Raw genomic sequence first — 115,343 nt, 5'->3', positions numbered from 1 at the left:
TCTTGTGACCGCTGCAATAACAACGATCACGCCTGAACTCTGCAAGGGAGCTTGCGACCGATCTGAACCCTGCTTTTGATAAATAAAAGGATTTATATGTTTCGATTGATCACCCCAACCACAAAGGCTGAACTAAAAGCCTACTATCATTTCCGTTGGCAAGTATTGCGTGAGCCTTGGCGTCAACCTGAAGGTTCAGAGCGTGATGCGTATGATGATATGAGCCAGCATCGAATGATTTTGGATGGGCGAGGTCAACCTATTGCCGTCGGACGTTTATATTTAACCCCCGATAATGATGGTCAAATCCGCTATATGGCCGTTTCTTCTCATTATAGAGGGAAAGGCATAGGTGCATTGATCATGGTCGCTCTAGAGTCTTACGCGCGACAAGAGGGTGCAAAGCGTTTAGTTTGTAACGCACGAGAAGAGGCGATTCCCTTTTATATTCGTAATGGATTTGAAAACCAAGGAGAGCTCAGTGATGAGCGGGGTCCGATCCGTCACCAGCAAATGCTTAAGCAACTCGATCCTCTTGCAGATGTATTACGTCGCCCAGATTGGTGCGCAGAATTACAAGACCGTTGGGAGAAAGAGATCCCAATCAGCGATAAAATGGGGATTAAAATCACCCAATACACAGGATATCGATTTGAAGTTGGAGCGGTATTAAATGCCAACTTGAATCCACACAACAGCATGTTTGCGGGCAGCATCTTTACGATGGGAACTCTCACCGCATGGGGGATGGTGTGGTTGCTCTTAAAAGAGCGTGGCTTAGATACAACCAGTATTATGTTGGTTGATAGTCATATCCGTTATCGTCAACCGATCACCGAAAGCCCGAAAGGCATAACATCATTAAATTGTTTACAAGGGGATTTTGATCGCTTGAAATCAGGTAAGCGAGCTCGAGTTAAAGTGAAGGTTGATTTGTGTAATGGGGATCAGCCAGCCGCTGAGTTTTCAGGAACGTTTATGTTGATCAGGGAGTAAGAGCAGGACGCTTCGCTTAAGGACGGACTTTGTCCTAAAGGTTTAAGGTTTCAGGAAGAGCTAAAAAGCAGAGTTCAGATCGCTGCGCTTGCAGAATTCAGAGGCAACCTGCTGTTATCACAGTAACAAAGAATGGTTCTCCCCCTTTATCGTTATTGCTATGAGATCGATATAGTTGATACAAGGGGGAGTTAGAGGGGGTTGGTTGTGGTTGCTAGGTTTCAGGAGAAGAACTAGAAACTATACGTTTTACTAACTAGACCGCTTCGCTTCTATAAGAGCAACAGCAAGAGCAGAATTCAGATCGCTACGCTTGCAGAGTGATTGCTTTTGCTCTTCCTGAAGCCTGAACCCTCGCTTTTGCTCTTATAGTTTCTAGTTAGCGCAGCGTATAGTCTCTAGCTTTACTAAGTCTCGCCCTAATCCGCTGCCTGCATTCTTGCCCACCACGCCTCATCCGCCACGATCTGCCCAGTTTCATCTAACTCTGGAAGTGGTAAACCTTTACGCTTCGCTACTTTAGCAAGTACAGGGTGTCCGCGCTCAAACAAGACTTTATTAATGTATTCTTTAGGTAAGGTACTCTCTTCACGGTCATACATGCCCGCTAAATCGCGTTGTCGTTGCGCTTCATACAAAACCAATGCGCTAGCTACTGAAACATTCAGAGACTGCACCATGCCGACCATAGGAATAATAATATCCTGATCTGCGAGGGCTAATGCTTCTTTGCTGATGCCTGTTTTCTCGCTACCTAAAATGATAGCCGTTGGCTTGGTGTAATCAACTTCACGAAAATCGACCGCAGTATCAGATAGGTTAGTCGCTAAGATCTGCATACCTTGCTCTTTTAAAACAGCAACGGCATCTTTTATGCTTTTATGAGTTTCAACATCAACCCAGTTACGAGCCCCAGCTGAAGTATGCCCTAACATTTGCATTTGCTCTGTTGGCCATACAGCATGAATTTTATGGATGCCGGTTGCATCAGCGGTACGAACAATCGCTGATACGTTATTGGATTTATGGGTTTCTTCTAAACAAAGAGTGAGGTCAGTTTGACGAGATTTTAATACAGAAGTAATTCGTTGATAGCGTTCTAAGTTCATGATTTTTTATTTCTTGAAATAGGTTAGAGGGACTAGGGACGAGTAAGGGCAGTAAAATTGGAACTAGAAACTATACGCGGTGCTAACTAGAGACTAGACCGCTTCGCTCCTATAAGAACAAAAGCAAAGGGTTCAGGTCTCAGGTTTCAGGAGGTTCAAAAACGAGTACACCTGAAACCTGCAAACGTAGCGTCCTGAAACCTAAGAACTTACCACGCTAACCATACGGCACTTATAGCCTCTAGTTAGCGTAGCGTATAGTTTCTAGTTCTTATGTCTACGAACTTTAAGTGCGTGTGGCATAACACGAATACGACGCATGATTTCCGCTAAGTGCGTGCGATCTTTTGTCGTTAATTCAACCGTTACCGTATATAAGCGACCGTCTTTTTCTTCGGTTGTGATACCACGAATATTAGATCCAGTACCAGCAATGACATTGGCTAAATCTGCTAATGCCCCTTGGTGGTTTTGAATGTCAATATCCAGAGCCGTTGCAAATTCTTGATCGAATTCATCAGCCCATTCAACGCCCATGTACTTATCTAATTCTTTTTGATAACCACGAACGTTGGCACAATCTTCCATATGAACCACAAGACCACGGCCAGGACTTACGTGAGCAATAATGTGATCACCTGGAATAGGGCGACAGCAGTTTGCAAAGGTCAGTAAGATACCATCAGCACCACGGATAGGTAATTTCTTACCCGTTGATGTCTCAATGTTAGATGAGTTTTGTTCTGTCAGTTCATCGGCATCACCAAGTAATCGGCGTGCAACGACAATACTCATTAATTCGCCTAAACCAATAGCCGCTAACAAATCGTCTTGTGTCGCTAATTTTAGATCTGATAAAACGTGAGTCATGTTTTCTTCAGTAATATCATCTAAAGAAACATTATGACCCAATGCGTGATTAAGTAGACGGCGACCTAAAATTACAGAATCTTCTTTACGCATGGTTTTTAGTACTTGGCGGATCTTAGTTCGTGCTTTTGAGGTCACAACATAGTTTAGCCAAGCCGCATTTGGACGAGCACCAGGAGCACTGATGATCTCAACCGTTTGGCCGCTCTTCAGTGGTTTACTTAGAGGGTAAGGCTGACGGTTAACACGAGAGCCAACACAGCTATTGCCAACATCGGAGTGAACCGCGTAAGCAAAATCAACCGCTGTTGCGCCAACAGGCAATTCAAAAATACGGCCTTTTGGTGTGAAGACGTAAATTTCGTTCGGGAATAAATCCGATTTTACGTTTTCAATAAATTCAAATGAGCTACCTGCACTCTGTTGCAGTTCAAGTAAGCTTTGCATCCAACGCTGAGCGCGGATCTGTGCCGTAGTACTAGAGTTATCACCCTCTTTGTACGACCAGTGTGCTGCCACACCTTTATTCGCCATCTGCTCCATGTCTTCAGTACGGATCTGAACTTCAACAGGGACACCGTGAGGGCCAACCATTGAGGTATGAAGAGATTGGTAACCATTGGCTTTTGGTACAGCAATGTAATCTTTAATACGACCAGGACGAGGTTTATAGATACTATGAACCTGACCTAATGCACGATAACAAGTATCGACATTGTCCGTAACGACTCGGAACGCATAGATATCCATAATGGTATGAAAGCGCTGTTCTTTGTTTTTCATTTTATGATAAATAGAGAACAGGTTTTTCTCTCGTCCCAACACTCGTCCTTTAATGCCAGCTTCTGCAAGGCGGCCTTCAATTTCGGAATGGATTTTTTGGATCATCTCTTTACGGTTACCACGAGCCGATTTTACTACTTTCTTCAATACGCGATAGCGATTTGGGTAAAGGGCTTCAAAACCTAACTCTTCAAGTTCAGTTTTAATATTGTGGATACCAAGGCGATGTGCCAAAGGAGAGAAAATTTCTAAGGTTTCACGAGCAATACGACGGCGTTTATCAGGGCGTAATGCACCTAATGTGCGCATGTTGTGGGTACGGTCAGCAAGTTTGATCAAAATAACGCGGATGTCTTGCACCATCGCCATGACCATTTTTCGGAAGTTTTCAGCCTGTGCTTCTTTTTTATCGCGGAACTTAAGTTTGTCCAGCTTAGAAACGCCATCCACTAATTCAGCAACAGTTTCGCCAAATTGTTCTGCTAGCTCTTCCTTGCTAACTTCAGTGTCTTCAATAACATCATGAAGCAGTGCAGCCATTAGCGTTTTATGGTCGAGTCGCATTTCTGCAAGGATACGAGCCACAGCTACTGGATGAATGATATAAGGTTCGCCACTTGAGCGAGTCTGCCCTTCATGGGCTTCTTTTGCTACCAGATAAGATCGACGAAGAGCCTCAATGTGAGGCTCTGGCAGGTAATCTTTGGCAACATCTTTCAGGCTATCGAATAAATCCAAATTTCGCCCCGTCAGGTATGCTGTAATTTATAATCTATAAAAGATTATAGAGATTAACGATTGTGAGTGATTGAGCTTACTGCTGCTAATTCAGCGGCATCTTGCTCTTGTTGCTCTTGACGTTCACGAGCATCAAGTAGATCTTTTGTGATCAGGCCTTCTTCAATTTCACGAAGAGCGATAACAGTAGTCTTATCGTTCTCTTCAGGCACTAGCGCATCTTTACCACCAGTTTGTAGTTGACGTGCGCGACGAGATGAAATTAAAACAAGGTCGAAACGGTTGCCGATTTTTTCAACTGCGTCTTGAACGGTTACACGTGCCATGAGGACTCCAATTTATTAACAAAAATAGTTATATGTTGAGAAAGTATACAAGTAACCGGTATAAGTTTCTAGCTAGGGTTACGAGATACTAATAGAAATACTAAGAAATTAGTCAGCTAATAGTGCGTCTAACATGCCTTTGTATTTCATAGTTTGTTTGTCTTGCTTTAAGCGCTCTGCACGAATAATGGCACGGAAGTCCATTTGTGCAGTATCAAAGTCATCATTAATGATCACATAATTATATTCATCATAGTGAGATATTTCTGACTTTGCTTCACTCATGCGCTTAGCAATAACAGCATCGCTGTCTTGACCACGTGCATTTAGGCGTCGTTCAAGTTCTCCATTTGATGGAGGTAAAATGAACACACTTTTTGCTAAAGGCATCTGTTCACGGATTTGACGAGCGCCTTGCCAGTCAATGTCCAAGAATACATCAATGCCTTTATCAAGAGTTTCTTCGATCCAAACACGAGAAGTTCCGTAATAATTACCAAATACTTCTGCGTATTCTAGAAATTCATTTTTTTCAATCAGCTCTTCAAAATGCTCTTTCTGCATAAAATGGTAATGAACACCATCTGTTTCTCCTGGGCGCATACCACGAGTAGTATGAGACACAGAGACTTTCATAGCATAAGTTGGGTTGCTTTCTAACAGTGCCGAGATCAAACTCGACTTACCAGCACCACTTGGCGCTGACACAATATAAAGTGTGCCTTTACTCATGATAGATTCTCTTGGGAGTTATGGCATTTCTCTTTTAAATCACCTTTAAAAGGTAAAAAAAAGATGAATGCGAAGCATAGAAAATTGGGTGGCGAAGAATAGCACAATCAACAATTAATTTGAATGAAATAAATACGCTAATTGAAATAATAATTTTGTGTTAACTTGTCTTAGCACTATCATTAGAGCGTAACCAATTAATTATCATATTTATTATAGCAATAACGGTGGATAACTCCTTATGCCTTCACATTTACCTAAGTCGTTTAGTAAACCTTTCTTAAAGGTCTTTCACATTCTAGAAGCGGTACTCTTGGTTGCAATAACGCTCGCCACTTTATTTGCTATGGTGAACGAATTTGTTCATGTGTTTTCTGTAAGGCAGATCCAGTTAACTGATATCTTATTGATGTTTATTTATCTCGAAGTGCTCGCCATGGTGCAGCAATTTGTGATGAACGGTAAGATCCCAGTGCGTTATCCTATCTATATTGCGATGATGGCCATTGCTCGTTACATCACGCTAGGAATGAAAGAGTTAGATGCGGTATTAGTGGTATGGTTAGCACTCGCGGCCTTTATTTTAGCAGCCGCCACTTTGTTGATCCGAGCAGGGCATCATTACTGGCCATATGAAGCGCCTGAGAATAATAAAAAATATGATGAGTAACAGTTAACGCATAATCAGATAAATAAAAAGCCTCGCAGGTATTCACCACGAGGCTTTTTTAATGGTTCACAATCAGAACTGATTACTCAATGTTCTGGATTTGCTCACGCATTTGTTCGATAAGTACTTTAAGCTCAACGCCAGATGCCGTTACATCGGTGCTGATAGATTTAGACGCTAGCGTATTCGCTTCACGGTTAAATTCTTGCATCATGAAATCAAGTTTACGGCCACAAGCGCCGCCTTTCTTCATAACATTAGTGGTTTCTTTTACGTGTGAATCTAAACGATCTAGTTCTTCAGCTACGTCAGACTTTTGAGCAAGAAGGATAAGCTCTTGTTCAACACGAGAAGAATCTAATTCAATTTTCGCATCTTCAAATTTAGTTAGTAGACGGTTACGTTGCCATTCTAGAATTTCAGGCATACGAGCACGAACTTTCGCAGCTTCTTCAGTGATTGCATCTAAACGCTGAACGATCAGTGCCTTCATGTTTTCGCCTTCGCTTGCACGCGCTTCAACAAAATCATTCACAGCCAGTTCGAATTCAGCCAATAGTTCTTTATTGATTGAATCGAAATCTTGCTCTGGCGCTTCCATCACACCTTGCCATTGCAGAACTTGGAAAGGGTTAATACCGCCTTCGCCAGATTCAGTTTTTACCCATTGCGCTGCTTTAATTACTTGGCGAGCTAGGTCTTCATTGATTCTTAATTCGCTGCTTGCTGCATTGTTTGCTTCAAAGCGTAAGTGACATTCCACTTTACCGCGAGCAAGACGCTTACGAAAACGCTCACGTAATACAGGCTCTAAACCACGGAATTGTTCCGGCATGCGGAAATACGTTTCTAAATAGCGTTGGTTTACTGAGCGGATTTCCCACACAGCGGTTCCCCAATCGCCTTTTACTTCGCGGCGTGCGTAAGCTGTCATACTGTAGATCATGTAAGCGTCCTCAAATCATCAATAGGAAGGATGATGAATAAAAATATTGGGCATACTATAGCAGATAAGCGCTTTAGGAAGTAAGTGGCGCTTATCAAAGAAACCGACGCTATGCTTTATTCTTGTACTTGGGTATAATCGCCGACAATTTGTCATAATCAAGGTATCTGCCATGCGTCCTAGCGGAAGAACAGCTCAGCAAGTCCGTCCAATTACTCTTACTCGTAACTTTACTGCACACGCAGAAGGGTCTGTATTAGTTGAATTTGGTAATACAAAAGTAATTTGTACTGCAAGTGTTGAAGAAAATGTTCCTCGCTGGTTAAAAGGCAAAGGTAAAGGTTGGGTAACGGCTGAATACGGCATGCTACCTCGCGCAACACACACACGTAACCGTCGTGAAGCGGCAAGTGGTAAGCAAGGTGGTCGTACAATGGAAATCCAACGTCTGATCGCTCGTAGCCTTCGAGCTGCTGTTGACCTAGAAGCGTTAGGTGAGCAAATGATCACGGTCGATTGTGATGTTATCCAAGCGGATGGCGGTACACGTACTGCATCTATCACAGGCGCAAGTGTTGCATTAGCAGACGCTATCAATCACATGATTGCATCGGGCAAGTTAAAGACGAACCCAATGAAAGGCCATGTTGCTGCGGTTTCTGTTGGTATCTACAACGGCGAAGCGATTTGTGACCTTGAGTATTTAGAAGACTCAGCAGCCGATACCGACATGAACGTCGTAATGATGGAAGACGGTAAGATGATTGAAGTGCAGGGCACGGCAGAAGAAGCGCCGTTCTCTCACCAAGAATTGTTAGACATGCTGGCTCTGGCGCAACAGGGCATCAATGATATCATTGAGAAGCAGAAAGCGGCGTTGGCCGAATAATTGATTTTGATAGCTCCTGATTCAGGGGCTATTTTTTTATGCATTAAGAGCAGGGACGAGAACGCTACGCTCCGAGAACCGAGAACGGACTTTGTCTTAGAGGAAGATCAAGAGTAGGGTTCAGGACGCTACGCTTGCAGGTTTCAGGTGTACTCGCTTTTGACCTTCCTGAAACCTGAGACCTGAACCCTTTGCTCTTATAGGAGCGAAGCGGTCTAGTTTCTAGTTAGCGTAGCGTATAGTTTTTTATTTTAAATATCACAATACCAAAAAGAGAGAATGAAAATGAAAGCATACCAGCGTGAGTTTATTGAATTTGCCCTTGAGAAAGAAGTACTAAAGTTTGGTGAGTTTACTTTAAAGTCAGGCCGTACAAGCCCATATTTTTTCAACGCTGGTCTATTCAATACCGGTCGTGATCTAGCGCGTTTAGGTCGTTTCTATGCCGCGGCATTAGTTGAATCAGGTATTGATTATGATGTGCTATTTGGCCCTGCGTATAAAGGCATTCCAATCGCAACGACAACAGCAGTAGCCCTAGCAGATCACTACGATACCGATAAGCCATATTGCTTTAACCGTAAAGAAGCAAAAAATCATGGTGAAGGTGGCAACCTAGTTGGTAGTGCTCTTGAAGGTCGTATCATGTTAGTGGATGACGTTATCACAGCAGGTACTGCAATCCGTGAATCAATGGAAATTATCCAAGCAAACGGTGCTGATCTTGCCGGTGTTCTTGTGGCAATCGATCGCCAAGAAAAAGGCAAAGGCGAGTTATCTGCTATTCAAGAAGTAGAGCGTGATTTTGGCTGCTCTATTATCTCAATCGTAAGCTTAACTGATTTGATCTCTTTCTTAGAAGAGAAAGGCGGTAATGCTGAGCAACTTGAATCAGTAAAAGCGTACCGTGCTGAGTTTGGTATTTAATTCCAAAGCAGTTAAATACCTAACGTAAGGGTATTAATAACGCTTTTTAAGTAAAGAACGATAAGTGGTTGGCTTCGGCTCAGCCACTTTTTTTGTTTCTGGGGCTGGCGTTTGTGGTGGCGTCATATCGACATCAAGCCACAGCTTCATCTTCTGCCAAAGCTCTTTATCTAATTCAGGATGACTAATCAAAAAACTGTTCTTTTCAGAAAACATATTTTGATATGCCTGGCTTTCAGACATAGTGCCCAATAGCGGGTATTTCATGTGTTGTAGCACTTTATGAATAAACTCAGTGCCTTGCTTGTCTTCTTTACAGCGAGTAATCACAAACGCTAATTCAACTCTGTTGTTTCTAAAGGAAGGAGACTTAATTAAATCCTTAATAAATCCCAGCATAGAGTGAACATCAATCGGTGAGGGTTGAACAGGAAAGACGATTTTATCCACCATTGAGATGTATTTCTCCATTTCAAATTGACTGAAATTAGAGGGAGAATCAATCACCGTAATTCTGGTGTCGGCTTCTAACCGTAATGCGAGAGAGAAAGGCACGTTGGAAGAGGGTAAAAATTTCGTCGTTCTAACCCCTTCGCTTTTATTTCCCCAAAAATGACTGGTTCCTTGTGGATCAAGATCGATGATTTCAGTCTTCACGTTTTGATGCGCATAGAAAGACGCCATTGCAATTGCAAAGGTTGATTTGCCTGCACCACCTTTACGGTTGATGACAAGGACCTTCTTACATTGTGCTCTTTTATATCCGACTAACATACAGATGAACCCGCTAGACTTATTGATAACTTATTAATTAAGCAATCAATATGCCATGTAAATAACCAGTAGTACTGCATTCTATACTTAAAATTTGAAGCTGTTACATAAAAAGTAACAATTTCATCTCTCATTTTTTATGAAATAGTTCTTCTTTTGCTCACACTTATGAGTAAACTGAAATAAGTCATATATTGAGGTTAAGCCCATGCAAGAAAACCATAAGATTTTAGTTGTTGATGATGATGCGCGTCTTCGTTCTTTATTAGAGCGTTATTTGTCAGAACAAGGCTTTCAAGTTCGTAGTGTCGCAAACAGTGAGCAAATGGATCGCTTGTTAGCACGTGAAACTTTTCACTTAATGGTATTGGACTTAATGCTTCCTGGTGAAGATGGTTTGTCTATTTGTCGTCGTCTACGTAGTGCGAACAATACACTGCCTATTTTAATGTTGACCGCAAAAGGCGATGAGATTGATCGTATTGTTGGCTTGGAAGTGGGTGCGGATGATTATCTACCAAAACCATTTAACCCACGCGAACTACTGGCGCGTATTCGTGCTGTTCTACGTCGTCAAGTTATTGAAGCTCCGGGTGCGCCAAGTGCAGAAGATAAAATGGTTGAGTTTGGTGAATTCCGTCTAAACTTAGGAACACGTGAAATGTTCCGCAACGAAGAGCCGATGCCATTAACGTCGGGTGAATTCGCGGTACTTAAATCATTAGTCACCAATATGCGTGAACCTATGTCACGTGATAAGTTGATGAACATGGCTCGTGGCCGTGAATACTCAGCAATGGAACGCTCTATTGATGTGCAAATTTCTCGTCTTCGTCGCATGATTGAAGAAGATCCAAGTCGCCCTCGCTATATCCAAACGGTATGGGGATTGGGTTATGTGTTTGTACCGGATGGTGCTGAGGGATAGGGATAAAGCCGAGTTCAGATCGGTCGCAAGCTCCCTTGCAGGGTTCTTGGGTGATCGTTGTGATTGCAGTGTGTAAAATACAGATCCCTCCCCTTAGTAAGGGGAGGAGCTAAAAGTCACTACCTATGAACTCTGCTCTTCCTGAAACCTGCAAGCGAAGCGCCCTGAAACTTAGTATTTACTATACCAGCCATACTTACTCTTATAGTTTCTAGTTAGCGTAGCGTATAGTCTCTAGCTCTCTTCAAATTCATCATCAAACAGAGAACTCCCATGAAAAGTACCTTCGCCAGAACACTTTTACTTCTCGCTTCACTCCTAATCGCCAGTCAGGTATTTTCTTACCTTGCCGTATTTAACTATGCCCTCTTACCTAGTTTGCAGCAGTTCAACCGTATTTTGGCTTATGAAGTGCGCTTAATGTTGGCGGAAGATGTCACGCTTGAAGATGGTGAAAATGTGCAGTTAGGTCAGCCTTTACGTCGTCAGCTATTAGAACAACTAGGCGTAAGCATTCATGATGAACATGATCCTGAAATGGGGGAGTTTTACCACGCAAGTCCGGTTGAATTTTTAAGTGAAGAGATGACGCGAGAGCTAAATTCACCAACAGAAGTGCGTTTGATTCTAGGAGCAGATAGTTACGTTCTGTGGATGAAGACAGAAGCAATGCCTGAGTTTTATATGCGGATCCCACTTTCTGAGCTGCAAGAAGAAGATTTTGCCCCCTTATTTAGAAACAGTTTATTTATCGCCTTGTTAGTCATCCTCGGTGGGTGGGCATTTATTAAAATTCAGAACCGACCACTGATGGCACTGCAAACTGCCGCAAGAAAAGTGGGTAAGGGGGAAATCCCAGAACCATTACCAGAAAAAGGCGCGTCAGAAATTCAAGCCGTGACTCGTGCCTTTAATCAGATGGCGAAAGGAATTCAGCAGCTAGAGCAAGATAGAGCATTATTAATGGCAGGGGTGAGTCATGATATCCGTACGCCATTAACTCGTATTCGTTTAGCAACAGAAATGATGTCACCACAAGACGATTATCTCGCTGAAAGTATGATTAAAGACACAGAAGAGTGTAATGAGATCATCGGTCAGTTCATGGATTATCTCAAACCGGTAGCAAAACAAGATTTCATCGATGTGGATATTAACACCATCGTTAATGAAGTGATTTTAGCTGAAGGGGGCTATGAGCGTGAGATCAAGACTAACTTAGCTGATATTCCTCAATCTGTGCATGGTAATGCGATAGCGATTAAACGAGTGGTCACTAATTTAGTCGTTAATGCGATCCGTTATGGGGGTGATTGGATTGAAGTATCGACTCGCGTTTCTGCCGATCATAAAACCGCATGGATTATTATTGAAGATAATGGCTCCGGTATTGATGAGGCCCAATTAGAATCGGTATTTGAACCTTTTACCCGCGGTGATACAGCACGAGGAAGCGAAGGCACAGGTTTGGGTCTTGCGATAGTAAAACGTATTGTCGGTCAGCATCAAGGTGAAGTGAGTTTGTCGAACCGTCGAGAAGGTGGATTGAAAGTTCAGGTAGAGTTGCCGTTGGGGAGATAGTGGGGGAGAGCCAGAGAGCAGGGTTCAGATCGGTCGCAAGCTCCCTTGCAGAGTTCAGGGGGGATCGTTATTATTTCAGCGACTACAATACAGTTCCTCCCCTTGTTTACTAATGTTACTTGGTAGTAAATGTCGATATAAGGGGAGGCTAGGAGGAGTTGTAAACTAGAAACTATACGCTAACTAGACCGCTTCGCTTCTATAAGAGCAAAAGCGAGGATTCAGGTCTTAGGTTTCAGGAAACTCAAAAGCGAGTACACCTGAAATCTGCAAGCGCAGCGCCCTGAAACCTAAAATATCACCACATCAGTCATACATGCTTTTATAGTCTCTAGTTAGCGCAGCGTATAGCCTCTAGTTCTTTTCTCGCCTCTGCTCTTAGATCTTCGCTTCTTCTTTCTCTTCCTCAAACACTTCACTGCTTGGAAGAATAATATTCAGAAGAATCGCCGTCACACCACCCGCCGTTACACCTGATGAGAAAATGTTTTTAATCATCTCAGGCATGAACTGAAGAATTTCAGGTTTTTGTGCTAAGCCAAGACCCATAGAGAAAGACATTGCCATGATTAGAATGGCACGACGATCTAGTTCAACACGAGAGATAATACGCACACCCGCCGCCGCAATCGTACCAAACATCACAATCGTAGCACCACCAAGTACCGGTTCAGGAATCACTTGAACCATGCTTGCAACACCTGGGAATAAACCAAGAATAACTAACATACCTGCAATGAAGTAACCAACGTAACGGCTAGCAACACCAGTTAGCAAGATTACGCCGTTGTTTTGGCTGAAAGTAGAGTTAGGGAAGCTATTGAACGCGGCAGCGATAGCAGAATTAAGGCCATCGGCTAATACACCACCTTTAATACGTTTGATATACACGGGACCTTTTACTGGTTGGCCTGATACTTCTGAAGTTGCCGTAATATCGCCAATCGCTTCTAGTGCGGTGATTAAGAAGATTAGAACCAGAGGAATAAACAAAGACCAATCAAAGCTTAAGCCATATTGCATTGGAATAGGCAGAGCGATGAGTTCAGCGTCGTGAGACATATTGGTATTAAGCATACCCATTGCCCATGCCGCGATTGTACCTACTGTCATCGCAATCACGATAGAAGCCATACGCAAGTAAGGGTTAGTAGAGCGGTTAAGAACCACAATGATAAGTAATACCGTACCAGCCAATGCCAGTTTGTCTAAGCTACCAAATGTGCCATCACCCATTGCAGAGTAGCCACCACCCATTGACACTAGGCCAACTTGGATAAGCGTTAAACCAATTAATGTCACAACAATACCAGACACTAATGGAGTAATAATTTTTTGAGCGTATTCAAGCACGCGAGATAAGAAGATTTCAGCAGTAGAGGCAACTAAGATAGTACCGAAAATTGCAGCCATCATAGTTGGAACATCAGCACCACCGGCTTTTAGTGCCAGACCTGCACCAATGATTGGACCTAAGAAGTTAAAACTTGTGCCTTGAACAGAGAGAAGACCTGAGCCAATAGGACCAAAGGTTTTGATTTGAATAAAAGAAGAAATACCAGAAGCGAACAGAGACATACTGATGATGGTATTAGTTTCTGCTGCTGGAACACCAAGCGTCTGACAAATTATCAGAGATGGAGTAATAATCGCGACAAACATCGCCAATAAATGCTGAAGTGCAGCAAATAAAGTTTGCGGTAGCGGTGGACGCTCATCTAATTGATAAATCAGTTCAGATGGTTTTGTGGTGTTATTTTTAACGGTCATGGCCGATATTCCTAATTGTATAACGTTGTCTTCATGGTTCGCTGAATGGGAGCATGAAGTGAGAAGGCGTCAATCTGTGATTGCTGTTAATCAGAACCTGTCTCTGTTGGGGTTGATCGATTAAATGAGTGCTTAATCAATTGGGACGGTATTCTACGGATAAAAAAGCAAAAAGCAATCGTTTGCTAATTATTTTTACTCCACCCCGTTCGACAAACCGCATACACATCAATTCGCTCAACTCCCGCCTTTCTCAACTCCGCACACAACAGATTAATCGTAGCCCCCGTAGTCACCACATCATCCACAATTGCTACGTGCTTCTCATGAATAGGTTTCATCACCTTAAATGCACCGAGTAAGTTTGTTTGACGAAAAGAGCGAGATAATCCTTGCTGAGGGCGAGTGGCTTTAATTCTTTTCATTATTTTTGTATCACAGCGAGTCACGGTTTTTTCAAGGTTGAATTCCCTCGTTAACGTCCACCCTAATAAATCGCTTTGATTGTAGGAACGCCACCAAAAGCGTTTCCAATGTAAAGGAACAGGGATGATAAGCGGAGCAGGTTCTGTAATGGATTTACTCAAAAGAACGCCTAAATCCTGCGCTAACCAAAAGTGTTGAGCATATTTCAGCTTGCTGACGTACTCCTTTAAAGGCTCAGAATAATCACTGATACAAAATAGGCGGTCCCATTGTGGTGGGTGTAATAAACACTCGCCGCAGACGTCAGTTTCATGTTCGGTTTGTAAGCCGCATTGTTGGCAGCGAGGAACGCTAGGGATTAAATTAATACAATGTTGGCACCAAATGGTTGAAGAGGGTGGCATAGCCAAATTGCAATAATCACAATGGCTAACACCTAACTTTTGCATTGACCTTCGCAGTAACCTGATGAACACTTAACCATCCTTATTTTTGAATACGAGTAGGCAGTGTAGATGACAACTCCTCTTTATTGGCAAACGGAAGGCGAAGGTTCCGATCTGGTTCTCATTCACGGATGGGGAATGAACGGGGCAGTGTGGCAACCTGTTGTTGATAAGCTAAGCTCACAGTATCGAGTTCATACCGTTGATCTATCAGGCTACGGACACAGTGCAGATCTTGGCAGTGCTGATTTTGATGAGATGGTGGCGCAAGTATTAGCTCAAGCACCAGAAAAAGCCGCGTGGCTTGGATGGTCTCTTGGCGGATTAATCGCAACTCAAGCGGCATTAACGGCACCAGATCGTGTGAGTCAATTAATTACCGTAGCAAGCTCCCCACGATTTGCGGCTGAGAAAGGCTGGCGAGGAATAAAGCCGGCGGTGTTATCTCAATTTACTGAGCAGTTAAAAGAGGATTTCACCTTAACCGTTGAGCGCTTTATGGCACTGCAAGCGATGGGAAGCCCAAATGCTAAGCAAGATATTAAACAAGTGAAGCAGGCTGTTTTTTCACGCCCTTCACCAAATCAAGCGGCTTTAGCTACAGGTTTGTCCATTTTGGCCGATATAGATTTACGAGAAGTATTATCTCAATTATCGATGCCAGTATGCAGAATGTACGGCCGATTAGATGGTTTAGTGCCAATTAGAGTTGCACTAGATATGGATACGCTTATCCCTAATTCAACAAAAGTGGTGTTTGAGCAAGCTTCTCACGCCCCATTTATTTCGCACAGTGATGAATTTATCGCTGAGCTACGCTATTTTTTAGAGTAATAATAGCGTCATCATTTTTAGTTTATTACGCCTAGTTTTTCGATAAGGAAACGTTTTATGAACTTTTCAACTAACAGTATTAGTGTGCCGCTGATTGCACCCTCTGTTAATTTGCCAACAGAACAAGTAGCACGTGAAAATCGTGTTAAAAAACCTGTTGTGCCAACGACAAAGATGAGTGAAACGACGTCTGAAAAAGCGATTAAAGGTGATGATAAACAACATAAGCGTGATGCGTGGGAGCCGTCCGATCATCCCGGTTATGATGTGGTGGAAGAGAAAGAAGATCCGAAACCTCGTTTTGGAACCTTGTATGATATTGATGATGACTTGGCTAAACTTGCGAGATTGTTATCGATTGATACTTACACGCAAGGCGAGGGCACGGGTTACACCATGCGTTTCAATTTACCAAAAGAGTTATTAGAAAAATTGGCTGAGATGGGGAGAATGGTTCGCCGTCGCAGTGTGATCAGTTTTCATTATGATAAAGCGGTAGTGCCGAATAATCCGTCGGATATATTGGCGGTGCTTTAAGAGCAGGGACGAGAGTCGAGGACGCTTCGCTCGAGGGACGAGGAAGAGCAAAAAGCGAGGATTCAGGTCTCAGGTTTCAGGAAGTTCAAAAGCGAGTACACCTGAAACCTGCAAGCGTAGCGTCCTGAAACCTAAGTTATCACCACGCCAGCTATACACGATCTTATAGTCTCTAGTCAGCGAAGCGTATAGTTTCTAGCTTCGCTTTCCACATTTTTACTTCTTCGCCTTCGCAAATGCCGCAGCAAACGCACCACCCATCGCCGCATTACCAACATCATTATTTGAACGCTGTTGTCTTGCTGAAGAGGAAGGCCTTGGCGCTTGAGTGCGCTCATTACGCTGCTGTGGTTTATTTGATTGACGCTGAGGACGGTTATCTTCCCCTGGAGTATCATTCAAACGCATAGTCAGGGCGATGCGCTTACGTTGAGCATCGACTTCCATAACCTTCACTTTTACGATGTCGCCGGCTTTAACCACTTCACGTGGGTCAGAGACAAACGTATCACTTAGCGCAGAGATATGAACCAAACCATCTTGGTGAACGCCGATATCAACAAATGCACCAAAGTTCGCCACGTTAGATACCACGCCTTCCAATATCATGCCTAATTCAAGATCAGATACCGTGTTTACGCCATCAGCAAAGGTCGCAGTTTTAAACTCAGGACGAGGATCTCGACCCGGTTTATCAAGTTCAGAAATGATGTCAGTGACGGTAGGTAGACCAAAATCAGCACTGATGTAGTCATTGGCAGCAACCGAGCGTAAGAACTCAGTGTTACCAATAATCGCATCAATCGCTTTATTGTTTTTCTCTGCCATCGCTTTAACCACAGGGTAGGCTTCAGGGTGAACCGCTGAGGCATCCAGAGGGTTTTTACCATTCATCACACGTAAGAAACCAGCACATTGCTCAAACGCTTTTGGCCCCAAACGAGCAACTTTTTTCAACGTAATACGGTTTTCAAAGCGACCATTTTCATCACGATAATCTACAATATTTTGTGCGATTGTCGTCGATAAGCCTGCAACTCGCGTCAATAATGCAGAAGATGCCGTATTTACATCAACACCAACGGCATTTACACAGTCTTCAATTACCGCATCTAGTTTCTTCGCTAATTGGCTTTGACTAACATCATGCTGATATTGACCTACACCAATTGCTTTAGGGTCAATTTTTACTAGTTCAGCCAGTGGATCTTGTAAGCGACGAGCGATAGAAACCGCACCACGGATTGATACATCTAAATCTGGGAACTCTTTTGCTGCGAGTTCAGAGGCCGAGTACACAGATGCACCGGCTTCACTAACGATAATTTTGGTTGCAGATAAGCCTGATTTTTTCAGTAAATCACCAACAAACGCATCGGTTTCACGAGATGCTGTACCATTACCAATTGCAATCAAATCAACGTTATGTTTTTTGATTAAATTTTCAATCGTATGTGCTGATTTAGCAATTTGGTTGTGGGGCTGGTTAGGATAAATCGTATCTGTTGCTAATACTTTACCTGTCGCATCAACCACCGCAACTTTAGTACCGGTACGTAAACCAGGATCTAAACCTAATGTGGTTTTCAGACCAGCTGGTGCTGCCATTAATAAGTCTTTAAGGTTAGTGGCAAATACATCAATCGCTTCGTCTTCAGAGCGCTCTTTTAAGCCACCCATTAATTCCGTTTCCATGTGCATTAAAATCTTAATGCGCCATGCCCAGCTGATCACTTGCTTACGCCATAAATCAGCAGGTTGAGAACCTAGAGTAATACCATAATGATTGGCAATGATGATTTCACAGTAAGAGCCACGAACGCCTTCTTCTTGATTTGGATCGGCATTAATTGAAAGCTGTAAAAAACCTTCATTACGACCACGAAGCATCGCAAGCGCACGGTGAGAAGGAACACGGGTTAGCTTTTCATTATGCTCAAAGTAATCTTTAAATTTCTCGCCTGCATGTTCTTGACCATCAACCATTTTAGAACTTAGTTCTGCATTGCTGGTTAAGTAGCTACGTACTTTCTCTAGTAAGTTAGCGTCTTCAGCCATACGTTCCATCAGGATTGCACGAGCACCATCAAGCACAGCTTTGGTATCAGCAAAGCCATTATCCGCATTCACATACGATTGAGCGGCATCTTCAGGGTTATTTTCAGGTTGGGTCCACAATAAATCAGCCAGCGGTTCAATACCTGCTTCAATTGCAATTTGACCTTTAGTACGACGCTTACGTTTGAAGGGTAAGTACAAATCTTCAAGACGAGTTTTGCTGTCGGCATCTAAAATCTCACGCTCTAGTTCAGGCGTCAGTTTGTCTTGTTCTGTGATCGATTTTAGAATGGTTTTACGACGGTCATCTAGCTCACGTAAATAGGTTAAACGAGTGTCTAGCGTACGAAGTTGAGTATCGTCCAAACCTTCCGTTACTTCTTTACGGTAACGAGCAATAAATGGAATGGTGCTGCCTTCGTCAATCAATTGAACAGCAGCGGCAACTTGTTGAGGGCGAACGTTAAGTTCTTTAGCAATTATATTTATTATCATTTTGATTCTTTTTTAATTAATTAAAAGCGTGTGATGAGGCTGTTTGTTTTAACTAGAAACTATAAGAGCATGTATGGCTGAGTTGGGAAGTACCGTTTTAATTGGTTCATGCTTTTTCTTTTATAGTTTCTAGAGCGAAGCGTTCTAGTTAGCGCAGCGTATAGTTCTTAGTATTTTATCGAATTCACAAACCATTCTTTATCCCCCTCCGGCGTTTTCACAATCGCTTCTTCATCCACTTCTTTCTTGATGAGCGCGCGAGCCATAGGAGAATCTATCGAAATGTAATCATGGCGACCAAAAATTTCATCAGGGCCGACAATGCGAAAAGAGAGGGTATCGCCTTGTTCGTTTTCAATTTCCACGAACGCACCGAAAAAGATTTTGCCATCTTGTTGGGGGGAGTAATCAACGATTTTGACTTGATCCAAACGCTTACGCAAATAGCGCACACGGCGGTCAATTTCGCGCAGGCGTTTCTTATTGTATTGGTAATCCGCGTTTTCGCTACGATCACCTAAGCTAGCGGCCCAAGTCACTTTTTTTGTGACTTCGGGGCGCTCTTCCTTCCATAGAAACGTGAGTTCATCTTGTAGCTTATTAAAGCCTTCACGTGTGATTAAATTGGTTTTCATCTTTCCCTAGTTTAACTCCGAAATAGCGACATCCGATTAATCGTAACGAATGCCTTTTTTAATGCTTGGATCTTCCATGGTCTTAAATCGCTTATGCAGCCACATCCATTGAGGAATACCACGAAGAATGACACGCTCAACGGCTTGGTTCATTACTGTCGCAACGCCAGTGGGATCTTTCTTCGGAAATTGATCGCTAATGTCATGATCAATCTGCAGATGATAATTATTGTAGGTTCTAAACCCTGATGCAGTGATTACAGCGCATTGGCTCGCACTGATTAAAATATCTGAACCAATAGTGGTACAAGCATCGGGAACCGCAAAGAAAGGCACAAATACCGACTTATTTCGATTGTAGTCGTGGTCTGGTAAATAACAGACCCGTTCGCCATCGCGCAACTTACGAATCATTTCCTTTACGTCTTTACGATCAATGGCTTGATTTCCGTGGCTAGTGCGTCCCCAGTACTGAATAAAGTCATAAGCAGGGTTGTTGTGAGGTCGATAAACGCCGTAACCAGGAGAGACCGCTGCCATAGCTCGACAAGTTAGCTCAAGATTAAGGGCGTGAACAATAACGACCAATACGCCTTTTTTTTCTTTCTCAAAATCTAATAGATGTTGCACATTCTCGTAGCTAAAGTGTTTTTCTATACGCCAGTTTGGCCATACCCAAGCCATCCCAGTTTCAAAAATAGCCAACCCTGAGTTTTTGAAATTCTCAATAACGATAGCTTCGCGCTCAGATGAGGTCATCTCAGGAAAAGCCAATTCAAGATTACGGCGAGCAATATGAGCGCGAGACTTACTAAATTTTAATCCTAGAAAGCCTAACCCTCGAGCGAGTTTATAGGTCGCTTTATAAGGTAAAACCGTGACGATAGTGAACAATAAACCAAAGCCAAACCAAACCCCCCAATATTTAGGGTGCAGAAGAGAGATGGAGAATTTAGGGGCTTGATATTTAGACATCGTAAACCTGTTTGAAAAAAGATCAATCTAACGTGAAATACCGTTAGATTGGGTTGGATTTATTGGATCTGAGCACTTAATAGCGCCCAATACTCATTAAAGTTTGCGGTTGGCTGATATTTGAAATCAGATCGTACAAAGCGACAGAAGCTGCCTTCCACTTGACCAACAAGTTGTGCAGCAAGAATACCCTCATCAACAGGGAATGCTTTGCCTTCACGTATCATGCGTTCACGTAATATCTGTTTGAATTGCAGTTCAATACGTTCGAAGATTTGATTAATTCGTTCACGAAGACGCTCATTTTCAAACATTAATGCGTGGCCAGTCATAATTCGAGTCAATCCCGGATTACGTTCAGCAAACGCCAGTAGAAGTTTTAATAATAGCTCAATACGTTTTAAGGTATCTTTTTCATCTTCAATAATTCGATTGATACGAGAGAATAGAGATTCTTCAATAAACTCAATCAACCCTTCAAACATTTTTGCTTTGCTTGGAAAGTGGCGATATAACGCTGCTTCGGATACACCCACTTGTTTAGCAAGTTTTGCGGTAGTAATACGTGAAGCACCTTCGTTAGATTCCAACATTTGTGCTAACGCTTGTAATATTTCATCACGACGATTTGTTTTTTTTGTTGTCGTCATTGTTGTTCCTTTGTCTTTTTTATTTTTAAGTGCTGTTTTTATAGTATCTAGTTAGTGCAGCTTATAGTCTCTCAACTATCTCCAACATAATCGCCTTACCCAACTCTGACTTCGCCGTTAACGGTAAAGCTTTATCGCCGCCTTTCCAATACAGATGAAGCGCATTGTTGTCGCTATTAAAGCCTTGTCCTTGAATTGAGACATCATTCGCACAGATCATATCTAGATTCTTACGTTCTAACTTACCACGAGCATATTTTTCTACATCTTGCGTTTCTGCAGCAAAACCAACCGTAAAGGGACGCTCTTCAGTCATTGCAGCAACCGACGCAACAATATCAGGGTTCTTCACCATTGTGATGGTCATACCGTCATTATCGGCGGTTTTCTTCATTTTTTGAGTGGCAACTTGGCTAGGTCTGAAATCAGCCACCGCAGCACAAGCAATAAAGAGTGAGTGAGATGACGCGTTACTCATGACAGCACTATGCATCTGTTCTGCACTTTCAATATCAATACGCTCAACATTAGCTGGAGTCGCCAATTTTACAGGGCCACTAACTAAAGTGACTTTTGCCCCTAATTGCGCAGCCGCTTCTGCAATTGCAAAGCCCATTTTTCCTGAGCTGTGATTTGAGATGTAGCGAACTGGATCAAGCGCTTCACGAGTTGGACCTGCCGTGATTAATAAAGATTGGCCATAAAGTGGCTTATCTTCATCTTTTTGAAAAAAGCTTTCACACAAATGCACCAGCTCCATTGGTTCAAGCATTCTGCCCATACCTACATCACCACAGGCTTGCTGACCAGCAGCAGGACCCCAAATATGCATACCACGGCGAGCCAGAGTCGCAATGTTCTCTTGAGTTGCTAGATTGGCATACATTTGTTGGTTCATCGCCGGAGAAACGGCAATAGGTGAATCAGTCGCAAGCACCAAAGTACTTAATAAATCGTTACCCATGCCAGCTGCCATTCTTGCGATTAAATCGGCAGTAGCAGGAGCCAGTAATACGATATCAGCCCATTTAGCCAGTTCAATGTGTCCCATCGACGCTTCTGCAGCAGGATCTAATAAACTGTCAGCAACAGGGTGACCAGAGACGGCTTGCATTGTCAGAGGCGTAATAAACTCTTTGGCAGCGGTTGTCATCACAACACGAACCTCAGCGCCACGCTCGATAAGTCGACGAGTGAGCTCTGCACATTTATAAGCAGCAATGCCGCCACTAATACCAAGAAGAATACGTTTTCCCGAGAGAGATGCCATGACGCGACTTACCTTTAAGTGATTCACCATTAATGCGCTAACCATATCATAATTTTTTTTCAGAGTGATGCACTTCAATCTCTTGATGCAAGTAAATGAGCAAAAACATAATTGCAATCAAGCTTTGAAGCAGGCCGAAGGCTAGGGAGAGAGAAAGGTAAGGTCAGAGGATTGATTGTAACCTGTATAAATATTAATCATTACATGAGTCATTTATGTCTTTAATGAATCTGCCAGAGGAATCCCGTCCAAGAGAGAAGTTACTTGCCCTAGGGCCAAAGTCATTAACCGATGCTGAGCTGTTAGCTATCTTCCTTCGCACTGGTATCAAGGGAATGAACGCGATTGAACTGGCTGACAAGTTATTAAAAGAATTTGGATCCTTAAGAAAATTATTAGGATCGAACGAAAGTGAATTTTGCAGCCATAAAGGACTAGGCTCGGCAAAGTTTGCCCAGTTGCAAGCAGTGGTTGAAATGACAGAGCGATATTTATTTGAAAAAATGGAAAAGGAAGATGCGCTCACCAGTCCAGAGCACACCAAGCGTTATTTAACACGAATATTAAGAGATCGGCATCGAGAAGCTTTCTATGTTCTTTTTCTTGATAACCAACATAGAGTACTTAAAGGGGAGGTTTTATTTGAAGGAACAATCGATGCTGCTGCGGTCTATCCAAGAGAAGTTGTAAAAAGATCGATAGATTATAATGCAGCCGCCATCATTTTAGCGCATAATCACCCATCTGGTGTCGCAGAGCCAAGTCAAGCTGACAGAAGGATAACAAAACGTATCTCAGATGCAGTAGAATTGGTTGATATCCGAGTCCTCGATCATTTTGTGATTGGTGATGGAGAAATAGTCTCTTTTGCCGAAAGAGGATGGATTTGAGTGTTTTTTTAAGCAATTGAATAAAAAAAACACAAAAAATAGTAAAAATGACCCATTAGGGTCTTGAGCAATGCGCATTCAGTTAGTATAATGCGCGACCTTTGATAGCCTTGAATTATTAATTTCATTTGGAATTAATAGTGGTTTTTTGCCACCAAGGTGATATCGAGCTGAAACGATTTGGAGAAGACAGCAATGTCCCGAGTATGCCAAGTAACTGGTAAGCGTCCTGCAGTTGGTAACAACCGCTCACACGCAAAAAATGCCACCAAGCGTCGTTTTCTGCCGAACCTACAAACTCATCGTTTCTGGGTAGAAAGCGAAAAACGCTTCGTTAAACTTCGTCTAACCGTTAAAGGTATGCGTATCATTGATAAGAAAGGCATCGATGTCGTTCTTTCTGAAATGCGTGCTCGTGGCGAGAACGTTTAAAAGGATCTAGAAAATGGCTAAAGGCGCACGTGAGAAAATCAAGTTAGTATCAACTGCTAACACTGGTCACTTCTACACAACTGATAAGAACAAACGTAACATGCCTGGTAAAATGGAGATCAAAAAGTTTGATCCTGTTGTACGTCAGCACGTTCTTTACAAAGAAGCTAAAATCAAGTAATTCGATTACTGATTGCAACTTTGATAATATTGAAAACCCAGCCTTGTTGCTGGGTTTTTTTTTGCGCGGAAGAGCAGGATTCAGGATGCTTCGCACAGAGGTTTCAGGAAAAGTGCTAGAAACTATACGCTGCGCTAACTAGATACTATAAAAGCGAGTATGGTAGGTGTTTTGAGTTCTAGGTTTCAGGGCGCTGCGCTTGCAGGTTTCAGGTGTGCTCGCTTTTGATTTTCCTGAAACCTGAAACCTGAAACCTTCGCTTTTTTCTTTTATAGGAGCGAAGCGGTCTAGTTAGCGAAGCGTATAGTCTCTAGTCTCAAACCATTATAGCCTTAGGGAGTTTTATGAAAAAACCATCACGCCGCAAATACAACAACATGCTGATCATCTTTGTATTACTCTTCATTGGTGTCCTACAAGCCCCTCAGCTAATTAAAACCTACTTACTCGAACCAGAACAGCAAGTAGAAACGGTAACAGGCGTACAGCCTTTATTTGAAGGTGTTAATGCCATCCAAAAAATGCACTTTGCAGATTATGATCTTGCTTCCGATACGTCAAAAACAGATAGCCAATTGATTAAACGTTGGTTTACTCTGGAAGGTACAGTTCTCAATGAAGAGCCAGTGAAAGTACTCAAAACCAAATTACCAGCGCCAAGCACGGTAGAAGTATGGTTAGAAAATCAAGAAGAGCCGCAACGAGTTACTATTTATCAAGCACCGAATTTTTGGATGATGCAGAACTGGCAAGGTGAATGGATAGCGGTGAGTGCGGAAGAAGGGTATTTGTTTAGAAACTAGAGACTATACGCTTCGCTAACTAGAAACTATAAGAGTATGTACGGTTGAAGTGGTAGGATAATTGGTTTCAGGTACACTTGCTTTTGATCTTATAGGAGCGAAGCGATCTAGTTAGCACCGCGTATAGTCTCTAGTTTTTCCTCGCATCTCGAGCGAAGCGTTCTCGATTCTCGTCCCTTAAATGTATTTTAAAAGGAATCCAAAATGCCAGAACTACCAGAAGTCGAAACCAGCCGATTAGGAATAACACCACACCTACAAGGCCAAACAATCAAAGCGATTACGGTGAGGACAGAAAAGCTGCGTTGGCCGATCCCACAAGAGCTACAAAAACTCGTAGGGCAAAGAATTCAATCCATCCGCCGTCGTGCTAAATATTTAATGATAGATACCCCAGAAGGCACAGCTATTATTCACCTTGGTATGTCAGGCAGTTTACGTATACTTGATGAGACTATCCCACCAGCAAAACACGATCATGTGGATCTTGTATTAGATAACGGTAAACTCCTTCGCTATAACGATCCTCGTAAATTTGGTGCTTGGTTATATTCTGAAGTAGGCGTATCACATGATGTACTCGCTAAACTTGGTCCAGAGCCACTTACCGATGCGTTTACTGCGGATTATCTAGCAGAAAAAGCAAAGAATAAAAAAGTCGTCGTAAAACAGTTTATTATGAATAACGCCGTTGTGGTGGGGGTGGGTAACATCTACGCTAGCGAATCTTTATTTATGGCAAAGATACATCCTAAGACACCAGTAGGCGCATTGAAGCTAAAACAAATACAAAGGCTAGTGAGTGAAATAAAAGTCGTACTTGAGACGGCTATTAAACAAGGTGGAACTACCCTAAAAGATTTTAACCAAGTTGACGGGAAACCAGGTTACTTTGCACAAGGATTGCATGTCTACGGTAGAGCCAATAAACCGTGCCTAAGTTGCAACTCTCTCATCCAAGAAGAGAAAATAGGGCAACGAAATACATTTTGGTGTGATAAGTGCCAACCATTACCTAAAACAAAATAGAGAAACCATGAACTTCCAACAAAATTTCAAACAACTCAGTAGAACCATTTGGTTATCTGTTTTTATCGCAGTAATTATATTGTCGGTTGGCCGTTTGGTATTTTTAGCCAATATTGTCGACACAACAGAGCTTGCGCATCGAGGTACTGATCTATGGCGTGCACTATTTACCGGCTTACGCTTTGATTTAAAAATAGTAGTGATTGGTTTTGCACCTTTATTGCTCATTGGTCTGGCTCTCGCTATTGTCCCAAAAGCTTATCGCTTCTTTGCGAAAATAATCCCTTGGTACGCAGGACTTATCTTCTTTCTTGTTACTGGTTTCTCCATTGGCAATTACTACTACTACCTTACCTATGGCAATCATATTGATGTATTTATCTTTGGATTAGCTGATGATGATACCAAGGCAGTATTAGCCAATGCATGGGCGGATTACCCGATCTTCTTATCATTTATTAGTAGTGTGATAGTTGCTTTTTTCTCTGCCATCATTGTACGTATAGCAGTAAGAAAAATGCAACAATGGGAATGGAAACCACAACACAAAGGAATCACTTCTGTCTCTGTTTTTGTGATGATCTTGACGATATTCTTCTTTGCTCGAGGCACATTAGGATCTCACCCATTAAAACGTTATCACGCGCAAGTTTCAGATTATAAAGTACTTAACAGCATCACTCCGAATGGATTGATCGCACTTGAGTGGGCGAAAAGTGATTATAAAAAACAGAATAAATTTCACTCAGTAGGTAAAGCGGATCTTGAAGCTCAGTTTACCAAGGTGGTTGGTAATCCTACGGGGCAGTTTACGACAGCCTATAATGCTTATTTAGCAGAGAACAAACCTCATGTTGTTATGGCATTAATGGAAGGTATGGGAACTAATGTTCTTGTTGAAGATAACTATCCAGAAAATGACTTATTAGGAGCATTGCGACCAGCCTTTGAGTCTGATTTTGTTTTTAAGCGATTTTTAGCGGAAACAACGGCGACCATTAATACGTTAGTGAATATGCTAGGACAAAGTAATGTTCCTACTATTAGTCATTCTTCAGCTCAAAAAGTAGAAGTCGCCGCAGCGGCAGTACGCCCTTATAAAGCAGCAGGGTATAAAACGATCTTTATTACTGCTACCAATGGTATGTGGCGTAATGTTGCCAATTATTTACCATCACAAGGCTTTGATGAGATCTTAGATGAAAATGCGATTTTAAAAGCGTTTCCAGAAGCTGAAGAATTTCGTGGTGAATGGGGATTATCGGATGAGTATGCTTTCAAACTAGCAGAAAAAGAGCTTAAAGAAGCGACTCAGCCTTTAATGATTTACATCCTAACTATCACTAACCACACTCCTTATGAAGTACCAGAAAATTACGATGTAAAACCAATTAAGGTAAGCGAACGCTTGGTGAATCGAATGCGATCTACTAAAGAAGAAGCGACTCGATTATCTGAAACTTATCAATATGCCAATAATGCATTAGGTGAGTTTATTTCGGATATTAAACAATCCTCACTAGGTGATTCAACATTGATAGCTGCAACAGGGGATCATCGTTTAAGAGGCTTTACAATGTCTTACCCTAATGATCTTCCTATTATTCATGCGGTGCCATTTTACTTATATGTACCGATGAAAATCCAACAGCAAGTTCCCAATGAATATGATAAAAATCGAATGGGCTCGCATAAAGATATTTTTCCAACCTTGTATGCATTTAGTCTTTCAGAGGCTAATTACTACAGTTTAGGCGGGCGTAATTTATTGGGGACAGATAAGGTAACAAGATTTGGCTATAATCCAGAAATGACGTTTACCAAAGATGGTATTTATTTAAATGCCAAACCTGAAAAGTTATATCCATGGGCGTCAGGGATAGAGATAAGCCCTGAATCTATTCAACAGGATACAATGCACTTAGGTAATGATTACCATACATTGCAAACGTTATATATTAATGGTCAAGTGAAAGGTGTTCATTAATCAGTACAATAGGCCATTCATTAGAGTGGCCTTTTTTATTGGTATTGTTATAGATATAACGAATTAAATGTAAGAATTCATTCACCATCGAGTAAAGTGTTTATTAATTGATACACTAAATGGCAGCGCAATGATTCTCTTGGATATATCCGGTAATACTAGGGTTAGAGCCTTTAACTAATGAGTTCAATGCCGATTATTTACTAGAAAAAGAAAAAGAAAAAGAAAAAGAAAAAGAAAAAGCAAAAGGAAAAAACAGTTACTAAGTAAGTTATAATGAGTTCTACCATCGTAGTTGGTGACGGTAACATTTATGTTAGTGAGCCATTGTTTAATGCTAAGATACATTCAAAAATACTAGCTGGTAAATGCGTTATACGCAACTATTGTATTGGTTAATGAAATATGTTTTGGTGTGATCGTTCCTAGCCAGTAGTGGAATAATTTGAGTAGTGATAGAGACTAAGGTAATGGACAATAAATGAAGCTGATAAAAAAAATAAAAAAGTTAGCAGCAGATAGAAAGCTAATTTCAAGAAATATAAGAGGGATGGAGCATACTATTCAATGTTCTATTCGCTCAGATGCCTTACATACTTCAGCTCTTTTCTCTAAAGAGAAGATCACGACGGATGAGATTTTTTTAGAGAAAGAAGTTGTTGTAAGCTTTACGACGTTTTCAAAAAAAATTCATGAAGTGTATTTGGTTATTGAATCCATTGCGCAGCAAACCATTCGTCCTAATCGTTTGATTTTATGGTTAGATGAGGCGGAATTTAATATGGATAATATTCCCCATATTTTACATCGTCAGATAGAAAGAGGGTTAGAAGTTCGATTCTGCCCTAACTATCGTTCATATAAAAAAATCATTCCTACATTAGAGCTATGTCCAGAATCATACATAATAACGATTGATGACGATGTATTGTATGGATTTGATTGTTTAGAGATTCTATTACAAGAAAGTAAGCGTAACCCGAGTGTGATCGTTGGGCATCGAGCTCATGAAATAACATTATGTACTCAAAGAGAAGTTAAGCGTTATAAAAAATGGAAATATGGACTCACAGAAGGAAAATCGTCGCACCGTATTCTTTTAACAGGTTGTGGTTCAATTCTTTATCCACCTCATTCTCTACACCCTGATGTTATGAATATTGAACGATTTACAGAGTTAGCACCAAGTACTGATGATTTGTGGCTTAAAGTTATGGCGGTACGAAATGGTACTATTTGTAAGAAAACAGATTACAGCAGTGGCTCGTATTCATTGAAGAGAAACCGAGATATTGGTTTAGCACAAGAAAATATCCGTCGAGGTGGAAATGATAAGCAGTGTGATGCCTTATTGGCATTTTACCCTGAAGTATTGGAAACATTAAGGCAAGTGAAGAACTAATAATAGAGAGTAACAACAGACTATTTTTGTTGTTACTCTCCGTTTTATCTCGTTTAGCTTGTGAATTTTTTATTCAATTCCTTAGCCACTGCTTCAGGCACAAACTGACTAATATCACCACCATGCAAAGCGACTTCGCGGACAATGGTTGACGATAGAAACGCATACTCTTCTTTTGGCGTTAAAAAGACACTTTCTAATTCAGGCATTAACTTGCGGTACATGTTAGTTAAGCCAAACTCATACTCAAAATCGACAGTCGTTCGTAGCCCGCGGATTAATAGATTAGCCTGTTGTTCTTTGGCAAAATTAACCATTAAGCCTGAAAAACCGAGCACAGTAACCGTTGGTAAATGGGCAACGACTTTTTCAGCCGTTTCCACTCTTTCTTCTAGCGTAAACAGTGTTTTCTTACTTGGACTTGCCGCTACCGCGATGATTAGATGATCAAATAGCGTTGAAGCACGCTCAATCAAATCTAAATGCCCATTCGTAATTGGATCAAAAGTACCCGGATAAATTGCTTTCGTCTTTATCATTTTTCATCACCGTTAAGGAGGATGGATTGATAAACATCTTTATACAATGAGGTTGTATATTTGATATCAAACATAGCAATCTTTTCTTGTCCGCCAGTAATCAATTTATTACGTAGTGGCTTGTCTGTTGCAACTTGGTAAATTGCATCAGCAAGTGCTTGAGCATCTCTCGCTTCAACGAGTAAGCCAGATTCCTGATCGTCAATAATATCAGGGATACCACCAGCATTGCTGCCAATCACTGGAAGTTTTGCGCCCATCGCTTCTAAGATAACAGAGCCTAGACCTTCGCTATAAGAAGGATGGATTAATAAATCTGCCGCAGCAAACCAATCACCCATACGATTTTGTTTTCCTAAGAAGGTTACGTTATGTAAATCGTATTCTTTTACTAAATTTTCTAGTTTTTCTCGTTCTGGTCCATCACCAAGTAAAGCAAGGTGAATGTTAGAATCTAGATCTTGAAGTAACTTAGCGGCTTCAACAGTTGTCTGATGTCCTTTATGGTGCAATAGATTTGCCGCTTGAATCACTAAAAATTGATTAGAAAAACGACGCCAAATAGTATCTACATTCTCTTGCTCTACCGAGTAACTAACAGGTGAGCTTGGGATTTTATAAATAACCTTGTCTGGATGACGTTCTTTAATTTTAGATACGATCTCATTACTTAAACCAACCAGAGCTGTAGCATTTGAATAAGCAATATTTGATAACCATTTGTCTTTCAGTGGATTATCAATCCGGCGAGTCACAATATAAGGCACACCAAAGCGCTTAGATTGAATTAGCGCCCAGTAAATAGCTCGTCCTTCATGCACATGAATAACGTCACAGTGCTCAGTTATTGATTTTTTGTGCTGTTTTGAAAAGTGACTAGCAAGCACTAACTTACAATTCAGTTTTTTGATATCGGCCACAAAAGGGCTTTTAGGGTTTGCGACAACAGTAAGTTGATAGCCTTCCTTTAGCTGACGAGTAATCAATTGTAAGGTTTGGCGTTCTCCGCCACTAAAGCCAGAGGCTAAATTTACATGACAAATATGCATAGTGTTTACCAAACCTTATTGAAATCTTCGTTCTCAAGTACTTTAGGATCACGTTGATATTCAAGTAGCTTGGCGTATTTTAAATAGCTATTAATTGCAGAGCTAAGAGCAACTGTCATACCATCAACACCACCTAAGAAGCCTCTTTGGAAAATATACTTACGAATAAATGCATTTAAGCCATGGGTAAAAGGAGAAAAGCTATTTGCGCGCTTTCCTTTTTTATACATGATTTTCGCAGCTCGGCCACTAAAGTTGCGGCCTGGTTTTGCAAATAGTTGACCTAGGTTTTCAAAAGAGTAATGAATAATATCGGCATTAATACGATCTGGGTTTTTCGCTTGAACTGATGCGTGTTGTTTTACATCAGCAAAGCGTGTTTTTGTTCGGTCATAAAGGCGAATGCAGAAATCAGGATACCAACCACACTGTTTAACCCAACGACTACCAATGTAATTGCGGCGGCGGAAAGCGAATGCATCATGAGACGTCGATGTTAAATCTAATGCTTTAATCGCACTCTCCATTTCGTTGGTTAAACGTTCATCTGCATCTAAACTTAATACCCAATTATTGCTGGCATAATCAAGGCCAACATTTTTTTGAATACCATCGCCAAGGTAACTTTGAGTGATAACCTTAGCTCCAAGCTGCTCTGCAAGCTCTACGGTATTATCTGTGCTGTTAGAATCCACAATAATTACTTCAGAACACACTTTCTGTAGTGATTGAATGCATTCAACAATATTTCTTGATTCGTTTAAAGTAATAACAATGCCAGTGATCATAGGTGCGCCTTGTTTATTGTAATGTGTTTTAATTATTATAAATTGAGTAAGGTTTTTAAGGGAGTTTTTACCATATCAAGACTAATATCTTGCATTATATGGTTGCCTTTGACGCGAGTGCTCCACTTTAACTCATCAATGGATTTATTATGTTGTGTCGTTACGTGTTGTTCATACACGCTAACCACATAAGGAAAGCTGTTATAAGGCCCGGTACGTTTTGGGTTACTATGACCATACAATCCAACAACAGGTGTATTTTGTGTGGTAGCAATATGAGCGGGACCCGAGTCAGGGGCAATTACAACCTGTGCTTTATTTAATACCGCAGTTAACTGTTTTAATGAGGTTTTACCAATCAAATTAATAATAGGTAATTGAGTTAAAGATTCAATATTGTCACCAAGTTGTTTTTCACGCTCACTTGGCGACCCACAAAGCACCACTTGGTAACCATGTGTATGTAACCAATCAGTCAGTTGAGCATAGCGCTCAGTGAGCCAATTACGTTCATCTTTACTTGCTGCAGGAGAAATTACCACATAAGGCTTATTTGTTGGGATATGTTCATCAACAAAAGATAAATCTGCGCTGGATAATGGAATATTCCAGGTTGGTTTACTTTTAGGAACACCTAAATATTCGACAAAAGAATAAAAGCTGTCGAGAACATGTGTCGATGCAGTATCTTTAATTTTGCGATTAGTGAACAACCACTGGCCTTCTTTAGCGCGTTTTCGATTAAAGCCGACTTTATATTTAGCTTTTATACCAAGAGTTAATACACTAGCACGTAGTGCCAATTGCATGTGAACCAATGCATCAAACTTCTGACCTTTTAATTGAGCCCAAATCGCTTTCATTCCTGCTAATCCCAATTTTTTATCAAATGGGATTACTGTAATATCAGGTAAATCATGAATCAATTGAGCTTCCACTTTCCCGACAATCCAAGTGATTTTGGTCGTCGGCCACTCTTTTTGAATCGCTTGAACGGCCGCAACAGCATGGCAAACATCACCAATCGCAGATAAGCGTAGAATGCAAAGTGAGTTAGGGGCAGAAGTGAATAAAGCCATAGAGATGTTTACCCAAAAAGAATGAGGTAGAATTATGCTATTAACGGTCATAAATGTAAAATGGCAGAGCAAGAAAGAGACTAGAAACTATACGCTGCGCTAACTAGAGACTATAAGAGCAGAATTAAGATTGCTGGGCTTGCAGAGTTCAGAGGCTTTTAGCTTTTGCACTTATAGTTTCTAGAAGCGAAGTGGTCTAGTTAGCGCAGCGTATAGTCTCTAATGTTTAATATTGGAGTCTTTGTGTGAAAATAGTAAGAAACAAAAAGCAAACCATTTGGTATGACGACTCAATCTTAACTGACTTACCAGAGCAGTGTTGTGATCCTGAATATTGGCAACAGCAAAATAAAGTGATTGGTTCAGCCCAAGGGCGAGGAACGACATGGTTTGTAGCTCTTGATAAGATAGATGCTGCATTGCGCCATTATCGTCGTGGTGGGCTGTTTGGGAAGCTAATTAAAGATCATTACATATTCACAGGCTGGGAAAAAACACGCAGCTACCAAGAATTTCAATTATTGAATACCTTAATAGAGGCGGGAGTTAATGTTCCTAAACCGATAGCGGCGAGATCAACTAAGTTAACATTTTGCTATCAAGCTGATTTATTAAGTCAAAAGATACCTAATGCACGTGATTTGGTTGCGATTTTGCAAGAAAAGCCATTATCAAAAGAGATATATCAAAAGATTGGTAATGAAATTCGTAAAATGCATGCAGCTCAAGTCAATCATACCGATTTAAATATTCATAACATTTTGATTGATGATAACGACAAAGTTTGGATTATTGATTTCGATAAATGCTATCAACAAAAAGGCGATGATTGGAAGCAAAATAACTGGGATAGATTAAAACGCTCGTTTGTAAAAGAAGTGAATAAAAAGAATATTTATTGGACGAGTAAAGAGTGGAACCATTTACTTGGTAATTAAAATTAAGGTATAAACATGAAAATATTAGTTACAGGCGGTGCAGGCTTTATCGGTTCAGCGGTTGTTCGTCACATTATCAGTAACACACAAGATAACGTTATTAACCTAGATAAATTGACTTATGCGGGTAATTTAGAATCACTATCTGATGTTGATTCTCATGAGCGTTATGCGTTTGAACAAGTTGATATTTGTGATAGAGCTGAATTAGACCGAGTATTTTTAGAGCATAAACCAGATGCTGTGATGCACCTAGCAGCAGAATCTCATGTTGACCGCTCTATTGATGGCCCAGCAGCATTCATTGAAACTAATATTGTAGGTACTTATACCTTACTTGAAGCAACGCGTTTTTACTGGAATACCTTGTGTGATGATAAAAAACAAGTATTTCGCTTTCACCATATATCAACAGATGAAGTGTATGGTGACTTAGAAGGTACAGATGACTTGTTTACTGAAACAACATCGTATGAACCTTCTAGCCCATACTCTGCCTCTAAAGCTTCTTCTGACCATCTGGTTCGAGCTTGGTTACGTACTTATGGTTTACCAACGATTGTAACTAACTGTTCAAATAACTATGGCCCATATCATTTCCCTGAAAAACTTATTCCATTAATGATTTTGAATGCACTAGATGGTAAGCCATTACCGGTTTACGGGAATGGTATGCAAATTCGTGATTGGTTGTTTGTTGAAGACCACGCTCGTGCTTTGTACAAAGTTGTTACTGAAGGTGAAGTAGGGGAAACTTACAATATTGGTGGGCATAATGAAAAAGCGAATATTGACGTTGTTAACACCATTTGTTCATTACTTGAAGAGTTAGTCCCTAATAAACCAGAAGGGGTTAACCAATATCTTGATTTAATTACCTATGTAACAGACCGACCTGGACACGATGCTCGTTATGCAATTGATGCGTCGAAAATTGAGCGTGAGCTAGGTTGGAAGCCAGAAGAAACATTTGAATCAGGTATTCGTAAAACTGTTGAATGGTATTTAGATAACAAACAATGGTGGTCACGAGTGTTAGATGGTTCTTATGCAGGAGAGCGTTTAGGCGCATCTTCAGAGTCTACAGTAATTGAAAAGGCGGCTAAATAATGAAAGGCATTGTACTTGCAGGTGGTTCTGGTACTCGTTTATACCCACTGACTCGTGGTATATCAAAACAGCTTTTGCCTATTTACGATAAGCCAATGGTGTTTTATCCAATTTCGACGTTAATGCTTGCGGGTATTAAAGACATTCTAATTATCACAACGCCTGAAGATAATGCCGGTTTTAAGCGTTTGTTGGGCGACGGTTCAGATTTTGGTATTAACCTAGAGTATGCAATTCAACCAAGTCCTGATGGTTTAGCGCAAGCGTTCATTATTGGTGAGGAATTCATTGGTGATGACAGTGTGTGTTTAGTGCTTGGTGATAACATCTTTTATGGTCAATCGTTTAGTCAACAACTGATTCGAGCTAGAGAGTTAACAGGCCAAGGTTTAGCTACGGTATTTGGTTATCAAGTAAAAGACCCTGAGCGTTTTGGTGTGGTTGAGTTTGATGAAGAGATGAAAGCGGTTTCGATTGAAGAAAAGCCAGAAACGCCGAAATCAAATTATGCTGTAACGGGTTTGTACTTCTATGATAATCGAGTGGTAGAAATGGCAAAGCAAGTCAAGCCTTCTCATCGTGGTGAGCTTGAGATTACTACGTTAAATGAAATGTATTTAAATGATGGCTCATTAAGTGTTGAGTTATTCGGTCGTGGTTTTGCGTGGTTAGATACTGGCACTCATGAAAGCTTGCATGAAGCATCTTCATTTGTACAAACGATTGAAAATGTCCAAGGGCTAAAAGTTGCGTGCCTAGAAGAGATTGCTTGGAGAAATGGTTGGTTAAGTGATAAGCAAGTATTAGCTCTTGCAAAGCCAATGATGAAGAATGAATATGGGCAATATTTAACTCGCCTAGTTAATGAAAACCAGAAGAAGGTGGCGAGCTAATGCGAGTATTGATTACAGGTTGTCACGGGCAGGTGGGTTATTGTTTAACGCAACAACTTGCTGATAATGAAAATATCGCTGTGTTATCGCTTGATAAAGAGAGTCTTGATATTACAAATCAAGAGGCGGTAAATAATACAGTCGTTGAGTTTCAGCCAAGCATCATCATTAATGCCGCTGCACATACTGCAGTAGATAAAGCTGAAGAGGAAGTTGAACTTTCTTATGCTATTAATCGTGATGGTCCTAATTATTTAGCACAAGCAGCACAAAGTGTTGGTGCTGCAATACTGCATATTTCAACGGATTATGTCTTTGAAGGCAATAAAGTGGGTGAGTATCAAGAAACCGATATTACAAACCCACAGGGTGTTTACGGTGAAAGTAAATTAGCGGGTGAAATTGCGGTTGCCAATGCGTGTGATAAACACATAATTCTTCGTACTGCTTGGGTGTTTGGTGAAAATGGCAATAATTTTGTGAAAACCATGCTACGTTTAGGTGCAACACGAGATGAATTAAGTATTGTAGGAGACCAATTTGGTGGACCAACATACGCGGGTGATATTGCTCATGCGTTAGTTCAAATAGCAAAGCGAATTACAGAAGGTAATGAGGTTGAGTACGGTGTTTATCATTACTCAGGTTTACCTCATGTAAGTTGGTTTGAATTTGCTGAAATCATCTTTAATACAGCGATTGAACAAGCTGTTATTTCAAATAAGCCAAACTTAACAAGTATTACAACTGACCAATACCCAACACCAGCAAAACGTCCAAGTAACTCTAGATTAAGTACCGATAAAATCACAAAGAACTTTGCTATTAAAGCGAGTGATTGGACAGCTGTATTAAACAATATCCAAGCATATAAAGGCGAAGATAATGAAAGTAATTGATACCCGCATTCCTGATGTGAAAATTATAGAGCCAAGTGTTTTTGGTGACGAACGAGGTTTCTTTATGGAGACTTGGAACCAAAAGCAATTTGAAGAGCTTGTGACAGGTAAGCCGATACAATTTGTGCAAGACAATCACTCAAAATCGAAGAAAGGGATTTTACGAGGGCTGCATTACCAAACAGAAAATACGCAGGGGAAATTAGTGCGTGTGATTTCTGGTGAGGTATTTGATGTTGTGGTTGATATTCGAAAAGGTTCATCGACGTTTGGTCAGTGGGTTGGAGAATATTTGTCGGCTGAGAACAAGCGCCAACTTTGGGTACCAGAAGGTTTTGCACATGGTTTTTATGTGACAAGAGAAAATACTGAATTTGTATATAAATGTACCGATTATTACAATCCAAACGCTGAGGTATCAATTAAGTGGAATGACTCTACATTGAATATAGAGTGGCCATTAAATGATGAGCCCTTACTTTCTAATAAAGATCAGGTTGGATTATGTTTTTCACAAGTCCCTTATCATTGTGTGATTAAATGAATAAACTTACCTTGTTTTGAATTCAAGGTAAGTCAGTTCTTTATTGTCGATTAAGTTGTGCTAGAGCTAATGCGCTAACCTTATCGACAGTAATTGAATTAATACATTTATCTTCTTCATTTGGTGCAATAGCCCAAGAGTTTTCATGTGAATAAAACCACTCATTCATTGTATTGTATGGGGAAGCCTCTGGGTTTTTCCACCCCCATAGTGTAATTAGAGGTACGGTTAACATCTGAAAGATATGAGTCGGTCCGCAGTCATTAGCAATAGACAATTTAGAAGACAAAGCTAGTTCAATCAGGCTTGATACCGTAGGGCTATGATGAATTTTGGTTGGAATATTCGCAATTTTACTTGGAATGCTTTCTTCGTAATGTTTCTCGTCTGGACCAAGAACCAAATTAATTACGGATAGTTTAGTGTAGTGAGTAGCAATTTGTTCAGCAGTAGCTAGATAATGTTTTAGAGCCCATCGTTTATAGTCACCAGCGCCACCACCAGGAAGTAAGGTTAGTCCCATATCTTCTTTTGGGGTGTTGGTATTAACTAAAGATTTGATAATATTCGGTTTGTAATTCTTATCTCTAACTGTATTTAGTAAGCTTAGGTGGCTATTTGCTATGTATTGAAAACCTTTGTTTATATGAAGATAGTGTAGATAGCAGCACTTGTGTAACGTGTTACTACTGTGCCCAAATGATTGTTTAATACTACTTAATTTTATAGCAGCATGCACTTTATCTGATCCTGAATACAAATTATATACGGCATCATATTTATGTGCTTTAAGTTCATTAACTAAACGAAAAAAACTAAACTTTTTATAGTTGATAATTGAAGCAATAGCACCCACAGTAAGTAATACTTTGCTTTGTTCGAACTTTGATCATACTTCAATTTTTGCATTCGGGTATTCAGCTTTTAATGCGCAGAAAAAAGGTAATTGAGTTAGAATGTTACCAAAGTGTGGTCTGCTCGGAACAAAGACCGCTATTTTCATTGTTATTTCCCTTTTTTATTTACACATTAAATCTGTGCGAGATTATATAACGGTTTCAATATTTACAGTACAGGTGATAAGGCTTATACCGAGTTAATTATGCAGAATATATCTAATTTTAAACAAAAATTTCATAGTCATGGCTGGTTTATATTAATAAATAGCTTAATTGCAATGGCGATTGCAACTCGTTATTTTGCTTTTTTACCAGAAATTCCAACGGACACACTGGGACTAAGTTTTTTAGTATCAGGTACTTTTAGTCAAATGGTATTGCTTGCCGGACTAATAGGCTTGGTTGCAACTCCTACGCTCGCTATCTCAAATAGTAAAATTAGAAATGGCCTTCAAGCATTCATAGCTTCGCTTGGTATTGCTGTCTTGTTTATCGATACGTTAGTGTTTGCACAATATCGGTTCCACATTAATGCGGTTGTGCTTGAATTAGTTTTATCTGGGCAAGTCGTTAGTTTTCCATTAATTACATGGATAACGGTTATTGGTGGGGTGGTCGCTCTTGTTGTTGGTCAATACTTATTGATTTCATGGCTAGAAAAACCAGCGGCGATAACACAACATAAATTAGGCCGTAAATTTGCTCTTATTACGTTCTTTGCACTGTTAGCTACACACGGTATTCATATTTGGGCTGCGGCGAATGCTTATCAACCAGTAACTACTGTTAAGCGCTATTTACCTGTGTTTTACCCTGCAACATCAACAAGCATGATGAAAAAATATGGCTGGGTAAATGAGGAGGCCATTGCTCAACAAAAAGCGATGAAACTTAATCGTAAGAGTGATTTAAATTATCCACTTGCGCCATTACAAAAAGAAATTGTTAAAAAACCAATAAATATAATGATCTTAGCGATTGATTCATGGCGTGCAGATACCTTTAATGCTGAAAATACCCCAAATATGTGGAAATACGCACAAGATGGGATGATTTTTAATAATCATATAGCAACAGGTAATGCGACACGAACTGGTATCTTTGGCTTATTTTATGGTATTCCTGGAACGTATTGGCATGGTTTTCTAGCAAACCAAAAATCACCAGTATTGATTGATCGTCTTCAAGAATTAAATTATGAAATGGGAATATTTACAGCAGCTCAACTTGAGAAGCCTGAATTTAATCAGACTGTATTTAAAAATATCCCTAATTTACGTATCAAATCAGAAGGTAATTCACCGTCAGAACTAGATCAAGATTTAACCAAAGATTGGTTAGAGTGGTACAGCAAGCGTGACACTTCAAAACCTGCATTTTCATTTTTATTCTATGATGCACCGCATGGTTATGATTTCCCTAAAGACTACGCACATCGTTATGAACCAATGCTAGATAACATCAATTATTTAGAATTGAATAATGATACCGATCCAATCTTATTTTTTAATCGCTATAAAACCAGTGTCCATTTTGTTGATAGCGTAGCAAAACAAGTTTTAGATAAATTAAAAGAAACAGGTGATTTGGAGAATACTATCGTGATCATCACAGGGGATCATGGACAGGAAATGAATGATAATCGCATGAATTTCTGGGGGCATAATAGTAACTTTACTGATGCTCAAGTAAACGTTCCTTTTGTTATTATTGCTCCTGGTGTAAATAGTAAAACATTAGATTGGAGTTCGGATGATTTAACAAGTCATCAAGATATAGCACCAACATTAATGAAACACTATTTAGGCATAACTAATAACATTAAAGATTATTCTGCAGGTGAAGATTTGCTAGGTAAGCATGTAGATAGGAATTGGATCATGTCATCTAACTACAGTGGTTATGCAATTATAGATAAAGAATCAATTTTAGAGGTTGGTGCAACGGGCCAGTATCAATTGCTTGATAAGAAAAACCGACCAATGAAAGATGCTCAGTTAAATTATCAACATCTTCAAGAAGCGTTAGAGCAGATTAGTCGATTTAATAAATAAAAAGTTTTGACAAGAAGCCTTCTTCACTAAGAAGGCTTTTATGAAAGATTTTAATAAAACGTTTTGTTTTTAAAAGTATCTCCATTTATGGTGATAAAAACTTCATCAGCTTTGATGTGTGTTTGAAAATAACTATGGTTACCATAATATTGGTAGCCATTTTTTTTGATTTTCTGATTAATCCAGCGTTTAAGTCTTTTCTCAAGCCTATCTTTCGATCGTAAATCATGCATCGTATCAAAAGCGAGGACTTTTTCTTGTTGTTTTGAGTAAGACAATGCGTGGCTATAACAAGAGCTATCGCCTAGTAATGAGCTACTTCCAAACCATGGTGGAAGTGCTGTTCTAGAATGTTCTGGGCCATAAGGGAATAGTTTTATTCCTTGTAGGTGATTAACATAAAATAGAATATTCTCAGGAATAAATGTACTTTTTTGTAGAGCTAAATGTAAGGCAATAGCAGAGGCAATATGCTCATCGTGAGGGTCAATTTCTGGATGTGTAACCAAAATAGTTCTAGGCTTAATATGCTCAATCAGTTCAATAAGATCTTGAATTAGAGACTCACCACTATTTATATTATGAGTATCATTAGATAGTTTCACATGGTTCCATTGACGAAAATCATTTGGTGATATATCAGAGATGGAAGAATGTGCGACAATGTCTTTTGGGGTATTTAGTACAGATGAGCTTGAAATGTTAAAGTAACCTAATGACAACAATTGTTGCATAGGTACTTTAGCTAGTAGAGGCGTTGTCATTGCGTTCCAGCTTCGAATATAACCTTTACGTTTCTCAGCTAGTGATATGTCAGTATCTAAGTTTTGAATATATTGGCGTTCTAATCCTTGTAAATTAGAGCCGGTATTAATCGTGGCGATCCAAGTATTAGAAGCGTGATCACTATATAAGCCATATGCAGAAAGCTCTGCGTCATCAGCATGAGGGGCAATAATTAATATTGGCCCTGATGTTAAATCAGGGTTTTTAAAACCAAGTAATTGACTATTAGACGATATTTTACAGTTTTTGCATGTGATTGAGATGTCTTTTAAGTTTTTTATTCCCGTAATATTTAAATATCGAATACCTTTCTGGCCAGCTTCAAAGTATTGTTTGGTCGATAACACATGATTATTTACTGAAATGACTCCAGGCTTCTTTTTGCTTAACGATGTATAGTTGAAACGGAGTAAAATCGAGTGGTTGTCGATTATAGATGAATCTTGATTCTTGCACTCCACAAAACCACTATCTGAAATAATAACTGAACATTCCCAAGTGGATTTTAATGGATATTCGTAATTAACTTCTTTCATACCATCATCGCCTATATCTTATTAATTTGCTGCAGTGTTTTCATTACAGCACCTGTATTTTTTTTCATAAAACTTAAAGCATTTTTTCGTAGAAAATTTCTATATTGTTCATTCTGAAAAATGGAAATAAGGCTATCAGTTAGCTCCGTAGCATTATGAGAAATGGTAACAGTATTATTATTGATAAGTTGTTGGGTTATTTCTTGAAAATTAAAATAACTTGGACCAGTCAAAGATGGTTTTCCCAATGCTACTGGTTCTAATATATTATGACCACCTACTTTATCACCAAGTAAGCTTCCCCCCATAAAACAGATATCAGAAGCACCAATTAACGTCAACATCTCACCCATCGTATCACCTAGATAAACTTGAGTATTTTCCGTTACTATTTGTTTAGACGTACGTTTAATCGTGCGAAAATTGAAATTTTGACATAGTTCAAATGCTGAATTGAAGCGTTCAGGGTGACGAGGCACTAAAATCAATAACGCATTAGGAGTGTTATTTATTAAAGATGCGTGAGCTGCTAAGATTTGTTCATCTTCACCTTTATGCGTACTTGCTGCAATCCATATAGGCCGTTCTTCACCAAGTTGTATACGTAGGTCTATTCCTGATTTTCGTATTTGTTGTGTAATGTCGATATCAAACTTTACAGAACCAGTAACATGCACTTTTTCATTATTTACACCAAGAGCAATGAATCGTTCTGCGTCATCTTGATATTGGCAACAAATATGAGTTAAGTGCTTACTTAGTAGGTTAAATAGTGGTTGTATTTTTTTATAACCTAAGAATGACTTGTTAGAAAGACGAGCGTTTAATACTGAAATAGGAATACCAAACTTTGCAACAGTATGCAGAGTATTTGGCCATAACTCTGTCTCCATGATCAGCATATTTTCAGGTCTTGTTGTTTTTAAAAAGCGACGAACCGCAAAACAAAAATCAATAGGCATATATCTATGCTCAACCAAATTGCCTAGTTTTTCGATTTGTTCAGCACCAGTACTAGTAGTCGTTGTTACAAGGATCGGTTGTGCAGGGTTCTGTTTCTTTAATGCATTAATAATAGGTGCTGCAGCAATGGCTTCACCAACCGAGACTGCATGAATCCAAATCGGCCTTTCTTTGGATTTTAAGGGAGGAGAAAAACCAAAATGCTCTTTCCAACGCAGATGAAATGGGGGCTTACCATCTTTTTTTTTATACAAAGAGTAGAGTAAAATAGGAGACAGTAAAAAGAGCAAAATAGTGTAAAAAAAGCGAAGCATCATGCTGAAAACTCATTTATATATTTATTGATAATCGTTTTAGCATCAAAATCATTCAGTGTCTTTTTTATAGAAGAATCAAATGACTCGTTCCATTCGGTATTTAAAGCTAAGTATATCTTTCCACCAAGAGACTCCGGAGTTTCCTGTGCTAGAAAATGAGTTAAATCTCCGTTCATAATTTGTCTAACTCCCCCTTTGCAGTCTGTAGATACAACTTTTGTCTTACAAGCTAAAGCTTCAATCAACACCATACCTAAGCCTTCTGATTTAGAACTTAGGACAAATAATTCTGCTTGTTTATACCAAGGGAAAGGGTTGGATTGTTGGCCTTTTAAATAAACACGCTCTGTAAGATTAAGATTGACAATTTTTTTCTGTATCGAATCTAAGTCTTTACCGCCTCCTACAATTAAGAGGTCTTCTTCAATATTATAACGACTAACTGCATAATCATAAGCTTCAATAAGTAAGGAGAAATTTTTATTGGGAACTAATCTACCTAAACCTAAAATGTATGGATTATGATGAAGTTGTTTTGGTGTATGGGACTCTAATTCAATTTGTTGAAAATCATTTGGATTTGAAATCATCAGGTGTTTTTTGGGTTCAATTGAATGAGTGGTTACTAAATCAAAAAAGCTCTCATATGCACCATCAGAAACACAAATAACTTTTCTATTATTAAAAAATTTTGAGAAGATATATTTAGATAATTTTCCATATCTATATTTAGTTTGCACACTTTCACAAACATAAACATACCGAGGATCATGCAAGTTCCATAAATGTTCAAACGTACCTTGCCCCCTAAAGATAATCAAATCAAATGGGAGCCCATTTTTTTTCTCTAATTGGTTAAGTTTCTTTTTAAAAAAATAAGACTCAGCAAAAGCAAACCAAAGAGGGAATGTTTTTTTAAAAACTATATTTAAAATTTTGCAAATAAAAAACCATACAACCCCAATTCCCGTTGATAAAACAGCTTTTTTTAAATTAAACAGATGAACGGGTAAATCTTTATTTCTTGGGTTGACTTCTTTTTTTCGGTTTTTTAAATAAATTAATTCAGTAGAATGACCATCGTTGTAGAAAGCATCCGCTAAATTAACAGCAACGCGTTCCATTCCTCCAATTTTTAAGCAATTAACAACAACGGCAATTCGCATGGTTTTTCCTAAATATTTAAATTAATTACAACGAGGGTGTTTACCAGTGAATAAAGTGTTTAAAAGAACGCTAGTTAGCTCTTTGTTTTTGCTTGAAAAGCTTTCTATTAACACTTTTCTGAAGCGTTTCAATGATGAAAAACTAGGGTAATGCCGTAATGTAAGGGCTGTATGATAGCCCATTTCAATTTTTCTAAATTGTTGTTTGCTTTTTGATTCATTTTCATCACGAGACAGTGAGTGATCAAACCCTGGAATAATACTGAGTTGATTTATTGCTTTCAGTTTTCTAATTCTTAAGAAAAACGAAGTATCTACACCATAGAGTGCATAATGTTCATCAAATAAATTACCGTATTTTTGAATTATAAGCTCAGAGAAAGAGTGAGAAATGATTAATCCACTACCTATAGCTACAATCTTATCTCTTCGACCAAAACTAGTTGAAGTTTTTTTTGGAAATTTATTCGGGCTACATACTTTATTAGCAGATTTAACTATAGGAAGACCAACTCCTTTGATATTGTTGTTCATAATTGTATCAATATATTCATTACTCAATTTAGAATCATGATCCAGTATAATGTAGTGGTCATTTGGATTATCTTTTACAAACTGGTTATAAATGTAACTTAAAGGTTTGTTAGTGGTGTCTTGAATTATGGAACATTTATACCCTTTATTACTTAAAGTGCTTACTAAGCTGTCATTTATTTTTATTGGACCATTGTTATATAAGATTAATGTCGTTCCAAGTATATTAACGTCTGTTAGCGCTAGTGATTTTATTGTTTCAGATTTCTCTAAAGAACAATTATATAAGACAACAAGAATTGAGGATGCCATAATAAATTACTCCACACTCTTATCTTTTAAATCGAGTTTTATCGCCAGATAAAAAGTATAAAGGCCAGCAAAGAAAACATTATGTGAGTAAACGCCATAATTTCTAGAGTTAAATGATTCAAATGCATTTATTGTTAACCAATAGGTTATGCAACAAAGAGATAAGAATATCCATAAGTTAGCATTTGGTAGTTGCTCTCTTATAGATAATAATGAACGAGGTAAATTTATATAAAGGGCATAAATTAGTAATAATCCTATAATGCCATATGATACAAGCATTTCAATATGGAAATTATGAAGGTGGCGTAGTCCCTTGATTATACCGTAATTTTCATTAATGCGTTCACTGAATAGCTTTGACTGTGAAATTATTAATCCTGGGGTGTTAGAATCCAAACCAAGGATTGGATGCGAGTTGAACCAAGGTATTGATTCAATCCAGGAGTTGAGTCGAATTCCCACACTACTCATAGGGATATTATCAGTATCAAGATCAATTATTTTATAGATAGACTGCATATCACCTTGGCCACTACGTTTTTCAATCATAGGTGCAATCTCTTTTATTATAAAAAACATAAGAATGAATATTACTACATACCCAAATAGGGTATGTTTTAATTTTATTTTTTCACTGCAAATGGAAAATAGAAGAGGAAGAAGAGTAATAGTTATTAAAATTGCGAGCCATACCATGCGAGATTGGCTTATTACAATCATGGTAAAAAATAAAACACTTAAAATAAATAGAGTTATCGAACCAATGATTCTTATTTTTATATTACTAGCTAAATTTTTCGTAAATGAAAGTAATATTAAATGGAAAAAACAAAATATAAAACTTAATCCTGAAAACATTGACGTATATTGAGCGTTTTTAATGTTGAAATCAATCCGGTTTCCTTGCAGCCCAGAACTAAATTCTTTTATAAAGTCAGAGTGAACAATACAGCCCATTAAAAATCCTATAATATAGCATCCCCATAGTATATAAACATTCTTAATTGACCCTTTTAACCAGTAGGCCATAAATATAAATAGAAATAATTTACCTAATCTGTCTATTTTGGGTGATGAATTAGAAAGTTCAGGTATATATATTAAGCTATTCAACCAACTTAGCACTTGAACTAATATGATTAGAAATAAAAGTATGACCATTGGTTCTTTGTAAATTCTATCTCTATGGAAATAAAATATCCCTAAAGAACCGATTATAAATACAGCTCTAAATATATCACTTATCGTTGGAAATGGAACAACGGAAAAAGTATACATAAAAACTGATAAAAGCATTATGTTACTGTAGGTTTTTGACTCAAACATATTTTTTAATATAAACATATAATTCACTACAAAATATTAAGAATTTTTATGGGTTTCAATTGTTTCAAACACTTCAAATGCCCAAGAGGGCATTCGCGCTGAAAGCAGGGACGACATTCAATATCGGTACACACAATATCGACTTTTTCAGCCAATGGCGGTGTGTATTTTGGTGAGGTTGAACCATATACACCAACTACATGGCAACCAACGGCTGCAGCAACGTGCATTAAACCAGAGTCATTACTCACAACCGTTTTACAAGCTGCAAGCAGATCAACCGCTTCAATTAGACTTGTATCACCCGCAAGATTAAATACAGATGTTTGATTGTCTAACTCAACTAAGGATTTAATAGTTTCTGTGGTTTCTTTATCTTTAGCAGAACCAAATAACCATACTTGATGGCCTTGATTAATCATTTCATTAGCAACCGTTGCATAATGCTCAACAGGCCACTGTTTTGCTGGACCAAACTCAGCCCCAGGACATAAGCCAAGTACAGGTTTTTCCATAGATAGAGAAAACTTTGTAAGAGTTGCTTGTTGAACATCAGTATCAATAGCAAGTTTAGGGCGTGGCAGATTTTCCAGCCCACCTAACGAGTTTGAATCAATCATCTCAGCTCTTGGGTGAGCCAATGCGACATAGCGTTCAACCATATATTGAAATGATTTCTTGTTTGGACGTAAATCGTTTAATAGGCCATAACGCATCTCGCCTTTCCAACCGATACGTTTTGGAATATCTGCAAACCAAGGGATCAGTGCCGATTTTGCAGAGTTTGGGCAGATATACGCATGAGTATAATTATTGGTTTTAAGTTGCTTTCCTAAGCGACGGCGACCAAGTAGATCAATATCACCATGACCAAGCGGCATTTCAATCGCTTGATTAACTTCAGGCATGCGCTCTAGAATAGGCTTACACCATGCAGGAGCCATCACATCAATAATCGCCTCAGGATGTTGTTGTTTAAGCGTGATATATAGTGATTGAGACATCACCATATCACCAACCCATGAAGGGCCAATAATTAAAATTTTCATGTAATACCAATGATCAATAATTCAGATCGGTCGCAGGCTCCCTTAAAGGGTTCAGAGGAGTATGTTGTGAGTTAATTAATCACAGCAATAATATCTGAATTCTGCAAGCGAAGCGATCTGAACTCTGCTCCAGCCTTATTTATTAATAATCGCCATATACTCAGCAACACCATCAGCAACCGACTTAAACTCAACATCACAACCTGCAGCGCGAAGCTTCGTTAAATCCGCTTGGGTAAACTCCTGATATGCGCCTTTTAAATGCTCAGGAAAAGGGATGCTTTGAACTTCGCCTTTACCATGATGTTTAATCACAGCATCAGCAACAGCGCGGAACGGTTCAGCACGGCCAGTACCACAGTTATAAATACCTGATACGCCATTTTCTAAGAACCAAAGGTTAACCGCAGCTACATCACCAACATAAACGAAATCACGTTTAAACTCATCACTGCGCTCAAACAGTTTAGGATCTTCACCTGAGTTCATTTGGTTATTTAAATGAAAAGCAACAGAAGCCATCGAGCCTTTATGCTGCTCACGAGGACCATACACATTGAAGTAACGGAAACCAGTAATTTGAGAAACGGTTTCACCGTGTGCTTCAGCATCAGCCCATAGGCGACGCACGTAGTTATCAAACTGCTGTTTAGAATAACCGTACACGTTTAATGCACCTTCATACTCACGCTCTTCAACGAAAGTATCAGTATCACCGTACGTTGCAGCAGATGAAGCGTATAAGAATGGAATTTCACGCTCGATACAAAAATGAAGCACTTCTTTAGAGTATTCATAGTTGTTCATCATGATGTATTTACCATCCCACTCAGTGGTAGCAGAGCACGCACCTTCGTGGAAAATAGCATCAATTGTACCAAAGTCATCACCCGCCATAATTTGCGTAATGAAGTCTTCTTTATCCATGTAATCAGTGATATCAAGATCAACTAGGTTCTTGAATTTCTTGCCATCTTTTAGGTTATCAACCACTAAGATATTGTTAAAGCCGTTGTCGTTTAAAGACTTAACAATGTTGCTGCCAATCATGCCAGCGCCGCCAGTTACAATGATCATTTTGATACCACGATTTATTTAGATAATTGATTCGATTGTAGCAGAGAAGAAAGGCGAGGAAAAGCAGGGACGAGAATCGAGGACGCTTTGCTCTAGGGGGGAGAAAGAGTAAAAATCGAGGTTTCAGGAAGGGCGAAAGAGCAGAATTCAGATCGCTTCGCTTGCAGAGTTCAGAGGTGATCGCTGAAGCTACAACGACAAAGAATAGTTCCTCCCCTTGGGTGATAAATCATTGGGATTGGTGATGTTAATAGAAGGGGAGGTTAGGAGGGGTTGCTAATGGATAACTTTGAATATACTCGCAATTACTTCAGTTCTTTATTTGAATGTTTTCTTTTTCTTCTATTGTTGAGGGAATATTTAGAAATGAAGATTGCAACCCCCTCTAACTCCCCCTTGTATTGATTTGATCACTTTCATACATACAGCGATAAAGGGGGAGAATATTCTTTGATGCTGTAATAACAACGCTCACCTCTGAATCCTGCAAGGGAGCTTGCGACCGATCTGAACCCTGAATTCTAAAAAAGGACTACTCATGCCAACACCCCCAAAAAACTCAACCGAAACAACAAACTTTGAAATAAACCTAAAACACCACGGCGGAAAACTCGGCGTCACCAGCTCTTGCCATGAACTCAACATTAATAATAACGGCAACAACCATGGCATATTAATCGACTGTGGGCTATTCCAAGGCAAAGATGCGAAAGATAAACACGGCAATGACAAAAAACTCGATATCGAATTTCCCATCTCACACCTAAAAGCACTAATTCTCACCCATACCCACATAGATCATATTGGTCGCTTGCCTTGGTTATTAGCAAAAGGTTTTAAGCAACCCATATACTGCACTCCTGCCACAGCAGAGTTAGTCCCATTAATGCTAGATGACGGCTTAAAATTACAACTCGGCCTAAATAAAGGCCAAAGAGAAAGAGTATTAGAGTTAATAAGAAAACAGATAAAACCCATTCCCTACAACCAATGGCATCGAATCCCACTTTCCTCTACCGTTAAATCATCGGGCGCAAGATCTTGCTCTAAATCTTCTCGCTCTCATTCTTTCTTCTCTTCCTCGCCCCTAAAAACTAGTCCCTCGCACCTGCTCTTAAGATACCAACCCGCCGGCCATATCCTCGGCTCTGCCTATGTCGAAATCAAACTGCCCAACAATGAAATCGTCGTGTTCTCAGGCGATTTAGGCCCATCAAATACGCCATTATTACCCGATCCAATTCCACCCAAACGTGCAGACTTATTAGTAATAGAAAGCACTTATGGCAACAAGCTTCACGACAGCGTAGAAACCAGGGCAAAACGCCTACAACAAATCATAGACCGTTCATTACAAGATGGTGGCGTAATCATTATTCCTGCATTCTCAGTCGGCAGAACCCAAGAGCTGCTGTTTGATATCGAGCATTTAATCCACCATCAAAAAATAGACTCAAAAATTCCTATTATTTTAGATTCCCCATTAGCCAACAAAGTCACCAAGCAATATCGCCGCTTTAAAAAACTGTGGAGCAAAGAAGCCAAAACCAAGCTAAACAATCAACGCCATCCACTTAACTTTGAACAGTGCATTACTATCGAAAGCCACAAAGAGCACATGCAAATCGTCAATCGCTTAAAAAGCACCGCCGAGCCCTGCATCATAGTTGCTGCCAGCGGCATGTGCGCCGGAGGCCGAGTAATGAATTACCTAGAAGGCTTATTACCAGACAAACGCACCGATATCATCCTAGCCGGCTACCAAGCTCACGGCACATTAGGCCGAGATCTGCAAAACAAAAAATCAACCGTATGGATTGATAATCAACCAGTAGATGTAAATGCTCAAATTCATACCATGTCAGGGTATTCAGCTCATGCCGATCAAGCTGATTTAATTAAGTTTGTTGATGGGATTGAAGAGGGGAGGAAAGAGGTGGTTGTTGTGCATGGTGAGGACAGCGTACGCGAGGAGTTTGAGAGGGCTTTGGAAACTAGAAACTATACGCTGCGCTAGCTAGAGGCTATAAGAGCAGGTATGTATATAGATGAGGTTTATTTACTTACATAATATGAAAGGAGTAAAAGTGTGTTATTTGAAAAATTAAAAGTATGGCAGCGTTCTGCTCGATTGGCTTGTGATGTAATTGAGTTATTTGAAGGGAATAGAAATTTTGCCTTAAAAGATCAAATACTACGTTCTTCGTTATCTGTGCCTTCAAATATCTCAGAGGGAGAGGAACGAGAGACACTTAAGGAGAAGATTCGATTTTACTATTATGCTAAAGGTTCATGTGGAGAGTTACTTACGCAGCTATTGATAGCAATTGAAACAGCAAGTGTGCCAAAAGAGCCTGCACTCCTTTTAGTTAAAGAAACACGAGAAATAGCAAAAGTTATCGCAACAATCATTCAAAAAGATAAGAGAAAAAAGTGAACCGTGGGCTTTTGATCTTATAGTCTCTAGTTAGCGCAGCGTATAGTTCCTAGTTTCATATAACTTTTTCAGTTACAATTTTGAAATATTAGAATTTATTTGGCGCGGGAAAGAGCAATGAAAACAAAAGATCGGATCATTCACGGTGCCTTAACCCTCTTCAACCAAAACGGTGAGCGCAACATCACCACCAACCACATCGCTGCGCATCTTGAGATCAGTCCTGGTAATCTTTATTACCACTTCGGAAATAAAGAAGAGATCATTAATGGGATTTTTGATAACTACGCGCAAGAGCTAAAAATACGTTTTAAGCCGATGGCGGAAGAAGATCAATCGAACATGCCTAGCGTGCAGATCATGCTAAGTTATTTAGATTCGATTTTTGAGTTGATGTGGAACTACCGTTTTTTCTACGCTAATTTACCTGATATTTTGAGTCGTGATGCGAAGTTAAAACTCAAATACACCAATGCACAGCAATCACTGAATGATAACCTCATGTCTATCATGAAAGGGTTTAGAAACTCAGGCGTAATCGCGCTTGAAGATGATGAGCTGCAAGCATTAACTAAAACATTGCATCTAGTTGCTTCTTGTTGGATCAATTACCAAACTGCACTGCTCTCTGATAACGAAATAACAGAGAATGTTATCTATCAAGGCATGCTACAAATGCTAAATGTAGTTAGGCCAATGGCAACAGCACAGGGCAGAGTGCAGATATTAGAGTTAGAAGCGCATTATAGAAGCAGAGTCGCAGCAAGCTGCTAAGACGGCTATGCCTGGAGAGCGCTGCGCTTAAGACGCAACAAGTTGCTTAAGGAGGTCAAAAGACTAAGAGTAATATACTTTTAGCTCTTGCTCTTCTCAAGCGTAGCGTCTCAAGGGCGAAGCCCATCTTAAGCGTAGCGCCCTGATCTTTCTGCTCTTACTTGTCCCTAGTCCCTGCTTTTACTAGCCCCTAAAGTCCCTTCCTAGTAAACCACGGCGATCTTTCATCCGTTAAATTATACAACTCATGCTCTTTATTCAACATCTGCCCACCATCACGTGTCAGTGGCTGCCAGTTAAACATCGCGCGGTTCTTACTTGGCTTCACCGTCATGATGTCAAATGGAATAGATATATAAAAGCCCTTGGTGTAGCTGCCCTCACCAAACTCTTCGGCAGATAAATCGGTAAAGCTTGCGTAAGCGCCAGCGATAACCCCCGAATCAAACTGCTTCGAGAAATCAATACGTGTGCCTTTATCGCCTGCTAAGAACTGACCTACGCCGACTTTAAATAAGGTACTTTTTAAGAAAGACCATTGAGGAGCATAATAGCCCGTCACAAACCCCGTCATGCCACTCGAAATTACCGTATAATCACTGCCATCAGTACCGCCAGATTGAAAATCCTGTTCGTAAAAACCAAACCAGCTATCCGGTGAGCGTTGCTTAATATAAGTCGCATCCACACCAACAGCCCAATTACTGTTTAATGGGCGATACATGACTTCAGAACCAACGCCACCAAACATACTTTCTAGATAACCGGCATAGGCTTGGCTATATAAACCAGAACCATATTCTTCAAACCAAGTCAGTTGCAGTGAGTTTAAGCGTACTGGATTATCATGCACATAAGCTCTAAACATGGTACGAACACGAGGGGCTGAATCACCCGTGCCATCAGGTGGCGTGATGTAATTAAACTTATCGTAGTTATCGATAAGATTAAAATACAAACCACCAGAGAATTGAATCTTATCGGTTAGCCAGATTGATGCATCCGTATTAACACCAAGCGCATATAAATAGAAATCTTCTGCATTACCAATAGATTGCGCTAATGTAGGAGAAATTGAATAATCCCAACGCTCTAAATTATCACTTTTTAGTTCATCAGCAGAAGGGGTATACGTTACCTCATCAGTTTGGCTCGCATCGGTAATATCAGCGTGAAAATATTCGTTGTTTGCTACTTCCTTATATTGTTCGGCATCGATAATCGTTTCAGAGATTGGCATTGATTGATTGGTTTCCACAATGCGGTAAGTTGAAACCGTTGCTGGAACATTATTTGCCAAAATACGAGCAGCACGATCATGGCTTTTATCACCATCACGATATTTGGTTTGTGTCGCTACGATAGTAACGGAATCATCGTTAGCATAGATTTGACTCTCTTCATAACCCGCATTATCATTAAGCTGCTGATTTACTCGTTGCCAATCAACCCCATCAATTGATTCGGTATTTGAACCTGAGTAAGTTGCAATTGGTTCATCACGCCAAATGGCACGCATAGTATTGAAGTTGGTGGTTAGATTAAAACCAAGTGTTAAGGTATCACCTCGCTCATAGCTAAGTTTCAAATCACCCCAATCGCTAAAGCCATACAACACACCCACATTCCAAGGCGTATGTTGAGTCATATCAGCAACGCCACCTTTAACTGGATAATCTTGGCTGTAATCGTTCGCGTCGTATTCTATTTTTAAACGCAGTGGTTGATAAGGCGTTTGATACTCTAAACCACCATAGATAGCGGCAGGGCCTTTGAACCAACGTTCGAAATCAACACTACCGCCGTTAGCTTTATAGCCAGCTTCTCTAGAGCAATATTTATCCGATGCCTTACAAAATGGATTAGTAATATTGCCACTTTGTCCAAGATAGCCCCAACCCATCCCTAGCGTGACATCAAGATTACCAAAACGTTTAGTTGCTGCAATAAATTCACCATCAAACAGACCCGTGCCGCCAAAATCACGAACACCAATAGAGGTTTCAGGTAACCAAGTGCTTTCTTCAAGTAAACGGATTTTAAAATCAATGCCTTTATCAGTATGAGCTGTATCACCACTGAATTCAGGAGCACTACTGTATTTCATATCCTGCGTCATGGTGTATCGAATGGTGGTCTCAAGCCACGGCATCACTTGTAATGAAATATTATAAAAATGGTATTCATTATTAATGCTAGCCCCAATATTGAACTCACCCTCAGGAGCCATTCGGCCAGAGGGCATTTGCATTAAACCTACACCACCAAAATCAGTTTGAGAGGTCGATAATGTGACTGGCTCAAATTGGGTTTTATCAACTTCATACGCATAAACTGAATAAGGAAGTACAGAAGCAACAAGACTAGCGGCTACAGAAAGAGTGAATGGAAAAGATTTCATGATCACAATGCCTTATTGCGTAAAAGTTGGATGATTGACTCGTTTAATGAGCTTGATTCAGACGGTAACGAGGAAAAAGGAACATAAACAACAGCACCAGGAGCTAAATAAACAGGATTGTTTTTCCAAAGGGTAAATTCTGTCATTTGAACGAAAGCATCAGGTTGAATCACTGCGATTTGAGTATTATCAGCATTAGTAGATAGCTTTACTTGTTCTAGATAATTATCAACAGATGCATGTTCTATTAATGGCAATACAATAGGAGAGTTAGATTCAATCGCACCAATAACCGTAATGGCGTTGGGCATTGTGGAGGTGCTTAATGTGTAGTGTCCAGAAAAAAGTGGATTAGAACCATCATCAATACGAACCAGATCACGATCTAAAGAAGTGAAAACTCGAGCGACATAAGAGAAGGTATTGAGCTGAGAAACTAACGCTTCGCTATTCTCGACTTGTTTGAGTTGATTAATGATCTGAGTTTTTAAATCATCAATTTCATGTTGTTTATCGTCATTACTTAATACTGCACCAAGTAGATAAAAATCACCGTCAGTATTGGCATAATAATCGTTAAGTACCGTGGCCATTCTTGCTGGTTGTGGGTAGCTTAATTGCAGTGATTGCTTATCTAAGGTGACCGTAAGCGTGTTGGTTTCTGCTGTATTTGCAATGGTAGAGGTACTGATAAATAAAAAGCAAAAGAAAAAACGTAGCATGATAAGTCACCTATAAAGAGAAGGGTTTTAATATGGTCATTTCAATCTTCCCTAATTTTGGGCCTAAATATTGAACGCTTTTTACGACATCGCCTTGTTTATCTACCCAATAGCGATTAGTAAAAGAGGTATCCAAACTTTTAATATTGACCGTTTCATAGATTAACGTTGTTTTCTTTTTCCATAACGGTGTAGTGATAAGCTCAGAGGTAGAGATAATAGGCGTAATGTCAGCTTGGTAGTGATAAAGGTAGTGATTGATGGTTTTCCAGCTATAGCTCGCATTTCTGCTAATTTGTTTTTGTAATAGTTCAGCGAAGGCTGGTGCTGTTTTAGTACTTGGATCTATCGATTGTAAATTCACTTGAGCCAAGCCAAGTGTTTTTACTACACGTCCATTCTCAGTCACTATCATCGCTTTATCAGAAGAGAGCCATTTTAACTGCATTACCCCTGTTGCTGGTTTTGGCTCTGCAAACGCCAATACCATAAACAACTGCGCACCATCATTAATACGAACAAAACTACTCGCATAAGGCAATTCAGCGATTTTATCAGAAGTTAATGCTACATCTTCTGCACCAAAGAGTGCTTCATCAAGTGTCGCGTTCACATCATTAAACTTTTGCGTACAGGCGGAGAGTGCAAGGGTGAGTATAGTTACTGTAATTAGCTTAAACATGATTAAAGGGTTAAGAGCGGAAAACATGATCCTGAGGTCCTGTGGCGATAGCTGTGAGAAAAAGTTGACAATTAAAGGTGTAGTTTAAAACTCGGACCATAGGACCATAGGACCATAGGACCATAGGACCATAGGACCATAGGCAACAAATATACAAAAACCATCAACAAAAGCTGATGGTTTTAATATAAGTACAACGAGAAACTAAATTACTTAGAAACTGTAGTCGTTGTAGAGTTTGAGCCTGAATCAGCAACAGCAACAACAGCAACTGCAGCAGCAACACCTACAGCGATAGCCGTAGTTGAAGCAGCACCAGCAGCAGCAGCAGAAGCGCCAGCAGTACCAGCAGCAGAACCTGAAGTTGAAGCTGCAGCAGTTGTTGCTTCAGCAGCAGCAAATGCAGAACCAGCAGTCATAGCTAGCATAAGAGCAATAGCAGTCTTTTTCATAAGATTAACCTTTATCATTTATTATACATCGATGTAAGTTCACTTAAGTAAGTTGGGTGAACTTCGCGCAAAATAGCATAGGTAGTACTAGGTGGTAAATAAAAAAGACTAAAAATGAATAAAAAACCGCTCAAAAAGTGTGTCGTTATTGATATTATTGCTAGTAAGTTGATTTATTGATGCTTTTATTTATTGCGTGAATGTTCTTTTTGTGCTTTATCGGGGGTGTGGTTGTATGTATAATGCAGCGCTTATTAATGAGTGTGAATCAATTTATATAAATAAAAGTTCTCGTTTGTCTTACAGGCAGAACCTCACATTTTATTATGTTTTTTGTTAATATAGACATGCTCATATACAGATTTATATCGTTGCGCTGAGAGGGAATGTGCTAATACCTCTGGGCGGTAGCGTATCAAAATTCCACTCTTTAAGTTGAAATCATGTTTATGAACAAAAAATGCCAACCTCTTTTCGCAGGGTTAACCTTGCTTCTTCTTAGTGGCTGTACTGTTTTTCCGGGCTCGCATATCTCAACAACAGATAAGCATGCCGTAGACCAAGAGCAACAAGAGGGCGAAGAGAAATTCTCAGAAGAAGTGAATGTATACGCACTAACGCCTCAACAAGTCGCTAAATATCAAACAGCAAAAACATCAGCACAAGCTAACCCTGAGTTAGAAGCTTTAATTGCTAAATATGAATACCGCGTTGGACCTGGTGACATCTTAAATGTAACGATTTGGGATCACCCTGAATTAACCATTCCTGCCGGCTCTTATCGTAGCTCTAGTGAATCAGGTAACTGGGTTCATGCCGATGGCACTATCTTCTATCCTTATATCGGTACAGTAAAAGTAGAAGGTAAAACCGTTCGTGAAATCAGAACTATTGTATCGAACAAATTAAAACGCTTTATTGAAAGCCCACAAGTTGATGTAAACGTTGCTGCCTTCCGTTCAAAGAAAACTTACGTTACCGGAGAGGTGACACAACCTGGCCAACAGCCGATCACTAACATTCCTCTTACCTTACTTGATGCAGTTAACCGCTCTGGTGGCTTAGCTGAAAATGCCGATTGGCGTAATGTGACCTTAACGCGCAATGGTAAAGAAGAAACCTTATCGCTTTATGCATTAATGCAGCGTGGCGATTTAACGCAAAACCGTTTATTACAACCGGGTGATATTATTCACGTCCCACGTAACGATACCCAAAAAGTATTTGTAATGGGTGAAGTGGCAAATCCGCAATTGCTTAAAATGGATCGCTCAGGCATGAGCCTAACCGAAGCACTAAGCAGTGTCGGCGGTATCAACGAATTAGCCGCAGACGCAACCGGTGTATTTGTCATCCGTTCATCAAATAAGAAGCAAGAAAGCATGGCAGATATTTACCAATTAAATATCAAAGATGCCTCAGCGCTTATTATTGGCACTGAATTCGATTTAAAACCATACGATATAGTCTACGTAACCGCAGCCCCAATCACCCGCTGGAACCGTTTAATCATGCAGTTAATGCCAACAATCTCAGGCTTTAATGAGCTGACAGAAGGCGCGTTGCGAGTGAAGACGTGGCCATAAAGTAGAGCGGAAAAGAAGGTAAGAGCGGTCCTGTGATCCTAGGGGGAGCTTAGATCTTAAGCTGAGATCACTTAAAATACATAGGAGCGCTTTTATAATGAGAACACTCGACTTTGAAAAATTAGAAGTTTGGAAAAAGAGTTCTCGTTTAGCGGTTGATGTTGTTCGTGAGCTTGAAGGCTGTAAGAATTATGGTCTTGTTGATCAATTGATGCGAAGTTCGTTATCTGTTCCTTTAAATATATTAGAAGGCGAAGAAAGAGAAACTGCAAAAGAATCTGCCCGCTTTTTATATTATGCAAAAGGCTCATGTGGCGAAATGATTACTCAGTTGTATATAGCTTCAGAATTAGGCTATATACCAAAACATAAAAGCTCAGCATTCATCAGTGAAGCAAAACACATATCAGTAATGCTAGCGAAACTAATTAAAATAAGAAAAGGAATAGTTAGGTAGAGCGGAAAAGAAGGTAAGAGCGATCCTGTGGTCCTAGTAGAGCTTAATCTACGATCACTTTAAATACATAGGAGCGCTCTAGCTGATAGGACCGTATTTCTATTCTTATCTATAAACTCATTAAAAATAGAAAGGGAAGGCTATGACCTTATGAAAGGGTTATTGCTTAATGCAGATTGTTCTTCCATAGGACCGCTCTTCTCGCTCTATCCCATAGGACCGTTTTTACTCATGTTCAATAAAATCTTAGTCGTCTGTGTCGGCAACATCTGCCGCTCTCCAACTGGCGAACACATTTTAAAACAATTACTCCCAAACAAAACTGTTGATTCAGCCGGTGTTGCTGCTGAAAAAAGTCGCTTAGTTGGTAAACCAGCTGATGCAATGGCAACTGAAGTTGCCGCTGAGCATGGTGTTAGCTTAGAAACACACCAAGCGCGCCAATTGACCAGTGCTGTATGTAAAGATTACGATTTAATCCTAGTAATGGAAGCGGGCCATAAAGAGGCCGTAACAAGCTTAGCACCAGAAGCTCGCAGTAAAACCATGCTATTTGGGCAATGGATAGGACAACAAGACATTCCAGATCCATACAGACAAAGCCGCGAAGCGTTCGATCATGCTTATGGATTAATAGAAAAAGCAGCCCAAGAGTGGGGGAAGAAACTATAAGAACGGTAATTAAAATGGGGGAAGAGCGGTTCTATGGTCCTATGGTCCAAAATCTGCATACCCTTTTTTATTACTTTGAATCTTAAATAAAACAGCAAGAGTAATGAACCTTATAATTTGAGTGTTTATCCACAGGATAGCTCTTTCCATAGGACCGCTCTTCCCGCTCTAAACCTTAGGACCGCCTTTAGTCATGTCAAACACTCAACAACCTCACGACCAATCCTCCGACGAAATCGATCTATCCAAACTGTTTGGATACTTAATCGATGGTCGCTGGATTATTATCAGCATTACAACTATCTTCGCACTGGCTGGTATCGCTTTTGCTCTTTTATCTACACCCATCTATAAAGCCGATGCGCTTGTTCAAGTTGAACAAAAAAGTGGTGGCGGTATATCATCATTAGTTGGTGATATGGGCGATATGTTCGCTTCTGAATCCTCTTCAAATACTGAAATTGAGATCATCAAATCTCGCATGATCTTAGGTGAGACGGTTGATAAGTTAAACTTAACCACTATTGCAGCACCGCAATACATGCCAATCATTGGTAAAGGCTTATCTCGTCTAATGGGTGAAGATAAAGCGATTAAGATCAGCCGTTTTGATATTCCCTCTTATATTGAAGTTCCAGCATTTACTTTAATACTCGATGATGCAGAAAAAGGAACTTATAGCTTATTTGATGCAGAAGAGCGTAAAGTACTTTCGGGTACTGTAGGTGAATTGGCAGAGAAACAAGATTATCGCTTATTTGTGATGCAACTACATGGTGAAACGGGTGATTTGTTTACTGTAACTAAAATCTCACGTTTCGATGCAATCTTAGGATTACAAGATGGATTAGTCATAAGTGAGCGTGGCAAGCAATCTGGCGTGCTTGAGTTTTCTTTAGAAGGTGAAAATAAAGCAAAGATTCAAGCGATTATTAATGACGTAACTCAAAATTATTTTTTACAAAATATAGCTCGTGATAGTGCAGAAGCAGAGAAAAGTTTAGCGTTTTTACAGCAACAATTGCCAAGTATTAAAGAAAAACTAACTATTTCTGAAGATAATTTAAATAACTTACGCGCAAAGCGAAAATCAGTGGATTTGAGTTTAGAAGCACGCGCTGCACTAGATGGAATGGTTAGGCTTGAAGCTCAGCTAAATGAGTTAACGTTTAAAGAGAGCGAGATCAGTCAGCGTTTCACTAAAGACCATCCCGCTTATAAATCACTGCTTGATAAGCGCAATGTGCTTTTGGGTGAAAAAGTACGCTTTAATAAACAAGTACAAAAATTACCAAAAACTCAACGAGAAGTGTTACGTTTACAGCGTGATGTTGAGTTAAATCAGCAGATTTATATCCAACTATTAAATAAATCTCAAGAACTGAGTATTCTAAAAGCTGGTACGGTTGGTAATGTTCGGATTTTGGACAGTGCACAAGCATATTCTGCAGCCGTTAAACCGAAGGAATTATTAATCGTTGTTTTAGCTACCTTACTAGGTGGGATGTTCAGCGTCGCTTTGGTATTAGTTAAAGCTGCATTGCATCGTGGTGTAGAAAACCCAGATGAGATTGAAGCGTTAGGTATTCCTGTTTATGCTAGTATTCCAAAATCAAATTGGCAAGAAAAACTGGATATTCGTTATAATAAGAAAAAGGTTAAACATTTAGAAACTCTGCTTGCTGAATCAAACCCAGCTGACTTATCTATTGAAGCACTGCGTGGCCTACGAACTAGTATGCATTTTGCGATGATGGAAGCTAAAAATAACGTAGTAATGATAACTGGTCCTGCGCCAAATATTGGTAAATCCTTTGTGACAGTAAACTTTGCAGCAGTAATCGCAAAGACAGGGCAAAAAGTACTGGTTGTTGATGGTGATATGCGTAAAGGTTATATGCAGCGTTATTTTGGTATGCAATGGGATAATGGTTTATCTGATTATCTTTCAGGTAAATTAACGCTAGAGCAATCAATTCAAGCATCAGAAGTTGAAAACCTAGATGTTATGACACGTGGTCAAATACCACCAAACCCATCTGAGTTGCTAATGACAAAACGCTTTAGTGATTTTGTTGATTGGGCATCTACTAATTATGACTTAGTGCTTATTGATACGCCACCAGTACTTGCAGTTACAGATCCAAGTATTGTAGGAGCTTTAGCTGGGACGACATTGATGGTTGGCCGTTTTGATCAAACATCAGTAAAAGAGATTGATGTAGCAAGACATCGATTCGAGCAAGCTGGAATCGAAGTTAAGGGTTTTATCTTAAATGCAGTAGAAAAGAAAGCAAGCAGCTCATATGGCTATGGGTATTATAATTACAGTTATGAGAGTGATAAGTAGATTATTTTCAGATATTAATAATTTATTATCATTAGCTATCCAACTAAAAATTAAATGGTTAAGGTTTAAAATGCTAAACAATAAAACAGTACTCATCACCGGTGGTACAGGTTCGTTCGGTAAACAGTTCATTAAAACGATTCTTGAGTGTTATCAAGATGTAACAAAGATAATCATCTACTCTCGTGATGAGTTAAAACAGTTTGAAATTAAGCAAAACTATCCTCAAAAAGACTTCCCTCAGCTGCGTTTCTTTATTGGTGATGTTCGCGATCAACAACGCATGATCCAAGCGTGTGAAGGTGTTGATGTTATCATTCACGCTGCGGCGATTAAGCAAGTAGATACAGCGGAATACAATCCATCTGAGTGTATTAAAACCAATATCACAGGTGCTGAAAATGTTATTAATGCGGCACTACAATGCGGAGTTAAAGATGTTGTTGCGCTTTCTACAGATAAAGCGTGTGCGCCAATTAACTTATATGGCGCGACAAAATTAGCATCAGATAAATTATTTGCAGCGGCGAACAATATTAAAGGCTCTAAAGATATTCGTTTTAGTGTTGTGCGTTACGGTAACGTAATGGGTTCTCGTGGCTCGGTGATCCCATTCTTTATGGAAAAGAAAAAAGAAGGTTTACTGCCAATCACTCATGAAGAGATGACACGTTTTAATATATCTCTTCAGGATGGTGTAAATATGGTGATGTACGCACTAGAAAACCATTTAGGTGGTGAGATATTTATTCCCAAAATCCCATCATACAAGATTTTAGATATCGCAAAAGCGATTGCTCCTGAGTGTGCAACTAAAGTGGTTGGTATTCGCCCTGGTGAAAAAGTTCACGAAGAAATGATCACTGATACAGACTCACTAAATACGATTGATTTAGGTCGTTATTATGCAATTCTTCCTTCGGTATCGTTTACTTATACAGAAGAAGAATATATTGATCACCATAAAGCAGAAAAAGTTCCGTTTGGTTTTAAATATAACTCAGGTACAAACACTGAGTGGGAAACCATTGAAGGTCTGCGTGAGTTAATTGTTGAGCATGTAGATCCTAACTTTACAGTTTAATTGAGAAGAAAATATGATCCCTTATGGTAAGCAAGAAATTACTCAGCAAGATGTTGATGCAGTTGTTGATGTTTTAAAATCTGATTTTTTAACTCAAGGCCCACAAGTTCCTGCATTTGAAGCTGCATTAATGGCACATACGAGTGCAGGCTTTGCATTAGCTGTAAATAGTGCAACGTCGGCATTACATATTGCCTGTCTAGCTCTTGGACTTGGCCAAGGTGACAGGCTTTGGACAACGCCTGTTACTTTTGTAGCTTCGGCTAACTGTGGTCTGTATTGTGGCGCTGATGTTGATTTTATTGATATTGATCCTCAAACCTACAATATGAGTATTAGTGCTTTAGAAGCAAAGCTGATTCAAGCAAAAGCAACAGATAGCTTACCTAAGGTGATTATACCTGTTCACTTATGTGGACAGTCCTGTGATATGAAAGCAATCCATACCCTTTCTAAAGAGTATGGATTTAAAATCATAGAAGATGCCTCACATGCCATTGGCGGTCGCTATCTTGATAACTCGATTGGTTGTTGTGAATATTCAGACATTACGGTATTTAGTTTTCATCCAGTAAAAATTGTCACTACTGCTGAAGGTGGTGCCGTGATGACGAATAGTCAAGAATTAGCGGATAAAATGGCACTTTACCGTAGCCATGGTATTACTCGTGACGAAACTAAAATGCAAAATGCATCTCATGGTGGTTGGTATTACGAACAGATTGATTTGGGTTTCAATTATCGAATGACTGAATTACAAGCGGCATTAGGGGTAACTCAAATGACTCGTTTAGATGATTTTGTATCGGTTCGTCACAAACTAGCTATTCGTTATAATCAGCTACTTGAAGATTTACCAATTACCTTACCTTATCAACTAGAAGGTACCTATTCTGGTTTGCATTTATATGTAATTCGTTTGCAACTTGATAATATATCAAAAACACACAAAGAAGTGTTTGATGTACTTCGAGAGCAAGGTATTGGAGTGAACCTTCATTATATTCCGGTACATATACACCCGTATTATCAAGAGTTAGGTTTCAAAATTGGTGATTTTCCAGAGTCAGAGCGTTATTACCAAGAAGCTATTTCACTTCCAATGTTCCATGTAATGACGGAAGAGCAACAAGATACCGTTATTCGTGTTTTATCGAGTGTGTTAGAGGGGTAATCATGAAGGTAGCAATCATTCCAGCTCGTGGGGGAAGTAAGCGGATTCCAAGAAAAAATATAAAATTATTCCATGGTAAGCCAATGATTGCTTATTCCATTGAGGCCGCTATTGAGTCAGGCTGTTTTGATAAAGTTATTGTTTCTACGGATGATAATGAAATTGCAGAAGTAGCTAAGCTATATGGTGCAGAAGTCCCATTTATGCGGCCTCAAAATATTGCCGATGATTATGCAACAACGATGGATGTTATTCAGCATGCAGTACAGTGGTGTGAGCAGCAAAAGCTGCCAATCATGTATGCATGTTGTTTATATGCTACTGCGCCATTTGTTCGAGCAGAGGATTTGAAAAAAGGGTGGGGAATTGTTCAACAGCCAGATGTGAAGTATGCATTCAGTGCAACAACATTTCCATTTCCTATTCAGCGAGCTATTAAGATCTCTAACGATGGTAATGTTAGTATGTTTTCCCCTGAGTATGAACTGACTCGTTCTCAAGATTTAGAAGAGTCATATCATGATGCAGGGCAGTTTTATTGGGGTGAAGCTGCAGCTTTTAAACAAAAATTAGCAATTTTTGATAAACATTCACGTTGTGTTCTCTTACCAAGAAAACAAGTTCAAGATATAGATACAGCAGAGGATTGGGAGTTTGCTGAAGTACTATTCTCTATGCTAACGAGAGACAAATAATGAATATTATTATTCGAGCAGATGCTTCTATTCATATAGGTAGCGGCCATGTAATGCGGTGCTTGGTATTAGCTGAAGCATTACTAGAAAAAGCTCACTCCGTCTCATTTGTTTGTCGTTCTCAACCGGGCGATATGATTAATTTTATCCAAGAGCGCGGCTTTGATGTTTTTTCTTTAGATGAAATTATCCCTGTAATTCAACCACAAGGTAGTGCTGATTATCTTGGTTGGCTACAGTGCTCTATAGAAGAAGACGCAAGTGCTTTTTTATTGAAAATTAAGAGTGCGGATATTGTAATAACAGATCACTATGCGATTGGAAAAGAATGGCAATCTATTATTCGAAAACAACTTGATTGTCGTATTATGGCTATCGATGATCTAGAACGAAAGCATGATGCAGATTTAGTAATAGACCAAACATTTGGTCGAAATAAAAAATCATATCCAAATATTTCTCGTGCACTTACTGGTACTCAATATGCATTGTTGAACCCAAATTTTTCAGTATTACATGAGCTGGCATATCAAAGAGTTGTACCGTTAGAAAGTATTAGAGTACTAGTTAGTATGGGGGGGATTGATTTACCTAATGCCACGTTATTGGTTTTAAAACAATTATCAAAGTTAGATAATATTACAGTAACTGTATTATTAAGTACTAGGGCTCCTCATTACATTAGTGTTAATTCATTTTGTCAAACGAAGTCAAACATTAAACACATTGGTTTTGTAAGTAATATGGCACAAGAGATGATGAAACATGACGTTTCTATTGGTGCGCCAGGAGCAACATCTTGGGAGCGTGCATGCTTAGGTTTACCAAGTATTATTATTCCTCTTGCTGAGAATCAACGAGAAATTTGTGAACGTTTAGTTGAAGCTAAAGTGGCAGTGAAGGTTAATGTTAATGATATTGATGACCAACTTATAAATGCATTTTGTGATTTACTCAAATCTTGGGGGTATTATCACCAGAATAATTTATCGTTATGCGATGGTAAAGGAACACTGCGTGTAATGACAGCGATAGAGAAATGGAACAATGAAAGTAACGATTATTTGTAGTGACAGTGTTCACCCTGTTTATCCTTATTTAGAACAATGGATTAAACGAAATATAAAGTCACATGATATCTCAATATATTATTCAATAAATAATATTGAGAACGGTGGAGATATTTTGTTTTTAATTTCATGTTCAGAAATAGTTCGAAAACCTGTTAGAGAAATGTTTCGCTATACACTTGTGCTTCATGCAAGTGATTTACCTGAAGGTAGAGGATGGAGTCCACATGTTTGGGATATCATTAATGGTAAAGATACTTTAATACTTTCTCTATTAAATGCTGAAGATAGTGTCGATACTGGAGATATATGGCAAAAAAGATACATATCTCTAGATGGTAGCGAATTATATGAAGAAATAAATCATAAGGTTTTTGAAGCCGAGCTAGAATTAATGTCTTGGGCTTGTGGGAATATTGATTACTCTAAAGCTAAAAAACAAGAGATTCAAGGTAGTGTTACAGACTACCATAGAAAACGTACACTTGAAGATAGTCAACTAAGTTTAGATAAATCTATTGAAGAGCAATTTAACTTATTGAGAGTATGCGATCCGAAACGCTTCCCTGCATATATTGTTCGTAATGGTCAAAAATATAATATTAAATTAGAGAAAGTAAATGATGAATAGTTTTATTGAGATTAATGGTAGAAAAATTGGCCCGAATTATAAGCCATATATTATTGCAGAGCTTTCAGCAAACCATAATGGAGATATAAATAAAGCTTTTCAAATAATAGAAGAAGCCAAAAAGGCGGGTGCTGATGCTATAAAGCTACAAACTTATCGTGCAGATACTATTACGATTGATTGTGATAAAGAGGATTTTCAAATTCGTGATGGACTATGGGACGGACGCACATTATATGAATTATATGAATGGGCTCATACTCCATGGGAGTGGCATAAGCCATTATTTGAAAAAGCAAAAGAATTAGATATCACTATTTTTAGTTCTCCATTTGATTTTACTGCTGTTGATTTATTGGAAGAACTGAACGCGCCTGCTTATAAAATAGCGTCATTTGAGCTTGTTGATCTTGCATTAATTAAGCGTGTGGCTCAAACAGGAAAACCGATGATTATGTCAACTGGAATGGCAAATCAAGAAGAAATTCAAGAAGCGATAGATACCGCAAGAAATAACGGCTGTGAAGAGTTAGTCGTACTTCATTGTGTGAGTGGTTATCCTGCACCAGCAGAGCAATATAACTTAAAAACCATTGCAGATATTTCTGAGCGTTTTGATGTGTTATCGGGCTTATCTGATCATACAATTGATAATGCAACCTCGGTAGCGGCTGTAGTGCTTGGCGCATGTCTTATTGAAAAGCACGTAACACTAGATCGAAATGGCGGCGGAGCTGATGATAGTTTTTCGTTGGAGCCGTCTGAACTAGCCCAGTTATGTAAAGATTCAAAAACAGCTTGGCAGGCAATGGGTAAAGTTAATTACGAACGCACAGAAGCTGAAAAAGGCAATGTTAAGTTCCGCCGTTCTTTATATGTAGTTAAAGATATTAAAGAAGGTGAAGAGTTTACTGTTGAAAATATCCGCAGCATTCGTCCTGGCTTTGGGCTAGCGCCGAAATATTATGATGATGTGATAGGTAAAAAGGCGAACGTTAATATAAATAAAGGCACGGCCTTAAATGCTGAATACGTGAATGGGTTAGGCTTTGAGATATTGTAAAAAGTGCTTAACGACTGATTTAAGACCAAATGCCTCTTTTAATGATGGGGTTTGTATTGCTTGTAGCTATACCGATTCTGTTCAAGATGATAATAGCAGTCTAAAGCTTAATATACTCCAACATAAGATACAGCAAAGTCGAAAAAAGCAACGAAACAAAGGTGCTTATGACTGTATTGTTGGCGTTAGTGGTGGGAAAGACAGTACACGTCAAGCTCATTGGGTAAGGGACCGTCTTGGTCTAAGGCCATTAATTGTTTGTTGTGCTTATCCCCCAAGGCAGATGTCTGAAATTGGTGCTAGAAATTTAACCAATTTAATGAATATGGGGTTTGATGTAATAGTTGCAACACCGGCACCTCAAACCGCGGCACACTTGGCTCTCGAATCATTTAAACAGTTTGGTAATGTTTGTAAATCAAGCGAAATGTCATTATTTTCAACGGTACCAAGACTTGCGATTGAACTTGGCGTAAACACTATATTTTGGGGTGAGAATCCAGCATTACAAGTTGGTGATGCTGCAGTGGAAGGTTTTGATGAATTTGATGGTAATAATCTCCGCCGTTTAAATACATTAACTGCTGGGGGTACTGATTGGCTAAAAGAAGAGGTTAATTTTTCATATTTAGCAGAGCATTATTTATATCCGAATGAAATTGAATTTGAAAAGAAAAAAGTAAATATTTTTTATCTTGGTCCTGCGTGGGATGATTGGAGTAATGATGACAATTCTGTTTATGCTTCTTTGCAAGGCTTAACACTGAGGCCTGGCGAAGAGTCCGAAACGGGTGATTTGTCGAATGCTTCTATGTTGGATGAAGAGTTTACAAATATTAACATGATGCTTAAATATTATAAATTTGGGTTTGGCCGAGCAACAGATAGTGTTAATGAACAAATTCGAGCAGGAAAGATTACTCGTGATGAAGCGATTAAAATTTCAGAGCAATATGATGGTGTTTGTTCTGATCGGATAATTAATAGCTATGCAAATTACGTAGGTATCACAGTGACTGAATTTTGGAATATTGCAAATCAGTGGGTGAATAGTACAATTTTTGAAACACATGATGGTAAACGACCTACTAAGAGGTTTAAAGTGGGGGTTAATTATGAAGGTTGATATCCTTGATATTGGAAGCGGTAATATTCGGTCGATCAAAAATTGGATTGAAAAAGAAAATATCTCAACACGTATTGTATCTAAAGCTAACGAGATTAACTCTGAGTTATTAATTTTACCAGGTGTCGGCTCTGCTGGCTCATATATGGAACGACTTAAAGCAGGTCAATATGATCAAGCGGTGATTGAACATGTTGAAAAAGGTGGACGATTACTTGGCATCTGCTTAGGTTTTCAAATTATGGGTCATTACTCAGAAGAGGATGGCCATATTGAAGGCCTGGGTTTAATTGATGCTCATACTGAGCGGCTTGCAGAAAATGTATCTCATAATGGATGGGAGCCGATTTATTTACGTCAAAATGAAATGAATAGTCAATCATTCCATAGCCAATATAAATTAACAAAAAAAAGAATACTAAATGGTCGAGTTTTTTATAACCATGAATATGGAGTTATAAATAATGAGCCGACAGCATTCTCTATTCCTGTATCAGGTTCCTTATCGAAATATAGTGGACTTTTAGTTAAAGATAATATTATTGGGATTCAATTTCATCCTGAAAAAAGTCAGTTATCTGGCTCTGAGCTGATTTCAATGATTTTATAGGAGGTAGTTGTGCGTATAGGTTCAACAGTCTTACTTAATGAAAAAAAATGTATTCAATCATATGGTTGGGAGTATTTTCGACCACTGGGGAGTCTACAAGGGGTTATTGACTCATTAGAAGAGTATCAATGTGATGAAATTGCAATTATTCGTCCAGTTCGAAAAAATGATAGCTTAGATATTTTTAAAGAGGATCTTTCTGAATTACAAAAACTAAAAACCATGACCCCAGTGAGTTTTGGTGGTGGAATTCGAAGTGTTGAACATCTACAGCATTTAACTGATTTACCTATTGAGCGGCTGGTTTTCTCATCTGCTTTTTTAGATGGTAATAAAGATTTAATTAGTCAGGCAAAAGATCTTTTTGGGCACCAAGCAATTCAGTGCTTACTCCCATTAGCTTATAGAAAAGAGGGAGTGTTTGTCTATCACTCTGGATTATCTGTTTACATTGCAATTGAAGATATTGATATTGAATTTATTAATACTTCAGCTAATGAGATTATTTTAGTGGATACTCAAAATGAAGGTCAAAAAAACTCTTTTGATTGGTCTTTGATTGATGGCCTTCCATTTGAATATAAGAAGCTTATTATCAGCGGTGGAATAGGAAAAAACTGTATCAATAAAGCATATAAGAAACAATTGGCTTCAGTTTTAATTGATAATAAAGTCTTACATACAGAATACTCAATTTCAGGTTTTAAGCATGCAACTATCTTGTCCTAAATGTCACTATCCTCTCAATCATCCATTTAGTTTAACCATAATTGAATCAGAGTGTTCTGGATGCTTTACTCATAGAGAAAAAGATACAATCGATTGGAACTTTAGGTATGAAAAGTTAGAAGAAATCATACAAAGTTATAAAAACCATAAAGGAAAGTACGATTGTGTTGTTCCTGTTGTTGGTGATGCAGAAGATTACTTCACATTGTTAAATGTCTTAAAGCTAGGTTTATCGCCACTTGTTGTTTGCGTTAACGATTATTTTAAAAATGATATTGGTTGGTATAATCTCCATCAATTAATTACTCATTTTGATGTTGATTCTTTTACATTTAATCCAGATATGCGTGTGTATAAAGATTTAGTACGTACATCTTTAAGGAAATATGACCATATATTGTTACCTTTTTTACAGCTGCATACATCTTTCCCTGTTCATGTTGCACTTGAACGAAAAATCCCTTTAATTATTTGGGGACAAAATCAGTCAGTAGAACAAGTAGGTAAATTTTCACATTTAGATTCAACTGAAATGAGTCGTTGGAGTAGAAAACAGCATGATTTATTTAACTTTGAGGTAGATGATTTAATTGGTAATGGTGCTCAAGTTGACTTACGTCACCTTAATTATTATCAGTATCCTGATATAGATAAGTTATCCCGTAGTGGAGTAAGAGGTATTTATTTAAGTAACTATATACGTTGGGATCCGTTAGCCCAAAATCAAGCAATGACCAAGTTTGGTTTTACACCCGAGATTAATACTTCGACATTTGATTTATATGAACGAGCTGGTAGCTCGGTGTACTATCATTTGCATGACTTACTCAAGGAAAAAAGAGTAGGATATCGTAAGGTGAATGATCATGTATCAAGAGAAATTAGACATGGTCGTTTGACAACTGAAGAAGGGAAGTCTTTACTAAGACATTACGGAAATAATAGAGTATACATTAAACCATTCTTTGATTGGTTAGGTGTAACTAAGAGTGGTTATGAGTGGTTCAAAATACATCGGCTAGGTAAGTTAGAGCATCTAATCTGTGAGTCTGCCAACGAATTAAAAGAAAGAGATACTCAAAGAAGTGAGATAGTTCCGACTACTCTTGAAAAAATGCTACAGCCAGGTAAAAAAGCAAAAGAGTCATTTATTATTTTTGGGAAGGGGCTTAATATCTAATGCAGTATAATAATGCTATGTATGTTGGTTGTAATGTTGAATTATGGATGGATGTAGCAAGTCGTTTATTAAAAAAACATGACATAAAACCAGTCTATTTTATTGGAAGAAAACCTGAATTTTCGAAGGATAAAATTAATAGTTATTTTCCTAATTGTTTTTTCCAATATACAGAGGATGCCTGGAAAGGTAACGGATTCCCACAAGATCATAAAATAGTCGCTTTAGATGAAAATACAGTCAAGAGTATTGGTTTGGATATACTGACTGGAATGAGAATGATGGATAGACTAGATGTATTTAAAACTTTCCCTAGCACAGAAAGACAAGCATGGTTTATCGAGCTTATTGAGAAATGGTTGTATGTTTTAGAAGATAGAGAGATAGACATCATAATTTCTCCCTCTATACCCCATAGAGTGTTTGATTTTGCATTGTATGTGGCATCAAAAATAAAGAATATAAAATTTATTATGTTCCAAATGACACATTTTGGCGATGGTAGTTTTATTATTGATGATGTAAACATGACACCAATAGCAATAAAGAATGCCGTAAGAAATGCTAAAGATGCAAAAATTGATGACTTACCAATTATTATTGCCGACAAATTAAAAAAACTATCTCAAGACCACGAAACAGCATTGCCACCCGATATGGTAGAGCAAAAAAATAACTTTGAAAAATATAAGTCAATATCATATCAAGTAAAGTCAATGTTATTTGATTTGAAGAAGATAGGCAATGTATTTCAAACCTCGCCAACATATAGGATCTTTTATAAAGAACACCCTAAGACTTCCTCAATGACTAAAGGGAATGCGTTTTTAATTAGGAAGGCTGGCGAATATAAAAAATATAAGCTGAGAAATACTTACAAATCATATTGTAGAAAGGTTGATTTAAACGAAAAATTTGTATTACTAGCGCTTCATTATCAACCCGAAGAAACGTCTTGTCCTACTGGTGGGTTTTATGTAGAGCAAAGGCAAATAGTTAAGAATCTGCTTGAGAGTTTTGATGACTCGGTGTCTATTTACATTAAAGAGCACAGTTCACAATTTTACCCTTATTTTGAAGGTGAAACTGGACGGGATGAAAGCTTCTATCGTGAAATTAGTTCTATGTCTAACAGAGTTAAATTTGTTCCAATTGAAACCGATACGTTTTCACTAATAGATAGTGCTTTAGCTATAGCGACAATTAGTGGTACTATTGGCTGGGAGGCTCTATTTAGATCTAAGCCAGTACTATTATTTGGTAGAGGGTGGTATGAGGATCTTCCAGGTGTATTCAAGGTAAAAAGTAAAGGTGATTTATTTACTGCTGTAACATCGATAGAAACTGGTGCATATACTGATAGGCTTAAGTTAAATCGGCTATATGGTGCTCACTTAGAAATGAGTAAATTTATCATATACTCAGCGCACTATTTTGATTTTCACCAAATGGGATTAACTAATAAAGAAGAGAGTATTGATAATATAGTTTCTGGTATTAGTGATTTTTTAAGTATTAAGAGTGAATAGTCTAATATACCTTTTTGGCACTTTGGCATCAGCTGCGATGCCTTTTTTATTAATGCCAATCATGACTAGTTATCTTACTCCTAATGAGTATGGTAAGATGACACTTATTGTTACGTTATTTACCTTTATTCTACCTATTCTGACACTAAATGCTCCAGCTTATATTCAAAGATGTTATTTTGATAGTGATGGTTTAACAAGAGGAAAGTTAATCAGCGTATTTAAAGTTTTAATTTTTTATATTTTGATTGTTAGTTTAGTGTTAATAATATATAAGAGTGAAATATTCACACTTTTTAAAATAGAAGATGTAGATAGTAACCTAATGTATATATTAATATTAACAGCGCTGTGTTATGTTTTTTATGACACGCAGTTATTATTATACAATGCAAAAGGATCTGCACTTAAATATACTATACTCTTATTCCTACAATCGTTTTTAGTGCTTGTTTTTTCAACATGGTTTCTTTATCAAGGCTTTGGTGTATTTAGTCGAGCATATGGTTCATTATTGTCGATATTATTGTTTTTATTTATATCAATATACTTTCTGGTTAGATACTTTAAAGAAAATTTAATAGGCAAAAATACATCTTATAAAATTGGCATTGAAAAAGACTACCTAAAATATGGTATCGGTTTTCTACCTCATGTTTTATCTAGTTTGCTTTTGGGTGTATTTGATAAGATTGTAATAGCAAATTTTTTAACTATTGATGATGTTGCCATTTACGCCATTTCTGCTCAATATACCTCGATTCTTTTGATTGTATCCCAGGGATTAAATAGGGAGTGGGTAAAAAAATACTTTGACCATGGTTATACATTATCAAATATTAGATATAGAAATAGATTGATTTTAATTCAACTAGTGGTGGTTATAATATTCTATTTATCTTCGGATCTTTTTTATTATCTATTTGTAGATGAAAGATACATTAAAAATAACATGATATTACTTTGTCTCTTAATGGCGCAACTATTCCATATGATATATATGGTTTTTTCTGTGAAGCTTAATTATGAAAAAAGAAGTTCTTTATTATCAGTATTAACATTCATATCGTTATGTGTAAATGCCTTTATTAGTCTAGCTTTGGTTGGAACACAAGGGGTAGTAGGTGTTGCTTTTGGTACAGTGGTTGGAATGTTAACAAAAGTAATTCTAGTCGTTATGTTGTCAAGAGATAATAATTTTGATAAATGCATACGCACCTAAAATAACGCTAATAATTAATATTCTAATTTAAACTAGAATGGAAAATAAAATGAAAAAAATAATAATACTCGTACATGACGGTTTTTTTACACAGCACCTTCATGAATATCAAAATATTGATCTTTCTGTAGTTGAAGAAGCTCTTAAACGTTTTGATTGTGAAGTGAAATATCTAGAGTACCAAGACTTAGCAAACTACAATTATCAAGTTGATGAAAATGCAGTTTATTGGTGTGGAAGTCATCAGAACATCAGCATTAAACAATATATTAATGATGTTCTTACTGCTCGATTTTATAACAGAAATAATCTAGTGCCATCTTTAGATACTGTATTGGCTCATGAGAATAAAGGGTTGATGGGAATATTGGCTGCGGAAAAAATGCTTCCGTACATTAAGCAGAATTATCGTCTTGCGGATAAAATTAGTCTTCCTCAACAAGTCAGTTATCCTTTTGTATTTAAATCGTTAGGGGGGGCAGGAAGTAAAGGTGTTTCTTTGGTTAAAAACCAAAAGCAATTTCTACAAAGCATTAAGTGTACACTGCGCCTTGATCGCTCTCTTAAAGAAGTGAAAGAAGACGCTAGAAATATCGCACGAAAATTACTGAAACGTGGAGAGCAAGCTCGTTATTTAACCCAGAGAGCTAAATTTTGTGAACAAGAATTCATTCCTGAATTAAGCTCAGATTATAAAGTGTTGGTATTTTGGGAGAAAGTGTTTGTTTTAAAGCGTTCTGTTAGAGAGGGAGACTTCAGGGCTAGTGGCTCTGGCTGTTTTGAAATTCAATCAACAATAGATAATGTACTTGCAGAATTAGCTATATCATGTCGTGAAAAGCTTAGTGTTCCATATTGTAGTTTAGATTTCGTTACGCTTCCATCAGGCGAATATAAACTAATTGAGTTTCAAACATGTCATTTTGGGCCATATACACAGATTTCATCAGAGGTTTTCTTTAGAGCTGGAAATATCTGGGGAAATACCTCATCTTGTGTTTTTGAAAGTGAACTTGTTGAGTCTATGCTAAGTTATGTAAATGAAACTTCAATATAAGATACTTCAATTTTATCCTGTCTTTTGGTTTTATTTTCCAACAATAAGATTAGGTACTATTCCTGTACGTTTTGAAGATTTGCTATGTGTTCTTATTTTCTTTTCTTTAGCGTCTTTTAGTCGTATTAAAATTGAAAAAAGTTATATTTATTATGTGGCTATGTTTTCTTTGATGTTGATGTTAATACTCTCGTCATCGATAGAATATAATGATAACCTTAATCTAAAAGGAGTTATTGTTGGTTTTAGTTTTATAAAATATATATTATGGTTTGTAGTTGCAAGGCAGACTTCAGTATCTGATAGCAATGACAGTTTTTCTCTTGTTTTTTTCTCTGTATTAAAATGGTGTTTTTTATCTCAATTAATTATTATAGTCTTTCAGAAGTATGATATTTTGGGGTTTGCTAGTGGTCCATTTTTTCAGTTTGTAGTTAAATTTTATTCCATACCTAATATTTATTCGACCAGTACCGATATTGAATCATTAATATCAACTCATATGAATTTCAGTTTTAGACCAGCAGGAACGTTTGGCTCGTCAACAGTTACTGGTTTGTCTATGTATATTGCAGGTAGTGTTCTATTTCTCAAATATAAAAATATTGCTTTTAAAGTTTTTGGTTATTTTGCCGCTCTGATTTGTTTTTCTAAAATTGCATTAGTTGCAGCTATTTTTTGTGATTTTATTTTACCTATGTTTCTCAAGTTTAAACTAAAAAACCTGCTTTTAGCCACTGTTATATCGCCATTTCTTGTTGTCGGTATTTATGTCTCTATGGATATTTTAGGTGTATTACATAATTTTTATGGAGCTATAGATGGCACTGACAGAGGGGTGACTCATCGATTAACAGTTATAAACTATATGTTTAATATGTCAGTTAAAGAATGGCTTTGGGGAAATCTCGGTACTTTACCATTTGGTTTTTTTGATAGTGGAACACTGCTTTCAATCTTTAGATATGGAATAGTTTTTTATTTTTTAGAATATTTAATATTTTATCTTCTCTTTAAAAAGATTACAGACGAAAAACTGATTTCTATGTGTTTCGTGTTCTATATTTTATTTGCTGACCTAACGTTTGGCTCTGTTTTTAACCCTGTATTCTCGAGTGCTATTTTCTTTCTTTTGTTAGCTTGTGCAACTGAAGGACTTAGGAGAAAAAAATAAGATGAAAAAATTTTTTTATGTTTGTTCTACTCTTGAGCAAACAGGGCCAACCTCTCAGTTGTTTAACATCATTTCTGGCTTAGATCGTACATTGTATAAACCGATAGTGGTGACATTATCGGCAGAAAAAAACAATTCACTTAAAGATAAATTCGATGCTGTTAACATCCCAGTGATGTGTTTGGATGAATCTGGAATGCTAGGTATCAATGAGCTTGAAAAGCGTTTGCTAAATCATATTGAGCAAGAGCAAATAAGTGTTGTGCACACTCAAGGTATTCGTGCAGACTTAATAATGAGTAAATTGGTCGGTAAGTTGTCGATTAATTGGATATCAACGCTGCGTAATATTCCTTATCTTGATTACCCTGCGCAATATGGAAAAGTTAAGGGTTTGCTGATGGCTGTAATACATTTATTGGCTTTACGTAAGTGTAAGAAGGTGGTTGTGGTCAGTGAGTCTGTCCGCAAGCCATTACAAAAGTTTTTCAAACGTGATATTAATGTGATTAACAACGGTATTGATACATTATTCTATAATAAAGATAAAATAGAGTTAGAGGCTGTTTCTGAAGTAAGACAACAATATAAATTGGCTGAAGATCTACAGATTTTAATTTATACCGGCGTGTTTGAAGAGCGAAAGAACCTTCTACCTCTGCTTGATGAAATTAATAAGGTTGATGGCTTTAAGTTACTGTTAGTTGGAAAGGGGAGTCAACTTGCTCAAATTCAGTTACATCCAGCGGTTATAAATGAAAAAGTAGCAGTGGTTGGGGCTGTTTCTGATGTTAGACCTTATATTATTGCGTCAGATGCTTTCATTTTAGTATCAAAAGCAGAAGGACTTCCAAATTCTGTATTAGAGGCTTTAGCGTTAGGTTGTCCGGCAATTTTGAGTGATATTGGTCCTCATAAAGAGATACACGTTGCTGCAAGAAAGTACACACAGTTAATTGAACTTGCAGATATGCGATCTTTGTCGAGTTTTTTAACGCATACTTATCCGCAGTGGCGAAATAAGATTGAACAAGAGGATTGTGCAGTCATCGCTGCGCGTGGGTTCAGTTCGTCAGTGAACTCTTTAAGTTATCAAAAATTGTATTTAAAAGGTGAATTGTGAGTGTTATTCCACGTGTAGCGGTGATTATGTCTGTTTATAAATCAGACCAATTAGACAGTTTTAAAATTGCAGTTGATAGTATTTTAGAACAAAACTATATAGCGATGGATTTGTTTATTTGGCGAGATGGCTCTGTACCTGAGATAGTAGATAGTTACTTAGATAGTTTAATGTATAATGACAATATTTTCGTTACAAAAAGTAGTAAAAACAAAGGCTTGGCTAGCTCTCTTAATGCTATGATTGACCTGGCTTTAGCAAGTAAACGTTATTCTTATATCGCAAGAATGGACAGCGACGACATTAGCTATACAAACCGAATAAGTAAACAAGTAAGCTTCTTGCGTAACCATGAGGATGTGGACGTTGTTGGATCTGGTTGTAGGGAATTTGGGGGAAGTTTTGCTCTGGAGGAAAAAATACTTCCATTATCGCATGAGCAACTAACCGATTTTACGATTGTCAGATGCCCATTTATACATCCGTCGGTAATGTTTAAGGTGGAATTGTTTGAAAAAACAGGAATACGTTATCCCACTAATACAAAGCTAACAGAAGACTTAGGCCTCTGGTTTGAGTTGCTTTGCGGTGGTGCGAAGTTTGCAAATATGCCTGATATTTTAATGGATTACCGCTTAAACGAAGCAACATTATCACGCCGACAAGGAATGGATAAAGCGTTAAGTGAAATTAAGATTAGACAAAAATATATGATAAAATTGAATAGAGTTAATTTAAAAAATATCTGTGGTATTTATTCTAGGTTATTTTTTCATTTATTACCAATGAGTATGATTCGATTTGCTTATAAGCATTTTCGCTAAACTCTGTTTTGTTAGAACTATTATGTTGTTAGATTTAATACTTGTTGAAGTTTGATCCTACGTTCTTAAACGTAAGGTATTTATTAGAAATCAAAGAGTTTATAACATGAAATATTTAGTAACAGGTACCGCTGGTTTTATTGGTTCTTGCGTTGTAGAAAGACTTTGTGTGCAAGGTCATCAAGTTGTTGGGATTGATAATATCAATGATTATTACGATATAAGTTTGAAAGATGCTCGTTTAAAACGTGTTGAGCATGAAAACTTTCATTTTTTAAAAGTTGATTTGGCAGATAGAGAAGCAATGGCTACTTTGTTTGCTGAACATCAGTTTGATCGCGTAGTACACTTAGCTGCACAGGCAGGGGTACGATATTCAATTGAAAATCCAATGGCTTATGCTGACTCAAATTTAGTTGGACACCTTAATATTCTAGAAGGTTGCCGTAATACTAAAGTGAAACATTTAGTATATGCCTCTTCAAGTTCGGTTTATGGTTTAAATAATAAAGTTCCTTTTGCTACTTCAGATACTGTAGATCACCCAATCTCTCTTTATGCTGCGACTAAAAAATCTAATGAGTTAATGGCTCATTCGTACTCACACTTATATGATATCCCAACCACAGGCTTGCGTTTCTTTACAGTGTATGGCCCTTGGGGGCGCCCAGATATGGCACCTTATATATTTACTAGAAAGATATTAGATGGTGAGACTATCGATATTAATAACAATGGAGATATGTGGCGTGACTTTACTTATATAGACGATATTGTTGAAGGCGTGATCCGTATTGCGGATGTTATTCCTGATCGCGATGATAACTGGAAGGTAGAAGAGGGGAGCCCTGCTTCAAGCTCTGCTCCTTATAGTATTTATAATATTGGTCATGGTAGTCCAATCAATCTAATGAAATTTATCGAAGCGATTGAAGCGGAATTAGGTATTGAAGCTAAAAAGAACTTTCGTGGTATGCAGGCCGGTGATGTTTACCAAACATATGCAGACACACAAGATTTATTTGAAGCTACAGGCTACAAGCCACAGGTTGGTGTTGCTGAAGGTGTTGCTAAGTTAGTTAGTTGGTATAAAGAGTTTTACAAGTAAGGTATTAATGATTGGTTGTTTAGTTGTAACCTTCATTTAATTATTAACCATAGAAAAATTAATACTACTAAAATAATTAAATAAAAATTTAGTTAGGATCTTTATGTCTCACACATACCTCGAACTAGGCTTTACCTTCTTTATATCTCTCTCCATTCTTTTTATGATGAGAAAGGTCGCTCAAAGAATCAACTTAGTTGATAAACCCAATGAGCGAAAATACCATACAGGTGCAATTCCGCTTGTCGGTGGGATTTCTATCTGCATTGCTTTTATGCATTTTTTAATCTCCAATCCCGATTTATTACCTAATTATAGATTGTATTTATTATCGATTTTCATACTGACTTTGGTTGGAGCTATTGATGATAAAATCGATCTGAGTTTTAAGGTACGGTTGATTATTCAGGCAGGTTTATCGGTTGCTATGATGATGATAGCTGATATTAAATTATATCAACTCGGTGATATGTTTGGCTTCGGTTCCATGAATTTAGCAGGTATAGGAGTTGGTTATCTAATTACGGTGTTTGCGGTTATTGGTGCAATTAATGCCTTTAATATGGTAGATGGCATTGATGGTTTACTCGGTGGTTTATCTATCGTAACTTTTGCTGGTCTTGGTAGCGTGCTGTATCTAGATGGTCAACTTAACCTAGCTTACTTATGTTTAGTATTAATTGTTATTATTCTCCCATATGTATTGTTAAACCTTGGAGTGCTTACTCGTCGCTATAAAGTATTTATGGGTGATGCAGGAAGCATGTTGATTGGCTTTACGGTGATTTGGTTTTTGTTGTTGGCAAGTCAAAATGGAACTAAAGCACCGCTCCGTCCAGTTACGGCACTATGGTTAATCGCAGTTCCTTTGATGGATATGGCCGCTATTATGATTCGCCGTGTACGCCGTGGTGATTCACCATTTAAACCTGATAGAGAGCATTTGCATCATATATTCCAGCGTTTAGGTTTTAGTTCACTTCAAACGTTGCTAATTATTTGCGGTATTGCCACTGCATATGCAGCCTTTGGTATTTATGGAGAGATGCTAAATATCCCAGAATATGTGATGTTCTATTTATTTATTGCTTGCTTCCTTGTTTACGCAGCACTTTTGAGTAATGTGTGGAAGATAAGTACTAAGATACGCGAGTGGCGGGGGCTTTGAAAAAACGGGAAGAGCGGATTAAGAGCGATCCTGTGGTCCTATGATAAAGCGAGGTGTCAGGGCGCTGCGCTTGCAGGCTTCAAGGGTACTCGCTTTTGATTTTCCTGAACCCTTCTAGTACAGCGCCCTGGATTCTCGCATCTCCCCCCTTTCTCCCTTATAATCCCCTAAGATAAATTTCCCTACAGGATAAATAATAATGAAAATTGCTATCGCTGGTACAGGTTACGTTGGCTTATCAAATGCAGTATTACTCGCACAGCATAATGAAGTGATTGCTGTTGATATCATGGCTGAAAAGGTTGAGCTAATTAACAACAAGCAATCTCCAATTTCAGATGTTGAGATTGAAGATTTTCTGGTTAATAAAAAATTAAACTTGATTGCGACTCTCGATAAAGAGCTCGCATACAAAGACGCAGAATATGTAATTATTGCCACACCAACGGATTATGATCCCGCTACAAACTACTTTAATACTGGCTCGGTTGAGGCGGTGATTAAAGAGGTAATGGCAATTAACCCAAATGCAGTGATGGTGATTAAGTCTACTGTTCCTGTTGGGTATACCGAGCGTATTAAGCAAGAACTGGGTTGTGATAATATTATCTTCTCGCCTGAGTTTTTACGTGAAGGCCGTGCGTTGTTTGATAATCTTCACCCGTCTCGTATTATCGTTGGTGAGCAATCTGATCGTGCTCAAGTGTTTGCTGATTTATTGGTTCAAGGTGCAATTAAAGAAAACATAGAAGTATTGCTAACATATTCTACAGAGGCGGAGGCAGTTAAGTTATTCTCTAACACCTACCTTGCTTTACGTGTCGCATATTTTAATGAGTTGGATTCTTACGCTGAAGCGCATGGTTTGAACGCTCGTCAGATCATTGAAGGGGTAGGTTTAGATCCTCGTATTGGTAATCACTACAATAATCCATCGTTTGGTTATGGTGGATATTGCTTACCAAAAGACACAAAACAGTTGTTAGCTAACTATCAAGAAGTGCCGAATAACATTATTGGTGCGATTGTGGATGCCAACCGCACTCGTAAGGATTTTGTTGCTGACTCTATTATGAAGCGCAATCCAAAAGTTGTGGGTATTTATCGCTTAATCATGAAAGCGGGTTCTGATAACTTCCGTGCATCTTCTATTCAAGGGATTATGAAACGCTTGAAAGCCAAAGGCATTGAAGTGGTGGTGTATGAGCCGGTACTTAAAGAGGCTGATTTCTTTAATTCTCGTGTGATTGAAGATTTGAATGAGTTTAAGCAAGTGTCTGATGTGATTGTATCTAACCGTATGATGGAAGAACTGGCAGATGTTGAGGGTAAGGTTTATACTCGCGATTTGTTTGGTAGTGATTAAGAACAGGGCGCTTCGCTGCGAGAGGCGAGGACGGACTTCGTCCTCGAGGGGCGAGTAAGAGCTTAAAAGCAAGAGCGGATATGACTGGTTTGGTTGTGTCCGCTTTTTTGTTTTGAAGAGTAAAGCGAGGTTTCAGGACGCTGCGCTTGCAGGCTTCAGGGGGGACTCGCTTTTGATTTTCCTGAAACCTGAAACCTTTGCGCGCAGCGTCCTTAACCTAACCTTGACTCTCAATCAGGACCGTAGGACCATAGGAAAGCTCTTCCCGTTCTTAAAAAAGGATTTTCATGAACTACGACATCTTCAACGGTGATGCTGACGGCATCATTGCTCTTCTTCAGCTTCGTCTGGCTAACCCTCAAGAATCTACCTTAATCACTGGTGTAAAACGTGATATCAACTTAGTCGCTAAAGTGGATGCTAAAACAGGTGATAAACTAACCGTTCTTGACATCTCAATGGAAAAGAATAGGGCAGGTCTAGAGCTTGCTTTACGTTCTGGCGCTGAGGTGTTTTATGCTGATCACCATCGTGCTGATGATATTCCTGAGCACGAGAATCTATCTGCTCATATCGATTTAGATGCCAATACTTGTACAGCGTTAATTGTAGATAACCTATTAAATGGCCAGTTTCATGAATGGGCAATTACTGCGGCTTATGGCGATAACTTAATTGCTAAAGCCGATGAGTTGGCGGATGTTGCCGGCTTATCTGTTGAGAAAAAAGCACAGCTAAAAGAGTTGGGTACCTTAATCAACTATAATGGTTATGGGGCAAAGGTGGATGATCTGCATTTTGATCCTGCAGCGTTATACCAATCGTTATTACAATACTCGTCTCCTTTTGATGTGATTGCCGATAAAGCATCCCCTTTTTATCAGCTGCAAGCGGCGTATCAATCGGATATGGATAATGCGTTGGCGATTGAAGCGGAGCACAAAAGTGAGAAACTAGGGTTATTTGAATTACCAAATGAAGCGTGGGCACGTCGTATTAGTGGCGTTTATGGTAACCTTTTAGCAAATCAAAATCCTGACTCTGCTCATGCGGTATTAACGCAAAATGTCGATGGTACGTATATGGTATCTCTTCGTGCGCCATTGAATAATAAGCAAGGAGCGGGTGAGATCTGTAGCTCGTTTGCAACCGGTGGTGGTCGTGAAGCGGCGGCGGGAATTAATGTGTTGCCGAAAGAATCTATTACTGAGTTTATTGCGATGGTTGAGAATAAATATTAGAGTGAAACTAGAAACTATACGCTGCGCTAACTAGAGACTATAAGTGAAGGTATAGCTAGTGTAATAATTAAGCCTATCAACATGGATGCTTTTGATTTTATAGTTTCTAGAGCGAAGCGTTCTAGTTAGCTCAGCGTATAGGTTCTTCTTTCTATCATTAATAATTAAAAATAGAGAACAAAATGAACATATTAGTCACTGGCGGAATGGGTTACATCGGTAGCCACACATGTGTACAAATGATTGAAGCGGGCTTAACGCCGATCATTCTAGATAACTTATACAACAGTAAAGAAGTGGTGCTTGATCGCATTGAAGCCTTGGTTGGTGTAAAGCCTAAGTTTTATCAAGGTGATATTCGCGATCCTCAAATCTTAGAAACCATCTTTGCTGAAAACCAAATCGATAGTGTGATCCACTTTGCTGGCTTGAAAGCAGTAGGTGAGTCGGTTGAAAAGCCAATCATGTATTACGATAACAATGTATCGGGTACATTAGTGTTAGTTGAAGCGATGCGTAAAGCGGGCGTGAACAGTATTGTATTTAGTTCATCTGCTACGGTTTATGGTGATCCGGCTTCTACGCCAATTAATGAAAATTTCCCAACTTCAGCAACCAATCCTTATGGTCGTAGTAAGTTAATGGTTGAAGAGTGTCTAACTGATATTCAAAAAGCGCACCCTGAAATGAGTGTGACGCTGCTTCGTTACTTTAATCCGGTTGGCTCTCATAAATCAGGAACTATGGGGGAAGATCCTCAAGGGATTCCAAATAACTTGATGCCGTTTATCTCTCAAGTGGCAGTTGGTCGTCGTGAGTTTTTATCTGTATTTGGTGATAATTATCCAACCGTTGATGGTACAGGCGTTCGTGATTATATCCATGTGGTGGATTTGGCTGATGGCCACTTAGCGGCGTTAGAACATAAAGGCCAACAAGCGGGTCTGCATATTTATAACTTGGGTACCGGTAATGGTAACAGTGTTCTTCAAATGGTCGCTGCGTTTGAGAAAGCGTCTGGCGCTAAAGTTCCGTATCAAATCGTCCCTCGCCGCCCTGGTGATATTGCCGAGTGTTGGGCAGACCCTGCTAAAGCGCGTGAAGAGTTGAAGTGGGAGGCTAAGTTGTCTCTTGATGATATGACTGCGGATACGTGGCGCTGGCAGTCGAGTAACCCGAAGGGATATTAAAAGCGGAAGAGAAAAGGCGGGGTAAGAGCGGTCCTGTGGTCCTATGGAAAAGGATTAAAAGAGAGAGCTGAGACTATACGCTTCGCTAACTAGAATCTATAAGAGCATGTATGAAGGTGTGGTAGTTTCAGCGATAATCATACTGTTCCTCCCCTTGATCGATATATTGTTGAGATTAGTAATGTTGATATAAGGGGAGGCTAGGAGGGGTTGTAAATGATGAAGTTTAGTTTATCTATATTATTAAATATGGTGTAACCAACCCCCTCTAACTCCCCCTTGTATTGACGATGTCGATCTCATAGTTATAGCGATTAAGGGGGAGAACCTTCTTTGGTGCTGTTCGTTCAACGCACACCCTTGAAACCTGCAAGCGTAGCGATCTGAACCCCAAGCCCTTGCTCTCTACTATTCCTCCCTAATCAAATTGCATTCCCCTTACACTTCTTTTACTCTCACAGAGTCATAAACCATTTATCTGTGAGTTTACCAATGCTTTCTCATCCACCTTCTGATTATCTTGAACTCTATGCAACTTTGCTTTGTGGACCTAATCTTCAGGCCGGAAGCGATCATCATGCTGAATTTACCGCGGCGTTAGCAGAGAGTGAGAATTGGAACGTCAATTACCTTAAGGTTAATGTGGTGTTTGATGAATGGTGTTTCTCGCAAGAGATAGATAAAGAACACTTCTTGGCAGCGCCGCAGTTTGATAGTAGTTATCTTCGTCATCGAGAAAGTGTTTATGCTCTCGACCTTCAAAAAATTTCTTTTACTCAATTGTGCGATCTCGCCTTGTTGAGTGTGCTAGACCCTTCTTTATTAAATAAAACAAAAGAGAATCTAAACTTAGCTCTTGAACAATTCGGTCAAGGCTTGCCTCAATATTGGCAACGCTCGGTAGATTTTATTACCGCCAGTGATGCGGTGTTAGCTCGGTATTTTGATAACCCTGCTCGTTGGCTTGCTTCTCTAGTTCAGAAGAATGGCAAAGTGGCATGGGGCCGAATGTTGATTGAGTTAATTGTCGCTTATCGTGTACGTGACAATGCTGATGTGTGGGTCGGCTTAATGACATTGGCTAATAACCCAGTGGTAGCGACCTTACTTGAACTCCCAGATGATTTTGCTCTGGCGAAAATAGCAAAACACGCCTTGTCTCGCTTGGTAGATCAAAGCAATCCGTTAATACTTGTTTCTTCCCCTTGGCAGCAGTGGCTAACGCGCATTGATGGGGTACTAAATACCGAAGTCGCTAATAAAGAGCGTTTGATTTGGCAGCTAGAACCTTTGGCCATGAAGGTGAATGCCAAAATACAGGCGAAGAATAAACGTGGTTGGACTCAGGGACGTAAAGTGGCTCTGGATAAGTTTAATCATAAACACAAAGAGATACTCAGTCCAAGTGATACCGCGATCCTTTCTGCCGCCGCTTATGATGGTATGGATTGGGGAGATAGTAGCTCAAGAGTCACCCGAACTGTTGCTCATGCGTTATGTGATGCCGATAATTTGTATGATCATCATGGCGACCAAGTGTCGTTTTATCGAGAAACACCGCTACTGGTATGGCGCTCGGTAGGAGATGAGTTGGCGTTTGAGGTTTATCCTTATTATCACCAACAGACTTGCGCTCAACCTTGGTTATATCACTCTGGTGGTGGTATCTACTCTTTCATTGATGCACCTGAGCAGCTGACTGATTTTTTAGAAGAGTTAAGAGTTCGGGACCCGCATTTTCCTGTAACCCAAACAGCAGAGTTAGTGGCTGTACTGGGTGAGCAGGTGCATTGGTTTGATATAGATAAACAGCAAGGGACAGTGACTCGGGGTGATAGTGTGGCTGAACCTCAGTTATGGCTTGCTTGGAATGGAGCGTCTTTGGATGTGGCGATTGAGTTTAGCTCTAGCGATAACAATGTCAGTTGGTCGCCAGGAAAAGGCAGTGAGTGGGAAAGTGGTTTTGATGGGGTGTGGTATCAACGTGATCTTGTCAGTGAGAAACGTCAAGCTAACGCACTGGTTGATGAATTAGGCTTGGTAAAAAACAAGAATTTCATTTGGCAGATTGAAGGTGAAGCGGCGCTAACGTTTATTACTCAAATTGATGGTGAGTTGGGTGCAAACCTGCACTGGAAAGCCGACAGCCAGCAAGTGAAAGTGATTGGGGTCGATGATTTTTCGATGTCGATTAATCAAAAGCAGAATTGGTTTGAAGTCGATGGACGAGTTCATATTGATAGCAGCTTAGAGATGGATTTACGTCAGTTGTTGGCGCATCACCGTACGGGTTTTGTCAGCGCTGATAACTCGTCGTTGACGCTATTAATCTCAGAGCAGTTACGTCGCCAATTAAGCTTAATCGACAGTCTGGTCGATGATGAGCAATTGGTTGATCAACGCATGGCGTATCCGCTGCAAAAACTGGTGGAGTCGATGTCGGCCAATAGCGATGATGCGTGGGATAACTTGGTAGAAGAGTGGCGAGTGAAGCCAGAGCTGGATGCCGATTTATTATTGCCATTGCGTGATTACCAAAAAGAGAGTGTTGAATGGGCAGCACATCTTTCTCAGCATGGTTTTGGTGCTTGCCTTGCGGATGACATGGGGTTGGGTAAGACGCTGCAAGGTTTAACGTTGTTGAGCCATTATCGTGAGCAGGGACCAAGTATGGTGGTGTGCCCTAAATCGGTATTAACCAATTGGGTGCAAGAAGCCGAGCGTTTTACGCCACAGTTAACCATGATTGATTTAGAGGCGAGTAGTGATCGTATTGCCACGATTAATGCCGCAGGTGTAAATGATGTGGTCGTGATGAGTTATGGCATGGTGACGCGATTGGCTGAAACTTTAAATGAAATTGATTGGAATTGTGCGGTATTGGATGAGGCACAGCAGATCAAGAATCCGCAAACAAAACGCTCAAAAGTAGTGTTTTGTTTGCAAGCCGCGCATCGTTTTGCGTTATCAGGAACCCCAGTAGAGAATCATTTGGTTGAGTTATGGAGTTTGTTCTCTTTCTTGAATCCTGGATTACTTGGCGATCTTAAATCGTTCCGTTCTAAATACGCACAAGCAGCGAAGCAAGAACAAGATATGCTGCGATTAAAGACCTTAGTTAGTCCGTTTATTATGCGTCGTACTAAAGTAGAAGTACTGACGGAATTACCAGCGAAGACAGAAGTCGTTCACCATATTGAACTCTCCAATAAAGAGCGAACCGCGTATGAAGCGGTTCGAAAAGAGTCATTAGTCAATTTAAAAAGTGAATCAAGCCGTGGTGTAGTAGAAGTGTTTGCCGCATTAACAAAACTGCGTCAGATCTGTTGTGATGTTAGCTTGGTGTTTGACTCTATGAAAGGAGAAGAGAGTACCAAGTTATCTGAAGCGCAGAGTTTGATTGAAGAGGCGTTAGATGGCGACCATAAAGTGTTGGTGTTCAGCCAATTTGTTGGTGTGCTGAAACGTTTTTCTGCTCAGTTAACAGAGTCAAATATCGGTTTTAGTTATTTGGATGGCAAGTTAACCACTAAGCAACGTCAAGCGGCGATTGATTCGTTTAAAGATGGCACTAACTCCGTGTTTTTGATCAGCTTAAAAGCCGGTGGCACAGGATTAAACTTAACCGAAGCGGACACGGTGATTCATATTGATCCGTGGTGGAACCCGGCAGTAGAAGATCAAGCCAGTGATCGCGCCTATCGTATGGGCCAACAAAAGCCAGTGACGGTTTATCGCTTGGTAACAAAAAATACCATTGAAGAGAAGATTATCGCTCTGCATCATGATAAACGTGACTTGGCCGATCAGGTGTTGTCCGCAAGCTTAACCAGCAAGACATTAGACCCAGTAATGTTGTTGAGTTTGTTGGAGGGGGAGAGCTAGAAGCTATACGCTGCGCTAACTAGAGACTATAAGATAAAAAGCAAAATCGAGTACATAATTAACTTGGTTTATGCGTTGTTAGCTTTTTCTCTTATAGGAGTGAAGCGATCTGAATTCTATTTTCTTTAAAAACAAAAATGCCCACAGGCTACAAACCTGTGGGCATTTTATTTTATCGACTATCTAAAGCTCTTATTTAAAAAGAACTTCACCAGACATCTCAGCAGGAATCGCTGTATCTGTTAGCGCTAGCATAGTTGGAGCTAGATCAGACAGCTTACCGCCTTCTTTAAATTCAATTTCTTTGCTACCAACGTAGATAAGAGGAACAGGAAGGTTAGTGTGCGCTGTGTGAACGCCGCCTGTTTCAGGGTTGATCATCATTTCAGCATTACCGTGATCGGCAGTGATAAGCATTTGACCATCAACTTCTTTAATAGCTTCAACTACTTTACCGATACACTCATCTAGTGCTTCCATTGCTTTAACTGCAGCTTCGTATACGCCAGTGTGGCCAACCATGTCACAGTTAGGGAAGTTACAAACGATAGCGTCGTACTTACCAGATTTGATTGCAGCAACTAATTTCTCAGTCAGCTCAGGAGCGCTCATTTCAGGTTGTAGGTCGTAAGTTGCTACTTTTGGAGAAGCAACCAGTTGACGCTCTTCGCCTTCAAATTCGTCTTCGATGCCGCCATTGAAGAAGAAAGTAACGTGTGCGTATTTTTCGGTTTCAGAAATACGTAGTTGAGTTTTACCTTCTTTAGATAACCACTCACCGTAAGTATTTTCTAGAGACGCAGGAGTGAATGCACAAAGAAGAGGGATGTTTGCCGCGTATTGAGTCAGCATCACAAAATCAATTGCTGGGAATACGTTACGAGCAAAACCATCGAAATTAGGAACGAATGCACGTGTGATTTCACGCGCACGGTCAGCACGGTAGTTCATGAAGATAACTGCATCGCCATCAACGATTGCTGCTGATTCTTCGCCTTCCGCTTTGATTTCAGTAGCTTGTACAAACTCATCGTTCTCTTCACGAGCGTAAGCCGCTTCAAGACCTTCAACAGCAGTATCAAAAGTGAATTCACCTTTTGCTTCTGTCATTAACTCGTAAGATTTTTGTACGCGATCCCAGTTGTTGTCACGGTCCATTGCGTAGTAACGACCAATTAGAGAAGCAACACGGCCTTTGCCTAATTTAGCGAATAGCTCTTGGAAGTTTTTCAAAGAGTTTTCAGCTGAACGAGGTGGAGTATCACGTCCGTCTAGAAAGCAGTGTAGGTAGATTTTTTCTGCGCCACGTGCTGCTGCCATTTCTACTGCTGCGTAGATATGATCTTCATGAGAGTGAACGCCACCTGGAGACATAAGACCCATGATGTGAACGGCTTTGTCTGCTTTAACCGCTTTGTCGATAGCATTAACTAGTGTTTCGTTTTCTTGGAACTCACCATCAGAGATAGCTTTAGTGATGCGAGTAAGGTCTTGATATACAACACGACCAGCGCCGATGTTAGTGTGACCAACTTCAGAGTTACCCATTTGACCATCAGGTAGACCAACGTCCATACCTGAAGCTGAAATTAGTGTGTTTGGTTGAGTAGCCATTAGGCCATCAAGAACTGGAGTATTTGCGTTTGTGATTGCGTTATCTGCTTGAGCTTCACGGTGACCGTAACCATCAAGAATAACTAGAGCCATAGGCTTTTTAGCTGACATAAAGGTGTTCCTCGTCAATAACTTAATAAATTCGAATAAATAACTTTGTGTAATTTTACTACAAAGTTTGAAAATGGGCCATAGCGAAGCGAGGAAGAGCAGGATTCAGGTTTCAGGAAAAGCTAAAGCAAGAGTAGAGTTCAGAACGCTTCGCTTGCAGAATTCAGAGGTGATCGTGGTGGCTACAGTGATCGGAATACTGTTCCTCCCCTTGATAGGTGTATTGTTGAGATTGGAAATAATGTAAATATTGCATACCCAACCCCTCTAACTCGTCCTTGTGTAGGCTATATCAATCTCATAATCATCAGCGATCAAAGGGGAGAACATTCTTTGTCGCTATAATTCCAACGATCACCTCTGAACCCTGCAAGGGAGCTTGCGACCGATCTGAAACCTGAACTCTGCTCCTCCTAGCTCTTCGCCTTTCCTCGTCCCTCGAGCATAGCGTCCTCGAATCTCGTCCCTGTTCTTAAATACCAAAATGCACAGACCCCACCCATCACATTCCCAATCGCAATCCCAACAAACAACCCTTCCATTCCATAAAAGTGACTGCCAATCCACGCCGTCGGCAAAGTAAACACAAACAACCTCATGAAACTCCAACTGAAAGAATGTAACGGTTTTTGCATCGCATTTAAGCTGCTTACAAGCACCATCACAATGCCTTGGAATCCATAACTGAATGGCACACAAATCAAGTACATCCACAGGCCATGTTGTACGGCATCATCTTGGCTAAATAAATGCGATAGCGGAATGCTGAGTGGAACAATTAAAATATAAAGAAACAATTGGAAGAAGACAGAGAACTTCATCGCTAAGAAAATCGCTTCTTTGACTCGCTCTGGCTGTTTAGCCCCAAGGTTTTGAGCGACAAAGGGACTTAATGAAGAAGTGAGTGCCATTATCACCAACAACATTAATGACTCGACTCGTTGCGCTGCACCATAAGAGGCGACCGCAACAGTACCTTGGCTGGCAAGCATCATCATTAAAATGGCTCCTGATATTGGGTTTAATGCGTTTGATAATGCTGCGGGAGAGCCGATTTTTAATATCTGATGCCAATCTTGTTTCATCTCTGATGGCTTTGGCGGTGCCAGTAATTTTACTTTTCGAGTTAATACATAAAAAGAGGCGCATAAAGCACCAAACCAACTGATGCCACTGGCAATCGCAGCGCCTCGAATACCCAGTTCAGGGAAAGGTCCATAACCAAAGATAAGTAGAGGATCGAGTACGCCATTGATTAATCCTGCCAGCATCATGATTTTTGCCGGAGTGGTGGTATCGCCCGTGGCTCGAATGGCACTGTTGCTCGACATTGGAATAACCAGCAGCGGAATAGTGAGATACCAAATAGACATATATTCATGAATAAGAGGCAGCAGTTTGTCTTCTGCACCTAATAATCGAAATAGGGGGTCAATGGTGAAAAAGCCAATGCTGCAAGCGATAAGAATAAGGATGACCGCTAAGATTAATCCGTGTGTCGTTAATTGAGCCGCGTGCTTGCTGTTACCTTGTCCTAGCAAACGTCCAATAGAGGCAGACAATCCAACCCCAATCCCCATGGTAATGCAATTCACCGCAAAGGTTACGGGGAAGGTAAAACTCACCGCAGCAAGGGCATCTGTACCAAGCAATGAAATAAAGAAGGTGTCCACCAGGTTAAATAGAAGAATCGCAACCATGCCAAACACCATTGGAGTGGTGAGTTTTTGTAATACGTCGGCGATAGGTTGGGTTAGTAAACCGTGTTTATCTAGCATGGTTTTCTCGAGTGGTGGTGGGATGGGTAGTGTAGCGGAAATAGGGACGAGATTCGAGGATGCTTCGCTCGAGGGACGAGTAAGGGTAAATAGAACTAGAAACTATACGCTGCGCTAACTAGAGACTATAAGATCAAAAGCGAGTATGGTGCTGATTTTGCTCTTATAGAAGCGAAGCGGTCTAGTTTCTAGTTAGCGAAGCGTATAGCCTTCAGCGATCACCTCTGAATTCTGCAAGGGAGCTTGCGACCGATCTGAACTCTGCTCTTTCTTCAAAAATTTAGCCTTAAACCCTTGCAATCCCCCCCTAAAAACCCCATTAATAAACCAAAGCCAAATCATGGCACTTTATTCTTAAATGGAACATTATCAGGAGATACGACCAATGAATATCCGTCCTTTACATGACCGTGTGATCGTTGAACGCCAAGAAGTTGAATCAAAATCTGCAGGTGGCATCGTGCTAACTGGTTCAGCGGCCGAAAAATCAACTCGCGGTACTGTTCTAGCTGTTGGCAAAGGCCGCATCCTAGAGAATGGTTCTGTACAACCATTAGACGTAAAAGTTGGCGATTCAGTTATCTTTGCAGAAGGTAATATCAAAGCAGAGAAGATCGAAGGCAAAGAAGTATTGATCATGTCTGAATTTAACATCCTAGCGATTGTTGAATAATAAACGATATTAAGAAAAGAATTTAAAAAGGAAATTAAAGATGGCTGCTAAAGACGTTAAATTTGGTAATGACGCACGAATCAAAATGCTAGAAGGTGTAAACGTTCTGGCTGACGCGGTTAAAGTAACTTTAGGTCCTAAAGGCCGTAACGTTGTTTTAGATAAATCATTTGGCGCACCAACTATTACTAAAGATGGTGTTTCTGTTGCACGTGAAATCGAACTTGAAGACAAGTTCCAAAACATGGGTGCACAAATGGTTAAAGAAGTGGCTTCGCAAGCGAATGACGCGGCGGGCGACGGAACAACTACTGCAACTGTTCTTGCTCAAGCTATCATTGCTGAAGGCCTAAAAGCCGTTGCTGCTGGCATGAACCCAATGGATCTTAAACGTGGTATCGACAAAGCAGTTGTTGCTGCAGTTGAAGCACTTAAAGAGCTGTCTGTTCCATGTGCTGATACAAAAGCTATCGCACAAGTAGGTACTATCTCTGCGAACTCTGACTCTACTGTTGGTAATCTTATTGCTGAAGCAATGGAAAAAGTAGGTCGTGACGGTGTTATCACTGTTGAAGAAGGTCAAGCACTTCAAGACGAATTAGACGTTGTTGAAGGTATGCAGTTCGACCGCGGTTACCTATCTCCATATTTCGTAAACAACCAAGAAGCGGGTTCTGTTGATCTAGAAAGCCCATTCATCTTACTGGTTGATAAAAAAGTATCAAACATCCGTGAATTGCTTCCAACGCTAGAAGCTGTAGCTAAAGCATCTCGTCCTCTTCTTATCATCGCTGAAGATGTTGAAGGCGAAGCGCTTGCTACTCTAGTTGTGAACAACATGCGTGGTATCGTTAAAGTTGCTGCGGTTAAAGCTCCTGGTTTTGGTGACCGTCGTAAAGCAATGCTACAAGACATCGCGGTTCTAACTGCGGGTTCTGTAATTTCAGAAGAGATTGGTCTAGAGCTTGAAAAAGTAGTTCTTGAAGATCTTGGTCAAGCGAAGCGTGTAACTATCACAAAAGAAACAACAACTATCATCGATGGTGCTGGTGAAGAGACAATTATCTCTGGCCGTGTTACTCAAATTCGTCAACAAATCGAAGACGCAACGTCTGACTACGATAAAGAAAAACTTCAAGAGCGTGTAGCTAAACTGGCTGGCGGTGTTGCAGTAATCAAAGTTGGTGCTGCGACTGAAGTTGAGATGAAAGAGAAGAAAGACCGTGTTGAAGATGCACTTCACGCAACTCGCGCTGCGGTTGAAGAGGGTGTTGTTGCTGGTGGTGGTGTTGCTCTTATCCGCGCTGCATCTAAAGTTGCTGGCCTTGAAGGTGACAACGAAGAGCAAAACGTAGGTATCCGTGTAGCACTTCGTGCAATGGAAGCGCCAATCCGTCAAATCACTAAGAATGCAGGTGAAGAAGATTCAGTCGTTGCTAACAACGTTCGCGCTGGTGAAGGTAACTACGGTTACAACGCAGCAACTGGCGTTTACGGTGATATGATCGAGATGGGTATTCTTGACCCAACTAAAGTAACGCGTTCTGCACTTCAGTTCGCAGCATCTGTTGCGGGTCTTATGATCACAACTGAAGCGATGATCACTGATAAACCACAAGATTCTGGTCCTGCTATGCCTGATATGGGCGGCATGGGTGGAATGGGCGGCATGATGTAATCATCCCCTGAACCTATTGTCTAAATAGACAAAAGTTCAAATTGAGAGCCGAGGTTAACTTATTCGTAAGTGCCTCGGTTTTTTTATGCTTTGAAACTAGAGGCTATACGCTGCGCTAACTAGAGACTATAAGAGCGAATATTATTGGCGTGGCAATGAATTAGGTTTCAGGAAAAGCAGAATTCAGATCGCTGCGCTTGCAGATTTCAGAGGTGATCGTGGAAATTACAGCGACCACAATACAGTTCCTCCCCTTGAGTGATTATTTATTGAGATTGATTTTCGATAAGTTATCAATATGGCAAATGTTTTTAACCAGAATAAACAAAGAATACTAAGACAAAATCTACGAAATGATATGCCACATGCAGAAAAAGAATTGTGGTTTTACCTAAGGAAAAATCAGTTAGGGGTTAAGTTTAGAAGGCAGCATGGGATTGGAAATTATGTTGTTGATTTTTTTTGTAGTGAAAGAAAGTTAGTTATTGAGATTGATGGAAACAGCCATTTTTCTATTCAAGCCCAGCAGTATGATGAAGCTAGAAATTTGTTTATGGAAAATTTAGGAATAAGGGTCATTAGATTTACGAATCAAGATGTTTTAGATAACTGTGATAATGTGCTTCTTTGTATAAAAAAGTATATTTAGTTACAACCCCCTCTAACTCCCCCTTGTATTGACTATATTGATCTCATAACCCTAGTGATTAAGGGGGAGAACTGTTCTTTGTCGCTGTAATTTTAGCGATCACAATTCTGCCTGAAACCTCGCTTTGGTCTTATAGTCTCTAGAGCAAAGCGTTCTAGTTAGCGCTGCGTATAGTTTCCCAATCAATAGATACAAAAAAGGCCAACCGAAGTTGACCTTTTTACAATTTAAACTCTAAAACGAGAATTTAAAAATTAAGCTTTTGCTTCAGCTGCTGCTTTAGCGATAGCTGCAAAGCTTTTCGCGTCAAGAGCTGCACCGCCAACTAGAGCACCATCGATGTCTGGTTGTGCGAAGTAAGCTGCTGCGTTTTCAGGTTTAACAGAACCGCCGTATTGGATAACAACGTTCTTAGCAACTTCTTCTGATTTCTCAGCAATGTGAGCACGGATTTGAGCGTGGATGCGTTGTGCATCGTCAGCTGTAGCTGCTTTACCAGTACCGATAGCCCAGATTGGTTCGTAAGCGATGATAGCGCCTTCAAGAGCGTCAACGCCTTGAGTGTTGATAACAGCGTCAAGTTGACGTGCACAAACTGCTACCGTTTCGCCAGCTTCGTTTTGTGCTTCAGATTCACCGATACAAAGAACAGGAGTTAGACCGTTCTCTTTTAGGAATGCGAATTTCTTAGCAACAAACTCGTCAGACTCAGCGTGGTATTCACGACGCTCAGAGTGACCGATGATGATGTGAGAAGCGCCGAACTCTTTAAGCATAGCTGGAGACATGTCGCCAGTGAAAGCACCGCTGTTGTTTAGGTCAGTGTTTTGAGCACCTAGGATGATTGCGCTGCCAGCTTCAGTAAGCGTACGCTCAGCTAGGTCAACGAAAAGTGCTGGTGGAGCAACTGCAACGTCTACGCCTGTAACGCCTTCAAGTTCAGCGTTAAGACCGTTTAGTAGATCAACAACCATTTCTTTGCTGCCGTTTAGTTTCCAGTTACCCATAACTACAGGATGACGCATAGGATTCTCTCCAATTCAAATTAATGTAAAAAACTTGCGTAAAAATATAACAGATTTTGCGACAGATTTAGTGTCTAAAATCATTTTTATGCATAATTTTAGCGCTTTTATTTCGAAGTGCGAAAGATTATTAACTGAATAGATGAGATTTTCGCTCGTTCTTAAGTGTGATTCATTAGGCACTTTTATATTGAGGAGATTGTAACTTACGCGCTTTCACTGAATGATGGAAAAATAATCATTCATTTAACGCAGTATGAAAAGGAAGTAATAATGCCGCACTTAATCATGGAATATTCAAACTCAGCAGAGGATCGTTTAAATACACAGGGGTTGTTAGAAGATCTGCATCAGGTGGCGATAGATTCAGAGTTGTTTTCAGTTAATGATGTGAAGTCTCGTGCGATCCGTGTTCACTCTTGGTTAGTGGGTGATAAAGGTAACAGTGCGGATTTTATCCATATAACGGTAGAGCTATTATCGGGAAGAACCGCTGAGCAGAAGAGAGAGTTAAGTCGCGCATTAATGGATGTATTAGCAGAACAAGCGAGTCACATTGATAGCTTAACTATCAATGTGCGAGATATGGAACCCGAGAGTTTCCAGAAAATAGGTTAGACGCTTTTTCCTGAATAAATGCTAGTGCTTGATATTATTTGATGGACGCGTTCGTGTATTTGGAAATTGAATAATGTCTGCTGCTTGGTGCTCATTAATGGGTTTATTTAATGAATCAGCAAAACGAACAAACTGCTTACCGAGTTCTTTCCCTAATAATATGTTGATGTGATTAGGATTGTTGCCTCTTTCAATAATACGATCAATGTGGCTTTGCTGTGCCAGCAGTGGCCCTTGATGCTCTTCCGGTAAACTTTCAATAAATTCCATACTAAGTTTGTGTCGCAATGCTTCCAGTTGCTCAGGGGATTTTTCCGCTAAGGCTTTAAGTTCATCGAATGAGGGGATTTCTATCTGATGATGTGAATGCGGCATTGGCTGACTCCTTGCTGTGGTATCCATGAGTTCAGCTTAGTTGGAGTTTTTAGATTTTGAGAAAGTGGAATGGGGGAGATTGAAGGGTTGTCTCGTTTGTGAGATAGCTATACGCTAACTAGAACGCTTTGCTCTAGAAACTATAAAATCAAAAGCACTTACGTTTTAATATATTCGACTTCAAGTCAATTATACATGCACTTATAGCCTCTAGTTAGCGCAGCGTATAGTTTCTAGTTAAAAAAACCGCAGATGCTTTCACATCCACGGCTTAAAATTATTAACAACATTCAGCTCTTCATCGCTCCTCGAGCGAAGCGTCCTAGCCTCTCGTTCCTGCTCTTAAAGAATAATATCTCTAACTTCTTTGTCTTTACGCTCTAAGTAGTGAATCGACTTGATGCGACGGATCGTACGGCAGCGACCACGGATAAGCAGTGTTTCAGTCGTTGCAATATTACCTTGGCGAGTGATGCCTTCTAGTAAATCACCTTTCGTGATACCAGTTGCTGCGAAAACAACATCGTCGCTACGTGCCATGTCAGTCATTTTTAAGATAACGTTAGCTTTAACGCCCATCTCAGCACAGCGTTTTAGCTCATCTTCACCGTAAGCACGGTTTTCTGGTGTATCGCCTTTCACTTCATGACGTGGAAGAAGACGCGCTTGCATGTCGCCATCTAGTGCGCGAATAACGGCAGCAGAAACGACACCTTCAGGTGCGCCACCGATGCAGTACATTACGTCTACTTCGCTATCAGGCATACACGTTAGGATTGATGCAGCTACATCACCATCAGGCACTGCAAATACACGAACGCCCATTTTTTGCATGTTAGCAATCATGTCATCATGGCGTGGTTTAGCCAGAGTAGTTACCACTAATGTATCTAGAGTTTTGCCTAGTGCTTTAGCAACGTTTTCTAAGTTTTCTTCTAGAGAAAGGTTAAGGTCAATTGCGCCTTTTGCGCCAGGACCAACAACCAATTTTTCCATGTACATATCAGGCGCTTTTAGGAAGCTTCCTTTTTCACCAGCAGCAAGAACAGCAAGTGCATTTGATTGGCCCATTGCTGTCATGCGAGTACCTTCGATAGGGTCAACGGCGATATCAACCGCGTCGCCGCCAGTACCAACGTGTTCGCCAATATATAGCATAGGTGCATCATCGATTTCACCTTCACCAATAACAATCTCACCACTGATGTCAGTTTTGTTCAGCAGTGTACGCATTACTTCTACAGCAGCGCCATCAGCAGCGATCTTATCGCCACGACCAAGCCATTTGTAACCTGCCAGTGCGGCACCTTCAGTAACTCGAGAAAAAGCCATTGCTAAATCGCGTTTCATAATTGCTCCGAATAAATCGATGAATAAATAAAAATCGCGAAGATTTTAACATAACAAAAAGGGAAACGTTTGCTTTTCGAGTAAAGATTCGAATTTTTTAGAATTTATCAATTTGATTTATAGAAGAGATACTAGGCTGTAATTCAAATAATGCATTGAAACGACTAGTTTTAGTATGAAGTTCGTTTTAATCTTAAGAAAGTAAGTCAGATGTTGGTAAAAGATGCTGTTTTTTTGTTCAAATGATACATTTTCATGAAGAACACTATGGCAGAATTGCAATTGCTGAGTAGAATAGAAAATAAGTCAGCAGAGAACATTTTACTCTCTGCATCTCATTGAAGATTACAGTTAAGGTGGCAGGAATGTCTTTAGAAATATTAGAACAACTAGAAGCTAAAGTTCAGATGGCAGTAGATACAATCGCACTGCTACAAATGGAAGTTGAAGAATTAAAAGAAACGAACGCTGAGCTAACTCAAAATCTTGAGCAAGCAAACAACGGTCGTTCTGAAGTTGAGCAACAAGCTCAAAAAGCACGTGATGACCAAGCTCAATTTGAAGCTCGCATCCGTGGTCTACTAGGTAAGATGGAAGAAGTAGAGTAATAGAGCAGGGACGAGGACGCTTCGCTCGAGGAGTGAGGAAGAGCTTGGTTCTGTGAATTATTTGAAACCGTAGGTGTGAAAGCATCTGCGGTTTTTTTATGCTAGAAACTATACGCTGCGCTGACTAGAGACTATAAGAGTGAGTATAGCTACTGTAGTGATAACTAGGTTTCAGGACGCTGCGCTTGCAGGGTTCAGGCGTACTCGCTTTTGATTTTCCTGAAACCTCGCTTTTGCTTCTATAGTCTCTAGTTAGCGAAGCGTATAGCCTCTAGTTCTTAAATCTCTTCCTCACCCATCTCTTCTAACGGCTCTTGAGAAATAATAGTCCCTGTCGAATCCGCATACAGATGATCTTCAGGCAAAAACGTCACGCTACCAAAATTAACTGCCACATCAACTTCACCGATGTTCTTCTTCGCAGCGCCTACAGGGATAGATGCCAGAGCTTGAATACCAATATTGATCTCTTCTAAATAATCCACTTCGCGAATACAACCGTAGATAACCAAACCTTCCCAACCATTATGAGCGGCTTTAGAGGCTAAGTCGGCATCAACCAAGGCACGGCGTAATGAACCGCCACCATCAACAAGTAATACTCGGCCTTCGCCTTTCTCATCGAGAACACGACTAATTAAGCCATTATCTTCAAAGCACTTGATTGTCGTGATTTGACCGGAAAAAGAGGTTTTGGCACCAAAATGGCTGAACATAGGTTCAACAACATCAACTTGGTCTAAATAAATGTCACAAAGGGCTGAAGTGTTATATTCCATGATGATGTCTACCTTTTGGTTTGTGTAAGGATATTCTAGTAATGACTTAATATACGTGCTTAATAAGTCATTACTATGATGGGCAACAAGTTATACGAACTTTATTGTGCAGCTACTCGATCAATGTTGTCGTTGGAGCTATATCGATAAATATAGGCCAATTGAGAAGAAAATATTAGTGAATAAAGCACACTGAACCACTGTTCCCATCATTGGTCGGATGGCTTCGCCATTGGGCGCGCGCAGTACAGAAACCACATGATAAAGTGCAAATGGACCTGCTAGTAAAAATAACCAACCAGCAAGTGAGTGGATTTGAGTGGCACTAAAAATGGCAAGACAGATAAAGCTAACTGCCATTAATACAGCGTGATATTTACGACCCCAGTCACCACCCATACGAACCACGAGTGTCATTTTCCCACAGGCTTCGTCGTTTTCAATATCACGCAGGTTGTTAATATTTAATACGGCGACGGCTAATAGACCACAAGCTACCGCAGGCAATAGCAATGCAGAGGATAGATGACCAGTATGCAGATAATAAGTACCCGCTACGCCCAATAAACCAAAGAAGGTGAATACTGAAATATCACCCAAACCGCGATAGCCATAAGGTTTGTCACCCATGGTATAAGCGATGGCAGCACCAATAGCCAGTAAACCTAAGGCGATAAAACCGATGATATCCATGGTTTGATGTAGAGAAGTAAACACCAGAATTAAACCACTAATGATGGTTAAAACGATATTAATGCCAATGGCTTTTTTCATCGTATCTTGCGTGACAAGACCTGATTGCATAGCACGTTGTGGCCCAAGACGATCATCGTTGTCCGTACCTTTTACAGCATCACCATAATCATTAGCAAGGTTAGATAAAATTTGTAATAAGGTTGCAGTAACAAATGCCATGAGAGTGATGGTAGCTGAGGCGTGATTGTTCCAATACGCTAACGCCGAGCCTGTCATAATTGAAGCAAGCGCAAGCGGTAAGGTTTTTGGACGGGCAGCACTGAGCCAAATAGCAAAAGGAGAATTTTTCATAGCATCGCAAAAATAGTGAATAGAGTCTCTATTATTCACTATTTTTGGAAGAACCCCAAATTTGAAAAGAAAAAGAGGGGAAGTTTAGACTCGTTATCCGATTTTTCCGGTATCAATTAACTGTTGCAGTAACGGACGAATGATTAATTCCATTGCAAAGCTCATCTTTCCTCCTGGAACCACAAGCGTGTTGTGACGGGACATGAAAGAGCCATCAATCATGGCAAGTAGGTAAGGAAAGTCTACATTACGGATCCCACGGAAGCGGATCACCACAAAGCTTTCATCTAAGCTTGGGATGCCTTTGGCGTTGAGTGGATTTGAAGTATCAACCGTAGGTACGCGCTGAAAGTTAATGTGAGTACGAGAAAACTGCGGCGTGATGTAATTGAGATAATCATCCATTGAACGAACAATCGAATCCATCACGGCTTCTCGTGAATGACCGCGATCACGAGTATCTCGAACGAATTTTTGGATCCACTCAAGGTTTACAATCGGCACCATGCCTATCAATAAATCGACGTGTTGTGAAACATCAATATCGCCATCAACCACACCACCATGTAACCCTTCATAGAAAAGTACATCGGTGTTTTCAGGCAAATCTTGCCATGGAGTAAAAGTCCCCGGCATTTGGTTGAAGGGAACGGCCTCATCAAACGTGTGTAAATAGCGACGGTATTGCCCTGTGCCATCAAGACCATATTGACGGAAGAACTGTTCGAGTGCTGGAAAGTCATTTGCTTGAGGACCAAAGTAGCTGATGTGCTTACCTTGTTCTTTGGCTTTACGGATCTCTACATCCATTTCAGGACGCGTAAATCGGTGAAAGCTATCGCCTTCAAGCCATGATGCTTTAATGTCCATCATATTGAACATTTTACGAAAGGCTTCAGAAGTCGTAGTAGTACCTGCACCGGATGAACCAGTAACGGCGATAATTGGATGTTTAGCGGACATGACAAACCCTGTCGGTTATTCTTGGCATCAAGCCTTAATGTCAGAATGTTATAACAGGGTTGCGTTAAATGATACGTTATCGTTTAAAATTTGTGATTGATTGAAAACGATTATTTAAATTCATGATTGGTGAGATTAGGATTAAAACGCGCTTTGGTTTGAATATCGACCGTTTCATGTAACTCTGAAAACACGACCATTGCTTCGCCACTTTTAAGTAATAGTTTAATTTGCTCTATTTTATCTTGATGGCTGCATTCCATCTCACCGTAATCTGTCCCTTCTCGAAGTACAAATTCTGAAATTAAATTCTCTAGTGTGTCTGATGCGATGTCTTGCCAAGGAATGATCATACTACTTATCTCATCCGTTTAATGAATAGCCATGAGTGGCGTTAGGATTATAGAACGTGTTGAAACCACTGATTTACGGTGGCCTCTAACCAAAAATTGGGTTTGGTGAATGAACCATTAATAAAGCCCACATGACCACCATGCTCTGTTAGTTGATAGTGTACACAGTTAGGCAGAGGATGAGTAGGGATCACCGCTTTTGTCATAAATGGGTCGTCTTTAGAGTGAATAATGCGTGTTGGAATATCTATGTCATCTAAAAACTGCAGACCACTGCATTGTTGATAATAATCTTGTGCGTTCTCGTAGCCGTGCATTGGGGCGGTGAGTAAATTATCAAATTGCAGGAGATCGGGAATGGCTGCAATCATTGTTTTATCTAAACCGACGATTGCTTTTCTACTTCCGTTGATCTTTTTGATACTACTGGCTTTCAATGATCGTAATAAATAGCCTTGATAGATTTGGGAAAAGCCTTGTTGAATACGCTCTGAGCAAGCGGCTAAATCTAAAGGCGCAGAAATAACGGTTGCAGCATTCAATAGTGTTTTTGTTTCGTACTTAGCAAGATAATTTACCAACATATTGCCACCCAGAGAGATCCCAGTAGCAACTTTTACTTGTTGTGGAAAGCGGCTGTCTAACATTTGAATAAAAAAACGCGCGTCTTCGGTTTCCCCTGAGTGATAGGCTCTGGCTAAACGGTTTGGTACGGCACTGCACCCTCGAAAATGCATCATTACGCCTAACCAACCTTGTTCTTTAGCGGCGGCGAGTAATCCATTTGCGTATGGGCTTTCAAAGCTGCCTTCTAAGCCATGAAATAAAATGAAGATGGGTTTATCTCCGGCTTTATTTGGATTTTCACTCCATGCTAAATCTACAAAATCACCATCAGGCAGTTCAAGACGCTGCCAATAAGCATTGAATAGTGGATTTCTACGTATCAAGCGAGGCAGAAGGGTTTGAATGTGGCAATTGGATAACCCTGTAGCTGGTGTAAATTGGTCCATCATCGAGATATACCTTAATTAGCTTGGTTAGCTTGTAAGTTGAAAATGAGTGTTTCTGCGTTCAGTGAAAGACAGTAATGACGTAATAGAGCGGGAGGGTCGATTGCTGTCACTTGTTTTAATGGAATACGTAATAAAGCTTCAATAAGATCAGCTTGCTGTTGTCGTTCGAGTTGAAGCTCAAAGTTAAGCGCATCTTGATAAAGAGAGATATTGGCCGTTTTTTTGATCGCTTTGCGTAATTTACGATAAGAAAACAGCAAGGTGTCAGTGCTAATAAGAGCCGTTTCGAGAGTCTTTATATCTGGTGTTGGAAAGCCAATGCTAAGGCTATCAAGCCAAATTAAGAGTAATGCTAAGTTAACATTGCCATGATGTTTGTCTTGCAGGATCAGCGCGCCTTGTTGTACACCGTCTTCATTGTAATGGGATAACGAGAAGGACCAAAAGGCTTCGCCGGTAAGCAAAGCCTTTTGTTGTTTACTGACTGGAGGATTACAGCTGAGAGGCATTCTCTTTTTCTTCAATTTGCTCTTGAAGATCCATCCACTCCATTTCGACATCTTCTAGCTCTGATTTTGCAGAGGCTTGAATCGCTAAGACTTCCGTTAAGCGTTTTTTGTTTTCTGCTTCATACAAAGAAACATCACCTAACTCTTCTTCAGCTTGGCTTATGGCTTCATTCAATTTGTCCATTTTCTTTTCAAGCTTAGTCACTTCTTTACGTAGTGGTGCTATCTGCTTTCTGAATTCGGCTTCTTTACGCTTTTGCTCTTTTTTGTCTGCCGCACTTAAGCTCGTTGAAGTGCTTGGACTGTCTTGCTTGTCTTGTTGTAGTTGTTCTTTACGCTCGGTCTTGTTTTGTTCTGTTAGCCACTTGTAGTAATCGGTTAAGTCACCATCAAAAGGAACCACTTGGCGATCATGGACTAGGTAAAGATCATCTGTGGTAGCACGAAGTAAGTATCTATCGTGACTGACGATAACCATTGCACCTTCAAAGGTTTGTAGTGCCATGGTTAAGGCTTGGCGCATATCTAAATCAAGGTGGTTGGTTGGTTCATCGAGTAGCAACATGTTTGGTTTTTGCCACACCACAAGTGCTAATACTAAACGTGCTTTTTCACCACCTGAGAATGGACCTACTTTATCGAGCGCTTTCTCTCCTTGAAAACCAAAGCTGCCTAAGTAATCACGCAGTTGTTGCTCGGTGTGATTAGGAGCAATTTGCATTAAGTGTTGTAGTGGCGTTTCTTCTACGTGCAGCGTTTCTAATTGATGCTGTGCAAAGTAACCAATTTTTACCCCTTGAGAGTAGCTGAAAATGCCACTTTGTGGTGCTAACTCACCTGAGAGTAATTTAATTAAGGTCGATTTACCGGCACCATTTCGACCCAGTAGACCAATACGGCTGCCCGGAACAAGGTTCAAACGAATTTGTTCTAGAATGGTGTTGTTTTCATAGCCCGCGCTTACTTCATCCATCATTAGAATTGGATTTGGCAGGGCATCGGGTTCTCTAAAGTTAAAGCTGAATGGATTGTCTAATTGTGCTGGTAGCACTTTTTCCATCTTCTCTAACGCTTTAATACGGCTTTGTGCTTGACGTGCTTTTGATGCTTTGTAACGGAAGCGGTCAATGTATGACTGCATGTGCGACATGTTCTTTTGCTGCTTTTGGTATTTCGCTTGTTGCAGTACTAATTTTTCAGAGCGTTGCACTTCAAATGACGAGTAGTTACCTGTGTATTCGTTCAATTGCTGATTTTCGACATGAATGATGCGATTGATTACTGGATCAAGAAAATCACGGTCATGAGAAATAAGCATTAAGGTGCCAGGGTAATTTTGTAACCAACGCTCTAACCACATTACGGCATCTAAATCTAAGTGGTTGGTTGGTTCATCGAGTAGCAATAAATCAGAGCGACAAATCAGGGCTTGCGCCAAGTTTAAACGCATACGCCAGCCACCAGAGAATTGAGTTAGATTCCACTCCATCTGCTGTTGAGAAAAGCCTAAGCCGTTAAGTAATTCAGCCGCACGTGAGTTAATGGTGTAGCCACCAGCAATGTCTATTTTGCTGTGAAGTTCAGCAACCAAGGTGCCGTTATCTGCATCTTCTGCTTTACGTAACTGCTCTTCTAAGCCTCGAAATTCACGATCGCCATCGATAACATAATCAATTGCTTTGCGCTCTAATGCCGGTGTTTCTTGCGCTACCCATGCCATTTCCCAGTTTTGAGGAACACGGTTTGAACCGGCATCAACGCTTAATTCGCCTTTAATTAGGGCAAAAAGAGTGGATTTACCACAGCCATTTTTTCCGACCAAGCCCACTTTGTCACCCGGGTGAATAGTGGCAGAGGCTTGTTCTAATAATGGCTTCCCGCCACGAAGTAATTGAATGTCTGAAAACGTAATCATGCTGTGGTGTTCTTCTCTTGTTGGCAAAATAGTGAATACGAAGAGCATAGTAGGCGTAAGAGGGAAGATTGTCGATATGGAAATAGTCTGTATGATGGAGAAGATAACAACAAAAAGAAAAGTCTAGAAAGGAATTTATGACTCAGTTGCCTAAAATATTAGTGATCCTCGCTCATCCTGATCCTGAACATTCAGTTGCCAATAAAGCCATTTTAACGGCCTATCAAAATCTCGCTCATGTCACCGTGCATGACCTTTATGCTCAATACCCAGAGTTCTTTATTGATGTAGTTTATGAACATGAGTTGATTGCTCAGCATGACATTATTGTTTTTCAACATCCTCTTTATCTCTACTCATGCCCGGCACTGTTAAAAGAGTGGATGGATTGTGTCCTTGGAAAGGGGTTTGCCTATGGTGAGGGCAATGCTCTAAAAGGGAAGCAATGGCGCAGTGTAATTACCGCAGGTGGTATTGAGGAGGCATTTTCTGAGAGGGGTTATAATCAATATACAATGGATGAGATTTTAATTCCTTTTAAGATCACCGCTGCGTTATGTCAGATGGAATGGTTAACGCCATCAATTCAATATTGGGCTCGAAAAATTACGGTAGAAAAACGTCAGCAGTTTATTGATGAGTATAGAGATTGGTTGTTGAATCCCAAAGGAGGCATCTAATGGCGGGTGATTGGTTACATACCAGTTCAATATTTTTAGCGGCGGCAGTGGTTACGGTTCCTTTGGCGCAGCGATTTGGTTTAGGTGCGGTACTGGGTTATTTATTGGCGGGAATTGCGATTGGTCCATGGGGGTTAGAGCTAATCTCGGATGTAGATGCGATTTTACATTTTTCTGAATTTGGCGTGGTATTGCTTCTCTTTTTGATTGGCTTAGAGCTAAACCCAAATAAGTTATGGAAGATGCGAAAACCAATTATAGGGTTAGGTGGTAGTCAAGTGGTGGTGACCACCTGTGTGATAAGCGCGGTGATGCTGTTGTTTGGTCTGACGTGGCAAGTGAGTGTGGTGATAGGCATGGGGTTGGCTTTGTCATCAACCGCGATTGCCTTGCGAGTGATTGAAGAACGCAAATTATCCTCCTCTGAGAGTGGTCAATCAGGTTTTGCGGTCTTGTTGTTTCAAGATATTGCGGTGATCCCAATGCTGGCGGTATTACCTGTGCTGGCTGGGGGCGCGAGTGGCAATTGGCTTGATGGCTTATGGATATTGGCAGGTGTAATCGGTATTTTCACCTTAGGTCATTTTTTATTACGACCACTATTTAGCTATGTAGTGAAAAGTGGTGCGCGTGAATTGTTTACGGTTGCGGCACTGCTTTTAGTGATTGGTGTGTCTGCTGCGATGAAACAGTTGGGATTATCGATGGCGCTTGGGGCATTTCTAGCAGGGGTGTTACTGGCTGAAAGTGAGTTTCGTCATGAATTAGAAGTGGCGATTGAACCCTTTAAAGGTCTGCTACTTGGTTTGTTCTTTATTGCGGTAGGAATGTCGGTCAATTTAGGATTGTTACTCCAATATCCATTAGAAATATTGGCTGCTGTCACTCTATTGGTTACCTCAAAAGGGATGCTACTTTATAGCTTAGCTCGAACGTTTGGTACTCAAGCTAAAGCGCGCAGTCAAATGGCGATGATTTTAAGCCAAGGTGGTGAGTTTGCTTTTGTGTTGTTTACGGCAGCGCAAATGGAAGGCTTATTAAGTCGAGAATTAACCGCCTTTTTATTGGTGGTGGTCAGTTTATCGATGATGACGACGCCGTTATTATTGATAGGTCAAGATTGGTGGTTTGGTAGAATACTGAACGGTGAAGAAGAAATGCCACAATCAGACTTTACTCATGCTACTCAACCAAAAGTGATTATTGCGGGCTTTGGTCGGTTTGGACAAATTGTTGGGCGTTTGCTGTTTGCCAATAAAATTAAGTTAACCATTCTTGAAGGTGACCCAAGCCAAATCCGTTTACTGAGAAAGTTTGGCTATAAGGTCTATTATGGCGATGCTACTCAAGTCGAGTTATTACGCGCAGCAGGAGCTGAAAAAGCCGAAGCGATTGTGATTTGTAAGACCGATCCGCAAAAAGTGATGGAGATAGTTGCTTTATGTCAGCAGCATTTTCCACATTTGAAAATTCTAGCGAGAGCGAGAAGCCGAGTTGAGGCGTATGAGTTGTTAAGTGAAGGGGTGGATCACTTTTCACGAGAAACTTTTTATGGAGCCCTTGATTTAGGCCGACAAACCCTCACATCTTTGGGTATGCATCCGTATCAAGCCAAACGTGCAGAGTCGCATTTTAAAAAGTTAGATGTTGCTATGCTAAAAGAATTGTTACCATTGCACTCAGATGACAAGGTTCTGGCTTCTAAGGCGAAAGCGGCTCGAATAGAGTTAGAAGAGATCTTTGGCTTAGAAATGGAAAATGAACGATCAGATCAGAACCATTGGGATTGATGTGAGGCAGAGTTAATTAGCACAAGGATAATAACCGTGAAAAAACGATTTATTGCAGGTGCGGTTTGCCCATCGTGTAGCACTACGGATACGCTACGTTGGTGGGAAGAAAGTAATATTGAACATGTCGAATGTGTGGAGTGTGGTCATACTGACCGCAAAACGCCAAAATCGATAGAAAAAACCAAACATGCGCAAGATGATGTTATTGGCGTTTTTAAGCCTGAATAGTATTATGTCGCAACACTGAATACCATCCACTAATGCCAAGTGCATCCGGAGTTAAAATGAAAATTGAAAAGAATGTTGTTGTAAGTCTTGCTTACCAAGTAAAAACTGAAGAAGGCGTAGTTGTTGATCAATCAACAGTTGAAGCTCCTCTTGATTACCTACATGGTCACAACAACCTAATCGTTGGTCTTGAGAAAGCGCTTGAAGGCAAAGTTGCAGGCGATAAATTCAGCATCACTGTTACTCCTGAAGAAGCATACGGCGAGCACATGGATGAGATGGTTCAACGTGTTCCTGCGAACGTTTTCCAAGGTGTTGAGCAAATCGAAGTTGGCATGCGTTTCCTTGCTGATACAGACCAAGGTCCAATCCCTGTAGAAGTGACTGAAGTTGACGGCGACGAAGTTGTTGTTGATGGTAACCACATGCTTGCTGGCCAAACGCTAGGTTTTGACGTTGAAGTGGTAGCACTACGTGAAGCAACTGAAGAAGAAGCTGCACACGGTCATATCCACCAAGAAGGCGGTTGTGGCGGTCACGATCATGATCACGAAGGTGGTTGTTGTGGTGGCGAAGGCCATTCTCACGATCACAAAGAAGATCACGAATGTTGTGGTAGCGGTAACTGTTCTAAGTAATCTTTTAAGAGCAGGAACGAGAGGCGAGGACGCTTCGCTCGAGGAGCGAGGAAGAGCTTGAGTTCTATGATAAATTTGAAACCGTAGGTGTGAAAGCATCTGCGGTTTTTTTTAACTAGAAACTATACGCTGCGCTAACTAGATACTATAAAAGCGAGTATGGTAGGTGTTTTGAGTTTTAGGTTTCAGGGCGCTGCGCTTGCAGGTTTCGGGTGTGCTCGCTTTTGATTTTCCTGAAACCTGAAACCTTCGTTTTTGCTTTTATAGGAGCGAAGCGGTCTAGTTAGCGAAGCGTATAGCCTCTAGTAATGCGGTGGTGGTGTCTCTTCTGACGCATCAGCCATGCTCGACGTATCCATAGTCTTCATCTTACCAACCATAAACTTCATCTGAACTTGCATATTCGTGATCAATAATTGTTGCTGAGATAACGCATCATTTAACTCTTCGATCGTTTGCTCTTGAAACGCTATTTTGTACTCTAAATCACTGATTCTATCGTCTAATTTTTTAATATCTGTCGTCATTATTCTATCAACCAAGCTTGAGCTATTCCGGCTGAAGTAGCGGAAATGACTCGTTGTTTTTTATCAATGGCGACATCATACACTACCGCTGTTGGTGGACGTGCATCTTTTAATGGTTCAGCACGCCATTGTTCTTGCTTCTTACCTGACAAAGTATCCCATAGCATGATATTACCGGCAGGTGAGCCTGTCATGAGGTATTTACCATCATCGCTAAAGCGAGCACTTGAGAACACTTGTTGGCGAGCAAAGGTACTTAACTCTGTCATTTTATCGCCAGTTTTTAAATCCCAGATAAAAGCTTCATTACCACCATCGGCTGTTAAAGCGTATTTGCCATCTCGTTGCAGTGCGATGCGACTTACGCGTTTCTCATGCTCAAAGGTGTGCAGTATTTGTCCCGTTTGCGTATTCCAAAAATAGGCAAAGTGATCATTACCACCAGATAAGGCAAATTTACCATTGGCAGATAAGGCGACTGAATTTACTTTTTCACGATGGGCGAGAAATTCAAGTCTACGTCCAGTGGCTAAATCGATATAGATAGCCTTGCCATTAGATAGGCCAAGTAAGACTTGTTGGCCATTACTTGCAATATCAACGTCACGAATAATACCATCAGAGATAGACCATAATCCTTCAGATACGCCCATTCCTAAATCCCAAACGGCAAAATTGGTTTGTGTTGCTGTAATAGCAAAGCGAGAATTATCGGAGATGGTGATATGAGAAACGGTAGAATCGTGCTGATCTTGAGCGCCAAAATAGGTGAGTTCTTTATTATCGACCAGATCCCAGAAGTGTAAGCCACTTTTAGTTTCACTATCAGTATTGGCGGCGTTAGATCCTTTTTTTACGAAGAATAACCCAAAGCGAGCGTCGCGGCTTAACGCGAAACTTGTGGTGCCTTGTGTTGCCACTTCCCAACGCTGAACGTCAGAATTATTAAAGAAACAGCCTGATAATGTCAGCGTAATGACAAAAATTGCTAGGTATTGAGAGATAAGGCGCATCAAATTGAACTACTCGTTTGTAATGTGTCTATAAGTACTAGTATATTGTGATGAACAGTATTTCACATCTTTATCTAAAAAATTGAATAAGAAATTGAGGCAAGACCTCAAATAACCGGAGTTTTGAAATGAAATCTATCTTTAAAGTGTCGTTACTTGCTGCAACTGTTGCATTCGTTGTTGGTTGTCAAAAAGAAGAAGCACCAAAAACAGAAGCAACAACGTTACCTGCAACTATTGAAGCATCAGCAGAAGGCGCAACGGCATCAACGTTCGCATCTGAAGATGAAAAAGCGGGTTATGCAATCGGTGCATCACTGGCTAAATACTTAAACTCTAATTTAGAGAAGCAAACAGAACTTGGTTTAGACCTGAAAAAAGAAGACGTACTTGCGGGTGTTACTGATGTATTCAACGGTAAAGAACGTCTAACAGACGAAGAAATTCAAGGTGCTCTACAAGCGCTAGATCAACGTGTTGCTGAAATCGCACAACAAAAAGCAGCTGCTGAATCTGAAGCAAACATCAAAGCCGGTGCTGATTACCGCGCAGAGTTTGAAAAACAAGACGGCGTAATGAAAACTGAATCAGGTCTTCTATACCAAGTAGAAACACCAGCTGAAGGTCCTAAACCAAAAGCAACGGATACTGTAGTTGTTCATTACTCAGGTACATTAATCGATGGTACTAAGTTTGATAGCTCTTACGATCGTAACCAACCTGCGACATTCCCATTGAATGCAGTAATTCCTGGTTGGACTGAAGGTGTTCAGCTTATGAATGTTGGTTCTAAATATAAGTTCGTTATTCCAGCTGAATTAGGTTACGGCGCTCAAGGTAACCAAGCGATCCCTGCAAACTCAACATTAGTATTTGATGTTGAATTGCTAGAAATTAAAGATGCAGCAAAACCTGCAAAATAATTTTCTTGAAGATTAAATAATCTAAACTTTGTTTTAGATCACTGAATTAGCCCCGGCACTTGCTGGGGTTTTTTATTTTCATGCAAATATTCTGATAAACTTGATGTAATTATTTTAAGCGTAGGTCTTAACGCATGTGTTAAGCAGCAAATATTAAGTTGGTAATTATGAATATAGCAAAGACCACAGAAGAAGGTTTATCTGCGGTAGTGCCATTTACTGAATTTGATCATCATATTCTGCGTTCTTATGAAGCTGTTGTTGATGGTATTGCCAGTTTAATCGGTAGCTATTGTGAGATTGTTCTGCATTCATTAGAAGACATTAATAAGTCGGCTATCCGAATTGCCAATGGTGAGAATACAGGCCGTAAAGTCGGTTCTCCTATTACTGATTTAGCATTACAAATGTTGAAAGATATTCAGCGTTCAAAGCGTAATTTCTCACGTTCATACTTTACTCGCGCAAAAGGTGGGGTGTTGATGAAGTCGATTACGGTGGCGATCCGTAATGGTGATGAACGAATTATTGGCCTACTGTGTATTAACATCAATCTAGATGCGCCTTTCTCTCAAGTTTTGCATTCTTTCATGCCAAGTGAAGAGGCGAATGAAGCGGCTTCAAGTGTCAACTTTGCCAGTGATGTGGATGAGCTTGTTGATCAGACGGTTAAGCGTACTATTGATGAGGTCAATGCCGATAAAGAAGTTGGCAATAACGCTAAGAATAAACAGATCGTCATGGATTTATACGATAAAGGTATTTTTGATATTAAAGATGCCATTAACCGTGTTGCTGATCAGCTCAATATTTCAAAACATACGGTTTATCTCTATATTCGTCAGAGAAAAATAGAGGATGGTGAAAAGTGAGTTTGCGCTACGGATTAGTCGTTAATGGCTCGGCCTATGGCACTCAAGCGTCAAGACAAGCTTTTCAATTTGCACAAGCGTTGATCGAGCAGGGACACAGATTAGAGAAAGTGTTCTTTTACCAAGATGGGGTGTTGAACGCCTCTTCATTGATCTTACCTGCTAATGATGAATTTGATATCACTAAGGCATGGCAAGCATTGGCACAAGAGTACAATGTAGAATTAGAAACCTGTGTTGCGGCTGCATTGCGTCGTGGTGTTATCGGTCAAGAAGAAGCAGAACAACATAAGATGGAGCAACATAACCTAGCGCAAGGCTTTCAACAGGCTGGTTTAGGTGGGTTAGCAACGGCGTTGTTGAAGTTTGATCGTGTTGTTCAGTTTTAATAGCTTGGATCTGAAAGAAATAGGTAAGTCATGAATCGTATTGGATTTGTATTTCAAAGTTCACCGCACTCAACCACTAAGGGTAGGGAGGGGCTAGATGCCATCCTAGCTGCGTCGGCATACAGTGAAGACATTGGTATTTTCTTTATTGGTGATGGTGTGCAGCAGTTACTTGAAGCACAGCAGCCTGAAAAAATATTATCTCGCGATTATATTGCTGGGTTTAAAATGTTGCCTTTGTACGATCTTGAAGAGATCTTTGTCTGTCAGACGGCGCTATTAAATCGTGGATTAAAATCTCATAATCTGAACATTGATGTTGAAGTCATCTCAAATCAACAAATTAATGAGAAGTTAGCACAATGCGCTCAAGTGATGGTGTTTTAAGTTATGCTGCATATTTTAACCAAAACAGACAATTTACACGCGCTTTATAGGCAAGAGTTACCCGTAAATATAGATGATGATGTGTTTTTATTAACACAAGACTGTGTCTATGCAGGAATATTGGATCATAAAGATCATTTATTGATCCTCTCTCTTAAGCAGTGTTATTTTTTACAAGAAGATGTTGAGGCGAGAGGTATTAAAGGATTAATTGATAATAAAATTCAATTAGTTACTTATGCATCTTTTGTCTCTTTAACCCAAGAACATTCCCCTGTGGTGACTTGGTAATTGAGTGTTATGGCCAAGAAAGAAAGACTATTTTTAAATTGTTTATTAATAGTGCTGTATATTTCTTGACACATATCACGTTCAGCCTTAGAATTTCGCGTCCCTATTTCCATAGGGATATAGATTTTTCAAAAGTTTTCGAACCTCTAATCAGGAGCTATTTTAATGGCAACTATTAACCAGCTGGTACGCAAGCCACGTGCAAAGCAAGTTGTTAAAAGCAACGTGCCTGCGCTAGAAGCGTGTCCACAAAAACGTGGTGTATGTACTCGCGTATATACGACTACTCCAAAAAAACCGAACTCAGCATTACGTAAAGTATGTCGTGTTCGTCTAACTAACGGCTTTGAAGTTACTTCATACATCGGCGGTGAAGGTCACAACCTTCAGGAGCACTCAGTTGTTCTTATCCGTGGTGGTCGTGTTAAAGATTTACCAGGTGTGCGTTACCACACTGTTCGTGGTGCACTTGACTGTGCAGGCGTAAACGACCGTAAGAAAGGTCGTTCTAAGTACGGTGTGAAACGTCCTAAGTCTTAATGGAATCCGTTAAGTAAGGCCAAACACTAAATATTTGTAATTTGAAGAAACTGAAAAGTTTTGGATAACCTGAAGACAACAACGGAGATATTCCATGCCACGTCGTCGCGTAATAGGCCAACGTAAGATCCTTCCAGATCCTAAGTTCAAATCTGAACTGTTGGCAAAATTTGTAAACATCGTAATGGTTGACGGTAAGAAATCAACTGCTGAAAAAATCGTTTACGGTGCCCTAGAAATCATGGCTGAGAAATCTGGTAAAGATCACTTAGCTGTATTCGAAGAAGCTCTTGAAAATGTTCGTCCATCGGTGGAAGTTAAATCTCGCCGTGTGGGTGGTTCAACTTACCAAGTTCCTGTAGAAGTACGTCCGGTTCGCCGTAACGCACTTGCTATGCGTTGGATGGTTGATGCTGCGCGTAAGCGTGGTGAAAAATCTATGGCTCAACGTCTTGCTAATGAAATGGTAGACGCGTCTGAGAACAAAGGTACTGCGGTTAAGAAACGTGAAGACGTTCACCGTATGGCTGATGCTAACAAAGCATTCGCTCATTACCGCTGGTAATACCGAAGGTGCAGCAGTCCTTGCTGCACCTTATTTCTTTCTTTCCCATTTAGTAAAACACTTAGCCATTATCGCTATTTCAATGCGTGTGCGTTGGGAAATAGCAATAATCCCTAAGATAAGAGGATACAACCGTGGCTCGAAATACACCTATTGAGCGCTACCGTAATATCGGTATCTGTGCTCACGTAGATGCAGGTAAAACTACAACTACTGAGCGTATTCTGTTCTATACAGGCCTTTCTCATAAAATCGGCGAAGTTCATGATGGTGCTGCTACCATGGATTGGATGGAGCAAGAGCAAGAGCGTGGTATCACAATTACCTCTGCGGCTACTACGACTTTCTGGCGTGGTATGGATGCACAATTCGAAGATCACCGTATTAATATCATCGATACTCCTGGACACGTTGACTTCACAATTGAAGTAGAACGTTCTTTGCGTGTACTTGATGGTGCGGTTGTTGTGTTCTGTGGCTCGTCGGGTGTAGAACCTCAATCTGAAACTGTATGGCGTCAAGCGAATAAATACGGAGTTCCTCGTATAGTATTCGTTAACAAGATGGACCGTGCTGGTGCAGATTTCTTACGTGTTGTAGGCCAAATTAAAAACCGTCTTGGTGCGAATCCTGTTCCTATCCAATTAAATATTGGTGCAGAAGATGATTTCAGAGGTGTTGTTGACCTTATCAAGATGAAAACAATTAACTGGAATGAAGCCGATCAAGGGATGACCTTCACTTATGAAGACATTCCTGCTGATATGCAAGAACTTGCAGATGAATGGCGTCAAAACCTAGTTGAAGAAGCCGCTGAAGCCTCTGAAGAGCTGATGGACAAATACCTTGAAGGTGAAGAACTATCAGAAGAAGAGATCAAAGGTGCATTACGTACCCGTACATTAAATAACGAAATCGTATTAGCAACTTGTGGTTCTGCTTTTAAAAATAAAGGCGTTCAAGCGGTACTTGATGCTGTTATTGAATTCTTACCTGCACCTATCGATGTTCCTGCAATTAAAGGCGTTGATGAGAATGATAATGAAGTTGAGCGTCACGCAGACGACAACGAACCATTTGCAGCGTTAGCATTCAAAATAGCAACAGACCCATTCGTAGGTACGTTGACTTTCATGCGTGTTTATTCTGGTGTTGTTAATACTGGCGACGGTGTTTATAACTCAGTTAAGCAAAAGCGTGAACGTTTTGGCCGTATTGTTCAGCTTCATGCCAATAAGCGTGAAGAAGTGAAAGAGATACGCGCTGGTGATATCGCTGCGGCGATTGGCCTTAAAGACGTAACTACAGGTGATACACTGTGTGATCAAAACGCAAAAGTTATTCTTGAGCGTATGGAATTCCCTGAACCGGTTATTCAAATCGCAGTTGAACCAAGAACACTTGCTGACCAAGAAAAAATGGGTATCGCACTAGGTAAACTAGCCGCTGAAGATCCATCTTTTAAAGTTGAAACCGATAAAGAATCAGGTCAAACACTGATTTCTGGTATGGGTGAACTACACTTAGATATTATCGTTGATCGTATGAAGCGTGAATTCAGCGTTGAATGTAACGTTGGTAAGCCTCAAGTAGCATACCGTGAAACTATCCGTGGTAGCGCGGAAGTGGAAGGTAAATTCATACGTCAATCTGGTGGCCGTGGTCAATACGGTCATGTATGGCTAAGAATTGAACCAGCAGAACATGATGCTGGCTTTGTTTTTGTCGACGAAATTGTTGGTGGTGCTGTTCCTCGTGAATACATCAGCTCAGTAGCAAAAGGTATCGAAGAGCAAATGAATAACGGCGTGTTAGCAGGTTATCCTGTACTCGACGTTAAAGCTACGCTGTTTGATGGCTCATACCACGATGTTGACTCCAATGAAATGGCGTTCAGGATCGCGGGTTCAATGGCATTCAAGAAAGGTGCGCTTGAAGCACAACCTGTTATTCTTGAACCAATGATGAAAGTTGAAGTAACCACTCCAGAAGACTGGATGGGTGATGTTGTTGGTGACTTAAACCGTCGCCGCGGCATGATTGAAGGTATGGACGATGGCATTGCTGGTTTGAAAATAATCCGCGCGCAAGTTCCTCTTTCTGAAATGTTTGGTTATGCAACATCTCTACGTTCTGCGACTCAAGGTCGAGCGTCTTATTCTATGGAATTCTCCGAATATGGTGAAGTTTCTAAGAATGTTGCCGATAGAATCATCGCTGAACGCGGATAAAACACTCAATACCCTTGCGTCAAGAGCAATTGACGCATAAAATAGCAAATTCTGGCGCGCCTTATCACTGTTCGATAAGGCGAATCATAACTAGGAAGGAACACGATCGTGTCTAAAGAAAAATTTGAACGTACGAAACCGCACGTAAACGTTGGTACTATCGGCCACGTTGACCACGGTAAAACAACTCTAACTGCTGCTATCTGTACTACACTTGCAAAAGTGTACGGTGGTGTTGCTAAAGATTTCGCATCAATCGATAACGCTCCAGAAGAGCGCGAGCGTGGTATCACAATCTCAACTTCTCACGTTGAGTATGATACACCTGAGCGTCACTATGCACACGTTGACTGTCCTGGACACGCCGATTATGTTAAAAACATGATCACTGGTGCTGCTCAAATGGATGGTGGTATCCTAGTTGTTGCTGCAACAGATGGTCCAATGCCACAAACACGTGAGCACATCCTACT

Annotated in this window: 112 protein-coding genes; 69 read left to right on the top strand and 43 right to left on the bottom strand. The window is 39.8% G+C overall.

All coding sequences use genetic code 11. The features are described from left to right. Positions 1-96 precede the first annotated feature (96 nt). On the top strand, positions 97-996 hold the full coding sequence (locus ED622_RS07900) for a bifunctional GNAT family N-acetyltransferase/hotdog fold thioesterase (RefSeq protein ID WP_122033358.1): 900 nt from the start codon (positions 97-99) through the stop codon (positions 994-996). A gap of 419 nt (positions 997-1,415) precedes the next feature. Here the strand turns inward: ED622_RS07900 and trmH are convergent, their stop codons facing one another. The 4 genes from trmH to gmk all read right to left on the bottom strand — a co-directional run bounded on the left by trmH (position 1,416) and on the right by gmk (position 5,554). After that, positions 1,416-2,105 carry a tRNA (guanosine(18)-2'-O)-methyltransferase TrmH gene (trmH, locus tag ED622_RS07895; RefSeq protein ID WP_122033357.1) on the bottom strand — a complete coding sequence of 230 codons (690 nt, stop codon included), beginning with the start codon at positions 2,103-2,105 and terminating at the stop codon, positions 1,416-1,418. A gap of 264 nt (positions 2,106-2,369) precedes the next feature. Next, positions 2,370-4,496: a bifunctional GTP diphosphokinase/guanosine-3',5'-bis pyrophosphate 3'-pyrophosphohydrolase gene (gene spoT, locus ED622_RS07890; protein WP_122033356.1), complete on the bottom strand. Its 2,127-nt coding sequence runs from the start codon at positions 4,494-4,496 to the stop codon at positions 2,370-2,372. 53 nt (positions 4,497-4,549) lie between these two features. Continuing rightward, the gene (gene rpoZ / locus ED622_RS07885) at positions 4,550-4,822 is read right to left on the bottom strand and encodes a DNA-directed RNA polymerase subunit omega (RefSeq protein WP_122033355.1); all 273 of its coding nucleotides are present in this window, start codon (positions 4,820-4,822) and stop codon (positions 4,550-4,552) included. Between the two features lie 108 nt (positions 4,823-4,930). Next, complete coding sequence (gene gmk, locus ED622_RS07880) at positions 4,931-5,554, bottom strand: guanylate kinase (RefSeq protein WP_122033354.1); 624 nt, start codon at positions 5,552-5,554, stop codon at positions 4,931-4,933. Positions 5,555-5,795: 241 nt separating this feature from the next. Here gmk and ED622_RS07875 point away from each other — a divergent pair, with 241 nt between their 5' ends. Further along, positions 5,796-6,224 carry a phosphate-starvation-inducible protein PsiE gene (locus ED622_RS07875; RefSeq protein WP_122033353.1) on the top strand — a complete coding sequence of 143 codons (429 nt, stop codon included), beginning with the start codon at positions 5,796-5,798 and terminating at the stop codon, positions 6,222-6,224. Positions 6,225-6,306: 82 nt separating this feature from the next. On the opposite strand, the gene ED622_RS07870 is transcribed toward ED622_RS07875, so the two are convergent. Further along, positions 6,307-7,170, bottom strand: coding sequence for a YicC/YloC family endoribonuclease (locus ED622_RS07870; protein WP_060993371.1), 864 nt, complete (start codon positions 7,168-7,170; stop codon positions 6,307-6,309). A gap of 172 nt (positions 7,171-7,342) precedes the next feature. Here ED622_RS07870 and rph point away from each other — a divergent pair, with 172 nt between their 5' ends. Beyond that, positions 7,343-8,059: a ribonuclease PH gene (rph, locus tag ED622_RS07865; protein WP_061004968.1), complete on the top strand. Its 717-nt coding sequence runs from the start codon at positions 7,343-7,345 to the stop codon at positions 8,057-8,059. 285 nt (positions 8,060-8,344) lie between these two features. Continuing rightward, on the top strand, positions 8,345-8,986 hold the full coding sequence (pyrE, locus tag ED622_RS07860; RefSeq protein ID WP_122033352.1) for an orotate phosphoribosyltransferase: 642 nt from the start codon (positions 8,345-8,347) through the stop codon (positions 8,984-8,986). Between the two features lie 33 nt (positions 8,987-9,019). Here pyrE and ED622_RS07855 read toward each other — a convergent pair whose 3' ends face one another. Beyond that, complete coding sequence (locus ED622_RS07855; RefSeq protein WP_122033351.1) at positions 9,020-9,760, bottom strand: ParA family protein; 741 nt, start codon at positions 9,758-9,760, stop codon at positions 9,020-9,022. Between the two features lie 208 nt (positions 9,761-9,968). Between ED622_RS07855 and ompR the strand changes: the two genes are divergently transcribed. Continuing rightward, the gene (ompR, locus tag ED622_RS07850; RefSeq protein ID WP_122033350.1) at positions 9,969-10,688 is read left to right on the top strand and encodes a two-component system response regulator OmpR; all 720 of its coding nucleotides are present in this window, start codon (positions 9,969-9,971) and stop codon (positions 10,686-10,688) included. Positions 10,689-10,943: 255 nt separating this feature from the next. Beyond that, positions 10,944-12,269 (top strand): two-component system sensor histidine kinase EnvZ, encoded by a 1,326-nt coding sequence (gene envZ / locus ED622_RS07845; protein WP_256372592.1) that lies wholly within the window; start codon positions 10,944-10,946, stop codon positions 12,267-12,269. Between the two features lie 378 nt (positions 12,270-12,647). Here the strand turns inward: envZ and ED622_RS07840 are convergent, their stop codons facing one another. Together ED622_RS07840 and ED622_RS07835 are read right to left on the bottom strand one after the other, a co-directional pair. Continuing rightward, complete coding sequence (locus ED622_RS07840) at positions 12,648-14,039, bottom strand: uracil-xanthine permease family protein (RefSeq protein ID WP_122033348.1); 1,392 nt, start codon at positions 14,037-14,039, stop codon at positions 12,648-12,650. Positions 14,040-14,224: 185 nt separating this feature from the next. Then, positions 14,225-14,914, bottom strand: a complete 690-nt coding sequence (locus tag ED622_RS07835) for a ComF family protein (RefSeq protein WP_122033347.1) — start codon at positions 14,912-14,914, stop codon at positions 14,225-14,227. Between the two features lie 66 nt (positions 14,915-14,980). Between ED622_RS07835 and bioH the strand changes: the two genes are divergently transcribed. Together bioH and ED622_RS07825 are read left to right on the top strand one after the other, a co-directional pair. Further along, positions 14,981-15,745: a pimeloyl-ACP methyl ester esterase BioH gene (gene bioH / locus ED622_RS07830; RefSeq protein ID WP_122033346.1), complete on the top strand. Its 765-nt coding sequence runs from the start codon at positions 14,981-14,983 to the stop codon at positions 15,743-15,745. A 57-nt stretch (positions 15,746-15,802) separates the two neighbouring features. Further along, the gene (locus ED622_RS07825; protein ID WP_122033345.1) at positions 15,803-16,282 is read left to right on the top strand and encodes an ATP-dependent Lon protease; all 480 of its coding nucleotides are present in this window, start codon (positions 15,803-15,805) and stop codon (positions 16,280-16,282) included. 216 nt (positions 16,283-16,498) lie between these two features. Here ED622_RS07825 and ED622_RS07820 read toward each other — a convergent pair whose 3' ends face one another. From ED622_RS07820 to coaBC, 5 genes are all read right to left on the bottom strand, one after another. Then, entirely contained in the window at positions 16,499-18,835 is a 2,337-nt protein-coding gene (locus ED622_RS07820) for a Tex family protein (RefSeq protein ID WP_122033344.1), read from the bottom strand. Positions 18,836-19,002: 167 nt separating this feature from the next. Then, positions 19,003-19,470, bottom strand: coding sequence for a transcription elongation factor GreB (gene greB, locus ED622_RS07815; RefSeq protein WP_122033343.1), 468 nt, complete (start codon positions 19,468-19,470; stop codon positions 19,003-19,005). A 36-nt stretch (positions 19,471-19,506) separates the two neighbouring features. After that, on the bottom strand, positions 19,507-20,445 hold the full coding sequence (locus tag ED622_RS07810; RefSeq protein WP_122033342.1) for a Kdo(2)-lipid IV(A) acyltransferase: 939 nt from the start codon (positions 20,443-20,445) through the stop codon (positions 19,507-19,509). A gap of 59 nt (positions 20,446-20,504) precedes the next feature. Next, positions 20,505-21,095: a nucleoid occlusion factor SlmA gene (gene slmA, locus ED622_RS07805; RefSeq protein ID WP_122033341.1), complete on the bottom strand. Its 591-nt coding sequence runs from the start codon at positions 21,093-21,095 to the stop codon at positions 20,505-20,507. Positions 21,096-21,156: 61 nt separating this feature from the next. Then, on the bottom strand, positions 21,157-22,365 hold the full coding sequence (gene coaBC, locus ED622_RS07800) for a bifunctional phosphopantothenoylcysteine decarboxylase/phosphopantothenate--cysteine ligase CoaBC (protein ID WP_122033340.1): 1,209 nt from the start codon (positions 22,363-22,365) through the stop codon (positions 21,157-21,159). Positions 22,366-22,580: 215 nt separating this feature from the next. Between coaBC and radC the strand changes: the two genes are divergently transcribed. The 7 genes from radC (at position 22,581) to ED622_RS07760 (ending at position 29,089) form a co-directional block, all read left to right on the top strand. After that, positions 22,581-23,255 carry a DNA repair protein RadC gene (gene radC, locus ED622_RS07795; RefSeq protein WP_122033339.1) on the top strand — a complete coding sequence of 225 codons (675 nt, stop codon included), beginning with the start codon at positions 22,581-22,583 and terminating at the stop codon, positions 23,253-23,255. Between the two features lie 195 nt (positions 23,256-23,450). Next, the gene (gene rpmB / locus ED622_RS07790) at positions 23,451-23,687 is read left to right on the top strand and encodes a 50S ribosomal protein L28 (protein WP_122033338.1); all 237 of its coding nucleotides are present in this window, start codon (positions 23,451-23,453) and stop codon (positions 23,685-23,687) included. A gap of 13 nt (positions 23,688-23,700) precedes the next feature. Beyond that, positions 23,701-23,868 (top strand): 50S ribosomal protein L33, encoded by a 168-nt coding sequence (rpmG, locus tag ED622_RS07785; protein WP_012549068.1) that lies wholly within the window; start codon positions 23,701-23,703, stop codon positions 23,866-23,868. A gap of 344 nt (positions 23,869-24,212) precedes the next feature. After that, complete coding sequence (locus tag ED622_RS07780) at positions 24,213-24,671, top strand: hypothetical protein (RefSeq protein ID WP_122033337.1); 459 nt, start codon at positions 24,213-24,215, stop codon at positions 24,669-24,671. A 204-nt stretch (positions 24,672-24,875) separates the two neighbouring features. After that, positions 24,876-25,700 carry a bifunctional DNA-formamidopyrimidine glycosylase/DNA-(apurinic or apyrimidinic site) lyase gene (mutM, locus tag ED622_RS07775; RefSeq protein ID WP_122033336.1) on the top strand — a complete coding sequence of 275 codons (825 nt, stop codon included), beginning with the start codon at positions 24,876-24,878 and terminating at the stop codon, positions 25,698-25,700. A 7-nt stretch (positions 25,701-25,707) separates the two neighbouring features. Next, positions 25,708-27,687, top strand: coding sequence for an LTA synthase family protein (locus tag ED622_RS07770; RefSeq protein ID WP_122033335.1), 1,980 nt, complete (start codon positions 25,708-25,710; stop codon positions 27,685-27,687). Between the two features lie 481 nt (positions 27,688-28,168). Continuing rightward, positions 28,169-29,089: a glycosyltransferase gene (locus tag ED622_RS07760; RefSeq protein WP_122033333.1), complete on the top strand. Its 921-nt coding sequence runs from the start codon at positions 28,169-28,171 to the stop codon at positions 29,087-29,089. A gap of 53 nt (positions 29,090-29,142) precedes the next feature. On the opposite strand, the gene coaD is transcribed toward ED622_RS07760, so the two are convergent. From coaD to ED622_RS07740, 4 genes are read right to left on the bottom strand one after another with little or no spacing between them, the layout of a single operon-like run. Then, positions 29,143-29,625, bottom strand: coding sequence for a pantetheine-phosphate adenylyltransferase (coaD, locus tag ED622_RS07755; protein WP_162922487.1), 483 nt, complete (start codon positions 29,623-29,625; stop codon positions 29,143-29,145). Next, positions 29,625-30,677: a glycosyltransferase family 4 protein gene (locus ED622_RS07750; RefSeq protein WP_122033331.1), complete on the bottom strand. Its 1,053-nt coding sequence runs from the start codon at positions 30,675-30,677 to the stop codon at positions 29,625-29,627. The genes coaD and ED622_RS07750 overlap by 1 nt, the downstream gene beginning before the upstream one ends. Before the next feature lie 5 nt (positions 30,678-30,682). Next, positions 30,683-31,465 carry a glycosyltransferase family 2 protein gene (locus tag ED622_RS07745; RefSeq protein ID WP_122033330.1) on the bottom strand — a complete coding sequence of 261 codons (783 nt, stop codon included), beginning with the start codon at positions 31,463-31,465 and terminating at the stop codon, positions 30,683-30,685. Between the two features lie 35 nt (positions 31,466-31,500). Then, complete coding sequence (locus ED622_RS07740) at positions 31,501-32,544, bottom strand: glycosyltransferase family 9 protein (protein WP_122033329.1); 1,044 nt, start codon at positions 32,542-32,544, stop codon at positions 31,501-31,503. Positions 32,545-32,789: 245 nt separating this feature from the next. Between ED622_RS07740 and ED622_RS07735 the strand changes: the two genes are divergently transcribed. Genes ED622_RS07735 through rfbC form a run of 5 tightly spaced genes read left to right on the top strand, consistent with a single transcriptional unit; the run spans position 32,790 to position 36,928 of the window. Beyond that, a complete protein-coding gene (locus ED622_RS07735; RefSeq protein WP_122033328.1) occupies positions 32,790-33,482 on the top strand; it encodes a 3-deoxy-D-manno-octulosonic acid kinase in 693 nt (230 codons plus the stop codon). 15 nt (positions 33,483-33,497) lie between these two features. Continuing rightward, positions 33,498-34,592: a dTDP-glucose 4,6-dehydratase gene (gene rffG, locus ED622_RS07730; RefSeq protein WP_122033327.1), complete on the top strand. Its 1,095-nt coding sequence runs from the start codon at positions 33,498-33,500 to the stop codon at positions 34,590-34,592. Next, positions 34,592-35,485, top strand: a complete 894-nt coding sequence (gene rfbA, locus ED622_RS07725; RefSeq protein ID WP_122033326.1) for a glucose-1-phosphate thymidylyltransferase RfbA — start codon at positions 34,592-34,594, stop codon at positions 35,483-35,485. Before rffG ends, rfbA begins: the two co-directional genes overlap by 1 nt. After that, on the top strand, positions 35,485-36,384 hold the full coding sequence (rfbD, locus tag ED622_RS07720; RefSeq protein WP_122033325.1) for a dTDP-4-dehydrorhamnose reductase: 900 nt from the start codon (positions 35,485-35,487) through the stop codon (positions 36,382-36,384). The genes rfbA and rfbD overlap by 1 nt, the downstream gene beginning before the upstream one ends. Continuing rightward, entirely contained in the window at positions 36,371-36,928 is a 558-nt protein-coding gene (rfbC, locus tag ED622_RS07715) for a dTDP-4-dehydrorhamnose 3,5-epimerase (RefSeq protein WP_122033324.1), read from the top strand. Before rfbD ends, rfbC begins: the two co-directional genes overlap by 14 nt. A gap of 40 nt (positions 36,929-36,968) precedes the next feature. Here rfbC and ED622_RS07710 read toward each other — a convergent pair whose 3' ends face one another. After that, the gene (locus ED622_RS07710; RefSeq protein ID WP_122033323.1) at positions 36,969-37,784 is read right to left on the bottom strand and encodes a glycosyltransferase family 9 protein; all 816 of its coding nucleotides are present in this window, start codon (positions 37,782-37,784) and stop codon (positions 36,969-36,971) included. Positions 37,785-38,030: 246 nt separating this feature from the next. On the opposite strand from ED622_RS07710, the gene ED622_RS07705 reads away from it, so the two are divergent. Continuing rightward, positions 38,031-39,881, top strand: coding sequence for a DUF3413 domain-containing protein (locus ED622_RS07705; protein ID WP_122033322.1), 1,851 nt, complete (start codon positions 38,031-38,033; stop codon positions 39,879-39,881). 50 nt (positions 39,882-39,931) lie between these two features. Here the strand turns inward: ED622_RS07705 and ED622_RS07700 are convergent, their stop codons facing one another. The 7 genes from ED622_RS07700 to rfaD all read right to left on the bottom strand — a co-directional run bounded on the left by ED622_RS07700 (position 39,932) and on the right by rfaD (position 47,950). Beyond that, positions 39,932-41,203 (bottom strand): PIG-L family deacetylase, encoded by a 1,272-nt coding sequence (locus ED622_RS07700; protein ID WP_122033321.1) that lies wholly within the window; start codon positions 41,201-41,203, stop codon positions 39,932-39,934. Positions 41,204-41,214: 11 nt separating this feature from the next. Next, positions 41,215-42,483, bottom strand: a complete 1,269-nt coding sequence (gene waaA / locus ED622_RS07695) for a lipid IV(A) 3-deoxy-D-manno-octulosonic acid transferase (protein WP_162922484.1) — start codon at positions 42,481-42,483, stop codon at positions 41,215-41,217. After that, positions 42,480-43,649: a glycosyltransferase gene (locus ED622_RS07690; protein WP_122033320.1), complete on the bottom strand. Its 1,170-nt coding sequence runs from the start codon at positions 43,647-43,649 to the stop codon at positions 42,480-42,482. Before ED622_RS07690 ends, waaA begins: the two co-directional genes overlap by 4 nt. A 21-nt stretch (positions 43,650-43,670) precedes the next feature. Beyond that, complete coding sequence (locus ED622_RS07685) at positions 43,671-44,495, bottom strand: glycosyl transferase (protein ID WP_122033319.1); 825 nt, start codon at positions 44,493-44,495, stop codon at positions 43,671-43,673. A 6-nt stretch (positions 44,496-44,501) separates the two neighbouring features. Next, positions 44,502-45,842, bottom strand: coding sequence for an O-antigen ligase (locus ED622_RS07680; protein ID WP_122033318.1), 1,341 nt, complete (start codon positions 45,840-45,842; stop codon positions 44,502-44,504). A gap of 8 nt (positions 45,843-45,850) precedes the next feature. Continuing rightward, positions 45,851-46,873 (bottom strand): lipopolysaccharide heptosyltransferase II, encoded by a 1,023-nt coding sequence (gene waaF / locus ED622_RS07675; RefSeq protein ID WP_122033317.1) that lies wholly within the window; start codon positions 46,871-46,873, stop codon positions 45,851-45,853. Positions 46,874-47,008: 135 nt separating this feature from the next. Beyond that, the gene (gene rfaD, locus ED622_RS07670) at positions 47,009-47,950 is read right to left on the bottom strand and encodes an ADP-glyceromanno-heptose 6-epimerase (RefSeq protein ID WP_122033316.1); all 942 of its coding nucleotides are present in this window, start codon (positions 47,948-47,950) and stop codon (positions 47,009-47,011) included. Positions 47,951-48,488: 538 nt separating this feature from the next. Between rfaD and ED622_RS07665 the strand changes: the two genes are divergently transcribed. The 3 genes from ED622_RS07665 to ED622_RS07655 all read left to right on the top strand — a co-directional run bounded on the left by ED622_RS07665 (position 48,489) and on the right by ED622_RS07655 (position 51,161). Beyond that, positions 48,489-49,967, top strand: coding sequence for an MBL fold metallo-hydrolase RNA specificity domain-containing protein (locus tag ED622_RS07665; RefSeq protein ID WP_122033315.1), 1,479 nt, complete (start codon positions 48,489-48,491; stop codon positions 49,965-49,967). A 72-nt stretch (positions 49,968-50,039) separates the two neighbouring features. Next, on the top strand, positions 50,040-50,387 hold the full coding sequence (locus ED622_RS07660) for a four helix bundle protein (protein ID WP_122033314.1): 348 nt from the start codon (positions 50,040-50,042) through the stop codon (positions 50,385-50,387). A 117-nt stretch (positions 50,388-50,504) separates the two neighbouring features. Beyond that, the gene (locus ED622_RS07655; protein WP_122033313.1) at positions 50,505-51,161 is read left to right on the top strand and encodes a TetR/AcrR family transcriptional regulator; all 657 of its coding nucleotides are present in this window, start codon (positions 50,505-50,507) and stop codon (positions 51,159-51,161) included. Positions 51,162-51,351: 190 nt separating this feature from the next. On the opposite strand, the gene ED622_RS07650 is transcribed toward ED622_RS07655, so the two are convergent. From ED622_RS07650 to ED622_RS07635, 4 genes are all read right to left on the bottom strand, one after another. Further along, entirely contained in the window at positions 51,352-53,562 is a 2,211-nt protein-coding gene (locus ED622_RS07650; protein ID WP_122033312.1) for a YjbH domain-containing protein, read from the bottom strand. Between the two features lie 2 nt (positions 53,563-53,564). Further along, the gene (locus tag ED622_RS07645; RefSeq protein WP_122033311.1) at positions 53,565-54,284 is read right to left on the bottom strand and encodes a capsule biosynthesis GfcC family protein; all 720 of its coding nucleotides are present in this window, start codon (positions 54,282-54,284) and stop codon (positions 53,565-53,567) included. Positions 54,285-54,294: 10 nt separating this feature from the next. After that, on the bottom strand, positions 54,295-54,993 hold the full coding sequence (locus ED622_RS07640) for a YjbF family lipoprotein (RefSeq protein ID WP_254052610.1): 699 nt from the start codon (positions 54,991-54,993) through the stop codon (positions 54,295-54,297). 182 nt (positions 54,994-55,175) lie between these two features. After that, a complete protein-coding gene (locus ED622_RS07635; RefSeq protein WP_122033310.1) occupies positions 55,176-55,418 on the bottom strand; it encodes a hypothetical protein in 243 nt (80 codons plus the stop codon). Between the two features lie 449 nt (positions 55,419-55,867). On the opposite strand from ED622_RS07635, the gene ED622_RS07630 reads away from it, so the two are divergent. From ED622_RS07630 to ED622_RS07505, 26 genes are all read left to right on the top strand, one after another. Beyond that, the gene (locus tag ED622_RS07630; protein WP_371413433.1) at positions 55,868-57,004 is read left to right on the top strand and encodes a polysaccharide export protein; all 1,137 of its coding nucleotides are present in this window, start codon (positions 55,868-55,870) and stop codon (positions 57,002-57,004) included. Between the two features lie 97 nt (positions 57,005-57,101). After that, positions 57,102-57,461, top strand: a complete 360-nt coding sequence (locus ED622_RS07625; RefSeq protein WP_122033308.1) for a four helix bundle protein — start codon at positions 57,102-57,104, stop codon at positions 57,459-57,461. Between the two features lie 231 nt (positions 57,462-57,692). Then, complete coding sequence (locus tag ED622_RS07620; RefSeq protein WP_122033307.1) at positions 57,693-58,133, top strand: low molecular weight phosphotyrosine protein phosphatase; 441 nt, start codon at positions 57,693-57,695, stop codon at positions 58,131-58,133. Between the two features lie 193 nt (positions 58,134-58,326). Continuing rightward, positions 58,327-60,483, top strand: coding sequence for a polysaccharide biosynthesis tyrosine autokinase (locus ED622_RS07615; RefSeq protein WP_122033306.1), 2,157 nt, complete (start codon positions 58,327-58,329; stop codon positions 60,481-60,483). 70 nt (positions 60,484-60,553) lie between these two features. Further along, positions 60,554-61,567, top strand: a complete 1,014-nt coding sequence (gene pseB / locus ED622_RS07610; RefSeq protein WP_122033484.1) for a UDP-N-acetylglucosamine 4,6-dehydratase (inverting) — start codon at positions 60,554-60,556, stop codon at positions 61,565-61,567. Between the two features lie 13 nt (positions 61,568-61,580). Next, the gene (gene pseC / locus ED622_RS07605; protein ID WP_122033305.1) at positions 61,581-62,741 is read left to right on the top strand and encodes a UDP-4-amino-4,6-dideoxy-N-acetyl-beta-L-altrosamine transaminase; all 1,161 of its coding nucleotides are present in this window, start codon (positions 61,581-61,583) and stop codon (positions 62,739-62,741) included. Between the two features lie 2 nt (positions 62,742-62,743). Further along, positions 62,744-63,436: a pseudaminic acid cytidylyltransferase gene (pseF, locus tag ED622_RS07600; RefSeq protein WP_122033304.1), complete on the top strand. Its 693-nt coding sequence runs from the start codon at positions 62,744-62,746 to the stop codon at positions 63,434-63,436. Next, complete coding sequence (pseG, locus tag ED622_RS07595; protein ID WP_122033303.1) at positions 63,436-64,506, top strand: UDP-2,4-diacetamido-2,4,6-trideoxy-beta-L-altropyranose hydrolase; 1,071 nt, start codon at positions 63,436-63,438, stop codon at positions 64,504-64,506. Before pseF ends, pseG begins: the two co-directional genes overlap by 1 nt. Further along, positions 64,484-65,137 carry a formyltransferase family protein gene (locus ED622_RS07590; RefSeq protein WP_122033302.1) on the top strand — a complete coding sequence of 218 codons (654 nt, stop codon included), beginning with the start codon at positions 64,484-64,486 and terminating at the stop codon, positions 65,135-65,137. Before pseG ends, ED622_RS07590 begins: the two co-directional genes overlap by 23 nt. After that, complete coding sequence (gene pseI / locus ED622_RS07585; protein ID WP_122033483.1) at positions 65,130-66,200, top strand: pseudaminic acid synthase; 1,071 nt, start codon at positions 65,130-65,132, stop codon at positions 66,198-66,200. Before ED622_RS07590 ends, pseI begins: the two co-directional genes overlap by 8 nt. Then, on the top strand, positions 66,187-67,326 hold the full coding sequence (locus ED622_RS07580; RefSeq protein ID WP_122033301.1) for an N-acetyl sugar amidotransferase: 1,140 nt from the start codon (positions 66,187-66,189) through the stop codon (positions 67,324-67,326). Before pseI ends, ED622_RS07580 begins: the two co-directional genes overlap by 14 nt. Further along, positions 67,316-67,936, top strand: coding sequence for an imidazole glycerol phosphate synthase subunit HisH (gene hisH, locus ED622_RS07575; protein WP_122033300.1), 621 nt, complete (start codon positions 67,316-67,318; stop codon positions 67,934-67,936). The genes ED622_RS07580 and hisH overlap by 11 nt, the downstream gene beginning before the upstream one ends. A 9-nt stretch (positions 67,937-67,945) precedes the next feature. Then, entirely contained in the window at positions 67,946-68,665 is a 720-nt protein-coding gene (locus tag ED622_RS07570) for a HisA/HisF-related TIM barrel protein (protein ID WP_254052609.1), read from the top strand. Further along, the gene (locus ED622_RS07565; protein ID WP_122033299.1) at positions 68,646-69,845 is read left to right on the top strand and encodes an N-acetyl sugar amidotransferase; all 1,200 of its coding nucleotides are present in this window, start codon (positions 68,646-68,648) and stop codon (positions 69,843-69,845) included. Before ED622_RS07570 ends, ED622_RS07565 begins: the two co-directional genes overlap by 20 nt. Continuing rightward, positions 69,845-71,374, top strand: a complete 1,530-nt coding sequence (locus ED622_RS07560; RefSeq protein WP_122033298.1) for a hypothetical protein — start codon at positions 69,845-69,847, stop codon at positions 71,372-71,374. The genes ED622_RS07565 and ED622_RS07560 overlap by 1 nt, the downstream gene beginning before the upstream one ends. After that, complete coding sequence (locus ED622_RS07555) at positions 71,367-72,596, top strand: lipopolysaccharide biosynthesis protein (RefSeq protein WP_122033297.1); 1,230 nt, start codon at positions 71,367-71,369, stop codon at positions 72,594-72,596. Before ED622_RS07560 ends, ED622_RS07555 begins: the two co-directional genes overlap by 8 nt. A 49-nt stretch (positions 72,597-72,645) precedes the next feature. Next, positions 72,646-73,653 (top strand): hypothetical protein, encoded by a 1,008-nt coding sequence (locus ED622_RS07550; protein ID WP_162922483.1) that lies wholly within the window; start codon positions 72,646-72,648, stop codon positions 73,651-73,653. Next, positions 73,637-74,827: a hypothetical protein gene (locus tag ED622_RS07545; protein ID WP_122033295.1), complete on the top strand. Its 1,191-nt coding sequence runs from the start codon at positions 73,637-73,639 to the stop codon at positions 74,825-74,827. Before ED622_RS07550 ends, ED622_RS07545 begins: the two co-directional genes overlap by 17 nt. A 1-nt stretch (position 74,828) precedes the next feature. Then, positions 74,829-75,950 (top strand): glycosyltransferase family 4 protein, encoded by a 1,122-nt coding sequence (locus ED622_RS07540; protein ID WP_122033294.1) that lies wholly within the window; start codon positions 74,829-74,831, stop codon positions 75,948-75,950. Then, a complete protein-coding gene (locus tag ED622_RS07535) occupies positions 75,947-76,774 on the top strand; it encodes a glycosyltransferase (RefSeq protein WP_254052608.1) in 828 nt (275 codons plus the stop codon). Before ED622_RS07540 ends, ED622_RS07535 begins: the two co-directional genes overlap by 4 nt. 106 nt (positions 76,775-76,880) lie before the next feature. Next, on the top strand, positions 76,881-77,882 hold the full coding sequence (locus tag ED622_RS07530; RefSeq protein ID WP_122033293.1) for an NAD-dependent epimerase: 1,002 nt from the start codon (positions 76,881-76,883) through the stop codon (positions 77,880-77,882). Between the two features lie 103 nt (positions 77,883-77,985). Next, positions 77,986-79,050: a UDP-N-acetylglucosamine--undecaprenyl-phosphate N-acetylglucosaminephosphotransferase gene (gene wecA, locus ED622_RS07525; protein WP_122033292.1), complete on the top strand. Its 1,065-nt coding sequence runs from the start codon at positions 77,986-77,988 to the stop codon at positions 79,048-79,050. Between the two features lie 199 nt (positions 79,051-79,249). Beyond that, positions 79,250-80,416, top strand: a complete 1,167-nt coding sequence (locus ED622_RS07520) for a nucleotide sugar dehydrogenase (protein ID WP_122033291.1) — start codon at positions 79,250-79,252, stop codon at positions 80,414-80,416. A 287-nt stretch (positions 80,417-80,703) separates the two neighbouring features. Further along, a complete protein-coding gene (locus ED622_RS07515; protein ID WP_122033290.1) occupies positions 80,704-81,657 on the top strand; it encodes a DHH family phosphoesterase in 954 nt (317 codons plus the stop codon). 182 nt (positions 81,658-81,839) lie between these two features. Continuing rightward, positions 81,840-82,847: a UDP-glucose 4-epimerase GalE gene (gene galE, locus ED622_RS07510; RefSeq protein WP_122033289.1), complete on the top strand. Its 1,008-nt coding sequence runs from the start codon at positions 81,840-81,842 to the stop codon at positions 82,845-82,847. A gap of 492 nt (positions 82,848-83,339) precedes the next feature. Continuing rightward, positions 83,340-86,732, top strand: coding sequence for a DEAD/DEAH box helicase (locus ED622_RS07505; RefSeq protein WP_122033288.1), 3,393 nt, complete (start codon positions 83,340-83,342; stop codon positions 86,730-86,732). Between the two features lie 192 nt (positions 86,733-86,924). Here ED622_RS07505 and gpmM read toward each other — a convergent pair whose 3' ends face one another. Beyond that, entirely contained in the window at positions 86,925-88,457 is a 1,533-nt protein-coding gene (gene gpmM, locus ED622_RS07500) for a 2,3-bisphosphoglycerate-independent phosphoglycerate mutase (protein WP_122033287.1), read from the bottom strand. A 413-nt stretch (positions 88,458-88,870) separates the two neighbouring features. Beyond that, positions 88,871-90,235 (bottom strand): MATE family efflux transporter, encoded by a 1,365-nt coding sequence (locus ED622_RS07495; protein ID WP_122033286.1) that lies wholly within the window; start codon positions 90,233-90,235, stop codon positions 88,871-88,873. 385 nt (positions 90,236-90,620) lie between these two features. Here ED622_RS07495 and ED622_RS07490 point away from each other — a divergent pair, with 385 nt between their 5' ends. The 3 genes from ED622_RS07490 (at position 90,621) to ED622_RS07480 (ending at position 93,235) form a co-directional block, all read left to right on the top strand. Beyond that, positions 90,621-90,908 carry a co-chaperone GroES gene (locus ED622_RS07490; RefSeq protein WP_060993308.1) on the top strand — a complete coding sequence of 96 codons (288 nt, stop codon included), beginning with the start codon at positions 90,621-90,623 and terminating at the stop codon, positions 90,906-90,908. A gap of 40 nt (positions 90,909-90,948) precedes the next feature. Further along, positions 90,949-92,586 carry a chaperonin GroEL gene (groL, locus tag ED622_RS07485; RefSeq protein WP_122033285.1) on the top strand — a complete coding sequence of 546 codons (1,638 nt, stop codon included), beginning with the start codon at positions 90,949-90,951 and terminating at the stop codon, positions 92,584-92,586. A 298-nt stretch (positions 92,587-92,884) separates the two neighbouring features. Further along, positions 92,885-93,235 (top strand): endonuclease domain-containing protein, encoded by a 351-nt coding sequence (locus ED622_RS07480; protein WP_122033284.1) that lies wholly within the window; start codon positions 92,885-92,887, stop codon positions 93,233-93,235. 254 nt (positions 93,236-93,489) lie between these two features. Here the strand turns inward: ED622_RS07480 and tpiA are convergent, their stop codons facing one another. Beyond that, a complete protein-coding gene (gene tpiA / locus ED622_RS07475) occupies positions 93,490-94,260 on the bottom strand; it encodes a triose-phosphate isomerase (RefSeq protein WP_045103077.1) in 771 nt (256 codons plus the stop codon). A 273-nt stretch (positions 94,261-94,533) separates the two neighbouring features. Between tpiA and ED622_RS07470 the strand changes: the two genes are divergently transcribed. Next, on the top strand, positions 94,534-94,878 hold the full coding sequence (locus ED622_RS07470; protein ID WP_122033283.1) for a 5-carboxymethyl-2-hydroxymuconate Delta-isomerase: 345 nt from the start codon (positions 94,534-94,536) through the stop codon (positions 94,876-94,878). A 21-nt stretch (positions 94,879-94,899) separates the two neighbouring features. On the opposite strand, the gene ED622_RS07465 is transcribed toward ED622_RS07470, so the two are convergent. Next, a complete protein-coding gene (locus ED622_RS07465) occupies positions 94,900-95,253 on the bottom strand; it encodes a DUF3135 domain-containing protein (protein ID WP_122033282.1) in 354 nt (117 codons plus the stop codon). 342 nt (positions 95,254-95,595) lie between these two features. Beyond that, positions 95,596-96,603: a class II fructose-bisphosphatase gene (gene glpX / locus ED622_RS07460; RefSeq protein WP_122033281.1), complete on the bottom strand. Its 1,008-nt coding sequence runs from the start codon at positions 96,601-96,603 to the stop codon at positions 95,596-95,598. Positions 96,604-96,968: 365 nt separating this feature from the next. Here glpX and zapB point away from each other — a divergent pair, with 365 nt between their 5' ends. After that, positions 96,969-97,211 (top strand): cell division protein ZapB, encoded by a 243-nt coding sequence (zapB, locus tag ED622_RS07455; RefSeq protein WP_122033280.1) that lies wholly within the window; start codon positions 96,969-96,971, stop codon positions 97,209-97,211. Between the two features lie 278 nt (positions 97,212-97,489). Here the strand turns inward: zapB and rraA are convergent, their stop codons facing one another. The 7 genes from rraA to ED622_RS07420 all read right to left on the bottom strand — a co-directional run bounded on the left by rraA (position 97,490) and on the right by ED622_RS07420 (position 103,793). Next, positions 97,490-97,990, bottom strand: coding sequence for a ribonuclease E activity regulator RraA (gene rraA / locus ED622_RS07450; protein WP_122033279.1), 501 nt, complete (start codon positions 97,988-97,990; stop codon positions 97,490-97,492). A 138-nt stretch (positions 97,991-98,128) separates the two neighbouring features. Next, positions 98,129-99,037 (bottom strand): 1,4-dihydroxy-2-naphthoate polyprenyltransferase, encoded by a 909-nt coding sequence (locus ED622_RS07445; RefSeq protein ID WP_122033278.1) that lies wholly within the window; start codon positions 99,035-99,037, stop codon positions 98,129-98,131. A 93-nt stretch (positions 99,038-99,130) separates the two neighbouring features. Next, entirely contained in the window at positions 99,131-100,000 is an 870-nt protein-coding gene (locus ED622_RS07440) for a phosphoribulokinase (RefSeq protein ID WP_045103071.1), read from the bottom strand. 110 nt (positions 100,001-100,110) lie between these two features. After that, a complete protein-coding gene (locus ED622_RS07435) occupies positions 100,111-100,353 on the bottom strand; it encodes a YheU family protein (protein ID WP_122033277.1) in 243 nt (80 codons plus the stop codon). 47 nt (positions 100,354-100,400) lie between these two features. After that, positions 100,401-101,369 (bottom strand): hydrolase, encoded by a 969-nt coding sequence (locus ED622_RS07430; RefSeq protein WP_122033276.1) that lies wholly within the window; start codon positions 101,367-101,369, stop codon positions 100,401-100,403. An 11-nt stretch (positions 101,370-101,380) separates the two neighbouring features. Beyond that, on the bottom strand, positions 101,381-101,878 hold the full coding sequence (locus ED622_RS07425) for a TIGR02444 family protein (RefSeq protein WP_122033275.1): 498 nt from the start codon (positions 101,876-101,878) through the stop codon (positions 101,381-101,383). Beyond that, positions 101,862-103,793 (bottom strand): ABC transporter ATP-binding protein, encoded by a 1,932-nt coding sequence (locus tag ED622_RS07420; protein WP_122033274.1) that lies wholly within the window; start codon positions 103,791-103,793, stop codon positions 101,862-101,864. Before ED622_RS07420 ends, ED622_RS07425 begins: the two co-directional genes overlap by 17 nt. A 137-nt stretch (positions 103,794-103,930) precedes the next feature. Between ED622_RS07420 and kefG the strand changes: the two genes are divergently transcribed. The 4 genes from kefG to slyD are packed head-to-tail and all read left to right on the top strand — an operon-like array spanning position 103,931 to position 107,132. Next, complete coding sequence (gene kefG, locus ED622_RS07415) at positions 103,931-104,473, top strand: glutathione-regulated potassium-efflux system ancillary protein KefG (RefSeq protein ID WP_122033273.1); 543 nt, start codon at positions 103,931-103,933, stop codon at positions 104,471-104,473. Beyond that, positions 104,473-106,263 carry a glutathione-regulated potassium-efflux system protein KefB gene (kefB, locus tag ED622_RS07410; protein ID WP_122033272.1) on the top strand — a complete coding sequence of 597 codons (1,791 nt, stop codon included), beginning with the start codon at positions 104,473-104,475 and terminating at the stop codon, positions 106,261-106,263. The genes kefG and kefB overlap by 1 nt, the downstream gene beginning before the upstream one ends. Before the next feature lie 30 nt (positions 106,264-106,293). Beyond that, a complete protein-coding gene (locus tag ED622_RS07405; RefSeq protein ID WP_174213438.1) occupies positions 106,294-106,494 on the top strand; it encodes a YheV family putative zinc ribbon protein in 201 nt (66 codons plus the stop codon). A 56-nt stretch (positions 106,495-106,550) separates the two neighbouring features. Beyond that, positions 106,551-107,132: a peptidylprolyl isomerase gene (gene slyD / locus ED622_RS07400; RefSeq protein WP_122033271.1), complete on the top strand. Its 582-nt coding sequence runs from the start codon at positions 106,551-106,553 to the stop codon at positions 107,130-107,132. 302 nt (positions 107,133-107,434) lie between these two features. Here slyD and ED622_RS07395 read toward each other — a convergent pair whose 3' ends face one another. Together ED622_RS07395 and ED622_RS07390 are read right to left on the bottom strand one after the other, a co-directional pair. Further along, positions 107,435-107,659, bottom strand: a complete 225-nt coding sequence (locus ED622_RS07395) for a SlyX family protein (protein ID WP_045103062.1) — start codon at positions 107,657-107,659, stop codon at positions 107,435-107,437. After that, on the bottom strand, positions 107,659-108,672 hold the full coding sequence (locus ED622_RS07390; protein WP_122033270.1) for a WD40 repeat domain-containing protein: 1,014 nt from the start codon (positions 108,670-108,672) through the stop codon (positions 107,659-107,661). The genes ED622_RS07395 and ED622_RS07390 overlap by 1 nt, the downstream gene beginning before the upstream one ends. A gap of 128 nt (positions 108,673-108,800) precedes the next feature. Between ED622_RS07390 and fkpA the strand changes: the two genes are divergently transcribed. The 10 genes from fkpA to ED622_RS07340 form a co-directional block, all read left to right on the top strand. Next, the gene (fkpA, locus tag ED622_RS07385; RefSeq protein WP_122033269.1) at positions 108,801-109,595 is read left to right on the top strand and encodes an FKBP-type peptidyl-prolyl cis-trans isomerase; all 795 of its coding nucleotides are present in this window, start codon (positions 108,801-108,803) and stop codon (positions 109,593-109,595) included. Positions 109,596-109,762: 167 nt separating this feature from the next. Beyond that, on the top strand, positions 109,763-110,467 hold the full coding sequence (locus ED622_RS07380; RefSeq protein WP_045103059.1) for a transcriptional regulator: 705 nt from the start codon (positions 109,763-109,765) through the stop codon (positions 110,465-110,467). Continuing rightward, on the top strand, positions 110,464-110,856 hold the full coding sequence (gene tusD / locus ED622_RS07375; protein WP_122033268.1) for a sulfurtransferase complex subunit TusD: 393 nt from the start codon (positions 110,464-110,466) through the stop codon (positions 110,854-110,856). The genes ED622_RS07380 and tusD overlap by 4 nt, the downstream gene beginning before the upstream one ends. Positions 110,857-110,886: 30 nt before the next feature. After that, the gene (tusC, locus tag ED622_RS07370) at positions 110,887-111,243 is read left to right on the top strand and encodes a sulfurtransferase complex subunit TusC (protein ID WP_122033267.1); all 357 of its coding nucleotides are present in this window, start codon (positions 110,887-110,889) and stop codon (positions 111,241-111,243) included. Between the two features lie 3 nt (positions 111,244-111,246). Beyond that, the gene (tusB, locus tag ED622_RS07365) at positions 111,247-111,534 is read left to right on the top strand and encodes a sulfurtransferase complex subunit TusB (RefSeq protein ID WP_122033266.1); all 288 of its coding nucleotides are present in this window, start codon (positions 111,247-111,249) and stop codon (positions 111,532-111,534) included. A gap of 165 nt (positions 111,535-111,699) precedes the next feature. Beyond that, entirely contained in the window at positions 111,700-112,074 is a 375-nt protein-coding gene (rpsL, locus tag ED622_RS07360) for a 30S ribosomal protein S12 (RefSeq protein ID WP_005417208.1), read from the top strand. 94 nt (positions 112,075-112,168) lie between these two features. Beyond that, complete coding sequence (gene rpsG / locus ED622_RS07355; protein ID WP_122033265.1) at positions 112,169-112,639, top strand: 30S ribosomal protein S7; 471 nt, start codon at positions 112,169-112,171, stop codon at positions 112,637-112,639. Continuing rightward, positions 112,605-112,796, top strand: coding sequence for a hypothetical protein (locus ED622_RS07350; protein ID WP_122033264.1), 192 nt, complete (start codon positions 112,605-112,607; stop codon positions 112,794-112,796). Before rpsG ends, ED622_RS07350 begins: the two co-directional genes overlap by 35 nt. Further along, positions 112,774-114,870, top strand: a complete 2,097-nt coding sequence (gene fusA / locus ED622_RS07345; protein ID WP_122033263.1) for an elongation factor G — start codon at positions 112,774-112,776, stop codon at positions 114,868-114,870. The genes ED622_RS07350 and fusA overlap by 23 nt, the downstream gene beginning before the upstream one ends. 108 nt (positions 114,871-114,978) lie before the next feature. Next, positions 114,979-115,343, top strand: a 365-nt coding sequence (locus ED622_RS07340) for a GTP-binding protein (RefSeq protein WP_254052607.1), incomplete at its 3' end; no start/stop codon positions are given.

The sequence above is a fragment of the Aliivibrio sp. EL58 genome (assembly GCF_900312675.1).
In the GTDB taxonomy this organism is placed as follows: Bacteria; Pseudomonadota; Gammaproteobacteria; order Enterobacterales; family Vibrionaceae; genus Aliivibrio.
This window is presented reverse-complemented; position numbering and strand designations above follow the sequence as displayed.

Excerpts from the sequence above, each read along its gene's own strand:
- coaBC (WP_122033340.1), bottom strand. The coding sequence starts at position 22,365 with ATGGCATCTCTCTCGGGAAAACGTATTCTTCTTGGTATTAGTGGCGGC.
- ED622_RS07560 (WP_122033298.1), top strand. The coding sequence starts at position 69,845 with ATGCAGTATAATAATGCTATGTATGTTGGTTGTAATGTTGAATTATGG.
- slyD (WP_122033271.1), top strand. The coding sequence starts at position 106,551 with ATGAAAATTGAAAAGAATGTTGTTGTAAGTCTTGCTTACCAAGTAAAA.
- ED622_RS07635 (WP_122033310.1), bottom strand. The coding sequence starts at position 55,418 with ATGAAAAAGACTGCTATTGCTCTTATGCTAGCTATGACTGCTGGTTCT.
- rpsL (WP_005417208.1), top strand. The coding sequence starts at position 111,700 with ATGGCAACTATTAACCAGCTGGTACGCAAGCCACGTGCAAAGCAAGTT.
- wecA (WP_122033292.1), top strand. The coding sequence starts at position 77,986 with ATGTCTCACACATACCTCGAACTAGGCTTTACCTTCTTTATATCTCTC.
- groL (WP_122033285.1), top strand. The coding sequence starts at position 90,949 with ATGGCTGCTAAAGACGTTAAATTTGGTAATGACGCACGAATCAAAATG.
- waaF (WP_122033317.1), bottom strand. The coding sequence starts at position 46,873 with ATGAAAATTTTAATTATTGGCCCTTCATGGGTTGGTGATATGGTGATG.
- tpiA (WP_045103077.1), bottom strand. The coding sequence starts at position 94,260 with ATGCGTCATCCTGTAGTTATGGGTAACTGGAAACTAAACGGCAGCAAA.
- gpmM (WP_122033287.1), bottom strand. The coding sequence starts at position 88,457 with ATGTCAGCTAAAAAGCCTATGGCTCTAGTTATTCTTGATGGTTACGGT.
- ED622_RS07855 (WP_122033351.1), bottom strand. The coding sequence starts at position 9,760 with ATGTTAGTCGGATATAAAAGAGCACAATGTAAGAAGGTCCTTGTCATC.
- ED622_RS07480 (WP_122033284.1), top strand. The coding sequence starts at position 92,885 with ATGGCAAATGTTTTTAACCAGAATAAACAAAGAATACTAAGACAAAAT.
- ED622_RS07490 (WP_060993308.1), top strand. The coding sequence starts at position 90,621 with ATGAATATCCGTCCTTTACATGACCGTGTGATCGTTGAACGCCAAGAA.
- ED622_RS07870 (WP_060993371.1), bottom strand. The coding sequence starts at position 7,170 with ATGATCTACAGTATGACAGCTTACGCACGCCGCGAAGTAAAAGGCGAT.
- ED622_RS07665 (WP_122033315.1), top strand. The coding sequence starts at position 48,489 with ATGCCAACACCCCCAAAAAACTCAACCGAAACAACAAACTTTGAAATA.
- ED622_RS07900 (WP_122033358.1), top strand. The coding sequence starts at position 97 with ATGTTTCGATTGATCACCCCAACCACAAAGGCTGAACTAAAAGCCTAC.
- ED622_RS07705 (WP_122033322.1), top strand. The coding sequence starts at position 38,031 with ATGCAGAATATATCTAATTTTAAACAAAAATTTCATAGTCATGGCTGG.
- glpX (WP_122033281.1), bottom strand. The coding sequence starts at position 96,603 with ATGAAACGCGATTTAGCAATGGCTTTTTCTCGAGTTACTGAAGGTGCC.
- ED622_RS07740 (WP_122033329.1), bottom strand. The coding sequence starts at position 32,544 with ATGGCTTTATTCACTTCTGCCCCTAACTCACTTTGCATTCTACGCTTA.
- ED622_RS07470 (WP_122033283.1), top strand. The coding sequence starts at position 94,534 with ATGCCGCACTTAATCATGGAATATTCAAACTCAGCAGAGGATCGTTTA.
- ED622_RS07650 (WP_122033312.1), bottom strand. The coding sequence starts at position 53,562 with ATGAAATCTTTTCCATTCACTCTTTCTGTAGCCGCTAGTCTTGTTGCT.
- mutM (WP_122033336.1), top strand. The coding sequence starts at position 24,876 with ATGCCAGAACTACCAGAAGTCGAAACCAGCCGATTAGGAATAACACCA.
- ED622_RS07620 (WP_122033307.1), top strand. The coding sequence starts at position 57,693 with ATGTTCAATAAAATCTTAGTCGTCTGTGTCGGCAACATCTGCCGCTCT.
- pyrE (WP_122033352.1), top strand. The coding sequence starts at position 8,345 with ATGAAAGCATACCAGCGTGAGTTTATTGAATTTGCCCTTGAGAAAGAA.
- rffG (WP_122033327.1), top strand. The coding sequence starts at position 33,498 with ATGAAAATATTAGTTACAGGCGGTGCAGGCTTTATCGGTTCAGCGGTT.
- waaA (WP_162922484.1), bottom strand. The coding sequence starts at position 42,483 with ATGATGCTTCGCTTTTTTTACACTATTTTGCTCTTTTTACTGTCTCCT.
- gmk (WP_122033354.1), bottom strand. The coding sequence starts at position 5,554 with ATGAGTAAAGGCACACTTTATATTGTGTCAGCGCCAAGTGGTGCTGGT.
- ED622_RS07465 (WP_122033282.1), bottom strand. The coding sequence starts at position 95,253 with ATGCCGCATTCACATCATCAGATAGAAATCCCCTCATTCGATGAACTT.
- ED622_RS07380 (WP_045103059.1), top strand. The coding sequence starts at position 109,763 with ATGAATATAGCAAAGACCACAGAAGAAGGTTTATCTGCGGTAGTGCCA.
- ED622_RS07835 (WP_122033347.1), bottom strand. The coding sequence starts at position 14,914 with ATGCAAAAGTTAGGTGTTAGCCATTGTGATTATTGCAATTTGGCTATG.
- ED622_RS07645 (WP_122033311.1), bottom strand. The coding sequence starts at position 54,284 with ATGCTACGTTTTTTCTTTTGCTTTTTATTTATCAGTACCTCTACCATT.
- ED622_RS07780 (WP_122033337.1), top strand. The coding sequence starts at position 24,213 with ATGAAAAAACCATCACGCCGCAAATACAACAACATGCTGATCATCTTT.
- ED622_RS07440 (WP_045103071.1), bottom strand. The coding sequence starts at position 100,000 with ATGTCCGCTAAACATCCAATTATCGCCGTTACTGGTTCATCCGGTGCA.
- ompR (WP_122033350.1), top strand. The coding sequence starts at position 9,969 with ATGCAAGAAAACCATAAGATTTTAGTTGTTGATGATGATGCGCGTCTT.
- ED622_RS07770 (WP_122033335.1), top strand. The coding sequence starts at position 25,708 with ATGAACTTCCAACAAAATTTCAAACAACTCAGTAGAACCATTTGGTTA.
- ED622_RS07390 (WP_122033270.1), bottom strand. The coding sequence starts at position 108,672 with ATGCGCCTTATCTCTCAATACCTAGCAATTTTTGTCATTACGCTGACA.
- ED622_RS07700 (WP_122033321.1), bottom strand. The coding sequence starts at position 41,203 with ATGAAAGAAGTTAATTACGAATATCCATTAAAATCCACTTGGGAATGT.
- ED622_RS07515 (WP_122033290.1), top strand. The coding sequence starts at position 80,704 with ATGAACTACGACATCTTCAACGGTGATGCTGACGGCATCATTGCTCTT.
- rfaD (WP_122033316.1), bottom strand. The coding sequence starts at position 47,950 with ATGATCATTGTAACTGGCGGCGCTGGCATGATTGGCAGCAACATTGTT.
- ED622_RS07875 (WP_122033353.1), top strand. The coding sequence starts at position 5,796 with ATGCCTTCACATTTACCTAAGTCGTTTAGTAAACCTTTCTTAAAGGTC.
- rraA (WP_122033279.1), bottom strand. The coding sequence starts at position 97,990 with ATGGAATATAACACTTCAGCCCTTTGTGACATTTATTTAGACCAAGTT.
- pseI (WP_122033483.1), top strand. The coding sequence starts at position 65,130 with ATGAATAGTTTTATTGAGATTAATGGTAGAAAAATTGGCCCGAATTAT.
- slmA (WP_122033341.1), bottom strand. The coding sequence starts at position 21,095 with ATGACGACAACAAAAAAAACAAATCGTCGTGATGAAATATTACAAGCG.
- tusC (WP_122033267.1), top strand. The coding sequence starts at position 110,887 with ATGAATCGTATTGGATTTGTATTTCAAAGTTCACCGCACTCAACCACT.
- ED622_RS07810 (WP_122033342.1), bottom strand. The coding sequence starts at position 20,445 with ATGTCTAAATATCAAGCCCCTAAATTCTCCATCTCTCTTCTGCACCCT.
- zapB (WP_122033280.1), top strand. The coding sequence starts at position 96,969 with ATGTCTTTAGAAATATTAGAACAACTAGAAGCTAAAGTTCAGATGGCA.
- pseC (WP_122033305.1), top strand. The coding sequence starts at position 61,581 with ATGATCCCTTATGGTAAGCAAGAAATTACTCAGCAAGATGTTGATGCA.
- ED622_RS07760 (WP_122033333.1), top strand. The coding sequence starts at position 28,169 with ATGAAGCTGATAAAAAAAATAAAAAAGTTAGCAGCAGATAGAAAGCTA.
- bioH (WP_122033346.1), top strand. The coding sequence starts at position 14,981 with ATGACAACTCCTCTTTATTGGCAAACGGAAGGCGAAGGTTCCGATCTG.
- ED622_RS07625 (WP_122033308.1), top strand. The coding sequence starts at position 57,102 with ATGAGAACACTCGACTTTGAAAAATTAGAAGTTTGGAAAAAGAGTTCT.
- ED622_RS07530 (WP_122033293.1), top strand. The coding sequence starts at position 76,881 with ATGAAATATTTAGTAACAGGTACCGCTGGTTTTATTGGTTCTTGCGTT.
- ED622_RS07640 (WP_254052610.1), bottom strand. The coding sequence starts at position 54,993 with ATGTTTTCCGCTCTTAACCCTTTAATCATGTTTAAGCTAATTACAGTA.
- kefB (WP_122033272.1), top strand. The coding sequence starts at position 104,473 with ATGGCGGGTGATTGGTTACATACCAGTTCAATATTTTTAGCGGCGGCA.
- fkpA (WP_122033269.1), top strand. The coding sequence starts at position 108,801 with ATGAAATCTATCTTTAAAGTGTCGTTACTTGCTGCAACTGTTGCATTC.
- ED622_RS07435 (WP_122033277.1), bottom strand. The coding sequence starts at position 100,353 with ATGATCATTCCTTGGCAAGACATCGCATCAGACACACTAGAGAATTTA.
- ED622_RS07685 (WP_122033319.1), bottom strand. The coding sequence starts at position 44,495 with ATGGCATCCTCAATTCTTGTTGTCTTATATAATTGTTCTTTAGAGAAA.
- ED622_RS07350 (WP_122033264.1), top strand. The coding sequence starts at position 112,605 with ATGCTAACAAAGCATTCGCTCATTACCGCTGGTAATACCGAAGGTGCA.
- trmH (WP_122033357.1), bottom strand. The coding sequence starts at position 2,105 with ATGAACTTAGAACGCTATCAACGAATTACTTCTGTATTAAAATCTCGT.
- pseB (WP_122033484.1), top strand. The coding sequence starts at position 60,554 with ATGCTAAACAATAAAACAGTACTCATCACCGGTGGTACAGGTTCGTTC.
- ED622_RS07820 (WP_122033344.1), bottom strand. The coding sequence starts at position 18,835 with ATGATAATAAATATAATTGCTAAAGAACTTAACGTTCGCCCTCAACAA.
- ED622_RS07840 (WP_122033348.1), bottom strand. The coding sequence starts at position 14,039 with ATGACCGTTAAAAATAACACCACAAAACCATCTGAACTGATTTATCAA.
- ED622_RS07690 (WP_122033320.1), bottom strand. The coding sequence starts at position 43,649 with ATGCGAATTGCCGTTGTTGTTAATTGCTTAAAAATTGGAGGAATGGAA.
- ED622_RS07565 (WP_122033299.1), top strand. The coding sequence starts at position 68,646 with ATGCAACTATCTTGTCCTAAATGTCACTATCCTCTCAATCATCCATTT.
- ED622_RS07550 (WP_162922483.1), top strand. The coding sequence starts at position 72,646 with ATGAAAAAAATAATAATACTCGTACATGACGGTTTTTTTACACAGCAC.
- ED622_RS07680 (WP_122033318.1), bottom strand. The coding sequence starts at position 45,842 with ATGTTTATATTAAAAAATATGTTTGAGTCAAAAACCTACAGTAACATA.
- ED622_RS07445 (WP_122033278.1), bottom strand. The coding sequence starts at position 99,037 with ATGAAAAATTCTCCTTTTGCTATTTGGCTCAGTGCTGCCCGTCCAAAA.
- galE (WP_122033289.1), top strand. The coding sequence starts at position 81,840 with ATGAACATATTAGTCACTGGCGGAATGGGTTACATCGGTAGCCACACA.
- rpsG (WP_122033265.1), top strand. The coding sequence starts at position 112,169 with ATGCCACGTCGTCGCGTAATAGGCCAACGTAAGATCCTTCCAGATCCT.
- ED622_RS07630 (WP_371413433.1), top strand. The coding sequence starts at position 55,868 with ATGAACAAAAAATGCCAACCTCTTTTCGCAGGGTTAACCTTGCTTCTT.
- rfbD (WP_122033325.1), top strand. The coding sequence starts at position 35,485 with ATGCGAGTATTGATTACAGGTTGTCACGGGCAGGTGGGTTATTGTTTA.
- ED622_RS07420 (WP_122033274.1), bottom strand. The coding sequence starts at position 103,793 with ATGATTACGTTTTCAGACATTCAATTACTTCGTGGCGGGAAGCCATTA.
- hisH (WP_122033300.1), top strand. The coding sequence starts at position 67,316 with ATGAAGGTTGATATCCTTGATATTGGAAGCGGTAATATTCGGTCGATC.
- ED622_RS07655 (WP_122033313.1), top strand. The coding sequence starts at position 50,505 with ATGAAAACAAAAGATCGGATCATTCACGGTGCCTTAACCCTCTTCAAC.
- ED622_RS07590 (WP_122033302.1), top strand. The coding sequence starts at position 64,484 with ATGAAAGTAACGATTATTTGTAGTGACAGTGTTCACCCTGTTTATCCT.
- ED622_RS07545 (WP_122033295.1), top strand. The coding sequence starts at position 73,637 with ATGAAACTTCAATATAAGATACTTCAATTTTATCCTGTCTTTTGGTTT.
- ED622_RS07750 (WP_122033331.1), bottom strand. The coding sequence starts at position 30,677 with ATGCATATTTGTCATGTAAATTTAGCCTCTGGCTTTAGTGGCGGAGAA.
- tusB (WP_122033266.1), top strand. The coding sequence starts at position 111,247 with ATGCTGCATATTTTAACCAAAACAGACAATTTACACGCGCTTTATAGG.
- radC (WP_122033339.1), top strand. The coding sequence starts at position 22,581 with ATGTCTTTAATGAATCTGCCAGAGGAATCCCGTCCAAGAGAGAAGTTA.
- greB (WP_122033343.1), bottom strand. The coding sequence starts at position 19,470 with ATGAAAACCAATTTAATCACACGTGAAGGCTTTAATAAGCTACAAGAT.
- ED622_RS07425 (WP_122033275.1), bottom strand. The coding sequence starts at position 101,878 with ATGCCTCTCAGCTGTAATCCTCCAGTCAGTAAACAACAAAAGGCTTTG.
- pseF (WP_122033304.1), top strand. The coding sequence starts at position 62,744 with ATGAAGGTAGCAATCATTCCAGCTCGTGGGGGAAGTAAGCGGATTCCA.
- ED622_RS07825 (WP_122033345.1), top strand. The coding sequence starts at position 15,803 with ATGAACTTTTCAACTAACAGTATTAGTGTGCCGCTGATTGCACCCTCT.
- rph (WP_061004968.1), top strand. The coding sequence starts at position 7,343 with ATGCGTCCTAGCGGAAGAACAGCTCAGCAAGTCCGTCCAATTACTCTT.
- rpoZ (WP_122033355.1), bottom strand. The coding sequence starts at position 4,822 with ATGGCACGTGTAACCGTTCAAGACGCAGTTGAAAAAATCGGCAACCGT.
- rfbC (WP_122033324.1), top strand. The coding sequence starts at position 36,371 with ATGAAAGTAATTGATACCCGCATTCCTGATGTGAAAATTATAGAGCCA.
- rpmB (WP_122033338.1), top strand. The coding sequence starts at position 23,451 with ATGTCCCGAGTATGCCAAGTAACTGGTAAGCGTCCTGCAGTTGGTAAC.
- ED622_RS07540 (WP_122033294.1), top strand. The coding sequence starts at position 74,829 with ATGAAAAAATTTTTTTATGTTTGTTCTACTCTTGAGCAAACAGGGCCA.
- ED622_RS07395 (WP_045103062.1), bottom strand. The coding sequence starts at position 107,659 with ATGACGACAGATATTAAAAAATTAGACGATAGAATCAGTGATTTAGAG.
- ED622_RS07520 (WP_122033291.1), top strand. The coding sequence starts at position 79,250 with ATGAAAATTGCTATCGCTGGTACAGGTTACGTTGGCTTATCAAATGCA.
- kefG (WP_122033273.1), top strand. The coding sequence starts at position 103,931 with ATGACTCAGTTGCCTAAAATATTAGTGATCCTCGCTCATCCTGATCCT.
- rpmG (WP_012549068.1), top strand. The coding sequence starts at position 23,701 with ATGGCTAAAGGCGCACGTGAGAAAATCAAGTTAGTATCAACTGCTAAC.
- ED622_RS07745 (WP_122033330.1), bottom strand. The coding sequence starts at position 31,465 with ATGATCACTGGCATTGTTATTACTTTAAACGAATCAAGAAATATTGTT.
- pseG (WP_122033303.1), top strand. The coding sequence starts at position 63,436 with ATGAATATTATTATTCGAGCAGATGCTTCTATTCATATAGGTAGCGGC.
- ED622_RS07615 (WP_122033306.1), top strand. The coding sequence starts at position 58,327 with ATGTCAAACACTCAACAACCTCACGACCAATCCTCCGACGAAATCGAT.
- ED622_RS07495 (WP_122033286.1), bottom strand. The coding sequence starts at position 90,235 with ATGCTAGATAAACACGGTTTACTAACCCAACCTATCGCCGACGTATTA.
- rfbA (WP_122033326.1), top strand. The coding sequence starts at position 34,592 with ATGAAAGGCATTGTACTTGCAGGTGGTTCTGGTACTCGTTTATACCCA.
- ED622_RS07430 (WP_122033276.1), bottom strand. The coding sequence starts at position 101,369 with ATGATGGACCAATTTACACCAGCTACAGGGTTATCCAATTGCCACATT.
- ED622_RS07505 (WP_122033288.1), top strand. The coding sequence starts at position 83,340 with ATGCTTTCTCATCCACCTTCTGATTATCTTGAACTCTATGCAACTTTG.